The following is a 115,343-nucleotide window of genomic DNA, read 5'->3' as shown; positions in this document are numbered from 1 at the left end:
CCTTCGCTTGCTCGTAGAAATTCAGCTTCAAATTCAGCCGCAAATTCAAAAAGATACGTATTTTTACCACGTAGCACACTAAACAGTGTGTTTTTCAGTTATCTATTAACCAAATAGAACCAACGTTTGAAAACCTTTTACAAATTCATATTATTCCTGTCTTGTGTAGCTTTGATTACTCAAAGTTGTTCTCGTAAAAAAGATAAATTCTTAAATAGAAAATTTCATTCTACAGCCACAAAATACAATGTGCTTTACAATGGTAACATTGCCTTACAACGTGGAATTGATGGTGTAAACAATGAATTTACGGAGAATTTTTGGAAACTTTTACCAATTGAAAGAATGGCTGTTTCAGAAGATATTTTTCTTCCTGGTCAATCTAAAAACGCAGATTTTGAACGCGCTGAAGAAAAAGCCATTAAAGCTATCCAAGTGCACGGAATGAATATTGGTGGTAAGGAAAAAAATCCACAAATAGATGAAGCATACTTACTTTTAGGTCAAGCACGTTATTACGATCAGCGTTTTGTACCAGCAATGGCAGCTTTTAATAATATTCTAAATAAATATCCTACAAGCGATAAAATAAATCAGGTTAAAATTTGGCGCGAAAAAACAAGTATGCGTTTAGATAATGATGCTGGTGCTATAGAAAAGTTAAAGCGATTATTAGAAGAAGAAAAAGGCGCTATTGAAGGCCAAGATTTAGCAGATGCTTCAGCAGCATTAGCTCAGGCTTATCTTAACACAAATTCTAAAGATAGCGCTATTGCTCAGTTAACAGTTGCGGCAGAGAACACAAAAATTAAAAGAGAGAAAGCGCGTTACCATTTTATAAAAGGGCAGCTTTATAATGAATTTGGAAAAAAAGATAGTGCAAACTTAGAGTTCGATGCCATAATAGATATGCATCGCCAAGTACCAAGGTCTTTTTATATTAATGCTCATCTAGAAAAATCCTATAATGCAGATGTTTCAAATGTAGATGATGTAGAGTTTCAAGAATATCTTACAGATTTAGAGGAAAATAGAGAAAATAGACCCTTTTTAGATAAAATATATTATCGTATTGCAGAATACCATCGCAATAAAATGTCTGATAGTATTGCTGAGGTTTATTATAATAAATCACTCAGAAAAACAACTTCTGATCAATACTTAAAGTCACTTAGTTATGAAACATTAGGTAACATGTATTTTGATAAAAATGTTTATAAAACGGCAGGCGCATATTATGATTCTACGATGACAGTAATGACTGTAAATACAAAACCTTATAGAGTTATTAAAAAGAAACGCGAAAATCTTGATGACGTAATCTATTATGAAGGAATTGCACAAACTAACGATAGTATTTTAAGAATGGTTAGCTTACCTAAAGCAGAGCAGTTAGCTATTTACACAAAGTTTGCAGAAGACCAAAAATTAAAAGAGATAGAAGCTAGAAAACAGAAAGAAGAAGCTTTAAAAAAGGAAAGTTTGCAGTCCGTTCCTAATCCTGCAAATAATAATCCTAGAAATTCTATAGGTTTTGGAAATCCACCAGGTGTTTCTACAGATATTTTAAACACAGGTTCTAGTAAAGGAAGCAGTAATTTTTATTTCTACAATTCTACAACGGTTGCTTACGGTAAAACGGAGTTTTTAAAAATATGGGGCAACCGTAAACTTCAAGATAATTGGCGACACTCTAGTCAAAGTGCTAATTTAACAACTACTACTGAAGTTGATAGTTTAACAGGTACTACAGAAGAAGATATTAGATTTAATCCTGAAACCTACATAGCGTTATTGCCAACAAAACAATCTGAATTAGATAGTATCGCTAAAGAGCGCAATTTTGCCTATTACCAATTAGGAATTATATATAAGGAAAAGTTTAAAGAATTAGAATTAGCCAAATCAAAACTTGAAAGTCTATTAGATAGCAATCCAGAAGACCGCTTGGTACTTCCTTCAAAATATAACTTATACCGTATTTATGTAGAATTAGGTTTACATATTAAAGCAGATGCCATTAAATCTGCAATTATAAATGAATATCCAGATTCTCGTTATGCTGAAATTCTTTTAAATCCACAATCAGAATTATCTAAAGACGAAAACAGTCCAGAATCTATTTACACTCAGATTTATAATAAGTTTAATGACGAATTATATGCAGAGGTTATAGCAGAGACAGAAGTACAAATTAAGCGATTTGAAGGTGATGATTTTGTGCCTAAGTTTGAAATATTAAAAGCTTCAGCAAAAGGAAGATTATACGGTTTTGAAGCTTATAAAGAAGGTATTAATTATATTGCTTTAACGTATGGTAATACCGAAGAAGGTAAAAAGGCACAAGACTTAATTGATAATGCTTTACCAATATTAGCAAAAAAAGAATTTATTTCTGATAACGATTCTGATAAGTTTAATGTAATTTTTCAATTTGAAAATAATTCTGGTGAGGATATAGATGCTTTTATTAAAATTTTAGATGAAGAGGTCGCTAAAATAGACTATTTTGATCTCACCACTTCAAAAGATGTTTATACAGAAAATACTACCTTTGTAGTAGTACATGGATTAAAAAGTATTGGTGGTGCAAATGGTTTTGCAGAATTGCTTAAATCTGAAGAAAAAGATAAGCGAGGGCGAACAATTAAACCTAAAATTACACGACCATATTTTGCGATTTCATCACCAAATTATGCTATAATTCAAAGACACAAAAATTTAAATGCGTATTTAAAGTTACAGTAATTTAAAACCAAATCAACATGTTTTCTCCAGACAAAAAAAAACAAAAATATTCAATCATGGAAGCAACTACACAACAAAATATCATAGCTCAAGGCACAAAAATAGTAGGTGACATAGCTAGTCAAGGACCATTTAGAATAGACGGAACCGTAGAAGGTAACGTTAAAACTTCTGGTAAAGTTGTTGTAGGTAAATCTGGTTTTATAAAAGGAACATTACAAGGTGAAAATGCTGATTTTGAAGGTAAATTTTCAGGAAAACTTATTTTGTCAGGTACATTGTCTTTAAAATCTACAGCAAATATAGAAGGTGAGGTTCATATTACAAAATTAGCTGTAGAACCAGGAGCTACCTTTAATGCAACTTGTAGTATGAAAGGAAATGTAAAAGCACTATCTAGCGACTCTGGCAAACCGCAACTCTCACAAAGTGCCCAAAGGAAATAAAAAAGGCGTAAGTAAGTTTTTTAGATTTACATCAATTGCATTTCAAATGGGAGGCACTATTTTTCTTGGAAATTATTTAGGAGAATGGTTAGATACTAACTATAACAAAGATTTTTGGAAAAAAACAATTACGCTCTTCGCAGTATTTACTTCTATGTATTTGGTGATTTCTCAGGTTATAAAAGTTTCAAAAGAAGATGATTAAAACGTTAATGATTTATGTAATAGCTTTTGCATTATTGTATTTTGCCATTTCATTTTCTCAAGATTTTATTTATAAATATATAGGTGCTTCAATAAGATTTAATTTTTGGGACACAAATTTATTTTTAGCAATAGTGTCCTTTGTTATCTGTGCCCAAATTCAACTATTTTCTCTATTAGAATCATTAAAAACAAAATTAGGTTTTGTTTATTTACCAACATTTTTTGTTAAAGGAATTTTGTTTTACGTTGCCTTTAAAGACTCTGTTTTTGGTTTAGAAAGTTTAAGTACACCAGAGCGATTTTGTCTAATAATTCCGTTTCTCTTCTTTTTAGTGTTGGAGGTTTATTTTGTTGTAAAAACCATATCTAAGAACATGAGTTAAATAATAAATATAAAAACATATTGTTGTGTTAATAAATTCCGTACTTTTGCACGGAATTTAAAAACGCAGTTTTTTTGATTTTTTTAACAATGAAGGTAGCTAAACAAACTTTTAAATTTTTCATCCTTGTATCATTTCTTTTTGCAAACGCTTTTGCAATGGCTGATAACAGCTCTAAAGACCCTGTTGTTTCTGGCAATAAGGTAGATACAGCAGAAGAGATTAGAGAATATATTTCTCATCACTTAAAGGACTCTCACGATTTTCATTTTTATACACATAATGAATCTGGTACTCATTATAGCTTTCCACTTCCTGTTATTGTTTGGACAAGTAACGGTTTAAAAACATTTATGTCCTCAGCATTTCATCATGATGATGCTGGACAGGTTATAGTTGATAAAGGCGATACTAAGTTAGTAAAAATACACAGTAAGATTTACGAATTAGATCAAGGAGCAACATCAGTAAATTTTGATGCCGAGCATCATGCAACTAATGCACATAAAGTTTTAGATTTTTCTATTACAAAATCTGTATTTGGAATGTTGTTAACCGGTTTATTAATGCTTTTAGGTTTTGGAGCATTAGCTAGAGGATTTAAAAAAGGAAAATCTGTACCTACAGGTTTTTCTAGAGTTCTAGAGCCATTAGTTATTTATGTTAGAGACGAAATAGCAAAACCAAACATTGGAGAGAAAAAGTACCGCAAATTTATGGGCTTTTTATTAACTGTGTTTTTCTTTATCTGGATATTAAATTTATTAGGCTTAACACCATTAGGATTTAATGTAACAGGACAAATTGCTGTAACAGCTTGTTTAGCTATTTTTACAGTAGTAATTTATATGTTTAGTGGTACTAAAGATTTTTGGGCTCATACATTGTGGATGCCAGGTGTTCCTGTCATTTTAAGACCTATATTAGCGGTTATTGAGTTAGTTGGTTTTGTTATCATTAAACCATTTTCATTATTAATACGTTTGTTTGCTAATATTACAGCAGGACACTTTGTGGTAATGAGTTTAATAGCTTTAATGATTACCTTGAAAGCGTCATTTGGACCAGTAGTTTCTACAGGTATGTCTCTTTTGTTATCATTATTTATTATGGTAATAGAACTTTTAGTAGCGTTTTTACAAGCGTTTATTTTTACGATGTTATCATCGTTATTTATTGGTATGGCTGTTGAAGAACACGACGACCATCATTAAAAAGAATTTGTTTAATTAATATTTATAAAAATCAAATTACTATGTACAATTTAATTGGAGCAGGATTAATCGTAATCGGAGGAGGAATCGGATTAGGTCAAATTGGTGGAAAAGCAATGGAAGGTATTGCTCGTCAACCAGAAGCAGCTGGAAAAATTCAAACTGCGATGATCATCATTGGAGCCTTATTAGAAGGTTTAGCATTTGGTGCATTAATCTTAGGGAAATAAGAATTTCCTAAAAACTAAAGGAACAGAATCCTGTAACGGTTGGTTGCAGGACCTGTTTTTAAAATTAAACAAAACAAATAACAACTAATTTACAGTTAAACATGGATCAGTTATTACATGATTTTTCGCCAGGCTTATTTTTTATGCAAGGCATTATTTTATTTATATTAATTGTATTAATGAGAAAATTTGCATGGAAACCAATTCTTGATGGGTTACAATCGAGAGAAGACGGTATTCAAAATGCATTAGATGCTGCCGAAAATGCAAAGTTAGAAATGCAAAATCTACAAGCAGATAACGAAAAATTATTAAAAGAAGCACGCGCAGAACGAGAGTCTATGCTAAAAGAAGCTAGAGATCTAAAAAATAAAATGATTGAAGACGCTAAGACAGAAGCTCAAGAAACGGCAAACAATATGATTGCTCAAGCTCAAGCAGCTATTGAAAGCGAAAAGAAATCAGCAATGGCAGAATTAAAGAACCATGTTTCTGGTTTGTCTATTGAAATTGCAGAAAAAGTAGTGCGTAACGAATTATCTAACAAAGACAAGCAATTAAAATTAATTGAAGATATGTTAGGAGAAGCAACTTTAAATTAAGATAAATGTCAGGATCAAGAGCAGCCATTAGATATGCTAAAGCCGTTTTAAGTATTGCAACAGATCAAAAGTCTGCTGAGATAGTTAATAATGATATGAAGCGTATTGCTAAAACTATTGCAGAAAGTGATGATTTAAATGGGATGATTCAAAGTCCTGTTATTAAATCTTCAGACAAAAAATCAGTATTAACATCTGTATTTAAAGATACCAATATTGCTACTACTAATTTAATAGATACATTAATTGCAAATAAAAGGTTACCATTATTAAATGATGTAGCCATAAGTTTTAGTCAGCTATATGATCAGTTAAGGGACAGCCAAGTGGCAACAGTAACAACAGCAATTGCCTTAACTGACGAATTAAAAAGTAAGGTTTTAGCAAAAGTTAAAGAGCTTACTGGTAAAGAAGCTGAAGTAGAAAATATTATAGATGAAAGCATCTTGGGTGGTTTCATATTAAGAGTTGGAGATATACAGTATAACGCTAGTATTGCTAACAAGCTTAATAAATTAAAAAGAGAATTTACATTAAATTAATAAGGTTTTGGTTAGTACATTCTCAGTGCTAGCAACTAAAAACTAAAGACTAAATAAGATGGCAGAAGTAAAACCAGCTGAGATATCAGCAATCTTAAAACAACAACTTTCAGGTTTTGAAGCAGGTTCTTCATTAGATGAAGTAGGAACAGTATTAACTGTAGGTGATGGTATTGTACGTGCTTACGGATTGGCTAACGCACAATATGGTGAATTAGTGGAATTTGAAGGAGGTGCAGAAGGTATTGTACTTAACCTTGAAGAAGATAATGTTGGTATAGTACTTTTAGGTGTATCAACAGGAGTAAAGGAAGGGTCTACCGTTAAACGTACTGAGCGTATTGCTTCTGTAAAAGTAGGTGAAGGAATTGTTGGACGTGTTGTAGATACTTTAGGAAATCCAATTGATGGTAAAGGACCAATATCAGGTGATACTTACGAGATGCCTTTAGAGCGTAAAGCGCCAGGTGTTATCTATAGAGAACCTGTAACTGAGCCGTTACAAACCGGAATTAAAGCGATTGATGCTATGATTCCTGTAGGTAGAGGTCAACGAGAGTTGGTAATTGGTGACCGTCAAACGGGTAAAACAACAGTTTGTATTGATACCATATTAAATCAAAAAGAATTTTACGATGCAGGTGAACCTGTATATTGTATATATGTAGCAGTAGGGCAAAAGGCATCTACGGTTGCAAACATTGCAAAAACACTAGAAGAAAGAGGTGCTTTAGCGTATACCACTATTGTAGCGGCAAACGCATCAGATCCTGCAGCAATGCAAGTTTATGCACCTATGACAGGAGCCTCTATAGGAGAATATTTTAGAGACACTGGCCGTCCGGCTTTAATTATTTATGATGATTTATCTAAACAAGCTGTAGCTTACCGTGAGGTGTCTTTATTATTACGTCGTCCTCCAGGGCGTGAGGCTTATCCTGGTGATGTTTTCTACTTACACTCTAGATTATTAGAGCGTTCTGCAAAAGTTATCAATGATGATAATATTGCAAAAGAAATGAACGATTTACCAGAGGTTTTAAAACCATTGGTAAAAGGTGGTGGATCTTTAACGGCATTACCAATTATTGAAACACAGGCTGGTGATGTATCGGCTTATATTCCAACCAATGTAATTTCTATTACTGATGGTCAAATTTTCTTAGATGGTGATTTATTTAACTCTGGTGTTCGTCCGGCAATTAACGTAGGTATTTCAGTATCTCGTGTTGGTGGTAATGCTCAGATTAAATCTATGAAAAAAGTATCTGGTACATTAAAATTAGATCAAGCTCAGTTCCGCGAATTAGAAGCATTTGCTAAGTTTGGTTCTGATTTAGATGCTTCAACGTTAAACGTTATTAATAAAGGTAAACGTAATGTTGAGATATTAAAACAAGGTCAAAACGATCCTTTTACTGTAGAAGATCAAATTGCAATTATATATGCTGGTTCTAAGAACTTATTAAAAGATGTTCCTGTAGAAAAGGTAAAAGAATTTGAACGCGATTTTATAGAGTTCTTAAATGCTAAACATAGAGGTGTATTAGATACGTTGAAGTCTGGTAAATTAACAGATGAAGTTACAGATACATTAACTAGTGTAGCTAAAGATTTAACAGGAAAGTTTAAAAACTAAATAAGTACAAAGTAACAAGTGAAATGTGTTTTTATTATTACAAAAAACACATTTCACTAAACACTTAATACTATAACAAATGGCTAATTTAAAAGAAATACGTAATAGAATATCATCGGTATCTTCTACCATGCAGATTACTAGTGCCATGAAAATGGTTTCTGCTGCAAAGTTAAAGAAAGCCCAAGATGCTATTACTGCAATGCGTCCTTACTCAAATAAACTTACCGAATTACTTCAAAGTTTAAGTGCAACTTTAGATGAAGATACAGGTAGTAAATATGCTGTACAAAGAGAAGTTAAAAATGTTCTGATTGTTGCGATAACTTCTAACAGAGGGTTAGCTGGTGCATTTAATTCTAATATCATTAAGGAAGTCAATAGACTGACTAATGAGACGTATGCAAATAAAGATGTTTCTTATATAGCTATAGGTAAAAAAGCAAATGATGCATTTGTAAAAACAAATAAAGTTATTGCTAATAAAAGCGATTTATTTGATAATTTAACATTTGAAAATGTTTCTGAAATAGCAGAAATGTTAATGGAAAAATTTGTTACAGGTGAGTTTGATAAAATTGAAGTGGTGTATAATCATTTTAAAAATGCCGCAACTCAAATTGTTTTAACAGAACAATTTTTACCAATTGTACCTGTTGAAAGTGATGCCAACGTAAATTTAGATTACGTTTTTGAACCATCTAAATTAGAAATAGTTGAAGAATTAATACCTAAATCTTTAAAAACACAATTGTATAAAGGTATAAGGGATTCTTTTGCTTCTGAGCACGGTGCACGTATGACAGCAATGCATAAAGCAACAGATAATGCTACAGAATTAAGAGATCAACTGAAGTTAACCTACAATAAAGCGCGACAAGCTGCTATTACTAATGAAATACTAGAAATTGTAGGTGGAGCAGAAGCTTTAAATAATTAATATTTAATTTAATAATTAGATAGAAACCTAACTATTTTAGTTAGGTTTTTTTATACTCTTAAATTTAGATTGTTTTAAGGAGCATCAATAACAGTTATAAAAATGTATAAGACTATTCTTTCTGTTTTATCTTTTATAACTTAAAGGGTTTTATAGCAATAATATAGTTTATTATAATACATTGGTTTCAGACTTAAAAAGAGTTTAAAATTACATAGTCTTTCATGGCATTAAACGAAGTATTTTTATGCTTCAGATACCATTCGTTTTAATCTTTAGATGTCTTAATTCAAAATTATATAAATGGATGGTTATCGTGTTGTTTTAATTTTAATTTAACATTCAGATTTATAAATATTTAGCAGACTTAGTGTTGTCTAACTCTAAAAATTAATGAAATTTTACCCTAACAACGTCAAATTGCTGTTGAACAATAGGTTAACTTATGTTCTATATAAAAAGTTATATTGTTAAAAATATAATTTTTTTCCTACATTTTACAATTTTTTTTAACATTTTTTACTGTAATACTTACAAATATTTGCTGTTTGTCGTATTTATATGTTTTTAATCAGATTTATTCGTATATTGCCGATCCAAATCTTTAATCTACATAAAAATGAAACATCTAAAGAGGGTATTATTTTCCGTAACAGTATGTATTGTTTTATCATTAAATTTTCAATGTGCAAGTTCTAGTGCAATTTCTAATAAAACAGAAGCCTCAATTCCGTTTAAGGTTAAAACTATAGCGTTTCAAGAATGGAATGCTGGTGAGAACAAAGAAAAAACAGGCATTAATATTTATGTACCTATAACTGAAAAGGAAGATCATATATTAATTGATAGTGTTTATTTTAAAAACTATAAAGGTCAACTTGTTAGAAATTATAGCAGATACACTTCTGTTCTAAGACATAACTCTGTGAATGATACTATTATTGAGCAGCAACAAGAAAAACCAGATTACCCATTTAATTTAGCTGAAAATGAATGCGTGATACGATACGTTGATAATGGTAAAGTGAGATATTCAAAGTTTTCAAATCTTATTCAAAAGGAATCTATTTATTATAAGGATGGTCCACCTTTAGCTTATCAAAGAAGACGAGAAGCTATGATAGTTTCTGGTGAGGAATCTCATGTAGCTTTAAAACCAACCTTTCAACCTTCAACAACATTTAAAGTAAAAACAATTTCTTTTCAAGAGTGGTATGCTGGTATAAAAGTAGGAGGAACAGGTATGAATGTTTTTGTACCTATTGTAAATAAAGATGAACATATAAAAATAGACAGCGTTTATTTTAGAAATCTTAAAGCTAAATTAGTAGAAGATTCTGGCAGATATACAGCTGTTTTAAAAAATAAATCGCCTTATTATACTTTTAAAAAAGCTGAGAAAGATCCAGATTTTCCATTTACGCTAGAGGATAATGAATGTGCCATTAGTTTTGTAGAAAATGGTGAGGTTAAGTATATAAAAATTTCCGACCTCAATGAAAAGAGAGGTGTTTACTATGAAAATGGTCCGCCAAATATTTATGAGAGAGATCCCAATAGAGATAGAATTAGTGCAATTAAAGAATCTATTATTCGTAAGCATTTAAACTTTATGGCGTTAAAAAATAATTATTTGGCAAAACTATGACTTATGTATAAACACCATAAATAAATCTCACAATGGCTATTTTAGTAAAAATATAGTCGTCTTTACTAATATAATAGCGCATTAATATTAATTCTTATAGTTGTTAAGTATACAATGCATTAATTTAATACTTTTGAGTTTTACTGATACTAATACTCTTGAGCGGATTTAAAACACTTTTTAAACAAACTTTTATTTATGGCTTAGCAACTGTTTTGCCAAGAATGTTGAGCTTTATCTTGGTACCTCTGTACACTAATCCACAAGTACTGTCGGTTGAAGAATATGGACGCGTATCATTCATTTTTGCCTATTTTGTACTTTTTAATGTGGTACTAGCCTATGGTATGGAAACTGCATTTTTTAGGTTTTTTAATAAAGAAGAAAATCAAGAAAAAGTAACTAGTACATCTGCAATCTCTTTAGTAATAAGCTCATTTGCGTTATTAGGAATTGCTTTTCTATTCAAAAATCAGATTGCTTCACTGATAAATATAGAACTTAAATACCTCAATTTAGTATTTATAATTTTACTTTTTGATGCCCTAGTTATTATTCCATTTGCATGGTTAAGAGCAACGGCAAGACCAATGAAATACGCGATTATTAAAATTTTGAATGTAGCGGTAAATTTAGGTTTAAACATTTTCTTATTACTGTATTTAAAAGATCTAGCGGAAGGCAATTCATTATTTAATAGTATTTATATTCCCCATTATCAAATCAGTTATATTTTTATTTCTAATCTTGTAGCCAGTGGTGTAACCCTACTTTTATTGTTACCATTTTACTTAAAACTTAATTTTAAATTCGATACAGAATTATGGCAAAAAATGATGCATTACGGGCTACCAGTACTAATTGCAGGTATTGCTTATTCTGTAAATGAAACCTTTGATCGTATTTTATTAGAATATTTGTTGCCAAATGATGTTGCAGATCAACAAATAGGTATGTATTCGGCTTGTTATAAACTCGCTTTATTTATGACCTTGTTTGCAACCGCATTTCGTTTAGGTATAGAACCCTATTTTTTTAGTCATTCTAAAACTAAAAATCCCCAAACTAATTATGCTAAAATATTAGAATACTTTGTTGCATTAGGTTCGGTTATTCTTTTAGTTGTTGTCATATTTGCGGATCTCTTAAAACCTTTCATAATTTTAAGTGAAGCTTATTATGAAGCTATGTGGATCGTACCATTTATTCTATTAGCTAACTTTTGCTTAGGAATTTATCACAACCTATCTGTTTGGTATAAAATAACAGATAGAACTAAGTTTGGTGCTTATATTTCAATTTTTGGAGCATTAATAACATTAGTTTTAAACGTAGTTTTAATTCCGGTAATTGGGTTTAAAGGCTCAGCAATAGCAACGCTTTCTGCGTATTCAGTAATGATGATGTTATCATTTTATTTTGGTAAAAAATATTATCCCATTCCATATAATTTAAGTAAAATTGGTTTGTATTTAGTGGTTTCCATTCTGTTTTCATTTCTGTTTTTTTATAACTATCGAGAGAATTATATGATTGGAAGTGCAATGTTAATTGTATTTTTGGGATTAGTTATAATATTGGAAAAGAACCAACTAAAACAACTCTTAAAAAGAAATTAAACTCTTGTTTAGAGCAAAGCGAATATTCTCAACTCATGAAAATTAAAATAATAAATAAATCAAGTCACGCCTTACCGCACTACGAAACTATAGCTTCAGCTGGTATGGATTTGCGTGCAAACTTGTCAGAATCAAGAATTTTAAAACCTTTAGAACGTACAATTGTAGGCACAGGCTTATTTATTGAATTACCAATAGGCACAGAAGCACAGGTAAGACCAAGGAGTGGTTTGGCTGCGAAAAAAGGAGTTACAGTACTTAATGCACCAGGAACTATAGATGCAGATTATAGAGGTGAAATAGGTGTAATTTTAGTGAATCTTTCTAATGAAGAATTTACTATAAATAATGGCGAAAGAATAGCACAACTAGTTATAGCAAAACACGAACGTGCTGACTGGGAACAAGTCGCAATTTTATCTGATACAGACAGAGGAGAAGGTGGTTTTGGAAGTACAGGAGTTAAATAACCATTTCCTGGTAAGGCAGAAGTCTAAGAATAGAAAAGAAAAAACAAATTGATTAATTTATATAGAAGAACTTATTATATTGAAGAATTTGGATGTATTAGTGAAGTTCTGAGGCATAATAACGAATTCCAATAATAGAAAAGAGATTAGAAATTAAGTGTAACAATAAAAAGACACCTGTTTTCACAGGCATATAATATGAAAATAATAGTACCAATGGCAGGCAGAGGATCCCGCCTTAGACCACATAGTTTAACAGTACCAAAACCATTAATTCCTGTTGCAGGTCAACCAATTGTGCATCGTTTAGTAAAAGATATTGCTAAAGTTTTAAAGCAACCTATAGAAGAAATTGCTTTTGTTTTGGGTGATCCGGCATTCTTTGGAGAAGAGGTTGTAGAAAGTTTAACGGAACTTGCTGAAAGCTTGGGAGCAAAAGCATCTATTTATAGACAAGACCAACCATTAGGAACTGGTCATGCTATTATGAGTGCAAAACCTTCACTTTCTGGTCCTGCAGTAATTGCTTATGCAGATACTTTAATTAGAGCGGAGTTTGATTTAGACCCAACAGCAGATAGCGTTATCTGGACAAAGCGTGTTGCAAACCCAGAGGCTTATGGTGTTGTAAAACTAAACGATGATAAAAATATTGTTGAGTTAGTTGAAAAGCCAGAAAACTTTGTAAGTGATCAAGCTGTAATTGGTATTTATTATTTTAAAGATGTTGCTGTTTTAAAAGAAAAACTACAGGAAATCTTAGATGAAAATATTATGAATGGCGGCGAATACCAAATTAATGACGGTATTAAACGCATGATGGCAGATGGACGCATTTTTAAAACCGGAACCGTTGATGAGTGGATGGATTGTGGAAACAAAAACATTACTTTAGAAACTAATGCAAAAATGTTGGGCTTCTTAAAAGAAGATAGTTTAGAACAACTAATTGATAGTTCTATCGTTTTAGAGAATTCAAAAATAATTGAACCTTGTTTTATTGGTAAAGGCACTATTTTAAAAAATACAACCGTTGGTCCTCATGTTTCAATTGGGAAAGATTGTGTTATTGAAAATTCAACCATAACAAATAGCTTAATTCAAAACAATACAAGTATTATAAATGCAAAGTTAGACGAAGCTATGATTGGAAATCATGTAAAATATAATGGCGAGTTTACTAAAATTAGTATAGGAGATTATTCCGTTATAGAATAAATTGTATTTTTAATAATAAACGGAAGTTTCAGCTATATTAAACTTTTAATTTGCAGTTTTTGGTTGACTTTGGAATAACTTTTGAATAATGAATAACAATTTAAAGTAAGCAGTAAATGTATGTAGTGATATATGCTTTTGAGTTAAAACCTAATCAAGAAACAAAGTTTATTGAAGCTTGGCAAGGCTTAACATCGCTAATTTATAAACACGAAGGAAGTCTAGGGTCTAGATTACATAAAAAGGATGCGTTAAATTACATAGCATATGCACAATGGCCAAATCAAAATGCCTTTGATATTGCAGGAGGCAATTTACCAGAAGAAGCCAATTACTATAGAGACAGTATGAAATCTGCTTGTGTAAAATTTGAAGTATTAGAAAAATTAGAAGTCGTAAAAGACCTATTAAAACAACAGCAAAGTGAATAAGAAATTTATTTGTATAGTGGTATTTTTTTTCGGGATGATATGTGTTCCGCAAAGTGTGTATGCCCAAGTTGATTTTAATAAATTACCAGATGATGATTTAGGAAATTATGAAGACGAATTTCAAGAACATTTTTTTGAAGCTTTAAAACAAAAAGGCATTGAAAATTATGATCGTGCTGTAGATGAACTTCATAAATGTTTAAATCTAAATACTAAACTTCCTATTATTTATTTTGAACTAGGTAAAAACTATAATAAGCTTAAAAACTTTGGTGCAGCAGAAGACCATCTAAAAAAAGCAATAGAAATGCAACCAGATAATGTTTGGTTTTTAGATGAACTTTACGATGTTTATTTTCAGCAAGATGATATTAAAAATGCGTTAAAAACTATAAAGCAATTGGTAAAATATCATCCAGATTATAAAGAAGATTTAGCGGCACTTTATGTTAGAGAAGAAAAGTATAAACAAGCCTTAGATATCTTAGATGAGTTAGATGCAGAATTTGGATTGAGCGAATCTAGAGACGCCATGCGTAATGATATATATAGTATTACTGGTAATGTAGGCGATCGTATAGAAAATTTAGAGCAACGCATTGCTAATAACCCAAGTAATGAAGATAATCATTTAAAACTTATTTATAGATACAGTCAATCTGGTGATCGCAAAAATGCTTATAAAGCCGCAAAGAGTTTATTAAAAGTAAAGCCAGAATCTAAATTTGTGCATTTAGCGTTGTATAAGTTTTATCTTCAAGACGGTAAAGTAGAAGATGCTATTGGTTCTGTAAAAACAGTTTTAACTAGTCCTGAGATTAATGCAGATGCTAAAGCAAAAGTGCTTAAAGATTTTGTGGCATTTGTGGGTAAAAACCCAGAATATGAATCGGATTTAGTAGAAATTACTTCGCTAATTGACCAAAACAAAGACGCACAAACCCATAGCGATTTAGGTCATTATTATTTAAAAGCAGGAGACAAACTAAAAGCGCTTGCTAACTTTAAAGAAGCCTTAAAGCAAAACCCTAACGACTTTAAATTAATAAAAGATGTATTACTGCTTCAAATAGATATTGAAGACTATAAAGCGGTTATAAAAGATGGAGAAAGTGCCTTAGAGTTATATCCTGCACAACCAATATTGTATTTAGCAATAGGAGTTGCTAATAATAAATTAGGGCATTCTAAAACAGCTATAGACTATTTAGAAATGGGCTTAGATTATTTAATAGATAACCCTAGTATGGAAGCTGATTTTTATTCAGAATTAAGTATAGCCTATAAAGCCTTAAATAATATTAGTAAATCTAATGCGTTTGCTAAAAAGGCAAAAGCCCTTAAATTGTAATTATAAATGAAGTTATCTCAAGCCTATAAAAATGTAAAAATGAGTGTTGGCATATTGCTTATTCTTTTTACGTTTAGTTGTAATTCTGCTAAAAATGTTATCGCTTCTGGTGAAGCAAGTGATAAGCTTTCTGCAAAACAAGTAATCAAACAACACGAAAAAAATAGTACAGCGTTTAAAACTCTTAAAGCGAGAGTTAAAATAGACATTACCCAAAACGATAAAACCCAAGGTGCTGGTTTTACACTTCGCATAGAAAAAGATAAAGTAATTTGGCTAAGTGAGTCTGTTTTAGGTATGGCACGTATGATGATTACACCAGATAAAGTAAAGTTTTACAATAAGCTAGATAACGAATATTTTGATGGCGACTACAAACTTTTAAGTGATGTAGCAGGTATAGATTTAGATTTTATGAAAGTGCAAAGCATCCTTTTAGGCGAAGCAATTTATGATCTTAAAGCACAACCTCATCAAGTTGCTTTAAGTGGTAATTCTTATGCTATAAGCCCAAAAGACCAAGCTGCGCTTATGGAATTGTTTTATTTAATAAATCCGTCGCATTTTAAAATGGATAGCTTACAATTACAGCAACAACAAAAAAGACGAATGCTTCAAGTAGATTATGCATCTTATCAGGAAGTAGATAAACAAATCATTCCTAAAAATATTAGAATTATTGCTGTGGACGATAGTGATGAGGTTGCTGTTGCTATGGCGATTAAATCTGTATCTTTGAATGACGAAGTAAGGTTTCCTTTTAAAATTCCTTCAGGTTATAAAGAAATTGTTATAAAATAATTGGTTGTCTTAAAGACACAATGAAGTATGATTCACGAGAAATTTTATATTAAAAATAGCGTAAAAAAACTAACATGTATTTTGTTTCTGTTAGGGTTTTTAATGTCTACTACAGCAGGTTTTGCACAAAGTGATAAGCAAAAAAAATTAGAAGCGCAACGTCAGCAGGTTTTAAAGGAAATGAAGCAAATTAATGCTTTGTTGTTTACTAAAAAGAAAGAGCAAAAATCAGCGATTACTTTAATAGAAGACATAAATTATAAAGTAAGTGTTCGTAAAAATTTAATTAGAATAACTAACGAGCAAGCTAATTTACTGACTAGAGAAATCAATAACAACCAAAACGAAATTGCAAGCCTAAAAACGCAATTAAAAGAGCTTAAAGATGATTATGCTGCTATGGTAGTAAAATCTTATAAAAGTAAATCTGAGCAAAGCAAAGTGATGTTTTTGCTGTCTTCTAGTAATTTTCAACAAGCCTATAAACGATTGCAATACATTAAGCAATATTCTAATTACCAAAAGGAGCAAGGCGAAGCTATAAAAACTAAAACTAAAGAATTAGAACAATTAAATGTTGAATTGTCTAAGCAAAAGGAAGATAAACAGAAGCTAATTGAAGAAAACCGAATTGCCAAACGTCAATTAGAAAACGAATTAAAAGAGCGTGAAACTTTAATGGCTTCTATAAAATCTGAAATGGGAAAGTTTGCCGCTCAGATTAAAAAGAAAAAGCAAGAAGCAGCTCGTTTAGACAAAGAAATTGATCGATTGATTAAAGAGACTATTGCTGCGTCTAATAAGAATTCTGGTAAAACAACAACTAAAGGTAAATTTGTTTTAACGCCAGAAGCAAAAAAATTATCTGCTAATTTTGAATCTAATCGAGGAAAACTTGGTTGGCCTGTTGCTAGAGGTGTCATTAAGGGTAAATTTGGTAAAAGACGTTCTTTAACAGATAATTCTATTACTCAAAACTATAAGAGTATTTATATCGCTACGGATACCAACTCAGAAGTGAAAGCTGTTTTTAATGGTGTTGTAGCTCAAATTCATGTAATGAAACGTGGTAATCCTACTATATTGGTTAGGCACGGTAGTTATTTTAGTGTTTATATGAATCTTTCTGAAGTTAATGTAAAGAAAGGTGATAAAGTTGTCACAGGTCAGGTTATAGGAAAGGTTTTCTCTAATAAATCGTCTGGAGAATCACTACTTGGTTTTAGAATTTATAAAAACGACCAAGTTCTTAATCCAGAGCCTTGGTTAGCTAAATACTAATCAAAAAGTGCTTTCAGTTCTGTAGCGTCAGCAGGTTTCATTTTACCCGCTAATAATAAACTTAATTGTTTACGTCTTAAGGCTGCATCAAAACGTTGCTTTTCTAATTCTGTTTCAGGCACCAATTCTGGCACTTTTACTGGTCTTCCGGTTTCATCAACGGCTACAAAGGTATAGATTGCTTCATTAGCTTTAATGCATTCACCAGACTCTCTGTCTTCTATCCAAACGTCCATATAAACTTCCATAGAAGAAGAGAATGCTCTAGATACTTTAGCTTCTATCATTACCAAACTTCCTAATGGTACTGATCGGTTAAAGGCTACATGATTTACAGAAGCTGTTACAACGATACGTCTAGAGTGTCTTCTGGCAGAGATACTAGCTGCACGATCCATACGAGCTAAAAGTTCACCACCAAATAAATTATTTAAAGGATTGGTTTCGCTAGGTAAAACAAGATCGGTAACTATTGTTTTAGACTGAGAAGCGGTTCTAGATTGCATAAAAATTTAAATTTTGTGCAAATATAGAATGATTTTGCAATGCGCCGTCTAATATTAGAAAAAAGAAAGTTTAGAGAAATAAACAGTTTACTGTAGTTTCTTAATTAACAACCACGCATCAGGATTATGCTCACGACGAATCTTAAAAAGTTCTTCTTGTGCTTCCTCTCTAGAGTTATAGCTTCCGTAAACAACCTCATGCAAACCATAACGATTTACACCAATTGTTCGTGCCTTATAACCTCTATTTTTAAGTTGATTAACTTTTTTATCAGAATTAGCCTCAACTCTAAACGCACCAGCAACAATATGGTAGTTTCCACTTTGTTTCTCTAAGCTCAATGTTGCAGCAGGTAACGGGTTACTAATCACAAAAGTTGCTTCTTGTACTTTAGCATCTAATTGTGCGTTAGCCTTTTCTTGAGCAATTTGATTTTGGTTTTTAATTGTGTTGTTATTGTAATACGTAGCAACACCAAAGCCTCCTATACCTAATACAAATACAGCTGCGGCAGCATATTTAATCCAATTACGGTTAGCTCGTTTTTCTGGAGTCAAAATTATAGGAGCATGCACTTCTATATTTTCAACATTTTTTAAATGAATTTCACGATCAACATCTTTAGATGTAAAATGAGATAACCCAAAAGAATCTGTGAGATAGTTAATATGACGTGATGGATCAAATTCAATTTTTCCATCGGCATTCAATACCAATTCTCCAATATTTTTAAGCTGAATAGTTTCACCGTCAGCTAATAATGTCTTTAGAGATTTTATTTTGTTAGAGAGGTTGTTTAAAGCCGTTGTATATGGCAATTTTTCTACCTCAGCGATATAATTAGCCAACAAACCATCATTTTGTTGTAATTGCTCATTAAAAGACAGTGCTTTTTTGGGCGGATAAAATGTGTTTGTAGTTTCATGTACTTTGGCCGAAACACGTTGTGTTAAAAAAGCTCCAAAACCAGGAACAGTAACACACTCGTATCGGTATAAAAGGTCGCTAATGTAAGTTTCTAACTGCATATTAAGGCAAAGTTAAAAATTTTTATATCTGAAAGACATTAAGTGAGATTTAGTTATTAACATCGAAAAAAAATATTCTCTATATGATTGATTCTGTAAGAATTCCATATAAAATATTTACATAAATTGATATTTTTTTATAGATTATTGCGAGGGTCATAATTGCTATAATCAGGGATTTTTGGCAGTAAACGTTTCAGTTCTGCGCGTCTATATGTAATATTAAAGTCTCTAAAGAAACTTCTTTTTAGGTCTTTGGAAGAAAATACAATAAAGCCATCTCTCATGATTTCAATTTTCGCCATATCAAATTTTAGTCCCACAAGTTGAGTATTCAATTTTTCAGAATAATTAAAAGTGTTTAATCTTGAAGAGTTATCATTTTTGATTAATGAAAATTCATTTAAATCTATTAAAGTTATAGTTGGTTTTAGTGTTACGGAGCCCTCAATATTTTTAAATTTTGAATTCTGCGCTGCAGCGATAAAAGAAAGCATATAAATAAATATAAATATTGAGCGCGTTATCATAGGTTATTTTTTATGTTATAAAAATAAGAAAAACCTTCTTTTATCTTGAGAAGTATTTCGTTAAATTACACGCTAAAGAATTCTAATTAATGACAGACCAGCAACTTATTTACGCTTTAGCATTGCAACACGTTCCAAAAATTGGAGCAACAACGGCTAAAAAGTTAATTAATCACTGTGGTTCTGCAGAAGCAGTTTTAAAAGAAAAGGCTTCTACACTTTTAAAAATAGACGGTATTGGTACTATTACAATACAAGGGCTTTTTGATAAAATACATTTAGAAGAAGCTGAGCACGAATTAAAATTTATTAGAGATAATAATATTATAACACATTATTATACAGAAGATACTTATCCAGAACGTTTAAAGCATTGTATTGATGGACCAATTGTATTATTTCAATCCGGAAACATTAATATAAAACAGCAACGAATAATTAGTATAGTTGGTACTCGGAAAATTACAACGAGTGGAGTTGCTTTTTGCGAAAAACTTGTAGAAACGTTAGCGGAGTTTAATCCTATTATTGTTTCGGGCTTTGCTTACGGAACAGATATTACGGCTCAAAGAGCTGCTGTAAAGCATAATTTACAAACAATAGGTTGTTTAGCGCATGGACTCAATCAAATTTACCCTAAAGTACATAAAAAGTATGTAGCAGAAATAGAAAATCATGGTGGGTTTTATACCGATTTTTGGAGTTCTGATAATTTTGATAGAAATAATTTTTTAAAACGAAACCGAATAATCGCTGGTCTTAGCGAAGCTACTATAGTTATAGAATCTGCAGAAAAAGGTGGGAGTTTGGTAACAGCGGACATCGCTAATTCTTATAACAGAGAGGTGTTTGCAGTGCCAGGAAGAACTACAGATAGCCAAAGTATTGGTTGTAATAATCTAATAAAATTTCAGAAAGCTCATTTATTATCTAATCCTTTAGATGTACCGTATATGCTTAATTGGGAATTAGAGATAGATAAAAAACCAGCAGTACAGCAACAATTATTTGTAGAGCTAGAGCCCGATGAAAAGATTATTTATAATTTTTTAAAGGATAATAACAGAGAAATGTTAGACGTCATTGCTATTAAATGTAAAATGCCAACGTATAAAATTGCTGGCATTTTACTTAATATGGAATTGAAAGGTTTGGTTAGACCTTTACCTGGTAAGTTGTTTGAGGTTATTTAAAATGTATAAAAAAAGATAAACCTAAAGTAGTTTACTAATATTAATACCCAACCTTTTCTCTTACACGTCGTAAAACGGCATCCGCAACTAATTTAGCTTTTTCAGCACCTTTTGCTAACGCGGCATCAACTTCTTCAAGATTATCCATGTAATAAGTATAACGTTCTCTTTGCTTAGAGAAACGCTCTAAAATCAACTCATATAAGGCTTGTTTGGCATGTCCATAACCATAATTTCCACCTTCATAATTAGCTTTCATTTCTGCTATTTGGTTATCAGAAGCTAATAAACTGTAAATAGCAAAACAGTTACAAGTTGCCCAATCTTTAGGCTCTTCAAGAGGCGTACTATCAGTTTCAATAGACATTATTTTTTTGCGTAATTTTTTTTCGGGTAAAAAGATATTGATAAAGTTGTCTCTACTTTTACTCATTTTTTCACCATCTGTGCCAGGAATTAGCATACCATTTTCTTGTATTTTACCTTCTGGTAATACAAAAGCTTCACCCATTTTTGCGTGAAAACGAGAGGCAACATCTCGAGTCATTTCAATATGTTGCAATTGGTCTTTTCCTACCGGAATAATTTCTGCATCATACAGCAAAATATCTGCAGCCATTAACATTGGGTACGTAAACAAACCCGAGTTTACATCTGCTAAGCGATCTGCTTTATCTTTAAAGCCATGTGCTAAGGTTAAACGTTGGTAAGGAAAGAAACAGCTTAAATACCAAGATAATTCTGTTACTTGTGGAATATCGCTTTGTCTATAAAATACAGTTTTCTCTATATCTAAACCACAAGCTAACCAAGTGGCAGCAACTGAGTATGTGTGATTTCTTAATTCTTTAGCATCTTTGATTTGGGTTAACGTATGTAGATTGGCAATAAACAAAAACGAATCGTTTTTGGCATCGTTTGCCATTTCTATTGCTGGTAAAATTGCACCTAATATATTTCCTAAATGCGGAGTTCCTGTACTTTGTACGCCTGTTAATATTCTTGCCATGCTTACTTCCCACAAAAGTGGGAATCTTTTTTATAAATTAAACAAAGCACAAAGGTAAATTTTTTAGGTCAACTTTAAGAGGTGATTTAATTTAAATAGTTAGTTTTGGTACCATGGCAATTTTTAAATATCCATTTTGGGTTATATATCGTATTTGGTTCTACATTTTAGTAGCTTTACCGATTATTATAATGTTTCCTATTCTTATAATTTCCATTTCAAGAGAGCAATGGTATCCGCTCTTTTTTAAATTGGCTCGTATTTGGTCTAAGTTTATTTTAATAGGCATGGGTTTTGGTTATAAAATAAAAAGAGAAGAAATTCCAGATCCTAATAAAAGCTATATGTTTGTTGCTAACCATACGTCTATGGCAGATATTATGTTAATGTTAGTTGCCGTGAAAAATCCATTTGTATTTGTGGGAAAGCAAGAATTAGCTAAAATTCCGTTGTTTGGATTCTTCTATAAACGCACTTGTATTTTGGTAGATAGAAGTAGTGCTAAAAGTAGACAGGCTGTTTTTTTAAGAGCACAAAGACGTTTAAAACAAGGGGTTAGTATTTGTATATTTCCAGAAGGCGGTGTCCCAGAAGAGCATATCTTATTAGATAGCTTTAAAGATGGTGCATTTCGTTTAGCTATTAACCATCAAATACCTGTTGTACCTCTAACTTTTTATGATAATAAAAAGCGTTTTTCTTATACGTTTTTTAGCGGAAGTCCAGGAAAAATGCGTGCTAAGATTCATAAATTTATTTCTACAGAAGGTTTAACTATACAAGATACTAAATCTTTAAATGAGCAAACTAGATCTTTAATCTTTAAAGAGTTGAATTCTACAGTTAAGGCATAAAAAAAGCTACCCTAACCAAGAGTAGCTTTTATAAGTATTGCATTTGCATTCATCAAAGCTTTTTTGTTGCAATAACCTAACCTAAAACTTATAACTTAAGCCTGTATATACACCAATAAAGAAAGGTTTAAAATCTCCCGTAGTATTATTAAATGTATTAATCTGATATTTAAATGTCGGTTCTAAATTTATATTCCATTGTTTAGATAAACTATAATCCATGCCTAAACCAAAATTGGCACTAAAACTAGTATCATTAATATTATTAGCTTCACCTATTAAAGTGCTAGATCCATTAACATCTGCATAAATTTCATTATTACTTAAAAAGAAAGTGCTAAATCCTCCAATAACGTTTATTCCAAATTTTTTATCTAACACACGATATTCCAATTCTAACGGAATTTCAATAAAACTAAATTTTTGATCAATTATTCCTGCAGATTTAGTGTTGAATAATTCTGGAGTAGAAGATCTGTTCAGCATAGTAGTACTCATTAGTGATACATGCTGCTCATTACCATTAAATGTAATGTTTCTAAACTCAGCATCTACACCTCTTGCAGCGGTTTCTGCTCCTGTAAATGCATACACGTCTGAAGTGGCTTGGTTTAAGCTTAAACTATTAATACCAGCTCTAATTTTTAATTTTTTAGAAATATTATAACTACCAGCAATTCCATAACTCATATTAACATCACTGCTTTTTTCGTTGTCGTTAAATTGTTTGTCTAAAGAAGACCCTTTACCTAAAGAATTAAAATAAACAGGCGCAACATTGGGTGCAATGCTCCACCTGCTTTGGTTATCCTCTTCTTCTTCAATAATAGTTTCAGTATTTTCTGCTATAGCTTTTTCTATCGATTCTTTTGTTGAATCTTCAATTAATTCATTTACTGTTTTTACAGAATCTTCAGGTTTGGTTTCATTAATTGAATCTGAATGTTCTTTTGAGCTCTTAGACGTATTGTTTTCTACAACTGCCGTTTCATTTCTATTAATTGCATTTTTAATTGCAGATTTTCTTTCGGCATCAGATTTTAGCTGAGTTTTATTTTCTGTTTCTAAGCTTGAATTTTTATTAGATTCTTTTAAAATCTCATTCTCTGCAACAACTGTTTCATTATTATTTATTGCGTTTTTAATAGCAGATTTTCTTTTAACTTCAGATTTAAGTTGTGCTTTATTTTCTGATTTTAAAGTTGAATTTGATGTCTTTTCATTGGCTACTTTACTATTCTTTTCTTTGTTTGTAATTGTAGAAAATTGATTTTGCTTTTGAACTGTATTAACAGACGCTTTATTTTTGTCTGAATCAGCTACAACTGAATTAAACCTATTATTTGAATATTGATTTGATGGTAATGGGTTAGAACCAGCTTTTTTATAAGGTTCTTTATTTGTAAAATCATTTACATTTAATTCATTTTCTGTTTCATTGTTTGTGTCAGCAACCGAAGTGTTAAACTTTTTACTGCTATTTAATTCCTTTTGTTTTAATGTTGAAGAATCACTAGCATTGTTAGGTTTTGAGTTAGTCTTTGTGTTATCTGTATCTACTATTGGTAAATTTTCAGAATCAATACCTTTATTATTAAACACAGAAACACCAACAGTTAGCATAATAGCAATAGCAGCAGCAACACCACCTAGTTGCCACCAAAGTGCAATTACTCTACGCTTTTTCTTTTTCTTTGGTAGATTTTCGCTTATGCGCTCCCAAACAGCATCATTTGGTACTGCTTCAAAATCTTTAAACTTTTCTTGAAAAAGTCTATCTATATTCTTCTTCTCTTTCATTATATAGTCTGCGAATTTAAATTCGCGTTATATTCTTTAATTTTGTCTCTTAAAATTAACCTCGCTCTTGCTAAGTTAGATTTAGATGTTCCGGTTGAAATATTAATTAATTCACTAATTTCAACATGAGAATAACCATCTAATACATACAAATTAAATATTAATCTATACCTATCTGGTAACTCTTGTATAATTTGCAGTAAGTACTCTATACTTACATCATCTTCATTTATATCTACTGATACGTCTTCTATATTACCCTCATTAATAATATCATAAACGCCAACATTTTCTCTGTAACGTTGTAATGATGTATTAATTGCAATGCGCTTTAACCAGCCTTCAAAAGAACCTTTTTTATTGTATTGGTCTATTTTGTTGAAAATAGTTATAAATGCATCGTGCAAATTATCTTCTGCTTCTGCATAATTTTTTGAATACTTAAGACAAAGCGAAAATAATTTACTGGCATACTGCTTGTATAATTGGCTTTGTGCTTTAGCATCACGTTCAATACAATTTTTTATGAGTAGATTTAAACTCACATGATTCTGGGAATTAATTAATAATTAGTCTTTTGCTGGTTGGTCAGAAAATTGTCTTTCATCCATAACAGGTACTTCTACTAAATAATATTGGTCTTCTCCATAATTATCTTCTCCTTGATAAAATTTAAATAGGTATGTTTCTGTACCAGATACTGTAAAGTCAAAATTTACAGAGACTTGTTCTGGATCACCTTCACAATTTAAAGTGTTAGTTTCATAAACAGTATTTACTACAGCAATGGTCCTTTCGTGGCCGTCAATTTCGTAAATGAAGTCATTGAAATAATAACAAGAGTTAGGTTTGGTATATGTTACAAATATTTCATAGGTTTCTCCATGTACAAAATATTCTGGCATCTCAACGCTCTCTATAGGTAATACTTCTAATATAAAGCTGTCATTTACAGTGTCATCTAAGCTACAAGAGGTAAAGGTTAAAATGAATATAACTGCTAATAGGGCAAATTTTTTCATAATTAATTATAATCAATTTCAATATATAGATGCAAAAAGTGTAAAAGGGTTGCGTCTAAAAACTAAAAAAATCCTGAATTTCAGGATTTTTTTAATTTGTACTATTCAGACTCGTTAATCAGTGTCCTTACTTTTTCCTCTAATTCATCCATTAAATCAGGATTATCTTGTATTAAAAGTTTAACAGCATCTCTTCCTTGCCCAAGTTTTGTATCGCCATAACTAAACCAAGAACCGCTTTTTTTAACAATATCATGTTCTACTGCTAAATCTAGTATTTCACCAACTTTAGAAACACCTGCACCATACATAATATCAAATTCTGCAAGTCTAAAAGGTGGTGCCACTTTGTTTTTAACAACTTTAACTCGGGTTTTGTTACCCATAACATCACCATTGCTATCTTTTATTTGAGTAGATCGTCTTATATCTAAACGGACCGAAGCATAGAATTTTAAGGCATTACCACCAGTTGTTGTTTCTGGGTTACCAAACATTACACCAATTTTTTCACGTAATTGGTTAATAAATATAACAGTACAATTAGTTTTGCTAATAGAAGATGTTAATTTTCTAAGGGCTTGAGACATTAAACGCGCATGTAAACCCATTTTGGAATCTCCCATTTCACCTTCAATTTCACTTTTAGGTGTTAAGGCAGCAACAGAATCCACCACTACAATGTCAATAGCTCCAGATCTAATTAAATTATCTGCAATCTCTAAAGCCTGCTCACCATTGTCTGGCTGTGAAATAATTAAATTATCTATATCAACGTTTAGTTTTTCGGCATAAAAACGGTCAAAAGCATGCTCTGCATCAATAAAAGCAGCAATTCCACCTGCTTTTTGTGCTTCTGCAATAGCATGTAATGTTAGAGTTGTTTTACCAGATGATTCTGGTCCATATATTTCAATGACACGTCCTCTAGGGTAACCACCAACGCCTAATGCAATATCTAAACCTAATGAGCCAGAAGATATAGCTTCTACATCAACTACAGCTTGATCGCTCATTTTCATTACCGTTCCTTTTCCGTAAGCCTTATCTAACTTATCTAAAGTTAATTTTAAAGCTTTTAATTTTGCATCTTTTTCGCTACTCATTTGTTCTTTTTTTTCTGAATTAATCTGACTTCAAAAATACGGCTTATTTTATTTATTTCATTTCTCGTTTTAAAATTACTGTTAAAGAAATTATTTTTTTTCAATTTTTAACGCAACCCTTTTGCACTTTTTACATCTACTAAATGAAAAAGGAAAAAATTGCTATGAATACTATTAAAAAGAGGTGGCAAGTTAAACGAACTTAAGCACTCCTTTTAAACGTATTACAAAAACATTAGGTGTTTCAGTTATTGTGAATTCCTCAATAATTGTAAAGCCGATGTAGATTAATATTTTAGTTTTAAGTTAGTAGTTAATCTAAAAAGCACTTTGAATATCTCAAAGTGCTTTTTTTTGTACATAGTTGTTCACTTTTGAGTAAAAACAATACCTTTGCCCTTAATATACATAAGATTATATAGCGAAGAGTTACATTTTTTAATGTGATATAAAAATAAGAATTATTGTAATTAAGTCTTGTTTCTTCGTTCTTAAAGCGAAGCAGTCTTGTGTCTTTTATAAAAATATTCTTTAACCTTAAAATTAGTATAGCATGCAACTGTACAATAATTTAAGTGCTAAAGAAAGAGCAGAACTTATTGAACAAGCAGGTAAAGAACGCTTAACAATCTCTTTCTACAAGTACGCCAAAATTAACAATACCGAAATTTTTAGAAACCACCTATTTTTAGCTTGGGATGCGTTAGATGTCTTAGGCAGAATCTATGTAGCTACCGAAGGTATTAACGCGCAACTCTCTGTGCCAGCCGAAAATTTTGAACCTTTTAAAAATCATTTAGATACTATTTCGTTTTTAGAAAATGTAAGATTAAATATTGCTGTTGAGCATGATAATTTTTCTTTTTTAAAGCTGAAAGTAAAAGTGCGTAACAAAATAGTCGCAGATGGATTAAACGATGCGTCTTTTGATGTAACAAATAAAGGCGTACATGTTAATGCCGAAAAATTTAACGAACTCATTGAAGACCCAGACACGGTTTTAGTAGATATGAGAAATCATTACGAAAGCGAAATAGGGCATTTTAAAAATGCTATTACTCCAGATGTTGATACTTTTAGAGAATCTTTAGATTTAATTGAAGAAGATTTAAGAGAACACAAAGAAGACAAGAAATTGGTAATGTATTGTACAGGTGGAATTCGTTGCGAAAAAGCAAGTGCATATTACAAACACAAGGGCTTCAAAAATGTATTTCAGCTAGAAGGTGGTATTATTAATTATGTACGTCAAATTGAAGCTGAAGGTTTAGAAAACAAATTTTTAGGTAAGAATTTTGTTTTTGACCAACGTCGTTCTGAACGAATTTCAGATGATGTTATTGCCAATTGCCATCAATGTGGTGAGCCAGCAGATTTGCATACCAATTGCGCCAATGAAGCCTGTCATTTATTATTTATACAATGCGACTCGTGTAAAGAAAAAATGGAAAATTGCTGTTCAACCAACTGTATGGAAATTAATAGATTACCATACGAAGAACAAAAAGCCTTAAGAAAAGGACAGGGTAATAGTAATGATATATTCAAAAAAGGACGCGCAGATCATTTACCTTATAAAAAGGACTTGCGTAATATTTTTGAAACCATGAAGACTAACACTATCTAATTAGTTATGCAAAAGATAGAGTTAATGGCACCTGCAGGTAATTTTGAATCCTTACAGGCAGCCTTAGATAATGGTGCAGATTCAATTTACTTTGGCGTAGAGCAACTCAATATGAGAGCCAGAGCTACAATTAACTTCACTTTAGAAGATTTACCAGAAATAGTTAAACGATGCGAAGCTAAAAAGGTAAGAACCTACCTTACCTTAAATACCATAATTTACGATCACGATTTATCAGTTGTAAAAACATTGATAAAGCAAGCAAAAGAGTCTAATGTTACTGCTGTAATAGCAATGGATCAAGCGGTAATTGCTGTAGCGAGAGAACACAATATGGAAGTGCATATCTCTACGCAAATAAATATTACCAATATTGAAACCGTAAAATTTTATGCGCTATTTGCTGATACTATGGTATTAAGTAGAGAATTAAGTTTACGTCAAGTAAAACATATTACAGAGCAAATTGAAAAGGAACAAATAAAAGGGCCATCTGGAAGATTAGTTGAAATTGAAATATTTGGTCATGGAGCACTTTGTATGGCGGTTTCTGGTAAATGTTATATGAGTTTACACGCGCATAATTCATCTGCAAATAGAGGCGCTTGTAAACAAAACTGCAGAAAAAAATACACCGTTATTGATCAAGAAACTGGTGTAGAAATGGAATTAGACAATGAGTACATTATGTCGCCAAAAGATTTATGTACTATAGATTTTTTAGACCAAGTTGCAGACGCTGGCATAAAAGTTTTAAAAATTGAAGGTAGAGGTCGTGCACCAGAATATGTTGCCAAGGTTATAAAATGTTATAGAGAAGCTATTGATAGTATCGCTAACGATACTTATTCTAAAGAGCAAGTGATTACTTGGATGCAAGAATTAGAAAAGGTCTATAATCGTGGTTTTTGGAGCGGTTATTATTTAGGTCAGAAGTTAGGAGAATGGAGTAAAGGTTCTGGTAGCCATGCTACGCAGAAAAAAGTGTATATCGGTAAAGGCGTTCACTTTTATCCAAAAGCAAAAATTGGCGAGTTTAAAATAGAAGCCTATGATATTTCAATAGATGATACAATCTTAATAACAGGTCCAACAACAGGAGCAAAAGAATTTCAACTCAAGGAAATGTTGGTTAATGATGAAAAATTATTAAAAGGCACTAAGGGAGATTCAATTACAATTCCATTAGATTTTAGAATTAGGCCATCAGATAAGTTGTATAAAATTGTTGAAAATAAAGTTGAAGCCTAATGGTTGTAATTACGCTTCAACGAAACAAGTGTATTGGTTGTAATTACTGTGTAGAATTAGCGCCAAATCAGTTTCAAATGTCAAAAAAAGACGGAAAATCTGTTTTGCTTCATTCCGAAGAAAAAAAAGGGTTTTTCACCTTAAAATCTAAAGATTATGAAATTTTAGAGCCTTGCGAAAATGCATCTAAAGCTTGTCCGGTAAAAATTATTTCTGTAAAAAACATTTAGTAAAAGAAGCATAAATTAAAAGCGTTTTCTGATTCATATTAAAAACAATAAAAATTGAGTTTTAGTAAGCTAAAGAAATAATCTTATCTTTACTCATTAATTATTTACGAATCCTATATCTAGTTTTTTAAAGACTCTAGATTTAATATATAAAATTTTTATGGCTTGTAACAGTTGCGCAACTGGAGAAGATGGCCAACCAAAAGGATGCAAAAACAATGGGACTTGCGGCACAGACAGCTGTAATAAACTCACGGTTTTTGATTGGTTAGCAAACATGTCACTTCCAAACGGACAAAAACCGTTTATAGGTGTAGAAGTACGTTTTAAAAACGGTAGAAAACACTATTATAAAAACACTGAAAATCTTACATTAAGTATAGGAGATATTGTGGCAACACAGGCAAAATCTGGTCACGATATTGGTATGGTTACACTTACTGGTGAGTTAGTACGTGTGCAAATGAAGCGAAAAAAAGTAAAACTAGACGACGCTGAAAATGTTTTAAAAATATACCGAAAAGCATCACAAAAAGATATTGATATTTGGTCTGCTGCCAGAGATAAGGAGGAGCCAATGAAGGTAAAAGCACGTCAGTTTGCTATAGATTTAAACCTGAAAATGAAAATTTCAGATATTGAATTTCAAGGAGATGGCAGTAAAGCTACTTTTTATTACACAGCAGAAGAACGTGTAGATTTTAGAGAATTAATTAAGGTCTTTGCGCGCGAGTTTAGAACGCGAATTGAGATGAAACAAGTTGGCTTTAGACAAGAAGCGGCTAGACTTGGTGGTATTGGTTCTTGTGGTAGAGAATTGTGTTGTTCTACATGGTTAACCGACTTTAGATCCGTGAGTACCTCTGCAGCGCGTTACCAACAATTATCTCTAAATCCATTAAAGCTTGCGGGTCAATGTGGTAAACTAAAATGCTGTCTTAATTATGAGCTAGATGCGTATTTAGACGCCTTAAAAGCGTTTCCAAAATCTGATGTTAAATTATATACAGCAAAAGGAACTGCGGTATGCCAAAAGACCGATATTTTTAAAGGTCTAATGTGGTATGCTTATGAAGGTGAATGGATGAATTGGCATATTATTACTACAGAGCAAGCCAATGAGATTATAGAAAAAAACAAGAAAAGAGAAAAAGTTGCCAGTTTAGAAGAATATTCTGTAGAGCATATACAAGATACTAAAAATGAATTTGAAAACGTTGTTGGTCAAGATAGTTTAACGCGCTTTGATAGTCCAAAACCTAAAAAGAAACGTAAAAACAATAGGAATAATAGAAATAACAAAAACCGAAACCACAACAATAAGAATAATAACAAGAGTAGTAATAATAACAATTCTAAAAATAAATCTCACAATCGAAACCGTAATCAAAAGCAAAAAGCCAAAACAAATGCTAAAACTAATGCTAAAAAAGACTAACACTTTTGTTAAAGCTTTAATCTGTTGTGTTTTTATAACAAGTTGTGACTCTAAAGCTGTTTTTGACGAGTATAAATCTCTACCAAATCAATGGAATAAAGACTCAATAGCTAGCTTTAAATTTAAAGCTCCAGACACCATTAGCACATATAATCTGTATGTTAATTTAAGAAATACAGACGCTTATAAGTTTAGCAATTTATTTCTATTGGTAGAGTTAAATTATCCTAATGGTAAGGCTGTAAAAGACACTTTAGAATATAAAATGGCAGCACCAAATGGAGAACTTTTAGGAACAGGTTTTTCAGATGTAAAAGAAAATAAATTGTGGTATAGAGGTTATAAAGAGCCATTTAAATTTACAGAAGAAGGCGATTATACCGTGAATATTCAACATGCCATGAGAAATAACGGCGAAGTTAATGGTGTGAAGAATTTAAAGGGAATTACAGATATAGGATTTAGAGTAGAACAGGCTCAAAATTAATAAATATGGCAAAAAAGAAAATAACTCAGTCTAAAAAAGAGACTTTAGATTTCACAAAATACATACGTTGGTTTTGGATTCTTTTTTTATGTGGAATTATAGCTAACGTTTTACTTTTTCTATTTGCGTCTTGGGGATTTTTAGGTGAAATGCCAGACCACACTAAATTAGAGAACCCTGAAACGAATTTGGCTACAGAAATTATTTCTTCGGATAATCAAACCTTAGGTAAGTTTTATTTTAATGATAATAGAACACCTGTAGATTATGATGAATTACCTCAAAATATAATAGATGCATTAATAGCTACTGAAGATGTTCGTTTTTATGAACATTCAGGTATTGATGGAAGAGGGACTTTAAGGGCTATTTCTAAATTAGGAAGTGGAGGGGGAGCAAGTACAATAACTCAACAATTGGCCAAAAATTTATTTACAAAAAAAGTTTCTAAAAATATAATAGAACGTCTTTCGCAAAAAGTAAGAGAATGGATTATAGCGATTCGATTAGAGCGTCAATACACAAAAGAAGAAATTATAGCACAGTACTTAAATATTGTAGATTTCAATAATAATGCTGATGGAATAAGAAGTGCGGCAAGAATTTACTTTGGTAAAGAACCTATGGAATTAGATATAAAGGAGTCAGCAATGATTGTTGGTATGTTAAAAAATCCGTCCTTATATAATCCAAGAGCACATAAAAACCCTGTTGGAACGAAGAATCGGAGAAATGTCGTTTTAGCGCAAATGTCGAAATATGATAAACTATCCGAATCAATTAAGGATTCATTACAAAATACAGAGCTAGATTTAAATTATTCACCAGAATCTCATCGTGAAGGTATTGCAACTTATTTTAGAGAATACCTTAGAAGTTTCATGAAGGAATGGACAAACAAAGAAGAGAATAAAAAGCCAGATGGTAGTAAATACGACATTTATAGTGATGGATTAAAAGTGTATACAACTATAGATTCTCGTATGCAGCAATACGCAGAAGATGCTATTGCTCAGCACATGCCCAGATTGCAAGCAGAGTTTGATAACCAAAACACACCAGATAGAAATAAAACAGCACCATTTTTAGATTTAACTAAAGCTGAAGAAACTAAGTTAATGAATGACGGAATGAAGCGTGGTGAACGTTGGAGAATTCTTAAAAATCAAGGCAAATCGGATAAAGAAATTAGAGCGTCATTTCAAAAACCTACGGCAATGAAGGTGTTTAAATGGATTAATGGCAAACCTGGTGAGGTAGATACCATTATGAAGCCTATAGATTCCATGCGTTATTATAAATCCTTTCTACGACCAGGAATGATGTCTATGGATCCACTTACAGGGCATGTAAAAGCTTGGGTTGGAGGCATGAATTACAAGCATTTTCAGTACGATATGGTGAAACAAGGAAAACGTCAAGTGGGATCTACCTTTAAGCCTTTTGTTTATGCTACAGCTATAGATCAATTACAATTTTCGCCTTGCGACTCTTTTCCTAGAACACAAATCACAATAGAGGCTAATAAATTTGGTAACCCAGAACCTTGGACTGTTAAAAATTCTGATGGTAAATATTCTGGTAAGCAAACCCTTAAAGATGCATTAGCGAGTTCAACTAACACGGTTACAGCAAGGCTAATGAATGAAATTGGCCCACAACCTGTAGTAGAAATGGCAAAAAAATTAGGAATTACCTCCGAGATTTTACCTGTTCCTGCAATTGCCTTGGGTACACCAGATATTAGTATTTACGAAATGGTTGCGGCTTATTCAACCTTTGCTAATAAAGGCGTTTACAATAAACCCGTTATGGTAACACGTATTGAGGATAAAAATGGTACTGTGTTGTATCAATTTAAACCAGAAAGTAAAGATGTTTTAAGTGAAGAGGTCGCTTATGTTACGGTTAACCTAATGGAAGGTGTAACACAAGCAGGTTCTGGTAAACGCCTTAGACACAATTCAGATTGGTTAGCAAAATCATCGGTTTATAAAGAAGTTATGACAGGTTATCCATACGAATTAAAAAACCCTATTGCTGGTAAAACAGGAACTACCCAAAACCAAAGTGATGGTTGGTTTATGGGAATGGTACCTAATTTAGTTACAGGTGTTTGGGTAGGTGCAGAAGATAGAGCTGCTCACTTTAAATCAATTCATTATGGACAAGGAGCATCAATGGCACTACCAATTTGGGGATTATACATGAAAGCTTGTTACGCAGATAAAACTTTAGATGTTTCAGATGGTAAATTTGAAAAACCATCAGAATTAAATATAGATATCGATTGCGAAGCCAGAGATGAAGGTGATATAGGTGGAACGTTGGGTGCAGAAGATGAGATAGAAGTAGATTTCTAATAGCCTTATAATAGTCAAACCATTTTTAATTCTATTAAATTATAAAGTAACTACTTAGTTTCGTATTTTTAAAAAGCTAAATTTTTAAACAATATGATTAACAAAAAAGTAGAGAATGTTGCTGATGCACTTAAAGGTGTTTCTGATAACATGACCTTTATGTTTGGTGGTTTTGGTCTATCTGGTATTCCAGAAAACGCGATAGCCCAACTCGTAAAACTTAATCTAAAAGGATTAACCTGTATCTCTAATAATGCAGGTGTAGATGACTTTGGTCTAGGTTTGTTATTACAACAAAAGCAAATAAAAAAAATGGTGTCTTCTTACGTTGGCGAAAACGATGAGTTTGAGCGTCAAATGCTGTCTGGAGAATTAGATGTAGAATTAATACCCCAAGGTACATTAGCAGAACGTTGTAGAGCAGCACAAGCTGGTTTTCCTGCATTCTACACACCTGCTGGCTACGGAACAGAAGTTGCAGAAGGAAAAGAGGTTAGAGAATTTGATGGAAAAATGCATGTCTTAGAGTATGCATTTAAAGCAGACTTTGCATTTATTAAAGCATGGAAAGGTGATGCTGCCGGTAATTTAATTTTTAAAGGCACAGCAAGAAATTTTAATCCTAATATGTGTGGTGCTGCAAAAATTACTGTTGTTGAGGTTGAAGAATTACTACCTGTAGGAACATTAGATCCTAATGAAATACATATTCCAGGCATATTTGTACAACGTATTTTTAAAGGTGCACATTTTGAAAAACGAATAGAACAACGAACTGTAAGACAAAAAGCCTAGATATGTTAGATAAAAACGGAATAGCGAAACGTATCGCACAAGAAGTAAAAGACGGTTACTATGTTAATTTAGGAATAGGAATTCCAACTTTAGTTGCCAATTTTGTAAGAGATGATATTGAAGTTGAATTTCAAAGTGAAAATGGCGTTTTAGGTATGGGACCATTTCCTTTTGAAGGCGAAGAAGATGCTGATATTATTAATGCAGGAAAACAAACCATTACAACATTGCCAGGCGCATCATTTTTTGATTCGGCTATGAGTTTTTCTATGATAAGAGGACAACACGTAGATTTAACCATATTAGGTGCAATGGAAGTTTCTGAAAATGGAGATATTGCTAACTGGAAAATTCCTGGTAAAATGGTAAAAGGCATGGGAGGCGCTATGGATTTAGTGGCAAGTGCAGAGAATATCATTGTAGCCATGATGCATACTAACAGAGCAGGTGCGTCCAAATTATTAAAAAAGTGTTCTTTACCGTTAACCGGTGTTGGTTGTGTAAAGAAAATTGTGACTAATATGGCTGTTTTAGAAGTAACACCAAAAGGTTTTGAACTTTTAGAGCGTGCTCCAGGTGTTTCTGTAGATGATATTATAAAAGCTACTGAAGGTGATTTAATAATTAAAGCCGAAGTACCAGAAATGAGTATCTAATTTCACTTATCATAAAAATGAGAGTCGCTAAATTTAGCGACTTTTTTGTGCGTAATTTCTTGAGCGAAGTGTTAAAATGTTAAAAATATATGTATTTCATCGATTAATAGTGTATTTAACCCGATTAATTGAAAATAATTTCCATATTGCAGTCCCAAACAAAACGAATAAATTAACCCAAATTAATTTACCTTTTTGTCCCAAATCTACCAAGAATTATGAAAATGAATTCAAATCCACAAGAACCTACTTTTGATGAAGTTGAAGAATTTTCAATTTTAGAAAACACTTTTGAATTAGTCTCAAATGTTTTAAAATTAGCCAAAAAAGTATTCATGCTATAATCCTTTCGGGATGGCATGAATAAGCTTTTTTGTGTAATCTTTTTTAGGTGATGCATAGATATGGTCGGCATCTCCAATTTCTTCAATTTTTCCTTTATTCATTACTAATAATTGGTCTGCCATATATTTTACAACGGCTAAATCGTGAGAAATAAATATATAGGTAAATCCAAATTTTGTTTTTAAATCATTTAATAAATTTAAAACCTGTGCTTGTACAGAGATGTCTAAAGCAGAAACAGATTCATCACAAACAATAAGCTGAGGTTCTAAAGCAATAGTTCTTGCAATACCAATACGTTGTCGTTGTCCACCAGAAAACTCATGCGGATAACGGTTAAATGCAGAAGCGTCTAAACCTACTTTTTCTAAAATATCAATTACTTTTTCTTTTCTTAAGTTGTTCGAAGTCCCAATATTATGGACTTTCATAGGTTCTAGTATAGCATTTCCTACGGTTAATCTTGGATTTAAGGAGGCAAAAGGGTCTTGAAAAATTATTTGAATCTCTTTCCTTAGCAATCGTATTTGTGACCTAGTTAAATGGGTAATATTATTTCCTTTGTATAAAATTTGTCCAGAAGTGGCCTTGTCTAATTGTAAAATGGCATTGCCTAAGGTAGATTTTCCACAGCCAGACTCACCGACTAAACCTAAGGTTTCACCAGGATAAACTTTAAAACTTACACCATCAACAGCATTAAATTTTAAATCTTCAGAAAACCAACCTGTTTTTGAGAGATAGGTTTTTTCTACATCAATAAGCTCTAATAAAGGGGTTTGGTTGTAGAGGTTTTTATGATTTGCTTCTCGTTCTGTATCAGAAATAATTGTAGCGCTAACACTATTATTCATAAAGTCAGAAATGGTTGGTAATTGTTTCAATCGATAATCAGTAGAAGGTCTTGCTCCAATTAAAGCTTTGGTGTAATTATGTTTTGGTCTGTTGAATATTTCTTCTGTTGTGCCTTGTTCTACAATTTTACCTTTATACATTACCAAAACTCTGTTGGCTAATTCTGAAACTAAAGACAAATCATGCGAAATAAACAGCACACTCATTTTAGTTTCTGTTTGTATGGTCTTTAACAACTCTAAAATTTCTTTTTGTACGGTTACATCTAAAGCCGTTGTTGGCTCATCTGCAATGAGTAATTTTGGTTTACAGGCAATAGCCATAGCAATCATTACGCGTTGTTTTTGTCCACCAGATATTTCATGCGGATAGACTTTATAAATTCGTTCTGGATTTGGCAATTTTACTTTGTCGAAGAGACTTAAAACCTCAGATTTAATTTCTGAAGCCGATAATTTAAAATGTTGTTTTAAAATTTCTTCAACTTGTTTACCACATGTCATTGAAGGATTTAAAGAACTCATTGGTTCTTGAAAAATCATAGCAATATCTTTTCCTCTTAAGTTTTGAAATTCTTTTTCGGAATACTTAACTAAGTCTTTGCCTTCAAATAAAATAGATCCAGAAGTAATTTTAGAAATCTGCTTAGGTAATAAACCCATTAATGCAAGTGAAGAAATAGATTTGCCAGAACCAGATTCACCTACAACTGCTACAATTTCATTGGGTTGAATTTTAAATGAAATATTCTTAATGATTTCCTTTTCAATTTTATCCTTAAAAAATGAAATATTTAATGCGTCTACAGAGAGTAAATTTTTAATTGCCATAGGTAAATGTAGTCAATTTCTTCAATAGTGTTGTGGTAAAACCGTAACTCTAAAAACTTTGCTGTATTTCATCGAAAACGTTTTTAGTTTTTAACAAAATTTTAATAATTTCAGTAAACAATCAATAAATATTAACTTAATTAATCAATAATTTTTATGGTAAAAAACTATTTTAATGGTATTTGTTTAATGTTGTTTATGTGGAGTATTCTTCCAATGTATTCGCAAACAGATATTCAAAAAGAACAAATTATAAGTCGTTATGATTTAGAAGTAATTCAAGATTTAAGTCATAAATTTAATGAACAGGCTAAAGCTGAAAAAGCAGAAGCCACCCAAATGGCATTATTAAATGGATGGCCATTAATTATTAGGAATGAAAATTCATATTTAGAACTACAAAAAATATCTTCTGAAGGAAAACCAATTTATTATACGACGTTTAATGTTGATGCAGCAGAATCTACAAGGACTAATCATTTAAATTCAGGAGGGTCATTAGGATTGAATTTAGATGGGCAAAATATGATAGCTCATGTTTGGGATGGTGGTTTAGCTCGCGCGTCTCACCAAGAGTACGATGGCGCAGGAGGTAATAATAGATTCTCTATTGGTGATGGTACCACAACATTAAATTATCATTCAGCACACGTTACAGGTACAATTATTGCTTCTGGTGTTGTTGCTAATGCTAAGGGTATGGCTCCTCAGGCAAGTGCTGTTGGGTACGAATGGAATAATGATATCTCTGAAGCAACTACTGCCGCAGGAAATGGAATGTTAATTTCTAATCACTCTTATGGTTATGCAGCGAGAAATTCATTTGGTCAGCCACAATTACCAGACTATTATTTTGGGGGTTATATTACAGATTCTAGAGATTGGGATGAAATTATGTTTAATGCACCATACTATTTAATGGTAGTGGCTGCTGGTAATGATGGATCTGATAATTCTGCAAATGGTGCTCCTTTAGACGGAAATGCTTCTTATGATAAACTTTCGGGCCATGCTACGGCAAAAAATAATATGGTTGTCGCTAATGCAAATGATGCCAATATCGATGCTAACGGTAACTTAGTTAGCGTTACTATTAATAGCAGTAGTAGTGAGGGACCAACAGATGATTATAGAATAAAGCCAGATATAACTGGTAACGGAACAGGAGTATATTCTACATATGAGTCTAGTGACACGGCATACAATAGTATTACAGGAACATCAATGGCATCGCCTAATGTAGCTGGTTCTTTATTGTTATTACAACAACATGCTAATAATGTTAATGGTAGTTATTTAAGAGCATCTACCTTAAAAGGTTTAGCACTTCACACAGCTGATGATGTTGGATCTACTGGACCAGATGCTATCTATGGTTGGGGATTAATGAATGCAAAAAGTGCAGCCGAAGCGATTACCAATAATGGAAACGAATCTAAAATAGAAGAATTAACATTAAGTAATGGACAAACATACCAAATTACAGTAGATTCTGATGGAGTTAATGATTTATATGCATCAATTTCTTGGACAGATCGTGCAGGTACTGCTACTACAACAGCTAATTCTAACTCAGCTGTTTTAGTTAATGATTTAGATATAAGAGTAACTCAAGGAGGAACAACTTATAGTCCATGGCGTTTAACAGGAGTTTCAACTAATGGACAAGGTGATAACATAAAGGATCCTTATGAAAGAGTAGACGTTGCTAATGCTTCCGGAACATACACTATTACCATTACTCATAAAGGGTCGTTAACGGGCGGAAGCCAAAATTATTCATTAATTGTAACTGGTTTATCTAGTACACCAATAGTTTGTAATGCAAGCACACCAACAGGTTTATCTATTGATGGTTATGGTTCTTCTACTGCAACAGTTTCTTGGAATGCTGTGCCAGGAGCGTCATATGATTTTAGATATCGCGAAACAGGAACGTCGACATGGACAACATCTTCGGTTTCTGGAACTTCAACTTCGATATCTGGTTTAACGCCTGAAACATCTTACGATGTACAAGTGAGAAGTGTCTGTGCCGATAATTCAACGTCGTCTTACACGAGTTCTGCAAGTTTTACTACTACCGAAGTACAACTAAATTATTGTGCATCTGCAAGTAGTAATGTTAACGATGAATATATTAGTCGTGTACAATTAGGCGCAATAGATAATACATCTGGTGCTCAGTTTTATTCAGATTTTACCAATTTATCTACGGTTTTAAGCCAAGGTCAGAGTTATTCTATTACAATAACGCCTACTTGGACAGGTACGGTATATGCAGAAGGTTATTCTGTTTGGATAGATTATAATCACGATGGCGATTTTTCAGACTCGGGAGAACAAGTTTGGTCGCAAGCAGCAACGCAAACTACACCGGTAAGTGGTAGTTTTGTAATTCCGTCGGGAACTTATATAGGAAATACAAGAATGCGAGTTTCAATGAGTTATAATGCTGTACCAACGGAATGTCAATCGTTTACTTATGGCGAAGTTGAAGATTATACGGTAAATCTTGCAACAGGTACACCAGATACAACTGCACCAGTTATTACATTAACAGGAGCTTCTACAATTAACTTAGAAGTTGGAGATAATTATACTGAATTAGGTGCAACGGCAACAGATAATATAGATGGCAACTTAACGTCTAGCATTGTAATAACAGGAACGGTAAATACAAATTCTGCTGGAACTTACACCAAGTTTTACAATGTAAGTGATGCTGCAGGAAATGCAGCTGCGCAAGTAACAAGAACCATCATTGTAACTCAGCCAGCAGACACAACCGCTCCAGTTATTACATTAACAGGAGCTTCTACAATTAATTTAGAAGTTGGAGATGTTTATACTGAATTAGGCGCAACTGCAACGGATAATGTAGATGGCAACCTAACATCTAGTATTGTAATTACAGGAACGGTAAATACAAATTTAGAAGGAACATATACAAAGTATTATAACGTTAGTGATGCAGCAGGAAATGCAGCAACACAAAGAACAAGATCTATTATAGTTACAGAACCTTCTACAGGAAATGGTTGTACAAGTGGTATTTCTTCATTCCCTTATTCTGAAAGTTTTGAAAATACTTTTGGGGCATGGACACAAGCAACAGGTGATGATTTTAATTGGGCAACGAGAAGCGGAACAACACCATCTAGCAATACTGGTCCTTCTAGTGCAGATTCAGGTTCTTATTATATTTATATGGAATCTTCTTCACCTAATTATTCTACAAAAAGGGCCATTTTAAATTCGCCTTGTTTTGATTTAGCAACTGTGACTCAAGCTTCATTTGGATTTAAATACCATATGTATGGATCTTCTTCAATGGGAAGTTTAGCTTTAGAATTGAGTGATGATGATGGTGCGTCTTGGACAAGTATTTGGAGTGCATCTGGAAATCAAGGGAATTCTTGGCTAACAGCTAGTGTTAACTTAGCAGCTTACGTTGGCAATTCAGTACAATTGAGATTTAATGGTGTAACTGGTACAACTTGGCAAGGTGATATGGCTGTAGATGCTGTAAGTTTATCTACAGGTGGTGGATCTGGCACAACATGTTCTGATGTTTCATTATCCATAACTTTAGATAATTACCCAGAAGAAACAGCTTGGAGTTTAGTTAATGCTTCTGGTAGTACAATAGCTTCTGGAGGAACATATGGTTCTCAGGCAGATGGTTCTACATTAACTATTGATGTTGGTTGTTTAGATGATGGATGCTACGATTTTGTGATTACAGACACTTATGGTGATGGCATTTGCTGTTCTTACGGAAATGGGTCATATACCTTAACAAATTCTGATACAGGCGCTGTATTAGCGTCAGGTGGTTCGTTTACAAGTTCTGAGACTACCAATTTCTGTTTAGGAAGTTCTAGTTCAAACTTTGGTTTAAATGCAAGCGTAATCGAAGAAAATCCTAGTCAATATTTTAACGTATATCCAAACCCTGTTAAAGAAACACTTATGGTTGATTTAGTTGGATACGAAGCACAAACGTATGAAATATTAAATATGTTAGGACAAATTGTAGTAAAAGGGCGTTACAGCTCTACAATTGATGTATCAAGATTTGAAAATGGTGTTTATATCTTACAATTGAATATTGGAGAAAAGAAACAATTAAAACGTTTTATTAAGGAATAAATATGCAGTTAGTAATGAAAAAGTCCTGATATACTAATCAGGACTTTTTTTATATATGTTTTATTTCGTTCTCATGTAATAATTCATCGCCTCGTAATCTTAAGAATATTTGTGCCACAGCAATTGTGTCTTTTTCGCAATACACAATAATGCGATCAATTTCTTTCTCTTTATAATAAACACGGTAAACTTCGCTACCATCTATATCATCTTTTGGAGACGGAATCCCTAATACATTAGTTAATAATTTTAAAGAGGTATACGTTTTGTAATCCCCAAATTTCCACAATTCTAAAGTATCAAGATGAGGTACTTCCCATGGTTTTTTGCCGAATAGATTTAGTTTGTATGGTAATTCTATATTATGTATAATCATTCTTCTGGCTATGTACGGAAAATCAAATTCTTTACCATTATGAGCACAAAGCAAATGTTTATTAGAACTGAAATGCGAAATCAATAGGTTTTTAAAATCTTTTAATATTTTAATTTCATCGCCATAAAAAGACGTGACTCTAAAATGTCGAGATTCCCCTTCCATTTTAAAATACCCAACAGAAATACAAATTATTTTTCCGAATTCTGCCCATATACCAGCTCTATCATAAAATTCTTCAGCCGTAAACTCTTCTTTTCTTTGGTAACGCGATTTTGCATCCCAGAGGTCTTGTTTGGTTTTATCTAAATCAGAGAAATTTTCCGTTTCCGGAACTGTTTCTATATCTAAGAATAAAATGTTTTCTAGGTTGAGTTTACTTATCATTTTTAATTTTATGGTTTAGAATTATAACAACAAAAAATATTAGTTGAAGATAATATACAAATGATGAAACATTTAAGACTAAATAATTTTCTTTGATATATTCTGAATGAATTTTTGCGCAAGCATTATAGTTTTTTATACTAGATATTCCGTTAATACCATATAAAACTCTAGAAATTTGAATGATTATATAAATTACAATTAACCTTATAATTATCTTTCTAAATTGTATTGGTTGATCTTTTTTTGAGCTAGAAACAAGTTTTAAAATGAATAAAATACTCAGTACGAATACAGAAAATTGAACAATATCCTTTACTATAATAGTAAGTAAGGGCTTCTGGTATGTAATAATTAAGAGTTGTTGCGTAATTGTACCAATAAAATGTGAAAATTCACTTGCTACAAGGAGGCTAAACGCTCCAATTATTAAAAATAATAAATGTTGTTTTGTTAATGAATTTTTCAAAATTTTATTTATTCATCATTTCATAGGCTTCTTCAATATATAAGCTGATATCACTTGTAAAAACACCAACACCTGCGTCTGGAGATTTTTGGTGTCCTAGTCTTACAATTATTACATTATCTTCTGGTTGTACTATAACGTATTGACCAAGGTGACCTCGCATCATAAAAAAGTCTTTACCAAACTGGGTTTTTAACCACCAGCCATAACCGTATTCTGGACTCTCAGAAAATCTTGGTGTTATAGATTTAGCTACAAAAGTTGAATCTAGTATTTGTTTGCCATTCCATTTACCATAGTCTTTAAATAACTTTCCATATCTGGCAAAATCTTTAGCATTGCTAGCAATACAGCAGTAAGCTTTAACTAAATCATGGTCTTCGCTATCTACTTGCCAAAGGGTTTCGTTTTCAGAACCTAACGGTTTCCAAAAGCTCTCTTCTAAATATTTGTACAACTTTTTACCAGTTGCTTTTTCTACAACCATAGCTAGCATTTGTGTGTCACCACTAGCATATTTAAAGGTTTGTCCCGGTTCTTTTTCCATTTTAAGACCATTCATTACTTTAGCCAAGTCATCATCAAAATAAGCACGTGTTGTTATAGATAATGGCGAATAATAAGCTTCATCCCAATTGGTTCCAGAAGCCATACTAGATAAATCGCCAACGGTCATTTTTACGGCATTGTCATCACAAAAAGCCGGTAGAAAATCACAGACAGGTTGGTCTAAACTTTTTATATAGCCTTCTTGTATGGCTTTAAACATTAAACCAGACACATAGCTCTTTGCCATAGAAAAAGAGTTGGTTTTAGAATCTTCGTTAAAACCATCGTAGTATTGTTCAAACCAAATGCTATCATTTTTTATAATAACATAAGCAATAGATTTCCAGTCTTTATGGGCTTGTTTTAAATCTTTTGTAGCTTCTACTGAATTATAGTTTTTATGCTTAGGCCATGGTAAAGGATTACTACTTGCGGCTACAGTTTGGTTGTCAAATTCTTTATAATCTTCTAAATAGGCTGTTGAGTGCCCTTTCATGTATATAGTTCTTACCGCTTTTATGAGGTAATCTGTATCTGTAATGTATAAGGCAGCTATTATTAGCGCTAATAAAACTACAATGAATTTTAGGGTGTTTTTTAAGAATTTCATTTAGAGCGTGTGTTTATTTATTAGTTTTTCTTTTGGCTAGTTTTTCTTTATAAAACTGTTTATTAGCTATATAAAGTGTTTTATTAAAAGTAGCAATAATATTTTGTTCTGCATCTACAAGATACATTGTTTTAGTGATGTCAGTTTCGTTTTGTAATGCCACAGACTCTTTTATAGTCTCTATTTCTTTTGTGTTAAATACAAATTCACCATAGATTGTTGTTTTACCAGGCTTTTTATAGCGTGCTTCTACGGCTTTATCCCAAACCACATAGTCGTCTCCAAGTAACTGAATTAATTGTATCATATAAATAGGGTCTGTTGCAGACAGCATACTTCCACCAAAAATAGATCCTGCGTAATTGCGGTTTTTCCAATTGGGTTTTATTCTAATTTTTACGTAGAGCAAATCGTCACTGACCTCTATAAGTTTTGCTGTGGTGCGTCTGTACATTGGTGACCAATTAAAACCATATTTATAAATAGTTGAGGTTTTAAAAAAGCGTTTTAAGATTTCTGTACCTTTTTTGTACATTAAAATAAAGATTGTTGTTTGTATTTACTTTCATGGTTAAGTAACCATTGTTTTCTGTATAATCCGCTTGAATAACCAGTTAAACTTCCATCGCTACCAATTACTCTATGACAAGGCACAATAATCCAAAGTGGATTTTTACCGTTAGCACTTGCAGCAGCTCTGATGGCTTTTACGTCGCCTAATTGTTTAGATAATTGCCAATAGGAAATGGTTTTGCCAAAAGGAATCGTTTTCAATTGTTGCCATACTTTTTTTTGAAAAGAGGTACCTTCAGGATTAAGCTTAAGGTCAAAATGTTTACGCGCTTCGTTAAAGTATTCTTTAAGCTGAACAACACAATCTAAAAGTTCTTCTGGAATGGTATCCGAAATTTCTTCTTTTGTATCTAATACTGAAACTGAAGCAATGCCATTGTTGTCGCCTACAATTTTGGCATGGCCTAAGGGTGTTTCAATATAGCAGGTTTGCATTATGTTTATTATTCTGGCTTGTCGTTGTCTATAATACCTAGGCGTTTTGCTCTTGTTTCCCAGCTTCGTCTGGCTAATTGTTGTAGATCTGAAACATTATCGCTTTCGTCCATAATTTCAAGACCTAATAGCGTTTCAATGACATCTTCCATAGTTACCAAACCACTAACAGAACCATATTCATCTACAACGAGTGCCATGTGGTTTCTAGACTCTACCAGTTCTTCAAATAATGTCGGAATCGGTAAACTTCTATTTACAATAATTATATTTCTTTTTATTTCTGAAATTGGTTTTGTGCCATTTCCAAGTGCCATTTCTCTAAAGACTTCAGCTTTTAAAACTAAACCAGTAATATTATCAGAGTCTTCCGTATAAACAGGAATACGAGAAAAACGAATATTAGAATTTTCTTTAAAAAATTCTTCAACAGTCATTCGTTCATTTTCAGTTTTTACTACAGTTCTAGGCGTCATTACATCTTTAGCTTGCACTTCTTTAAAGGTAAGAAGGTTTTTAATTACTTTGCTTTCATTTTCTTCAAATACACCTTCTTCGTGTGCAATTTCTGTCATTGCAACAAATCCTTCTCTGCTTAACACACTGCCATGACCTTTTCCTCCTATTAATTTAGTTGTTAGTTGAAGAATCCATAAAATTCCTGTCCATTTTAAAGGAAAAATTAAAACATTGAGAGCCTTAGAGGTAAAATTAGCCAGTTGTTTCCAAAAGGTTGCGCCAATGGTTTTTGGGATAATTTCTGACGCTACTAATATAAGAATGGTCATTATAGTTGATACTACACCAACCATTAACTCTTCAGTAAATTCTATACCTAGAATAGAGCGTTTTGTTGAGCCATATAATTCTGAATAAGCAACTTTAGCTTGTACACCTACCAATATGGCACCAACAGTATGTGCAATGGTATTAAGTGTTAATATAGCTATTAAGGGGCGATCTACGTCTTTTTTTAATTCTTCTAATTCTGTTGCGTAAGCTTTGCCTTCTTTCTTTTTAATGTTTATAAATGTAGGTGTTATACTAAGCAGTACTGCTTCTAAAATAGAACATAAAAAAGAAAAGAAAATAGATATGACAGCGTAAAATATAAGTAAGGCCATTAATATGTTGAAGTTTTATATGTACAAAGTTACAAAATGAATACTAATATAAAACTAGCTAAATTTATGGTGGTTACCAAGTTATATTTTTATGATCTTGATAGAGATTAATTTATTTTGTAAATTGAAACATGAAAAACTTTGGTTTAATAATCTACTTCATAGGAATTTGTACTTTATCTGCTCAAAATAAAGGAAAAATTACCTACCGAATTGAAGCCATTAAAGATAGCATTGAACAGCCTTTTGAAAATTTAGAAAATTCAGATGCTAAAAATAAGGCGTTACAAATGTTTAAAGATTCTAAGCCTGTAGAAGGTTATTTGGTCTTTAATGATAGTATTTCTATTTATAATGTAGAGCCAAAAATTGATATTCCTGGATGGAATAATGGGAGTGACGGTCTTATAATAACAAGAAGTAAATTGAATATTTCTTGGTCATTGGCAGGTGGAAATTCTACTTATTTTAATGACCTGAGTCGTGATTTTACTATTTCTCAAAATGAAATAATGGGTCCAACGGTAAGAGTGATTCAAAAACCTAAAGAGTGGACACTTACCGAAAAAACTAAAGTTATTGATGGTTACACTTGTTATTTAGCCACAATTGATAAGCTTAATAATAAAAAGTTAAAAGCGTGGTACACGCCAGCTATACCAGTAAAACATGGACCAAAAGGATTTAATGGGTTACCAGGTTTAATTTTAGAAATAGAAGATGTTATTTACTTATGGAAAGCCATTAAAATAGATTTTGAAAGTCCAGAAGCTGATGATATTATAGAACCAGTTGATGGTGATTTAATGACAAAAGAAGAATTTGCAGAATTCTGTGGTAATCCTTTTGCCAAAGATTAATTTTAACTTTCTAGAATTATTCTGGTATTTGGAACACCATATTGAGAAATACGCTCTAACAATTTCACTAAGTCTTTGTTGCTTTTAAAATATGCAAGAATGCATAAACTATCTTCACCAGAAATACGATCGCAACGTTGTACTTCGTCAAAACCTCTAATCTGATTATATGCAGTTCTTAACGTACTCGATTGATGAATTTTTAGATTGATATAAGCTCTTGTGTTATAGCCTAATTTCTCATAATTAAGTTGAAGCGAATACCCCTTAATATAACCTTTATCTTCTAACTGTTTTACGCGTTTACCAACAGCAGGAGCAGATAAATCTACAGATTTTCCGATGTTAGCAAATGACTCTCTAGCGTTTGCAGAAAGCATTTTTATTATTTTTTTGTCAATAGCGTCCATATTTTGATTCGAATTTAATTTGTTATGTATTCAACAGATTCGAAACCAAATATATAAAATTACTAATGATTATAAATTGTAATTTATTGATTATTAAGTAGCTTCACCACATCCTTAGCAAAATAACTTGTAATAATATCGGCACCAGCACGCTTAAATGCCATTGTGGTTTCTAGCATTACTTGGTCATGGTTTAGCCACCCTTTTTCGGCAGCAGCTTTAATCATAGCATATTCACCAGATACTTGATATACGGCTACAGGAACCTCTACTTCGTTCTTAATATCTCTTAAAATATCAAGATACGAAAGGCCTGGTTTTACCATTACAATATCGGCACCTTCTTCAATATCTATCAAGGTTTCTTTAATTGCTTCTATTCGGTTACCAAAATCCATTTGATAGGTTTTTTTGTCTTTTGGGACATCAACTAAATCCACAGGTGCAGAATCCAAAGCATCGCGAAAAGGGCCATAAAACGAAGACGCATATTTTGCGGTGTACGCCATAATACCAGTGTTGTTAAAACCTTCTTGTTCTAGTAATTGACGAATTTGTAAAGTTCTACCATCATTCATATCACTAGGTGCTACAAAATCAGAACCTGCTTGGGCGTGAGTTAAGGCCATTTTTGCTAAAACTTCGGCAGATTCGTCATTAATTATCATACCGTTTTGTACAATACCATCGTGGCCAACGGAAGAGTATGGGTCTAGTGCAACATCTGTCATTACCAGCATATCCGGACAAGCATTTTTTACCGTTTTAATAGCGCGCTGCATTAATCCGTCTGGATTTAAAGCCTCTGTGCCTTTGTTGTCTTTTAAATTATCCGGAACTTTTACAAAAAGTAACACGGCTTTTAAACCTAAATTCCATAATTCTTTCACTTCCTTTTCAAGCAAATCTAAACTGTACCTAAAATAGTTGGGCATAGACGCAATTTCGTCTTTTACACCTTTGCCTTCTACCACAAAAAGCGGCACTAAAAAGTCGTTTGGTGTAATGTACGTTTCTCTTACCAAACTTCTAATAGCTTCATTGGTTCTTAGTCTTCGGTGTCTTTTAATTGGGAACATATTCTATGCTTTTTAGACCAACTAGGTGTTGTGCTGAATTTATTTCAGTATCTAAAACCAGCTAGGTCATTAAGGTCTTTATGATTACTTTTATCAAATACAAAGTTAACGATTTAAACCCATTTTAGAGTGCTCAAGTCCTTAGATGATTTAGAATTTATTTTTCCATGGCGAAGCTACCAAGCCGAACTTTTAAAGCACTTTAATAGTCATATTGCAGACAATCATTTTCACGTAATTGCACCGCCTGGTTCCGGAAAAACCATTCTGGGATTAGAAATTGTTAGAAAATTAGGGAAGAAAACGTTGGTTTTAGCACCAACGCTGACCATTAGAAACCAATGGGAAGATCGATTACAAAACTTTTTTACTAAGAATTGTGATTTTGAAGCCTTTTCATTCGATATTAAATCGCCAAGTGAAATCACGTTTTCTACTTATCAATCTCTTCATGCTTTATATAAAACGTTTGAAGATAAAAACGACTATTACCGATTCTTCAAAACCCATAATATTGAAACTTTAGTTTTAGACGAAGCACATCATTTAAAAAACGCATGGTGGAATTGCTTAATGGATTTAAAACGTAATTCTGAATTTTACATTGTTGCACTCACAGCAACACCACCATACGATAGCAGTAGAGCTGAGGTGTCTAAATATTTTACGCTTTGTGGCGAAGTTGATGATGAAATCGCAGTGCCAGATTTAGTGCGCGAAGGCGATTTGAGTCCACATCAAGATTTTGTCTACTTCTCAAAACCCGAAGATTTAGAGATTAATTTTATTGTTGATTACAGACGGAATATTTCAGATTTTAAAGACGAATTGTTAGAGGACGAAACTTTCATTAACTTTTTAATTGAGCATCGTTTTTATAAAAACCCGAATTGGCACCTAGATGAACTTTATGCCAATACTGAATATTTTTCGGCTATTCTCATCTTTTTGTATGCCTGTGGCATTGAAATTAAGCATCAAAAATTAGAAGTTTTAGGGTTTGATGAAAAAGAAATGATTCAGTTTCCTAAACTCGATTATCAATGGTTAGCTATTCTATTTCAGAATATCTTAGTTACCGATAGAGAACAATTAATTGAAGAAGAAAAATACATTTCTACTTTAGAAAAACGACTTAGACGACTTCACGTTTTTGAGCGGAATGCAGTTGATTTTATTGGTGAACAACTGCTTTATAAATCTCTTTCTAATAGTCCGAGTAAGCTAAAAAGTATCGTTAGTATTATCAATGCCGAACGGAAAACTCTAAAACGCGATTTAAGATGTGTAATTCTCACCGATTATATCCGAAAGGAATTTATAAATATTAAAACTGAAGAAATAGAAGGCATAGACAAAATTGGTGTGCTTCCTATTTTTCAATATGTACGTCATTATTGCGATAAGCCTGAAGAATTAGCTGTGCTTTCGGGTAGTATTGTTATCATTCATCAATCTATCTTAAGACATTTTGAGGCGATTGAATCTTTAGATTATTTTTCATTGTCGCCATTACAAATAGACGAATCATTCTTACTAGTAGCTTCAAAAGGAAAACCCAAAAATTCTATTGTAAGCATTATTACACAACTTTTTGAAACAGGTTATATTAGAGTTTTAATTGGTACAAAATCCTTATTAGGCGAAGGTTGGGATGCGCCATCTATAAATAGTTTAATTCTGGCTTCTTTTATTGGTTCGTTTGTGTCATCTAATCAAATGCGAGGACGAGCGATTAGAAAAGATGCCGATTCGCCTAACAAAACCGGAAACATTTGGCATTTGGCCTGTGTGGACCCAACCGATTTAGATGGTGGAAGAGAATTAGACACTTTAAAACGACGGTTTGAAGCTTTTGTAGGTGTTACAAACAGTACCATTCCTTTTATTTCTAATGGTTTTGAACGTTTAAATATTCCTGATGAGATTCCAGTTGAATTCATTGATGCCTTAAATGAATCGACCTTAAAGGTTGCAACCAAACGAATATTAACCACGGAAAAATGGAATAATGCCATTGGAAAAGGCACCAAACTAACCAAAGAAGTAAAGGTTTTACATCAAGGCAAACGCCCTTATAAACGTCAAAAACAAATCTATTATTTTGATGTACTTCGGTTTTTTGTGGTAGAATTGTTAATTACGATTACGCTTTTTTATGTAGAATTTATAGCAGGCAGTTTCAACCTTATTTTACAAAGAGGTGTGCTTTATTTTGTGTATGCCTTTATTGCAGCATTTGTCGCCATGTTTGGGTATAAACTTTGGAAAGCTGTAAAACTCTACATTCGTTATGGATATCTCTATAAGAAAATCGGGAAAATGGGATTAGCCATTTTAGATACTTTAGATGAATTGGGTTATATCACTTCTGGTAGAGCTAACATTAACGTGAATTCTTATGTAATAGGAAAAGGCGATGTGGTTTGTAATTTGGTTGGTGCCAATGCGCTTGAAAATTCATTATTTGCCAAAGCATTGACAGAGCTTTTAGAACCAATTGAATCGCCAAGATATTTAATTGTAAAGACCAATTTTTTTAGAAAACGGTTAAATGTTGAAAATTTCTATCCTGTTCCGGAATTGTTTGGCGATAAAAAAGAAAATGCTTTAGTGTTTCAAAAACATTGGACGAAGAATTTAGGAAGAAATAAATTATTCTTTACGCGCAGCGTTGAGGGAAGAAAACTGTTGTTAAAAGCACGCTTGTTTCATGTTTATAATGCCTTTAAAGAAGTAACTAAAGAGGTTATAGTTTGGAAGTGATATTATAATTATCATGCAGACCTGCTGGGTTTTTAAAAACTGCAAGGTCAGGTCTTAGTTTTAATGTCTATTCACTCAATCCTAAATAAAACCAACGATTATCTTCTTTTACAAAGGCCGATTTTTCATGGATAGCATCTACTTTTCCGTTTTCAAAAAAATAGGCGTTAAAAGTCACGGTACCTTCAGTATCATTCTCAGAGCCTTTAGTTGTTTCTAAAACTTCTAGTTTAATCCATTTTACAGATTTTGCCCATTTCACAATCGCTTTTTTCTCTTTTATTGGTCGTGTCGATTGATGATGTGTTGCCATAAGATAATCGCCATTGGCAAGGACAAAAGCGGAATATCTAGAACGCATTAGTTGTTCAGCTGTGTCTGTTTTTCCGCTGTTAAGATGGAAAACTTCGCAGCAGTCTTGGTAAGTTTTATTGGTTCCGCAGTAGCAATTCATGGTTGAATTTAAGATATTTCTCTGATTGATACCTACAAGGTTTTGGAAACCGTGCAGGATTAATGATAGTCATGGAATGATATATGTCTCAGGCCAGTAGACCTGCTAGGTTTTTAAAACCTGCTAGGTCTTAGTTAGGCTAATTATTTGGTGTAACAGTTTCCCCTTTGGGGATTAAGGGGCTTCTTACACCCAATCCACAGGATTTTGCAATACCTTAATCAATTTCTCTTCTTCGCTTCCGACCTCCGGATGATGGTCGTAAACCCATTGCACATGTGGTGGTAAACTCATAAGGATACTTTCAATTCGACCATTAGTTTTTAACCCAAATAAGGTGCCTTTATCATGTACTAAATTGAATTCTACATAACGTCCTCTTCTAATTTCTTGCCAGTCGCGTTGCGCTATGGTAAATTCTAAAGTTTTTCGTTTTTCAACAATTGGGACGTATGCTTCTAAGAAACTGTCCCCAACTTCAGTGACAAAATCGTACCAGTTTTGCATGTTCATCTCGTCAGTTGCTTTACAGTAATCAAAGAATAAACCACCTAAACCACGACCTTCATTTCGGTGTGCGTTGTAAAAATATTCATCGCATCGTGCTTTATATTTTGGGTAAAATTCTGGGTTATGTTTATCGCAAGCGGTTTTGCAAATTTGGTGGAAGTGTTTGGCGTCTTCTTCAAATAGGTAGTAAGGCGTTAAATCTTGTCCGCCACCAAACCATTGGTCTACAATGTTACCGTCTTTATCATACATTTCAAAATAGCGCCAATTCGCGTGAACAGTCGGAACCATCGGATTTGTAGGATGTAATACTAAACTTAATCCACAAGCAAAAAAATCGGCATCTTCTACACCAAAGTATTTTTGCATTGAGTCCGGCAATTTACCATGAACACCAGAAATATTAACACCACCTTTTTCAAAAACATTGCCATTTTCTATAACACGTGTTCGTCCGCCACCACCTTCTGGTCGGTCCCAAAGGTCTTCTTGAAATTTGGCTTTTCCATCAACTTCTTCAAGCTTTGAAGTGATGGTGTCTTGTAATTGGTTGATGTAGTTGAAGAATTTATCTTTTATAATTGTATTTGGTTTAAAACCTTCAGGCTCTTTGGTTTCCTGACCTGCGAGGTTTTCGAAACCTTGTAGGTCTTCATCCTTAAATTGATTATGCATATATTTTAGATTATTTATATCATCAAATAACTTTAAACTGTAAGTTTTATCTAATGAAAAATAGTTAGGTGTATTTTCATTCATATAATAATGGAATGAAGAAAACGTATAATGTTCCCAATCTTTAATTGGATTATGATGAATGTAACAAAAAACGGTTTTGAAATATGCCTCTGTATCTATTTTTTTTCGTTTGAAATGTTTTTCAAAAAGGCTTCCTGTTCTATTGTTTTGCTTGTTGAATGCTTTCGAATAGGAATTAAAAAGATTTGAAAAAGCTTGGGTTATCTCTTCGGTTTTGCAATTTACCTGAATTAAAAAATGAAAATGATTATCTAGAAGGGCATAAGCAGAAATATTGGCTTTTTCATTTAGATACTTTCCTGTTAATTGAAGAAAATAACGTTTGTTCTCATCTGAATTGTATATGTTACAACCATTGATTCCTCGATTGTAGATATGATAATAATGGTCTTTTTCTAAACTCTCTAATTTCATTTTCAGTTCTAAAGTTTTTGTTTCCTTATCCTGCAAGGTTTCTAAAACCTTGCAGGTGTTTATATTGGTTATACTAGTTACTATTAATTGGATTCATTGGTTGGTAAATAACAAGTGTATAATAATATCTTATGATTTATATGTTTAATTTAGTTTTTATACCTACAAGGTTTTAGAAACCTTGCAGGATTGTAATGTTTGTTAGCTGGTTTTTAAAACCTGCTAGGTCTTAGAAACTAATTCATACAACTCCATATCCAAAGGTTGCTCTCCAATTGGTGTAAACTCATTAATTAATGTCTTAATCCATTTAAAATTATTTTTCAACGCTACCTTTACACTACCTAAATTGTCTTTATGTGCTATAATTTGAAGTGTTTCTAATCCTAAATCTTCAAATGCATGTGTTGATAATAATTGAACAGCTTTAGAAGTTAAGCCTTGTCCTTCAAATGTATAACCAATACAATAAGCAAATTCGCCTTGTTTGATTTCCCAATTGATTTCTTTGAGATAAATTAATCCGGCAAGTGCTCTGGTTTCAGAATGTTTTAATGTGAATAGAAATTCCTCTTTGTTTTCAAAAGCTTTCACTTTAGATTCAACAAAGTAATTAGATAATGTTGGGTTGAGATTTTGCTCTAAAGTTTTAGGAAAATAACGTTTTAATCGGTCTTCATTGGCAACACAGAAATTACATACTTTCCAAGTGTCTCCGCCATGGATTGGGCCAATCTCAAAACCGTTAAACGCTGCAACCATTATACGACTACTGTATTTTGATTTAGTGTTTTCTCTTGTTCAATTAATTTTACAGTATTAAGTGAAGAGGCTGTTACACTCATTGGTAATACTAAAATAACGCCAACTACAGGAATCAATAGAAACAACATAAACACAATACCGTTACCTATAGCAATACCTTTATGTCTACCAACAAAATTGATACTTTCTCTGTATTTATAATGACGCTCTAACGTGTAATCCATATTACCAAAACCTGCGTAATAGGCTTGTAAGAGGAATAGCATAATGGTTGAAAAAATATTTACAATAGGAAAGAATTTTAACAGCAATAATGGAATGGTAAACAGTAGTTCTTTGCCTAAGTTTCTGATGTTTATTCTAATACCTCGCCATAGTTGTTCTTGAAACGTGGTGTTTCTGTGATTGTGCGGTTTTATTCCTGTTAAATGATGTTCAATTTTTTCTGAAACCGGACTCATAAATGGTGCAGAAAATGCCATGATGATGTGTTTGTAAAGGATTAAACCTATAGCAATAACCACAATGCCACCAATAAAGGTTGAGATGGATGTGAACGTTTCCTTTCCCCAATCCCAAAACCAAATTTTTGCAATAAAACGACCAATATTATCTGATAATCCGTAAGCGGAAAGTCCGATAATAAATGCCGTTACAACGCTAATGATTATAGGAATAGCGAAGTATTTCCAAAGTTTTAATTTTGAAATTAATGCCAAAGTTCCGGTATAGGCTTGGATGCCTTTTAATATGTTCCTTATCATATTATTGTTTTTGATGATGACTACTTAAAAGACGCAAAAACAGGCTTTAAGTTACAATAATTGATGTCTAAACTTACTATGCTTTAAAAGTTCATTTCAAAATTAAGAATATTTAAACACTTTTTTAAAATGACTAAGCCAACTGAGTTCGCGTTCCTTCCCAATTAGCAAGGCTAGGATGGGCTTTTATATTCCTTTACAGCATCAATAAATGCCTTAGCATTTTCTAAAGGAATATTTGGTAAAATACCATGACCTAAATTAACAATATACTTATCTTTTCCGAAATCGTTAATCATTTGAGTGACCATTTTCTTGATTTCAGCAGGTGGCGAAAATAAACGTGTTGGGTCAAAATTACCTTGTAACGTAATATTTCCTCCTGTTAGGTATCGTGCATTTTTTGCAGAGCACGTCCAATCTACACCTAAAGCAGATGCTCCAGATTTTGCCATAGTATCTAGTGCAAACCAACAACCTTTTCCGAAAGCGATAACTGGTGCATCATCTTTTAAAGCATCAATGATTTGTTGAATATATTGCCAAGAAAATTCTTGATAATCTACAGGCGATAACATGCCTCCCCAAGAATCGAATACTTGTACAGCATTACAACCTGCTTTTACTTTTTCTTTTAAATATGCAATGGTAGTATCTGTAATCTTTTGCAATAAACCATGCGCAGCAATAGGGTTTGTAAAACAAAATTCTTTGGCTTTATCAAAGTTTTTAGAGCCTTGCCCTTGCACACAATAACATAAAATGGTCCAAGGCGAACCAGCAAAACCAATCAACGGAATTTCGTCATTCAGTTTTTCTTTAGTCGCTTTAATGGCTTCGTAAACGTAGTTTAAAGCGTCTTTAACATCAGGAACAATAACATTATCCACATCCTTTTGAGAACGAATAGGATTTGGTAAGTAAGGCCCAAAGTTTGGTTTCATTTGTACCTCAATATTCATGGCTTGTGGAATTACCAAAATATCAGAAAACAAAATAGCAGCATCCATACCATAACGACGGATAGGTTGTACTGTAATTTCACTTGCTAATTCTGGGGTTTGGCAGCGTGTAAAGAAATCGTATTTCGCTTTGATTTCCATGAATTCTGGTAAGTATCTACCGGCTTGACGCATCATCCACACTGGTGGACGTTCTACTGTTTCGCCTTTTAATGCTCTAAGGAATAAATCGTTTTTTATCATGTTAGCCTTTGGCTTTTGGCTATTAGCTTTTGGCTTTTGGCCAGTTGCTATTAGCTGTTTTTAATCTTGCTTATTAAACTATTTATCATTCTTGCCTCTTTATGAATAAGTTCAAAAATGACTTTTAAATTTTCTTCAGGAATAAACTTAAGTTCCTTAGAAATAATTAATTGTGTTTCAACTTCAAAAAGTGAACCCATCGCTATTTCAAGGAAGCGTTTAAATTCTATATCACTATTTCTACTGCAACCTTCCGCAATATTGGATGGAATTGAAACGGCTGCTCTTGTAACTTGACTTCTTAATCCAAATTTTTCTTCTGATGGTAATTGCTGAGAAAGGACATAAACTTGTTTGACAATTGTAATTCCATTTTTCCAAATTTCAAGTGTCCTAAAATTTCTCATGTTTCAGCTTTTAGTTGTTTGCCGTTAGCTTTTAGCGTAACAGTGATGCTAAAAGCTAATGGCTAAGAGCCAACAGCTCTATTCATAAAACGCATTTACCAACTCCACAACACTATCAACCAAAGGCACTTTAGCAACCCTAACATCTTCAAAATACTTTCTAGCTTCCGTAGCTGTCGTTTCACCTATACAAAAGGCAATACCTTTAGCTTTATTCTGCTTTAAGAAACTTTGTACGGTAGAAGGACTGTAAAACATCACACCATCTAAATCGCCTTCTACTTTTTCGGCATCAAACTTTGTTTCGTAGGCTTCAACTTCGTTGACTTTTATGTTGTTTTCTTCTAAAATGTCTGGAATAGTATCTAATCTTAAATTACTACAGAAATAGGTAGCTTCCGTTCCATCCATATATTCAACCATATGTTCGGCTAGAGCTTTTGCATTTTGTTCGTAATGCTTCACTTTTCCTATGCGTTTTTCAACTATACGTTTGGTTTTACGACCTACACAATAAATATTTTTGAATTGTAATTCTACTGCAGAAAAGTTAGTTAATAAGGCTTCAACCGCATTCTGACTCGTTATAATCACGTTTTCAATTTCGTTACGAATAATGCTTTTATTTAATCGATTGGGATTAATTTTGATAGCATCGTTGCTTTGTGCGACCACATCATCATGAAACTTAGCAACTTGGTCGTTAGTTAGTTTTTTGGTAGAATATATATTAGTAATCTTATCGCCTTGGGTTAACTCGTCAATTAGAACTTTTCCGCCTTTTCCTATGATATATTCGGCACAAAATTTAGCGACGTCGTCATGTTTACCTAAAGGCACCACTTTAGTCACTTCAATTTTTTTACTGCCGTCTTTACTTAAAAGAATCCCTTTAAAATTAACTTCTTCTGCCTTATTGACGTAGCAAATGGCTCCAATTGGTGCGGTACATCCACCTTCTAAACGGTTTAAGAATTCGCGTTCAATAGAGGTGCAAATTTGAGTGGTTTGGTCATTAATTTCAGAAAGTATAGCTCTAGTTTCTTCATCGGCTTCTAGGGCAGCAATCATTACAGCACCTTGTGCTGGCGCAGGAATCATCCAACCTAAATTAATTGAGTTTTCTGGGGTAATACCTAAACGCCCTAAACCTGCAGCTGCGAAAATAGCGCCATTCCAATCTTCGTTTTCTTCAAGTTTTTCTAGTCGTCTATTAACATTTCCTCGCAAACCAACAACGGTATGTGTTGGGTAGCGGTTAAGCCATTGTGCACGTCGTCTTAAACTTCCGGTGGCGATAACGGCATCTCTAGCCGATAAAAACTCTTCGTTATTTTTAAACACCAAAGTGTCGTTAATGTTTCCTCGTTTTAAAACAGCAGCTTGTACAATACCTTTTGGTAAAATGGTTGGCACATCTTTTAAGGAATGCACTGCAATATCAATGCTGCCATTAAGCATGGCGATATCTAGGGTTTTAGTAAATACGCCTGTAATTCCCATTTCGTATAAGGGCTTGTCTAGTACTAAATCTCCTGTTGATTTTACAGGAACTAAAACGGTTTTATGACCTAAATGTTCAAGTTGAGATTGAACAGTTTTTGCTTGCCACATAGCGAGCTGGCTGTCGCGTGTGCCAATGCGAATAATTTTAGACATTATCGGTAGTTTCTAACTGAAATATTTTTTTGATAAGCTCTATGCTTTCATCTGAAGACGTGCTGTCTTCTCTTAAGTGGTGTGCAAACTGATTGGTGATTTTCTGAATGAGATTATTAGTAATCAATTCTGCTTGGTCTTCATTGAAGTTAGCTAATTTTTTACGTTGGGTATTGAATTCAGAATTTTTGAAATCTGTCAATTTATGTTTTATTGCCTGAATGGTTGGTACAAATTTAAGTGTGTCTAGCCATGCATTAAATTCGGCTGTAATATCTTCAATTATAGCTTCTGCTGCAGGAATAAAAGCTTTGCGTTTTTCTAAAGTATCGTCAGTAATTTTAGCCAAATCATCTAAATGTACCAAAGTGATGTTCGGAAGGTCTTTAATATCTTCGTTTACATTTTTAGGAATTGATAAATCTAAAATCAATAATGGCTTTTGAGTTGTTATTAAAGATTTATAAACTGTTGGGTGTTGTGCACCTGTGGCCACAATAACGATATCTGAAGCGTTGAGTTCTTCGGTTAAATTCTCATAATCTTTTACAATTAGATTGAATTTTCCAGCGACTTCTTCTGCTTTAGTTTTGGTTCTGTTGATTAAAGTGATGTGCGAATTTTTAGTGTGTTTTACTAAATTTTCACAGGTGTTTCTTCCTATTTTTCCGGTGCCAAAGAGTAGAATGTTCTTTTCAGATATAGATTCTACATTATTCATTATATATTGTACAGAGGCAAAAGAGACAGACGTTGCTCCAGAAGAAAGTTCGGTTTCGTTTTTAATGCGCTTGCTTGCCTGAATTACGGAATTCACTAAACGCTCCGTAAACGAATTTAATAAACCGACTTTACGAGACGCTTTTGCACTAAATTTAAGCTGACTAATAATTTCAAAATCGCCAAGAATTTGACTATCTAAACCAGAACCAACACGAAACATGTGGTTAATAGCGTCTTTATTTTTATGAACGTAGGCAACCTCTCTAAATTCTTCAACCGTTCCTTTTGTATTGTCACACAATAATTGAATGAGTTGAAAAGGGTGTTCTGCAAAACCATAAAGTTCTGTTCTGTTACATGTAGAAATAACCAAAAGGCTATCTACACCATTTTGTTTGGCTTGAGACAAAACGTTTTGTTTTGCGTTATCACTTAAACTAAAATGGCCACGTACGCGCGCATCAGCTTTTTTATAGCTGAGACCTATAGCGTAAAAATGTTTGCTTCTGTTTGGCATGTGTTGCTTTACTCGTTTACCTGACTTATGAAAGTAACAGCGCAAATGTAATTTTGATATTTATAAAAAAACAACGCTAGAAGAACTTTTAGTATCGATTGTGGTTTTTTAACATGCATTTTAACTTAAAGATGATAAATATCATACTTTTGTAGTAAAATTAGGGTTTAAGACTCTATTTGTTTAGAACGAATCTAAATAACTTTGAAATGAATTTAAAAAAAACGGCTATTAAAAGTATCGCTAAAGGTGCTTTTGACGAAGTTAAATTAGAAGAAGGATTTTTTGTTTTAACGAGCAAAAATGATGGAGACAACACTAAAGTTCTTGAGCGCGAGATTGATAGCAGTTACATACAATTTCATTTTTGTAATAAGGGTTCAGCAGCTTTTATGTTTAATCAAGGGAATTACTCGTTAAATATAGATGAAGAAACTTCATTGTTACTTTACAATCCGCAACGCGATTTACCGATTCATTTAGAATTGCGACCCCATTCTTGGTTGGTGTCTTTGGTAATTTCTATTAAAAAATTTCATGGCTTATTTTCTGAAGATGCCAATTACGTTACCTTTTTAACTGATGATAATAAGGATAAAAAATATTACAAGGATGGCAAAATTTCACCCTCTATGGCTGTGGTATTAAACCAGTTAATTAGCTTTAATCTTAACAATTCTATTAAGTCTTTATATTTTAAAGGTAAAGCCTATGAGTTATTAAGCTTGTTTTTTAACCGAAGCGAAGATGCTGATATTGAGCAATGTCCTTATTTAGTAGATGAGGTTAATGTAGCGAAATTGAAAAAAGCAAAAGACATCATCATTGCCAATATGGCTGAGCCACCAACCTTACAAGAATTGGCAGATGACATAGATTTGAGTCTTAAAAAATTAAAAGAAGGTTTTAAACAGATATATGGCGATTCGGTGTTTAGCTTTTTGTTTGATTATAAAATGGAAGTGGCTCGTAAGCTTTTAGAATCTGGTGATTATAACGTTAACGAAGTTGGTTTAAAAGTAGGTTACAGCACAGGTAGCCACTTTATTGCGGCTTTTAAGAAGAAATTTGGGACAACGCCTAAGAAGTATATAACGGCTTCTAGTTGAAGTTAAATATATTTTTAATAACTCGTTAAAAATAGGTTTTCTAAATCCTCAATATTACTTTCTTACTAAAGGCTATTATTTCTTTTAAAACAATAGCTTTTAATTTTTTGCTTGATTAATAATCATAATAATTACCATTACCACTTGGTGTTACACGTTCGCGGTCTTTGTAGATAGCCAAATTTATAATTTCTGTGTATTGCTCTTCTAACTCTTTTGTTTTATCAACGATAGTACCATAACTTTCAGATTTAGAATAATAGTCTACCACCAATTCTGTTGGGTCTTTTGGTTTAATAAATGAGATGTAATGTAAGGCCTCAACTTTACCAGAATAATCGTCGTCTTTATCTATTTTAAAGAAATACATTACAGCGTCTTTGTGCCCTTTATCTGTTTTAAATTCGCGTTTAAAAAGAAATTGAACAGAGTCGGTTTCTTTTTCAAAATTAGCATCAGATAATAGTTTAGATTTTGCAAATTGTTGCTGATTAATTTTAAATGATTTTAATTTCTTTAAAAGTTTAGCGTCATTTAATTCTTCTATGACCAAGTATAGGTTTTCTTCATCATCTATAAGCTTTTGAGTTAATTTAGCAGGAATAGCTTCTTTTGCTTTAGTTAATAAAACATAGTATTTAACAAGTGCATTGGTGTCATCTACATTAAGTAGTTTTTCAAAGAAATCTTGAGCTGATCGTTCTTTTCTGTATGGGAAAATAAGTCTTACAAAAGTGGCCAAACTATAGGAGTAAGAGTTATAACCGTAACTGTTGTTTCCTAAGCTACGTTTTACTTCAATTTTACCATCGTTAATTAATTGATTCTTATATTTTTTATAAGATTTTGTTTTTATATAGCCACTATCTTTTACTCTAGCCAACAGATTGTATAAGGGTTGTTTATACTCTGAAATGGTTGAATATTCTAATATTTTTGGAAAAAGCGTTGCTTTTAATTGTAAAGAATCTTTTCTGTAATAGTTATAAAACATACTACTAACACTTCCTAATGGCAAGTCGCGTTCCATTAATTCTAAAGCTAAATTATAGTTCTCTTTATTATTAGACTCAAACAAACCATCTAAAATTGCTGTTTGTGTTTGTGTATCTGAATAACTGTCTAGATACAATTGCTTAATAAAGGGAAGATTGTTTTTTAAATCTATTTCAATTAGTTGCCCTACTAAATAAGATTTTATGTCTAAGCGTTCTTTATCAAATTCAAAATCTTTTAAAACAGATACAATTTCTTTACTGTTATGTTTCTTAAATTTAATTAAGCCATAAGATTCTAAAATAATACTATCTTTTGCTCTTAAGGCTTCAAAAAATTGCCCGGTTTTATCTTTAAGGACGCTTTTCCCCATAAGTGTATCAATAGGTGTAAAAGAGTCGTAAAATTCGGTTACAAATTTTGAAGGACCACTTATAGAATCTACCAAGGTCTTTAATTCAAAAAGTACACCTTTCTTTAAAATATTTTTTACCAAAACTTGTTTGGCACTTGAAGAATCAGTGTAGCTAAAACGATGGGTATATATAGAATCTTTATTAGTAGAGTTTCGATTAGAGATTTTAAAACCTTTTTTAGCATCAAAATAATAGCCACCATAATTAACTTGTTTTTCTAGATTAGCCCATACACTATCTATGTTATGAAACATTTGGAGGTCGTGATATTTAGTTCTAGTAATATAAATTTGCTCGTTTGCCTGTGTAGAATATGTTGTTTCGTTTACTTTTTTCTCGTAGGCTTTATCCTTTTTCCCAGTATTGTAACCATAACCGTATCCATAAGGGTTTGGAGCTGGTGCTTTTGAGTTGGTATGTACAGAAAAATGCAAGGATGTATCTATAACTTTGTTAAAACCAGAGTAGTCAGTTTTGTTAAATTTAAAGGATTTAAAAAAAGCATTTTTATCATCTTCTTTAGTGCCAACATAACCTAGTAAATAATAACTACCATCCTTTACAATGGTTTTTAAATGCAAATGTTTTTGAGAAGTAGCATCTAATAACGCTTTAGACTCATAGGTTTTGTAATCTCCAGCTTTAAAACCACCTTCTTTTTCTTCTAATTTGTAATTTTTGTACAAAGCATGATGGAAATATTTAGCTTCAAAACTATCTTCTTCAATATAAGATATGTCGTTTAAAACGGCTTCTTCAACAAAGTAATAAGCATCATTTTTATAACCTTCTATTAGTTTTTTTCCGAAATTATTCATGTTACTTGAAACATAATACTCAGGGAAATCAACTTGAAATTTTTTGTGAGGTGAGACAAATAGTTTTGTCTTGCTAGTTGGTGTTTTTAAGGTAATAGAATCGAATATTTTGTTTTGATGTTTAAGCACAAAATCACTTCTACCAGCAAATTTTATAATAATAATTTCTAATGGTGTTTGATAAATATGATATTTCTGAAATTCACCTTTTTTGGTTTTGTTTACAATACTGATTCCAGGATAAGGTGCGGTTAATTCTTCCTTTTTAATAATATCACCCGGAATATCTTCGTATAATAAATGGTCTATATCCTGAAGAGTGATATTTTCCTTTTCGTTTGGTAAATACAAAAAACGACTAATTCTATTCATGGTTAAATATGCACCATTAGTCATGTCTGGATCTAGATAATATTTTTGTCCGCCATAAGAGAATTCACGTAATTCATCGTAAGTATTTATGCTAATAAAATTGTCTGGTGTACTATGCCTTTTGAGTACAGGAGGAATAAATAAACTATCTAATTTAGTTTTTTCGGTTTTACTGTAATCTGTTTGCTCAGAGGTTAAGGATTTTACGGTGTAGCCTCTTTTGCGTAGCATATTAATCATGCCTTGCTCACCTGGTAAATGTGCTGCGCCTACACCGGCAAAAACAGATTTGGTTGGCATTAATTCTATTAATGCAACTACCATATTCTTATTACGAATATAAAGCATGTTCTCTCTATAGAATTCAGTATTTACACCAGCACCAATAGAATCTAATAAATCTAAGTTTCTATCGCGATATAAGTTTTCTTGTATTAAATAGGGATTTTCCTTGGCGTATAGTTTCTGTACCCAAGGGTCTAATTCCTTTTTGTTAGCGTTATAAGCAGCTTTAGTTGTTAAATAACGAGACTCTGCTAAATCTTCTAAAGCGTATATATCTTTATTATTTTTCTTACCGGCCTGAAAAATAAACATATCTAAATAGGTTTCTTCTTCAAAATTATCTGAGCCATAATTTTTTCTATATAAATACGCATTAACAGCATTATTATCCATTCTTACCGAGCCTCTAATTGCCATTTCTTCTGGATGCATTAGCTTAAACAAATTGGTGTAAAATTCATTGTTATTGTTTGTGTATGCAGTCATTTGGTCTAACATCATTTCATAATTAAAACCAGGCCATGTAGTTGGGTCAGATTCTAAAGCAATACAATCACTATCTTCTAATGCTTTGTAAAATACATCATCTAAACGGAAAGCCACTTTTTTGCTAACGTGCATGGTACCATAAAGGTAAGATGGTTTTTCTAGTCCGTTTCCGGAAATTTCCCAGAGTAAGCTCTGATATTTTTGTTGAGAGAAAGCGATTATTGTAAAAAAAGTAAGAAATAGCGATAGGGTTTTTTTCATAATATGTAGTTGTCAAGTCTTGTAAAGATATCTAAATCCTTTAAATAGCCATATATAATTAGTAAAACTCGTTAAAAAGTTAAATTTATAGTAGTTTATTATTAATAGAATAACTTTAAATTTTATAAAATATTTGATGATATCACTATAAATAAAACCTATGCTGTTCTTCTTACAGTATTGTAAATAGTGTTGTATTTTTGTATTAGAAAAGAAAAAGCATGTCAAAAGGAATTTTATTAGTCAATTTGGGCTCTCCAGATAGTCCAAATCCAAAGGATGTAAAGAAATACTTGGGAGAATTTTTAATGGATGAGCGTGTTATAGATTTACCATTATTAGCACGTACATTATTAGTAAAAGGTATTATTTTAAATACTAGACCCAAAGCATCTGCCGCTGCATACAAGAAAATTTGGTGGGAGGAAGGTTCGCCTTTAATTGTTTTGTCAGAACGACTTCAAGAAAAGCTTCAAAACAAAGTAGATTATCCTGTGGCACTAGCCATGCGTTATGGAAGCATGACTATTAAAAAAGGATTACAAGAGTTAGTAGATAAAGGCTGTACTGAAATAAAAACTGTACCATTGTATCCTCAATTTGCTATGGCAACTACGGAAACTATTGATGTAAAAATAGATGAGTTGGTTGCTGAATTTTTTCCTGAGGTAAAAATTACAAGAACGCCTGCATTTTATCATCGCCAAGATTACATAGATGTACTTTCTAAAAGTATTGGAGAAGTTTTAAACGATTTAGATTACGAGCATATTCTTTTTAGTTACCATGGTGTGCCAGAACGACACATAAGAAAAAGTGATATTACCAATGGCAATTGTAAAATGAACGGAAAATGTTGCTTTAAAAAAGGGAGTAAGCAGCATGAGTTCTGTTACCGTCATCAATGCGAAATTACAACGGTAAATGTCGCTAAAAAACTAGGGTTAAAAAACGGAACGTATTCTACAACATTTCAATCTAGGCTTGGTTTTGACCCATGGTTAAAGCCATATACAGATCGTACTATTGAGAGAATGGGAAAGGAGGGTGTTAAAAAAATGGCGATTGTAACACCTGCTTTTGTAAGTGATTGTTTAGAAACTTTAGAAGAAATTGCCATGGAAGGTAAGGAGATTTTTCACGAAATGGGAGGAGAAGAATTCACTGTTATTCCGTGCCTTAATGAGCGCGATGATTTTGCGCAAGTACTTGCAAATATTACAGACGAGTGGGTAAATGCTGAAACTATGGCCAAATAATGGCAAAAGTGTCTTCACAAGATTTAGGAACAGAACCTATAGGTAAATTACTAATAAAGCAAGCCGTGCCTGCGGCTATTGGTATACTGGTAATGTCACTTAATATTTTAGTAGATACTATTTTTGTTGGTAATTGGATTGGCTCTACAGCCATTGCGGCTATAAATGTTGTGCTACCAGTTTCTTTCTTTATAGCGGCATTGGGTATGGCTATTGGTGTTGGAGGTTCTTCAATAATTTCTCGAGCCTTAGGCGCAGATAATAAACTAAAAGCCCTAAAGACCTTTGGTAATCAGTTGTCTCTTACATTTTTGTTTACAATTACATTTGCTGTTTTTGGCGTGTATTTTGTTGATACATTAATACCAGCTTTTGGAGGTAAAGGAAACATTTTTGAACCAGCAAAAATCTATTACGAAATTATACTTTACGGTGTTCCTGTTTTGGGATTTGTAATGTTGGGTAATAATGTAATAAGAGCAGAAGGTAAACCAAAATTTGCCATGTATGCTATGTTAATTCCATCTGTTGGAAACCTAGTTTTAGATTATGTTTTTATTAATGTTTTAGATTACGGAATGGCTGGAGCAGCTTGGGCAACAACTGGATCATACATTGTTGCATTCTTATTTATATTCTGGTATTTTTTATCTGTAAATTCTGAGTTAAAAATTAATCTTTCGCATTTTGGTTTTAATAAAGCTATAGTTTCAGAAATTGGGTCTTTGGGTTTTGTAACCTTAGCCAGACAAGCCGTTGTAAGTGTAACGTTTTTATTAGTTAATAATGCACTTTACGATTTTGGAGGCGAAACGTCTGTTACAACCTACGCCATTATAGGAAGATTAAGCATGTTTGCCTTATTTCCTGTTTTTGGTATTACCCAAGGTTTTATACCTATTGCAGGTTTTAATTTTGGTGCAAAAAAATACAATAGAGTTAAAGAAGTAATATACACAGCTATTAAGTATGCGACTATATTAGGAACGCTTGTTTTTATTGGTCTTATGTTTTTTCCTGAAGTTATAACTAAATGGTTTACAACAGATGTCCATGTTATTAGAGAAACACCAAGTAATATGAGATGGACGTTTGCAGCTGTACCAATTTTAGCACTTCAGCTTATTGGAGCAGCATATTTTCAGGCTGTAGGTAAAGCTTTACCAGCGTTGTTATTAACATTAACCAGGCAAGCTATTTTCTTTATTCCGTTAATGTATATTTTGCCATTATATTTAGGAGAATTTGGCATTTGGTTATCATTTCCTATTGCAGATTTACTTTCTACACTTGTAACAGCTTATTTTTTGTATCGTGAAGTTAATTTAAATCTTAACTCTAAAACAACAGTGTAAGCTTTTAATCTGTAATTTTACATTATTGTATAAATTTCAATTTATTGTTTAATCTCATGGAATATTACAACTACATAAAATCCTTACATCTCATATTTGTAATTACATGGTTTGCGGGTTTATTTTACATTCCTAGATTATTTGTATATCAGATAGAAGCGTTTCATAAACCATCACCAGAAAAGGAAATTTTAGGCAAGCAATTAAAATTAATGTCTAAACGTTTGTGGTATATTATTACTTGGCCTTCTGCAATATTAGCAACTTTATTTGCGGTTTGGTTAATGATATTAATGCCGAGTTGGTTTCAGCAAGGATGGATGAATGTAAAACTACTATTTGTCTTATTACTTTTTATTTATCATTATAAAACACACATTTATTATAAACAACTTCAAAATGATGAGGTAAAAATAACCTCTAGTTTTATGAGAATTTGGAATGAAGGCGCAACCTTTATTTTATTTGCCGTTGTTTTTTTAGTGATTCTTAAAAATTCTATTAATTGGATTTTTGGAATTGTTGGTTTAGTTGTTTTGGGTGTTTTAATTATGTTGGGCTTTAAGCTTTATAAAAATATTCGTTCTAAAAATCCGGAAGCATAGTTTTATTAAGGTGCTTAATTTTTCCTAAATATTAGGGTTTTTCATTTTTAGAATTTACAACTACCGTCTTTGGATTGATTATTGCTATATTTAAGTTTATATTTTTAAAATTAAAACCGCTTTATCATAAGTTAATTTAAATGAATAAAAAACGTCTTTCTTTAAGAGCCAGAATCATTTTAAACATGGTTCTTTTGGTATTGGTAGCTTCGGTATTAATAGCGGCTGTTACTATATACCAATATAGGGAAGAAGCAAAAGATTATCATAGAGAGCGTTTAGAGCGCAAAGAAAAAGCTATAAAGCAAAGCATAAATTTTGTTATAAGAGAAACTACCTATCCTGTTACAACTGAAAATATTCCATTAATTTTTAAAGAGGAAATATTTGATATTGATGCTATTCATAATCTTCAGATTAATTTATATGATTTAGATGGTCAGTTGCTAAAAAGTTCAAAAAGAACCATTCAAAGAGATACCACAGACCTCTGCTTGGATCCTGAAATTTTAAACACATTATCTAATACTTTAGAGCATCGTTATGTAGTGAAAAATGTTGAAGCCGGACAGACATTTCAATCGTCCTACACCTATATAACCGATGAGAAATTTAAGAATTTAGCTATTTTAAACTTACCATATTTAGAAAATGATGATTTTTTAAACAAAGAACTTAAAGAGTTTTTAATTCGTTTATCATTGGCATACGTTGTTCTAATTTTGGTAGCCATAATTTTCGCTTATTTTATATCAAAATTTATCACCAAATCACTAAGAACCATTAGTGATAAAATGAATGAAACTCGTTTAGAAAAAAGAAATAAGAAAATACAAATAAAATCTACCAGTGCAGAAATTGAAACTTTAGTCAATTCATATAATAGTATGATTGATGAGTTAGAAGCTAGTGCTGTGGTCTTGGCAACTAATGAGCGTGAACAGGCTTGGAGAGAAATGGCAAAGCAAGTAGCACACGAGATTAAAAACCCGTTAACACCCATGCGGTTAACAGTGCAAAGTTTTCAGCGTAAGTTTAATCCTAAAGATGAGAACATACATCAAAAAGTTAATGAATATAGTAATACGCTAATTCAGCAAATTGATATTATGAGTTCTATTGCTTCTGCTTTTTCTAATTTTGCTAAAATGCCCGCTCAAAAAAGTGAAGATTTAAACGTGGTGCATATTGTAAAATTAGCTCTCGATATTTTTAATGAGAGTTATATAGAATTTCATTCTGAAGATGATGAAATTATGGCTAAGTTCGATAGAACACAACTTATTAGAGTGGTAACTAACCTAGTTAAAAATGGTATTCAGGCGATTTCTAATGAGCATCAAAATCCTAAAATTTTAGTACGTGTATTTAGTGATGAGTATAATGTTAATATTACTGTAGAAGATAATGGTGATGGTATAGAAGAAGAAACCAAGTCTAAAATATTTGAACCTAAATTTACAACAAAGTCTAGTGGTATGGGATTAGGTTTAGCCATGGTTAAAAACATTGTAGAAACTTACAAAGGAAGTATTATCTTTACATCAGAGTTAGGTAAAGGCACTATTTTCACTGTTAGTTTTCCTAAAAACCAATAGACACAGTTAATTAATAAGTGTTTTAGCAACTCTTCAATTACGCTAAGTGTTTTAAAAAAAAATGTAAAGCACAGATTATTAAACAACAAGACTACTTTTTTTGTAAAAAATCTTTTAGAATGAACTACGATAATATTTTAACAACTGTCTCTAATGGCATAACTACAATTACAATTAATAGGCCTAAAAAGTTAAATGCTTTAAATAGAGATACTATTAAAGAACTGCACTATGGATTTGATGCAGCTGATAAGGATAGAAATACTAAAGTAATTATTATTACAGGTAGTGGCGAAAAAGCTTTTGTTGCAGGAGCTGATATTAGTGAGTTTGCAGATTTTGATGTAAAAGCTGGAGATAAATTAGCCGCAAAGGGTCATGAATTATTATTTGATTTTGTTGAAAATCTAAAAACGCCTGTAATTGCAGCAGTTAATGGTTTTGCACTTGGTGGAGGTTTAGAACTGGCAATGGCAAGCCACTTTAGAATTGCTAGTACTAATGCAAAAATGGGATTACCAGAAACCTCACTTGGTCTTATTCCTGGTTATGGAGGCACACAACGTTTGCCGCAATTAGTTGGTAAAGGTAGAGCCATGGAAATGATTATGACAGCTACTATGATTGATGCTAACCAAGCCCTTAATTATGGATTAATAAACCATGTTGTAGCACAAGATGAGTTGTTGCCATTTGCAGAGAAGTTAGCTGGTAAAATTATGCGAAACTCTTCTGTTGCTATAGGTAAAGCTATTAAGGCTATTAATGCCAATTACAAAGATGGTAAAGATGGTTATAAAGTAGAAATTACGCAATTTGGAAAATGCTTTGGTACTGAGGATTTTGTGGAAGGAACTACGGCTTTCTTAGAAAAACGTAAAGCTGATTTTCCTGGTAAATAGAATGTTACCTTTGATCCGTTTTCTTAGAGGTTAATTTATTAATAAAATAAAGTGGTGCTAGTAAAATAAAGCTAGCGATAACCAGTGGGCTCATTATTAGCAATTGTATTTTGTAAAGCTGATACATAATTATAGATGTTAATTTTGGGCGAATGTAAAACCTGTTTAAACAGCAGAAAACAATACTTTTACCTAATAACTGTACAGAATTAACCTAACATTTTAAGACATAATTTACAAGTCAAGAAAGTTTTAAATCAAGGAAATTATAGATTGCAATATAAAAGTAGATTTACTTTAGTAGAAAGGATAGTATTTTCACTTACAGAATATTATTAATAAATAAACTAAAGAGTTTTAAACAAAAAAAAGTGGGTTCTCTACTACCCACTTTTTTAACTAAATAAATAAACTAATAATATATAAACAACAATTTATATTCTAACTAATAGATGAAACTTTGTTTTCATCTTTTTTGCACTATAATCAAACCTTCATTTTATCTCTTCCTTAATAACTAAGTGCTTATACAAATTTAAATAACATTAAGTATGTAGAAAACATCAATTTTGGCTAAAATGTATGCTAAATTAACCAATAGATAATTAGCTCTAATTCCAATAGGTAATTTTGTATATATTAGAGTTAATTTGCTACACATTTAACATATTGTTATTAGTTATAAAATGTGAATACAAAAAAAAGTGGACGTTATAAACATCCACTTTTTATTTAAAATTTAAATCTTAATGTATCACTAGAGGTTAAAATTGGTAATAAATATTCTATCGTTAGATTTAATAATTGTTGAATAGCTTCCTTTTTGGCTTTCATCTAGTTTATAAACTCTACTTAAAACAGTGTCTCCTGCTAATGATTCTGTATGAATTAATTCACCTTCAAAATATAGTTCTATTTCCATTGTTTCACCTTCTAACGCTAATTTTGTTATTAGAATAGAAGCGTTTTCTTGTCTTACAACAGGTTTGTGTATTGTTTTTTTGTTAGTTTCTAATATTGATACAATACTATCATTTACCTCAATAGTGCTTACTTCAATTTTATAGCCACTAGTAACTTCTACATCATATTTACCATTTTTTAATTGGCTAAAGTCGTATAATGAGATTAAATTTCCACTATTATTAATTTCTCCACTGTAAATGACTTCTCCAAAAGCATCAGATACAGAAATGTGATTTCCTTTGTTAACGTATTTAAAAGCTGATTCAACTTTTAAAACTTCGTTTGCGTAGCTAGTAGATGAGCCTAACACTACCGCTAATACTAAAATAATTTTAAATACTTTTTTCATAATAATATGGTATTAAGTGATTACTGATACAAATATATAATGCATTTAAAGTACTGAAAACATGCATTTTAACGAATAACTATTCTAAATTAACTTAAGAATTTGACTATTGTGTGGTAACGGATAATATAGATGTTTTTAATGTTAATTTTCTATAGAAATGATATTTTGATACAATTTGCAGACTGGAACTAATTAAATTTTTTTGACAACTATAACTGAATAAAAATTTAGCTTCCTAATTGACTTACTCTTTAAGATTTGATGAAATAGTAAATTGATGATGGTATAGAAGATTAATATCTTAAAGGTTATGTAGAAATAAATAAATGCGACGTGCAGAATAATTTCTTAAAAGAATATTACAAACTGTTGAAAACAAAAAAAGTAGGCTAATTAAGCCTACTTTTTTATTAAAGTTAATGTCTAAATTTATTTAGATTCTAAAAGTTTCAACAAATACTCGGTCATTAGATTTAATTACAGCAGTGTATTCTCCTCTTTGAGTGTTATCTAATTGGTAAATTCTATTTAAAATATCTTCACCTGTAACAGTTTCTGTATGGATTAGGTTGTTTTCATAGTACAACTCTACTTCCATTTCATTTGTATCAATTGCTATTTTAGAAATAATAATTTTAGAATCTTTTGTTCTAAATACAGGTTTAAAGATTTTTTCGCTTTTTGCTTCTATAAAAGTTACAATATTGTTTTTTACTTTAACCGAATTAACAACAATTTCATAATCTTTATTAACTTCTACTTTATAGGTTCCGTCGTTTAATTGAGAGAAATCATAAAGATGTTGTAAGTTTCCGTTGTAGTTAATACGTCCGTTATAAATAACTGCTCCAGACTCATCTTTTACAGAAATTAGGTCTCCTTCGTTTACATTATTAAAAGTAGGTGAAACTTCTAATGCAGCATTTGCGTAGCTTGTGCATGTTCCTAACATCACTGCTAATACTAAAATGTTTTTAAATAATGTTTTCATAATGTTTCATTTTTATTATAAACTGAATTTTAAATTTTTAAAATCAGTTCATTTAATTCAACACTACAAAGTTATAGTGGTAATGACGTTTAGAAAACAACAGATTTGGCTACTTTATATACAAAATTAACCTAATGATTGTTAATAAAACTGTAAATTGTTAATTTAGTGTATGTTTTTGGTAATTTTACATAGTTTGTCATTAGAAATAGAAATTAACTTTGTAATTAATTGTTTAAGAAAATGAAAGCAAGAAAACCTACTTTAGAAAAAATTAGTCCAGAATTTGGAAGTTCTTTACTGGTAAAGAAACACATGATGGACGTCTACAAAGGTGAAACCAAACCATTTTGGCATTTTCACCCAGAAATTGAATTGGTGTATGTCAATAAAGGACAAGGAAAACGACATATAGGAAATCACCTGTCTTATTTTAATAATAGCCAATTGTTACTAATTGGTCCTAATTTACCACATTATGGCTTTACCGATAGGTTAACAATTAATGGGTCTGAGACTTTAGTACAGTTTAAACCAGAATTTTTGGGTGATCATTTTTTTAATATTCCTGAGATGGGCAAAATTAATACCTTATTTGAGCGCTCTAAAAAAGGAATTCTTTTTGGTATAAAAACAAAACAAAAGCTTGGCGCTAAAATTGAAAAGTTAAATGAAAAAGAAGGCTTTAAAAAAATATTAATCCTTTTAGAAGTTCTACATGGTTTAGCAAAGGCAGATGACTACACCTTATTAAATGTTGATGGCTTTGCTTTTGAAACTGAACCACAAGATAGTGCTAAGATAGATATTATATTTAAGCATATCAATGAGAATTTTAAAGGCCATATTAGCTTAGATGAAATATCAGAAAAGGTGAGTATGACGGTTCCTGCCTTTTGTCGTTACTTTAAAAAAGTAACAGGTAAAACGTTTACAAAATTGGTAAACGAATATAGAGTGGTGCACGCTACTAAGTTATTGTCTGAAAGCCAAATGAGTATTGCAGATGTAAGTTTTGAGTGTGGGTTTAATAATTTTTCGCATTTTAATAAGCTGTTTAAAGAATTTACTGGTAAAAGCGCTTCTAAATATAGAAGTGAATTAAAACTAATGGTACAATAACAGCAACGTATTGTATATGGAAGATAAAATAGATATTACCATAGCCTATTATACTAAAAAAGGGCAAGATATTTTAGATGCAGTGAACTCTAATGACAATCTTACTGCAGACCAAATTATTCATTATGGCGAAGAAATGGCTGCTATTGAGTATAAGTTAACAGCTTTAGAAGTTGCTAAAGAGAATTAACACGTTTATTTTTTGCCTTCCCATTCTGCATAAAATTGTTTTAAAAAGCCTTTCATATAATTGTGTCTTTCTAAAGCAATACGTTTACCAGTTTTAGTATTCATTTGGTCTTTTAAGAGTAACAATTTTTCATAAAAATGATTAATTGTAGGCGCATTAGAGTTTTTATACTCTGCCTTTGTCATGTTAAGATTAGGCTTAATTTCTGGATTATATAATGCTCTGTTTTTAAAACCTCCATAGTTAAAACAACGTGCAATACCAATAGCTCCAATGGCATCTAAACGATCAGCATCTTGTACAACTTCCATTTCTAAAGAATTAAAAGCTGTGTTTAAATCAAAAGAGTTTTTAAAAGACATGTTATCTATGATTTGCGCAACATGTTCTATAATTTCACTATCCACATTTTTGCTTAGTAGAAAAGCGCTAGCTTTTTTAGAGCCTATAGTTTCGTCACCATTATGAAATTTAGAATCTGCAATATCATGAAGTAAAGCTGCTAAAGAAACCACGGTAATATTTACATTTTCGTGCTTAGCAATTAATAATGTGTTTTTATAAACACGTTCAACATGAAACCAATCGTGTCCGCCTTCTGCATTTTTAAGTTCAGTTTTAACAAAGTCTATTGTAGAAGCTATGAGTTGTTTTTCAGAAACTGTCATTCTTAACATTTATGCAGGATCAACCCATTTAAATTGAAATGAATTTTCTGGTATTTTCATACGTTCAGATAAGCGATACATTCTAGGAGGTAATTTCATTAAATAATCTCTAGCTCTTTCAGCTTCATCTGTAAGATTTGTGATTTTGTCAATCTCCCAACGTTTAATTAATTTTTGTAAAATATCTACATAATCAGTAGAAGTGTAAACGCCAATACGTTGTGCTGTATTAGAAAATTCTTCAAAAGCAGCACCAATACTTTCACCAGATTCTCTTAAAAAGTGTGCTGGCATGGCAATTTTTCGCTTCATCATATCGTAAAAAGCCATCATCATTTGGCTTGGATCTACGGCAAAAATACGTTCTACAAATTCTGAATAAGCATGGTGGTGACGCATCTCATCGCCAGAAATAATTTTACACATTTTAGCCAATTGCTTATTACCTTTTTGTTTGGCAATTTTAGCCACTCGGTTGTGAGAAATATAAGTTGCTAATTCTTGAAAACTGGTATAAACAAAGTTTTTGTAAGGGTCTCTTCCTGTACCTATATCAAAACCATCATTAATTAAATATTGTGTAGTTTTTTCAACTTCGCGCATGTTTACACGTCCAGATAGGTATAAATATTTATTTAAAACGTCTCCATGTCTGTTTTCTTCACCTGTCCAATGTCTTACCCAAGTAGACCATCCGTTATGCTCCGTTTGATTAACACCCTCTACGTCCATAAGCCAAGACTCGTAGGTTGGTAAAGCTTCTTCTGTTATCATATCACCTACTAAAACTACCCAAAAATCATAAGGTAATTCTTTAGAGAGTTCTCTAATTTCTCGTACGTCCTCAAAAAATGTATCCTTTTTAGAATCTGGTAAAAAATCAGTTGGTTGCCAAATTTTTTCAACAGGAATTAAATATTTTTCTATAAGTGATTGTACATCTTTTTCAAGATGTTGCATCACTTCTAAACGTACATTTTTCAAAGACATATGTAGAGTTTTTTTCTTGTTTAGCGCTCAATGGCATCAACTATTGTTTTTTCAATTTGTTGAATTAATTCAGTCTTATCCGTAAAGTTAGTAATTTCTAGAGGCTTATGCACTTTAAATTTAATATGATTTCCTATTCCCATAGGGAAATTACCATACCTTAACATCTTCCAAGAATTATTAACAGTTATAGGTATTATTAATGCCGAAGGTATTTTTTTTATTAAAAGTTCTAATCCTTTTGTTTTAAACGGTTTTGGTACACCATTTTTACTACGTGTACCTTCCGGAAAAATAACGGCTGCTCTATTGGTACTTTCTATATATTCAGCAAATTTCATCATTGCTGGTAATGCTTGTCTTGGATTTTTTCTGTCTATTAATACAGAGCCACCATGGCGCAAATTGTAAGAGATACTTGGTATACCTTTACCAAGTTCTTTTTTTGAAACAAATTTTACATGGTGTTTGCGCATGTACCATAGAATAGGTGAAATATCAAACATACTTTGGTGGTTGGCAACAATAATTAAAGGTTGGTCAGTATTTAAAGTATAGGGATTGTTAAAAGAAATTCTTGTGCCTAAAATATTAAGACATCTTATAATGGCCAATTGCAAAAAATCTACAACAACTTTTAATCCTTTATAGCCAAATATATTATAAGAAAACCATTGTATAGCCTGAAATATGACTAGAGTTATACCAAAACATAAATAAAAAATAACCGAAAGCGGATAGGAAATAATTTTTTGCACAATAAAAGGTTTATTAATACAAAAATAAGTAAATAACTAAGTTTTTAAAGTTTAAAAAAATAGGAATACATTGGTTATCCTCGCAAGTGAAGCCAATTGGTTGAGATGGAATAGAACAGTCTGATGCTCCTCCACATAATTCATTGTAATTGTTTTCTAATTCATTGTAGTCATTGACCATAATAATTAATTGCTCAGTATCTATAGATGTTGTATAAATAAGGTACTCCCATGGACCACCACATGGTTTAGAACCAAAGCCAATAAATTGACATTCATAATCTTCACCACAGATTGATGTGGCTGCATAGTCTTCTATTGCTATCTTTTGTTGTTGTAGTTCTTCAAATATTTCTTCGCAAGTCACAGGGTCATCATCAGGAAGTGTACAGGAAATAAAAAAGAGACTTAATACAACTAAAAATGTGATATTATATGTGATTCTTTTCAAGATAATTTTTAAAAATTGCTTTTGAGATTTGAAACAAAAAAGGGTTTAAAACTCATTATAGCGTTGAAGCGCTTTGTACCATAGTTTTAAATTGATTTTTAAAATTATGCTCATCATTTAAATTAATATCATTTAACCAAGTTGTAATATTAGAAAAACTACTAGAGCCTTTAAATTCTGAATCTGTAAGTAACATTGAAAAAGAAGCCACGCTCGCAGTAAATTTCATAAAATCTGAAGATTGATTAAAGGTAACTTCTTGGTCATTAATGTCTAAATCCATTTCTATACTTGTGTCTGCATCAGGTAACTTATATCTTACAGCAATTGTAAAGGCTTTTTCGTTAAGCAAGTTAGATGCTACAGTTGGTACAATCTCGTAGATTGCTGTTATGTTTTGGTTGGCTCCAATCTCACCAGCATCTTCTGTGTCATCTTCAAAATCTTCTGTATCTAAAGCTCTGTTTTCGTATCCAATTAGACGGTAAGACTCAACAATTTCAGGATTAAATTCTACTTGTACTTTAACATCTTTTGCTACGGTAAAAAACTTACTATAATCATATATAAATACTTTATGTAATTGTTCTATAGTATCTATATACTCATAAGTTCCATTGCCTTTATTTGCAATTTGTTCTAAGGTTCCATCATTTAAGTTTCCTCTTCCTACACCTAAAACCGTTAAAAAAATGCCTAAATCTCGCTTTTCTTCAATTAAACTAATTAATTCATCTTGGTTACTTATACCAACATTAAAATCGCCATCTGTACCAATTATAATTCTGTTATTTCCGTTTGTAATAAAATTTTCTAAAGCAATATCATAAGCTGTTATTATACCTTCTGCTCCTGCTGTACTGCCTCCAGAACCTAAGGTTTCAATAGCATCTTTAATCGTCTGTTTATTAGAACAAGATGTAGATGGCAAAACCAGACCTGCAGAACCAGCATAAGTAACAATTGCAATTTTATCTTCGTTAGATGTTTGATCTACAAAATCCTTAAATCCACTCTTTAAAAGTTCTAACTTATCTTCACTTCCCATAGATCCAGAAACATCTATTAGTAATACAAAATTTGAAGCTTGAGTATCTATTGGGTTTAATGGTTTTGCTTTCATACCAATTCTAACCAATTTATTCTCAGTTTGCCAAGGACAAGAGCTTATTTCTCCATTTAAATTAATTGGATGCGTAGCATCGGTATAGCCATAATCTAAATTGAAATAATTAATAAGTTCTTCTGTTCTTACGGCTGCAGTAGGAGGAAGTGATTGGTCTTGTTCAATAAATCGTCTTACATTAGCATAAGAAGCACCATCCGCATCTATTGAAAATGTTGAGATAGGAGCTGTTTCTGTATAAATAAATTGGTTTTCGCCTAATTCGTTGTATTGATCACCAGCAAATTCAACACTAGACAAATCTATATATCCGCTAGAATTTGCTTCGTCATAGTCGCAAGAGAATAGAATTAAAATAAAACTTAGAAGAAAAAAATTGATTGATTTCATTGATGTGTTTTTTTAATAGATGCAAAAAACACGAATTGGTTGCGTTTAAAATCAAAAAAACCACGAATTATTTCGTGGTTTTTTATCTATAATATAGATTTTATAATTTTTTAGCAATACTCGTTATAGGCATCTTTAAGGTTTTCTGCTATTAGCTCAGCAGGTCTTCCTTCAATATGGTGACGCTCTAACATATGCACCAATTCTCCATTTTTAAATAAAGCCATACTTGGCGAGCTTGGAGGAAAAGGTATCATATGTGCTCTTGCAGCATTAACAGCCTCTTTGTCAACACCTGCAAAAACGGTAACAATATGATCTGGACGTTTATCATTTTTAATACTGCTAATTGCACCTGGTCTTGCATTTGCTGCAGCACAACCACAAACAGAGTTTACAACAACTAAGGTTGTTCCTTCCTTTGCTAATGCAGCTTCTACTGCCTCTGATGTATGTAATTCTTCAAAACCAACATTGGTTAAATCCTCACGCATTGGTTTTACTAATTCTGCTGGATACATATTTCTATATTTTTATTATTCTTAATTTAAAGTGCAAAGATAATGAAAAATAGTAGGCAGTACATAGTCTATGGTTAGCAGTTTATATGGAACCATTTATGTTTTGAATAGTAACAAAAACTATTAAAGATAGACTAACAAAATAGTATATTTGAATTTTATAAAATAAATAGAATATGAGTTTTGCAAAATGGGTTGGTGGTGCTTTAGGTTGGTCTTTTGGTGGACCAATAGGTGCTATTATAGGATTAGCTATAGGTAGTTTTGTTGATAATTTAGCTGATAATGGAACACCTTTGCTTGGTGATCGTCAAACCGGAAATAAAAGAGATACATATAGAACAAAACCAAATTACGGAAAGCGTACATCTTCGCGCCCACAAACTAAATCTGGAGATTTTGAAGTGAGCTTACTAATTTTAGCTTCTATAGTTATAAAAGCAGATGGCAAACAGGATCAACGCGAATTAGATTTTGTGCGCCAGCAATTCACCAATATGTATGGCAAAGACAGAGCAAATAAGGCTTTTGAGCTGTTTAAACGTATAAGTAAGCAGAATATTTCTACGCGCCAGGTTTGTACACAGATTAGACAAATGATGGACCATGCATCACGTCTACAGTTGCTTCATTTTTTATTCGGAATTGCTAAAGCAGATGGTGTTGTAACAGAAGATGAGTTAAGGCAGATTTATACTATTACTGGTTATTTGGGAATTAGCAGTAAAGATTACGAAAGTATTAAAGCAATGTTTTACAACAGTAGTGATAATGCGTATAAAATTCTTGAAATTGATAAGTCAGTGTCAGATGACGCAGTTAAAAAAGCCTATAGAGCTATGGCTAAAAAATACCATCCAGATAGAGTTGGCCACTTAGGAAAAGAGCATCAAGAAGGTGCAGAGGCCAAGTTCAGACAGGTACAAGAAGCTTATGAGCATATTCAGAAAGAGCGTGGGTTTAAGTAACTAGCCTCTAAACAAAAAGAAATCATCTTTCATGTCTTCTATTTGTGTGTCTTCGTTGGTCATAATGTAATTGATGGCTTTAGAGGTAAATTCATTACCTTTTTTGGTAAGAGACACAATGTTTTTTTCAATAGTAATCATATTGTTTTTCTGTGCAAGATCTAAAACTGTTTTAGCGCGCACTTTTTGCCAATTAATATGTTCGTTGAGGTGATTAACATGTCGTTCTTCCAGCTCGTCATGGTTTTTTAAATGTAGTAAAAAGGTGAGGAGTGAGACTTCTGTTTGTTGTTGTCGTTCTCTATACATAACTGCAATTATTCCTTTAGAAGGTGCAAATAAATACACTAATAAAAACACCAATCCTAAAACCGTTGTAATTGAGCCAGCTATTGAAGCATCTAACCAGTGTGCAACCCAATAGCCGAAAACAGCACTAAAAATCCCGAAAATTATAGCCAAAGCTAACATTTTCTTTAAATCGGTTGTTAGCAAATAGGCAGCAGCAGCAGGAGCAATCATTAATGCAACGACTAAAATAGCTCCTACAGCATCAAAAGCACCAACTGTTGTTACAGAGGAAATAGACATTAAACCATAATGTATTATAGCAGGTGAAAATCCTAGTGAGGCCGCTAAACCTTTATCAAAGGTGCTCACTTTTAATTCTTTAAAAAATAAAATTAAAAGTGTAACGGTTACAATTAATATGCTACCCACAACCCAAAGTGATTTTGGACCAACATCTGTGCCTCCAGTAAGTAATCTATCAAATGGAGCAAAAGCTAATTCACCTAACAAAACAGCATCAACATCTAAGTGAACATCATTAGCGTTTTTTGCAATGAGAATTACACCAATACTAAACAACGCAGGAAATACTAAACCAATAGCTGTATCTTCTTTTACCAAGCCCGTTTTTTGAATATACTCAACCAATACCACAGTTATAATGCCGGTTAAAGCAGCAAGCAGAATTAATAATGGTGAGTTTAAATCTTGTGTAATAAAAAAACCAACAACAATACCTGGTAAAATAGAATGACTAATGGCATCGCTAATCATTGCCATTTTTCTTAGTACTAAAAATGTACCAGGAATAGCACATGCAACTGCAACTATGCTGGCTATGAGTTGTATTTCTATTTGTGCGCTACTCATCTTCTGTAGTTTGTTTAGTATACAAATTCTCAGCAGTTTCAAAACCTGTCTTAGTTAAACTCCACATGTTTCCATTTAATTTAACATAATCTTTTTCTACTAATTTTTGAAGTGTGCTTTTTGTGTAGCCCTGAAAATTATTAAGTAATTTAATGGTGTGTGGATGTGAAATGTCTTCGTGAGTTTCTGCAATATGATGCATAAACGCAAGTGTTTTATGTAATTCTAAATCGCGTCTATTTTTAATAAATCTAATTTGCTTAAATAATAATCCACGACTTGGTGAAAATATAAATGAGAATGCTACAAATACAGCAGCGACTAATACAATAACGGGTCCTGTTGATAGGTTATTTTGACTCGCACTAATTGCAGTACCGAAAACTCCAGAAAAAGCTCCAAAGATGGCAGCTAAAAACACCATTATAGATAAGCTATTTGTCCATTGTCTTGCAGCAGCAGCAGGTGCTAATAGCATAGCACTCATTAAAACAACGCCAACGGTTTGTAAGCCTAATACAATAGCCAAAACAATAAATGAGGTAATAAGTATGTCTATAAATTTTGTATTAAAACCAAGAGTTTTAGTATAATCAGCATCAAATAATAGTATTTTGAATTCTTTCCAGAAAGTAAGCATTACAATTAAACAAATCCCTGTAACTATTGCCATAAGCCAAACATCACTTTCTACTAATGTTGCGGCTTGCCCAAAAAGATACTTGTCTAAACCTGCTTGGTTAGCATTAGGTTGTTTTTGTATAAATGTGAGTAATAACATACCGAAGCCAAAAAATAGGGATAAAATTAGTCCTAAAGCAGTGTCAGATTTTAAATGGGTTTTTGTAACTATACCTCTAATCCAAAATGTACCAATTAAACCACTTATTAATGCGCCAATAAGTAACGTATTAGTGTCTTTTGCGCCTGTAATTAAAAAGGCAATGGCTATACCAGGCAAAGCGGCATGAGAAATAGCATCACCTAATAAACTTTGTTTTCTAAGTACAGCAAAACTACCTAACATTCCCGTTACAGCACCTAAAATTGCCGTACCTAGTGTTATGGTTCTTAGTGTGTAATCTGTGAAGACTAATTTTATGTATTCCGTTATATCCATAATTTCTGCGAAAGCAGTAATCTCCCGTTTAGAATTGTTTATTTTAATATTGAGACTTTATTAAGTTGTGTCAATTTGTTGTTCAAATATGTCAAAATTTGGGACTCAAATTTTTATTTTTTATTGAAGTCCTTTTTTATCCGTATACGTGAGTACCACCAACTATTTACTGAAAACTGCTAACTATTTTTCACTCTTGAATACTCACTTTATAATTAATGCCGTAAGTCTTCGTTAAGTTATCATCATTAAAAATGTCTTTTACTGGTCCTGTGGCAATTTTTTTTACGTTTAAAAAGGTGACCCAATCAAAATATTCTGGTACAGTTTGAAGATCGTGATGAACTACAATAACTGTTTTGCCTGCTTTTCTTAATTCTTTTAAAATATTGATAATCGCTATTTCTGTTGTTGCATCAACGCCTTGAAAAGGTTCGTCCATAAAATATATTGAAGCATTTTGAACCAATGCTCTAGCCAAAAAAATTCGTTGTTGTTGACCGCCAGAAAGCTGACTTATTTGTCGTCCTTTAAAAGCTAGCATACCTACTTTTTCTAAAGCTTCAAGTGCGGCTTTTTTTTCTTTTTGTCCAGGACGTTTAATCCAGCCTAAACTTCCATAAGTTCCCATCAATACAACATCTAATGCTGTAGTTGGAAAATCCCAATCTACACTTCCTTTTTGAGGAACGTATGCAACAAGTTGTCTCTGTTTGGTATAGGGTTTTCCGTATATTGATACACTGCCAGCAATAGGTTTTAAAATCCCTAATATAGATTTTATTAACGTTGATTTTCCGGCACCATTTGGTCCAACAATAGCCATTAGAACACCTTCGGGAATTTCTAAATCAATATCCCAGAGTACTGGTTTGTAGTTGTAAGCTACCGTTAAATCATCAACCTTTACAGCTATTTTGCTCATTTATTTGTTGTTGGAAACCTGTTAAAGATAGTGGTTAAAATTACTGTAATGCACTTACTATTGTTTTAATATTGTAACGATACATGCCTACGTAAGTGCCTTCATTAGAACCTTCACTACCAAGAGCATCTGAGTATAAGGTACCACCAATTTCAACTTTATGCCCTTTAGAGTTTACAGCTTTTTGCAAAGCTTCAATAGTACGTTTTGGTACAGAACTTTCAATAAATATCGCTTTTATATTTTTTTCAATGATAAATGCGGCTAATTTTTGTACGTCTTTTACACCAGCTTCTGTGGCTGTAGATAAACCTTGTAGACCAACAACTTCAAAGCCATAGGATTTTCCAAAGTAATTAAATGCGTCGTGTGCGGTAACTAATATTCGTTTTTCGGGCTCTAAGGCTTCAATAGCACTTTCTACATCTTCTCTTAATTTTTCTAATTCTGTTAAGTAACGTTTTTCATTAGTTCTATATGTTTCTGCATTTGTTGGGTCTTTTTCAGATAAAACAAGTGTTACTTTTTCTGCAAATTTTTCAAAGAAATCTATATTAAACCAAACATGTGGATCATAGTTTGACGCAAAGTATTCTGAACCAATTAAATGTCTTTTATTAATCTCTTTGGCTAAAGCGATAGGTGTTTTGTTAGATGCTTCCATTTTTTCAAATACTTCTACAAGTTTACCTTCTAAATGTAAACCGTTATAAAAGATAACATCTGCATTTACTAGTTTAGTGACATCGCCTTCACTTGCTTTATATAAATGTGGATCTACACCAGCGCCCATTAAACCTTTTACATTTATTAAATTGCCACCAATGTTTTTAACTAAATCTGTAATCATTGTAGTTGTAGTAACTACATTGAGCTTTTTGTTGATGTTTTCTTCGTTTTTAACATCATTCTTACAGCTTGTAATAACTAGTGTTATTATAAAGAGTAATATAACTTTTTTCATGTCTCTAAATATTTATTACGAAAGTACTAAAAATGAGTGATTATTTTAACTTATATCGTACGCCAAAAAATAATCGAATACCTTGATTTGGACCATAAACATAAGATGGATCAAAGGTTAAGGCGTATGGATTGTTTGCTGTAGCAATAACATCTCCATTTGTATCAAACTGAACATTTTCATCAAACGGATCATCTGATCGTGCTATTATAAATGGATTTCCTTTATTGGGTGTCCAGTTTAAAAGGTTTTTTACACCTCCATAAAATTCAAAATTATCTAAACCGTCGTGTGTTAGCTGTATGTTTTGAAGACTCCATGTTGGTGAATATTCTTGTCTTGGGTCTAATTCACCTAGAAGCGGTAATCGCATTGGGCCATAAATATTTCCTGTATAATCTAGAGTAAGATTTGTTGGATAGTTTTTGTAACTAAAAGACCATACGCCAGAGAATTTTTCAGTTAAAATTTGTTCTACACGTTGATTGTCTTCTGTTTGCGAAACATCTTGGTATGTGGCACCAATTGATGCTTTTATTCCACTATCAAATACGGCATCTACGTTAAAACTAAGTCCTTTTGATGTTGAGTAGCCATCTAAATTGTCATAAATAATCTGGTTTGGGTTTGTGTCATAATCTGGAATAATTGCATTTGTAAAATGCGTGTACCAAGCCGATGTTTCTAAGGTGAAATACATGCCATTTTTTAAGTATAGTTTTTTTAAATAATTAAGAGTAATGTTATAGGATTCTTCTGGTTTTAAAGTTTCTTCTATAATGACATCTCTTGCGCCTGTGAGTGCGGCATGGTCTTCTGTAAATAGGTTTACAACTCTAAATCCGGTACCAGCATTTATTCTTATAATATCAGTGTTTGTTGGTTTGTATTTATAGGCAATTCTCGGTGTAAAAATATTACCATGTCTGTTGTCATAATCGTATCGTATACCTAGTAAAAGGCTTTGTTTTTTGTTAAATTTAATTTCATCTTGAACAAATAAAGAAGGCATTGTAACTTCATCTGCAGTAACAGTTGCCGTGGTATTATCATTATAATAGTTATATCTAATGGCTGATCCAAATAGTACATCGTGTTTATTGATTTTTTTGTCCCAAATAAGCTGTCCAAAACCAATTCGTTGTTGTGCTAGGTATGGTGTGTTTCCATAGACTGAGTTTTGATCGTGATCAGAATATGAGAATTGAAAGTTTACGTTCTCTTTAATTGGTAGCTCGTAGTTTCCTAAAATTTCAAAACGAGAGGTGTAAATACTTTCACCATAAACTTCATTTCCGCCTCTATTAGCTTTAGTCCATTGTAATTCTCCGCCCCAACGATCTTCGTAAAAATACCGACCAGCTACGGATAATTTTTTATTGCTAGCTCTTTTAAAATCCCATTTTTGAAATACAGATATACGATCTTGTAAAGTTAAATCCGTAAAGTTGTCATTGTTATTATCAATAACATTGTCGTATTTAAAATAGTTGGTGCCAAACAAAACGTTTGCTTTTTTACCTACGTTTGCTTTAAAACCGACATCTAAATTTACTTCGCCCCAGCCTGTAATAAAACCATCTGCAAAAAAGCGAGGTGCATTTTCTGGCAGTTTTGTAATAACGTTTATTAATCCTCCAACCGCTTCACTGCCGTATAGGGAAGATGCAGGACCTTTTACAACTTCAATTTGTTCAATAAGAGAATTCGGTATTCCAGATAAGCCATAGACAGTAGATAATCCACTGACAATTGGCATACCATCAATTAAAACTAGAGTATAAGGACCTTCTAGCCCGTTAATATGAATATCTCCAGTATTACAGACATTACAGTTAAGCTGAGGACGAACACCATTTACGTTTTGTAGTGCTTCAAAAATGTTAGGCGTTGGGTTTTTCTTTAAAAATGTTGTAGAATAAACTTCTACAGGCACTGGACTTTCTAATCTAGATACCGCTTTTAAGGTACCAGTAATTATAACTTCGTCTAAATCTTCACTTTCGTTTAAATTAAACGTTATTTTAATGTTTTTGTCTTTAATTGTTACGCGTTTCTTTTGAATTTTATAACCCGTAAAAGAAGCTGCAATACTATAGTTTCCAGGTTTTAAATTCTCTAAAATAAAAATACCGTTTGTGTCTGAAGTTGTTCCTTTTGTTGTGTTTTCAATATAAATATTAGTATAAGGTAAAGGCTGTCCATTTGTTAAGACTTTTCCTTCTATAGAAAAAGTAGATTGGGCAAAAGAAGAGGCACAGAGAAATAGTAGTAATCCTTTAATTAGATTCATCTTGAATTAATTTTAAACAAAATTAAAATAAAATTTAGATTTGTCTAAAAATATTTTAAGAAATATATCTTTTTTATATTTGTGCTAGACAATTATACTATGATAACACTAACGGAAGAAAATTATATAAAAGCTATTTATCATCTTGGTAACAATGGAGCAAATACCGTAAATACAAATGCTATTGCTGAAGCAATGGAGACCAAAGCATCTTCCGTTACTGATATGATTAAAAAGTTATCTGATAAAAATTACGCAGATTATAAAAAGTATCAAGGTGTTACATTAACCGAAGAAGGAAAGTTTGTTGCCATAAATATTATTAGAAAACATAGACTTTGGGAAGTATTTTTAGTTGAGAAGTTAAATTTTTCTTGGGATGAAGTACATGAGGTAGCAGAGCATTTAGAGCATATAAAATCTGAAAAATTGATTAATCAATTGGATGCTTTTTTAGAATTCCCTAAGCACGATCCTCATGGAGATCCCATACCAGACAAAGAAGGAAATTTTCAGTATATTGATAAGATAATATTAGCAAAATCAGAATTAGGTGCTGTCTATAAATGTGTTGGTGTAGATGATAGTTCTTCTAGTTTTTTAAAGTATTTGGATAGTAATAAAATTGCTTTGGGTTCTGTGATTACAATAAAACATAAGGAACCTTATGATAATTCTATAAAAATAGAGTTAGAAGATCGAGAAATTGTGGTTTCGCAAAACGTAGCCAAAAATCTTTATGTAAAGAAAGTGTAATCTTTAAACCGAACATTTGTTGCTTTAAAAGCTAAAATTATCCTAAAATAGAGAATAGAGTGCCTTATTAAATAAATTACGCTCTAGTTTTGATGAAAACCAACTTTTAATTAAATTGTATTTATGTCACCTATCTATAAACCCACTTTTATTTGTTTACTGTTTTTAGTGCTAACCACAAGTTGTAAAAATGAAAATAAAGTAACAGCAGAAACACCAAAACCTGTTGTTGAGGTTAAAGAGGAAAAAGAACTATCACCAATTGAGCGTATTGAAAAGGCTTATAATAAAGACGAATTTTTATCTCGTAAGGCAATTGAAGTAGATATGGTAATTAAATTTGGAGGTAAAGAACGTTTAGATGCTAAAATGACATACCTTACTAATTCTACATAAGGAAGGATTGAATTAAAGGATGGCTCTTCTATCTATTATGATGGGTCAAAAGTATATCATTCAACAGATCTAAAAAATGATAAAGCAGCGCGTTTTGATGCTTACACTTGGATGTACTTTTTATTGTTTTCTAACAAATTAAATGATCCTGGCACTATTTGGTCTAATGTTGAATCTGTACAACTTAACGATAAAACTTACAATTCTCAACGTTTAACATTTGAAGCCAATACAGGTGATGCTCCAGACGATTGGTATATTGTTTACAGTGATCCACATACTCATTTAATTGATTACGTAGCCTATATTGTTACCGTTAATAAATCTACAGAAGCAGCAGAAGCTGATCCGCATGCTATTGGTTATTCTAATTACAAAATGATTGATGGAATACCAGTTGCTCATAATTGGGAATTTTATGAGTGGTCTAGTACAAATGGTTTAGGTAAAGTTATTGGAGATGCAACTATTAGGAGCGCAAAGTTTGTAAAGACATCACCTAATACGTTTGATGTTCCTGACGGTTTTATAGAAAAATAAGATAAATTTCACGAAAAGCTTAGTTATCTATCTTTGATTGTTAATTAATGCTTTTATTACAAAAATAATAATAAGTTCTATGCCTAAATAGAAGATGCCATGTATAATTGTAAGATTAAATAGACTTACAAATGCAAGTGCTGAAATACCAAGTAAAATGCATACAATTATGCCGCTTGATAGGTCTTTTAAAAATGTATGTTGGTTAGATTTGAAATCGAAATAATAAGCGATAAGCAAGAGTATTATTAACAAAATTCAAGTAATAGACTTTTTTTATTTGAATAATTTTAATGGCAACCACAGCCATCCTCTCCACCACAAGATTTAGATGGTTTAGCTTTTGGTGTCCAAAAAAACTTGCGTATTAAAAAGAATAAAGCCATTGCTAATGCTGTAAATACTAATATGTTTTGAATTATTGTATTCATATCTATTTTAATACTTGAAAAGCAATCAATGCTGCAATATAAGCAAAACCACTCATGATTACTAACTGGTAAATCGGCCATTTCCAAGAATTAGTCTCTCGTTTTACAATAGCTAATGTACTCATACATTGCATAGCAAATGCATAAAATAAAAGTAAAGAAATACCAGAGGCAAAATTAAATAAAGGTCCTCCTAAAATAGGGTTTATTTCTCCTGCCATTCTATTTTTAATAGTTTCCTCTTCATCACTACCAACACTATAAATGGTTGCTAATGTCCCTACAAACACTTCACGTGCAGCAAAAGAACTTACAATGGCAATGCCTATCTTCCAATCATAACCTAAAGGTCTAATAACAGGTTCTAAAGCGTGGCCTGCTATACCAATAAATGAATGTTCTAGTTTATGTGAGGCTATTTTTTGTTCTAACTCTTCTTCGTTTAAATTCTTTGAAGCGTATTGTTTAGTGACGATTGTTTCTGCATTGTTAAAATTGTCTCCAGGTCCATAAGATGCTAAAAACCATAAAACAATAGAGAGGGCCAGTATAATTTTACCTGCACCAAAGACAAAAGCTTTTGTTTTTTCTAATACCGTTAGAGCAACATTTTTTAATAAGGGTAGCTTATAATTAGGCATTTCTACAACGAAAAATGTCTTACTCTTCATTTTTAATACTTTATTTAATATCCAAGCAGAGCCAACAGCCGTACCAAAACCTAGGAGGTATAATAACATTAAAGTTAATGCTTGGTAGCTTATAACACCTAAAAAGCGACCTTCAGGAATAATTAATGCAATAATTATTAAATATACAGGTAACCTTGCAGCACAAGTAGTGAATGGCGTTACTAAAATGGTGATTAAGCGTTCTTTCCAGCTTTCAATATTACGGGTTGCCATAATTGCTGGTATTGCACATGCTGTGCCAGAAATTAAGGGCACTACACTTTTGCCACTCAGTCCAAAACGACGCATTATTCTATCCATTAAGAATACCACACGGCTCATATAACCACTTTCTTCTAGTATAGATATAAATAGAAATAAGAAGGCAATCTGTGGAATGAAAATAACTACACCACCAAGTCCAGAAATAATACCTTCTGCCAATAAATTAGTAAATGCACCTTCTGGTAATGTGTTTTTTGTCCATTCACTTAATGAAGCAAATGCACCATCTATGAAATCCATTGGAATACTAGACCAGTCGTATATTGCTTGAAAAATAAGTAAAAGAATGGCTGCAAAAATTACATATCCCCAAACTTTATGCGTTAAGATGCGATCTAATTTTATGCGTAAATCTTTGGCAGATTTAAGGTCAATAGTTTGACCTTTCTTTAAGGTTTCGTTAATAAATTGATAACGCTTTATGGTCTCTTTTTGCTGAAGTCGTTTTAAATCTGCTTTAGATTTAGTTTTAAAATCTTCAACTTTATCATAAGTAGCCCTATCTGTTTTTCCAAAGTTTACATCTTGAGTAATTACCAACCATAATTTGTATAATAATTGGTTAGGAAATACTTTTCTCAAGTTGTTAAAGTACGTTTCATCTATAACAGAAGCATCTAAACAAGGTTCAGCAGGTAGTTCTTTATATTTAGTTATAAGTTCTTTTAAATCATTAATTCCCTTATTTTTTCTTGTACTTATAAGAGCAATTTTCGTTTTTAATTGTGCTTCTAAATATGGAATATCTATAGAAATACCTTTGTATTCCATCCTATCAGACATGTTAATGACTAAAATTGTAGGAATTTCTAAATCTTTTATCTGCGTAAATAAAAGTAAGTTTCGTTTTAAGTTTTCTACATCACTTACTACTACAGCAACATCTGGATAATCCTTATCATTTTTATTAAGAAGCAGTTCTATTACCACATTTTCATCAAGAGAAGATGCGTTAAGACTGTATGTTCCTGGTAAATCTATAATATGAGCTTTTAAGCCTCTTGGTAATTTACAGATACCTTCTTTTTTTTCAACTGTTATTCCAGGATAGTTTCCAACCTTTTGGTTTAACCCAGTTAAGGCATTAAAAACAGAGGTTTTTCCGGTGTTTGGATTTCCTATTAATGCAACGTTTATCTGCTTACTCATCTATAGTTTCAATTGTAATATGATTAGCAGTTTCTTTTCTAATCGCTAAATGAGTGCCATTGATGTTAAGATACATTGGGTCTGCAAATGGCGCAACCTGAACTAGTTTTACGGAATTACCAGGTAAGCAACCCATTTCGAGAAGTTTTAAAGGAATATGAATTGAAGACACATCTGTAATGATGCCTTGTTGTCCTCGTTTTAATTCGGCTAATGTCAATTGCTGCTTATTTAGAATAGTTTTAAAGAAGCAAAAATAAGCGAAAAATATTAGTGTTTAAAGCTAGATTACGAATATTTAACAGCATTATAGGTTTTTAACGGCCATCAAAATACTTCAAAGTTTCAATATCTTCTAAAATACGTTCAATGTCTTCTGGTTTTGTGCCATCGTAAAAACCTCTAATTTGACGCTTTTTATCTATTAACATAAAATTTTCGGTATGTATCATATCGTATTCATCACCATTCCCTTCCGTTTTTACAGCGAGATAACTTTTTCTTGCCAACTGGTAGATTTGTTTTTTGTCGCCAGTAACTAAATTCCATTTTCGGTCAATAACTCCTTTTTCTAGAGCGTATTTTTTCAGTTGGGCAACACTATCAATTTTAGGTGTAACCGAATGTGATAGTAGCATAACATCATCATCATTAAGAATCTCTTTTTGTATTTGCTCCATGTTTTTAGTCATTATAGGGCAAATTGTTTGGCAGGTAGTAAAGAAAAAATCCGCTACATAAATTTTATCTTTATAATCTTCTTGCGTTATAGTTTTTCCATTCTGATTTATTAAACTAAAGTCTGCAATTTTATGATATTTTAATTGATGCTGTATAGTGCTATCTACCAATTCTTCTGCAACCATTGCAGGTTGATATATAGGTAGTGGTTGCTTTACATTTAAAACATTGTATATAATAGCAATGATTATAATGCATAATATAGAAAAGAAAATTCCGAAGTTTTTATAGCCCTTAAAAAAAGATAGAAACGACATTATAATTGATTTATAGAAAGTTGAGGTACAAAAATACGACCCATTGTTAATAATTGTTTTATTTTTAACAATAAAATGACTGCTATGAAACAACTTTTAGGCTGCTTATTCTTTTTATTAGGATTGCAAATAAATGCGCAAGATTATCATGAAAATTTAAAAGCTATTCGGTCGGCTGAAGCCAATAGAGCTTTGCGAAAAATGGCAAATACAGTAAATAACAATACGGGAAATTACGATGTTAAATATCATCGTTTAGAATTAAATGTTGATCCTGCTATATCACAAATTTCTGGAGCAATTACCACTTACTTTGAGGCTAACGAAGCAATGACCGATATTACGTTTGATTTGGCAGATAACATGACGGTTACACAAGTAATGCAACGTAATAATAGCTTAAGCTTTGTACAAAATTCAGATGATGAATTAGTGATTACATTACCAATTACACAAGCTCAAGGTGTTTTAGATTCTTTAACGGTAACTTATAATGGAAATCCTATTAGTTCTGGTTTTGGATCGTTTGAACAAAGCACACATAATGGAGCTCCAGTAATGTGGACATTATCTGAACCTTATGGCGCAAAAGGTTGGTGGCCTTGTAAACAAGATTTAATAGATAAAATAGATTCTATTGATGTTTTTGTTACAACCCCAGAGTTTAATGATAGCAATGAGAGTTATGTTGTAGCTTCTAATGGTGTAGAAGTAAGTGCGCTTGTAAGTAACTCCAGTAAAACAACTCACTTTAAGCATCGTCATTTAATACCTGCTTATTTAGTAGCTTTTGCAGTTACAAATTATCAGGTATATTCACATACAGTACCTAATAACGGAAACCCTTTTGATATTGTGAATTACGTTTATCCAGAGAGTTTGGTAACAGCGCAAGCAAGTACTCAAATTACAGTAGATATTATGGATATTTTTACCAATCTTTTTGAAGAATATCCCTTTGCAGATGAAAAATATGGCCATGCCCAATTTGGTTGGGGAGGAGGTATGGAGCATACCACAATTTCATTTATGGGCGGATTTAGTAGAGGTCTTATTGCCCACGAATTAGCGCACCAATGGTTTGGTAATAAAGTAACTTGTGGAAGTTGGAAGGACATTTGGCTAAACGAAGGTTTTGCTACTTACTTAGCGGCTTTAGTTATTGAAGATTTAGATGGTGAAGACAGTTTTACAAATTGGAGACAGCAATCGGTAACTTTTATTACCTCTCAAACTGATGGTGCCGTTTATCTTACGGATCAAGATACTACCTCTGTAAACCGAATATTTAATAGTCGTCTCAGTTATAATAAAGGTGCTATGGTTTTACATATGCTAAGACGTAAATTAGGTGACACAGATTTTTACCTTGGCTTGCAAACTTATTTAAACACGCCAGGTTTAGCATTTGATTATGCCAAAACTGAAGATTTTATTGCTGTTATGGAATCAATTACAGGAGAAAATTTAGCAGAATTTTTTAACGATTGGTTATATAACCAAGGTTATCCTAGTTATACTTTAAATTGGGAACAAAATGGAAATCAATTAAACATACTTTTGTCTCAAAGCCAAAGTCATTCGTCTGTATCATTTTTTGAAGCAGGAGTACCTATAAGAATTGTTGGCACCTTAGGAGAAAGTTTAGATGTTGTTTTAGATAATACCGTAAATAATCAGCAATTTTTAGAGACCATAAATTTTACAATACAAGACGTGTATTTAGACCCAGATTACCATTTAATATCAAAAAATAATACTGTATCGTTAAGTAATTTAGAATTGGAGATTAATTCAGAAATTACCATTTATCCAAATCCAACGGCATCTACTATTTATATTTTAAAACCACAGCACGTAGATGTAGATCGTATAAAAATATACAATAGTTTAGGGCAATTATTAATGCAAACCCAGTGGACAACAGAAATTAACTTAAATAGTTTAGGCTCAGGATTATTGTTTGTTCAATTTGAAACAGAGAATAAAATTATTAATAAGAGAATTATAAAAAATTAGAACTAAGTATCATAAAACGAGATCATTTATTTTAATATAATTTTTTGATTTAAATAACTTACTTTTGCAAATCGAATTTTGAAATGACAACATGGAATTTATTATAAAGATATCTCAATTTTTACTCAGTTTATCCTTGCTTATTGTGTTGCATGAACTTGGGCATTTTATACCAGCAAAACTATTTAAAACTAAAGTTGAAAAATTTTACCTCTTTTTTGATGTTAAATTTTCATTGTTTAAGAAGAAAATAGGAGAAACCGTTTATGGGATTGGTTGGTTACCTTTAGGTGGTTACGTGAAAATAGCAGGTATGATTGATGAAAGCATGGATAAAGAAGCCATGGCTAAACCACCACAGCCTTGGGAATTTCGATCTAAACCAGCTTGGCAACGTTTAATTATAATGTTAGGAGGTGTAACGGTAAACTTTATTTTAGCTTATTTTATCTATGTAGCATTATCTTTTACTTACGGAGATACTGATGTTACTACAGATAGCATGAAAGATGGTTATTGGATAGAAAACCAATTATTGTTAGATGTAGGCTTTAAAACAGGCGATAAAATAGTTGCTATAAACGGAGAAAAAGTTAGTACATATTCTGAAGTACGAAAAAATATAGTCAACGGAGAAAACTATTCTATAATAAGAGATGGTGAACAAAAAGAAATTGTACTACCTGAAGATTTCTTGGGTCAATTATCATCTGCAGAACGCGAAAATGGAACTTTTAGATTAAGAATTCCGTTTATGGTTGGTACAGTGCCAGATACGTCTATTAATAAAGGTGTAGACATTAAAACTGGTGATATATTACTATCTGTAAATGATGAGAAGATTAAATATTTTGATCAAGTAGCTGCTAATATAGAAAAATATAAAAATGAATCTGTAAAGGTTACATTTCTAAGAGAAGACAAAAAAATAGAAAGAACTTTAAAGGTTAGTGAAAAAGGGAAATTTGAAGTAGGTCTTGCTACACACAACTCTAGATTTGCAGATTTAGGTTATTTTGATATTATTCATAAAGACTATACCTTTTTAGAAAGTTTTGGTGGAGGCGTAGATAAGTTTAAAGAACAAGTTTCTGATTACTTTGGTCAATTAGGAAAGATATTTACTCCAAGCACAGGTGCTTATAAAGGCGTTGGTGGTTTTAAAGCTATTTTTGATGTATTCCCTGATCAATGGATTTGGCAAGATTTCTGGAGTTTAACAGCATTTTTATCCATTATGTTAGGTATACTTAATTTACTTCCAATACCAGCTTTAGATGGAGGGCATGTAATGTTTTTACTCTATGAAATGATTTCTGGACGTAAGCCAAGTGAGAAATTTTTAGAGCGTGCACAAATGGTTGGATTTTTTATTTTAATTGCATTAGTTCTATTTGCAAATGGTAATGATATTTTTAAGGCCATTTCAAATTAAAATTTTAATAAAATGAAAAAAAATATAATTTCATTTTGTGTAAATAAAAAAAATGATTTAAATTTGCGCTCGCTAACGCGAAAAATAACCTTCCTCTTTAGCTCAGTTGGTTAGAGCATCTGACTGTTAATCAGAGGGTCCTTGGTTCGAGCCCAAGAAGAGGAGCAAACAAAACCGATACGAAAGTGTCGGTTTTTTTGTTTATATATCTAAAAAGTTTAAAGCAAAAGAATAAAAAAATCCTACCAAATAAATGATAGGATTTTTAAAAGGTTTTAAGAATCTGATAATGTTACGCCTTATACTTCTTCTTTAATTGTATTAGCATCTCTTGAGTCATCTTTTTTAAGTCAAAATCGTGAGACCAGTTCCAGTCTTTTCGTGCAGCAGTATCATCTATTGATGAAGGCCAGCTGTCTGCAATCGCCTGTCTAAAATCTGGTTTATAACTTATTTTAAATTCTGGCATTTCTTCTTTTATACTATTTGCAATGTCATTAGGTGTAAAGCTTATTGCAGATAGGTTGTAAGACGATCTTATTTTTATTTGATCTTTAGATGCTGCCATGATGGTTGTAGTAGCTTTAATAGCATCGTCCATAAACATCATTGGTAATTTTGTGTTTTCAGATAAAAAACTCTCGTATTTGCCTTCTTTAATAGCTTGGTGATATATTTCTACAGCATAATCCGTTGTACCTCCTCCTGGCATAGCTTTGTGGCTAATAATACCAGGATAACGTATGCTTCTTACATCTACGCCATATATGTCGTGGTAATATTCACACCAACGCTCACCAACCTGTTTTGTGATTCCATAAACCGTTGTAGGTTCGCAAACAGTGTGCTGTGGCGTATTTTCTCTTGGTGTTGTAGGTCCAAAAACAGCGATACTACTTGGCCAAAATATTTTTTTAATTTGTCTGTCTTTAGCTAAGTTAAGGACATGAAAAAGAGAATTCATGTTTAAATCCCATGCTTCCATTGGGTATTTTTCTCCCGTAGCACTTAACAATGCAGCCATTAGATAAACGGTGTCTATATTGTGGTTAATACAGCAATCTTTAATAGCATTAAAATTTTTAGCATCTAAAATTACAAAAGGACCAGCGTTTACTAAGTCTAAATTCCTGGTATTTATGTCGCTAGCAATAACGTTATTTACTCCGTGAATTTCTCTTAATTTAGTGGTTAATTCTGTACCGATTTGCCCACAGGCACCAATAATTAATATTTTTGAAGACATTTAGTTTGGTTGTTTTATTCGCAAAAATAGGGAGAATATATAGTACATAGTATTAAAAAAATTAGAAAAAAGCCTATTCTGTTGTCAATTATTCAATCTTTAACTAGAATTGATAGATACTAAATTTTAAAATATATAGTTTAAGTATCTTTACCATTTAAATAGAATTCTATTATGAAGTTTATAGCTATCCTTTTGTTATTATCTAGTGTTTTAATTATAAGTTGTAATGATGATAAAACAACAATTTCTGAAATTGAAGTTTCTGAAAAAACTAATGAGGATAAAAAAATAACGGCATCAACAATTGAAGGTATTGCTTATAAGGATTATGCATTGAGTCCTGAGGCACACCAAGAGATAATTCCGTGGACGCAATACCACGAATTATCAACACAAATTGACTTTTTAAAAAAGGGTGATTTTTCATTTTTTAACGAAGAAAATGCTGATTTATTAAAATTTATAAAAGATTTCAAATCAAATTTACCTGAGACATTAAAAACAAACCCAATTATATCGCGTAACGCTATTATTGAAACTTCGTTATTAAAATTGAATGAATATTTAACTTTAGATAATATTGATAGGAAAGATAAATTATTAGGAATTAAAGAAGTGTTTGTTGCTTTTTCTAATCTTAATTATCAGATTAATAAAAAATTAGAGCGCGATATGTATAACGATATTCAGCCAGAATAGCATAAAAAAAGCAGCTCACCGAGCTGCTTTTTTTATTTAAATTATAATGGTATTAATTTTTTGCTGCGGCTTTTTGTGCTTTTTGAGCCTCTAATGCTTCTCTGCTTATTTTTGCCATGTTAAAATTAGGGTCAATGGCTAAAGCTTCGTTAAATAACTGAATTGCAGGGTCAATATTTGTGCTTTTGTTCTCATTAAATTTTAGTAAGCCTTTCATAAAAATTAAAGCCGCTTTCATAGATGTTTCGTAAGGTTGTTGTGTTTCGTAAAACGCACGTTTCATATCGTCTGTTACGTTAGCTAAACCATAATCTATATTTAGTTTTGCACCAACCAAATCGTTGATTTGAATTTTCATATCAGCCATTTCGTAAGCTAAATAAACATTAGGGTTTCTAATAAATAGAATTTCAAAATGCTCTAAAGCCATTTTTGGTTGATTAAGATTTTTTAAAGCTAATGCTTTTACTTCAACATTAATATCTGAGTCAGAATCAGATTTCTCAACGCCTATGGTGTTTAAAGCTTGCATATATTGTCCTTCAGAAAGGTAGATATAAGCTAAGGTATCTCTACGTGCAACGGAAGGTTCTAAAACCTCAAGATGTGTCATTGCATTAATTATGCCTTGTACATCACCTTGCTTTTTCATTTGTTTATAGTACGCTTCGTAGTGCTTTTTTAATTCAGTATTTGTTTGTGCAACCATACTTACTGAGAATAGCATAAGCAATGCAATAGTAATCGTCTTCATTTGTTTTGAAATTAGTTTAATATTATCGGCTAAAACTATAAAAATTAATAATAAAATATCCTATAAATATGATAATTTCTACGGTTCTACTGCAAAGTGATAGTTCAATAGTTGTACCAAAGTGGTTACTTCTATAATTTTACCTTTACTTTTTATGGAATAATCATACTGTGGAATCGGTAAATTTTTACGTTTACAATCTTCAGTGTAGTAAATTGCTTTATCTATATGTTTAGGATAGGCAGCATTTAAAATGATGTTCCAGTGGTTATTTTCTATTATATTTTGAATAATGCCAATGCAATCTTTTTTATGAATTAAGTTGATAGGAGCCTTTGGGTTTGTTACATTTTTTTTGCCAGATAACATGCTAGATGGGTGGCGTGTTTCATCTACCAAACCACCAAATCTTAAAATAGTAGTATTAAATTTAGTATTGTTTTTTAATAATTCTTCTATTGCTATAAGCTGCTTTGCGCTATTAGAGGTGCTATTTGGCCTGGTTTTACTTGTTATTGTTGGGAAGTCTTCTTTGTTTTCAAATACAGAAGTTGAGCTTATATAAAGTACATTTTTTATAGCATGAGATTCAATAGCTTCTATAAGGTGTTTTATTTCTAGTACATGATTCTTGCTTGGGTTTCTTCTTAAGCCAGGCGGAATATTGATAATTACCGTATCGCTTCCTGTTAAAAATTGAGAATAATCACCAGAAATTCCAGATTCTTGCAATTTTACTATAAAAGGTTGAATAGCATGTGCTTTTAAAATGTCTATTTTATGTTTTGAAGTGGTAGAACCTTTAATTTTAAAGTTTGCTTTAGCTAAAGTTTTACCTAAATCTAAGCCTAACCAGCCGCAGCCAATAATACTAATTTTTGATTTCAAAATTGTGAGTTAAAATTAATTTCAAAAATACAACTTATATGTTGGTCTAGATTATAATTTGGTTAACCAATTAATTTTCAGTAACTTTAAGATTCACACTAAATAATAGAGCTATGCCAATAAAAAGTTTTCAAGGTGCTCGCAAGCAACAAAGTGTTGCTGGAGTTACTGCCCTTAAAGTTAGAGATTATATGACTACCAATCTTATAACGTTTAGACCCGATCAATCTGTACAAGAAGTAGTAGAAGCTTTAATTAAGAACAAAATTTCTGGTGGGCCAGTTGTAAATGCTAACCGTGAATTAGTGGGAATTATTTCTGAAGGCGATTGCCTAAAGCAGTTAAGTGAAAGTAGATATTATAATATGCCATTAGAACATGATAATGTTGAGAAGCGTATGGTAAGAAATGTAGAAACTATTGATGCTAATTTAGATGTCTTTGATGCTGCAAAAAAGTTTCTTCAGTCAAAGATAAGACGTTTTCCTATAGTAGAAAATGGAAAATTGATAGGCCAAATTAGCCAAAAAGATATTCTTAAAGCTGCCTTATCTCTTAAAGGTGAAAACTGGAATAGTACAACGAAAGGCTAATCTTTTAAAATTAATCATCTCTTTTTACAAGGGCATAATATTCCCCTTCTAAGGGTAAATAGCCTTGATCATAAACAAAATAGTAAGTTGTGCCTGCTTTTGTGGTATATATACTTGTAAAATAATTAAAATCGAAGCCTTTTTCAATAAGTTTTGCCCTAGAGCATTTCATTTTTTTATTAGGATTTAACGCTTCTAGAATACGGTAGTTTTTGCGTAAACGATTATTAGTGTTTCTTACAAGATTTTTAGAATCTTTATTAAGTCTATTATTTTGTGCGTTTCTGCAACCGTCACTACAATATTTTTTGTCTATTCTACCAATAATGACATCCCCACATTCTGGACATTTTTTACGCATATTTTATTTTTTTGTAATTACAATATACTAATTATAATTTTTATAATCTATTGGTTAGTAGTGGGTAATCTCTAAAAAATAAACATGTATTAAGTTAATTATCTATATAGGTGAGATTTTTTTATCTCATATTTTAGAACAAGTTTATAGTTATTATAATAATAATTTGTATTCTAACTATTAATTAATATTAGGTTCGGTGATAACGTCATAGTTTCTATTAAAATTATCTAACATTAGTTGATGAAAATGTAATGATGGAAATAGCGATTGTTCTTTATTATTAAAGCCTAAATAAAATTCGGTGGTTAAAGTATAAGTATCATTATTTTGAATTCCTTTTATTGTAGGCTCAAAAGCTTCTGTTTGTGCCAACCTGGCAAGACCACTCTCTTTTAAACAATTTAATACCGTTTTTTCTAATACGTTGTTTTTGCATTTAATTTGCCAGATGTTTGCTTTAGAATATAATAATCTTGAAAAATGACTTCTAGTGGTTAATGTAAAATTATTTATAGCGTTTACTGTTTTTATACTAGATTTTATTTTGGCTAAATTATGATTACCAAATTCATATCTTATGGTAATACCACTTTCTTGGTGCGGTATAGTAATTGTGTAGTAGCTTATTTCTATACCAAAGCCACTTTCTACATCAACTCTATACGTTTCATTTTGCCATTTACAGTTGTAAGTTTCTGCAAGATTTTGAAACTGTTGCTCTATCATTTGTTACAGATACAAAACTTAAATTTTTACAGTTTCTAATTGATTTTTATAATTGTTTATTCTCGCATGCGCTGTACCATCAATGAGTAGAATAACAATTAACATAGCAATTGTAGTAATAAGGCTTGCGCGCCATTTAGGATTATCTAAAAAAATAATGCCAATAGCACATGTTGCTATAATTATAGGTATGGCTTTAAAAACTATAGTTTGATATTCTTTTAACGTACTATCTGCACGTTCTATTTCAGATTTAACAAAAGCTGTTTTATCTGCATGGTAAGCTTTTTCAAACGCTTTTACTCTAGATTTATTTGTAAAAAATAAACCAAGACCTATTGTAACCAGTAAAGCGCCAGCTATTAATGTGGGTATAATGTAAGCTCTCGCTATATCTGTTTTACCTAATTGCCAAAAGGCAAAACTTGCTACCATAAATCCTAACCCAAAGAGCGCAAAAAATGGTGTTGAAAATAGTTCATCTTTCGCCCAATCTGTTGCTGCTTTTAAAATATCCATAGTTTAATTTATTTTATATAATTCTCTATATTCTGAAGGGCTAATTCCTTCTTTCTTTTTAAACAATCTCGAAAAATATTGAGGGTACTCAAACCCTAATTCATACGCTACTTCAGCTATACTAATATTTGGTTTTAATAAAATATTTTTAGCCTCATTAATTAAAAATAACTGTAAGTGCTCTGTTGTGGTTTTACCGGTTTCACTTTTTAATGTATCACTAAGATAACGTTTAGAAACCGAAAGCTTATTTGCAATATCTTCTATACTAGGAATACCGATTTCGTGCAATTGTCCTGATTCAAAATACAAAGATAATTGGGTGTTGAAAATCGATAATAGGTCATTAGAAAGTTCTTTTCGGTTTATAAACTGTCTTTCGTAAAAGCGATTAGCGTATTTTAAAAGTGTACTTAATTGTGAAATGATAATCTCTTTACTAAACTCATCTTGGTTATTGTGATATTCAATTTCAATATTTTGAACAATAGATTCTATTATTTTTTCTTCTCTAGGAGAAAGATGTAATGCTTCATTTACTGTGTATGAGAAAAATCCAAATTTTTTAATTTGATGTGCTAATTCTGTTCCTTTAATAAAATCTTCATGAAAATTAATAGAAAAACCCTGCTGCTCAAAACGAATACTACTATCCCATTGTAACACTTGTCTTGGTGCCATAAAAATTAGTGCACCATTGGTAAAATCGTATTTTGTTCTGCCGTAGTTGAGGTTTCCTTCTATTATTTTTTTTAAACTAATAGAATAGCAATCAGTTGTAATAGGTGGCGAACTTTCTTTAGGACAAGGCAGAAACTTGTCTCCTGTTGCAGACAAAACACTTAACATAGGATGTTCTGGTTTAGGCAACTCCATATATTCAAAATAGGCAGATAGTGTTTTGAAATGTTTCATTAAGTTATTTGGTTTACTCTCTAAATGTTTTGAATTTAATTTGTCTTTTAAGTTAAAAATTAATGTTTATATAGCCCAAACAATACCTGTTTCTTTTTCAGAAACTGCCCATAATTTTTCCATAATAGCTTTATCTTTTGCATGTGGTTCTATTTTATGAGCACCTACAGGGCCTGTCCAGTTACTTCTTCCTGTTGGTCCGTAAAATTGGGTTTGGTCTAAATTTGGTTCTGTAGCACACATAAGTTGTGGGTAAGCTCCTTTTTCTGCAGATTGTGTTAATGGTTTCATTAGATAAAAAATAATTTTCATCATTAAACTTCCATTAGAGTTAATGAGGTTGGTCCTTGATGCTCCAGGATGACAAGCGTATGCTTTAACATCTGTTTTGCCTGCTTCTTTTAATTTGTCTTGTAACTCGTACATAGACATAATTTGTGCTAACTTACTTTGGCTGTAAGCATTATTTGGTGTGTAGTCTTTTTCCCAATTTAAGTCATCAAATTTTATGGTTTTAATTCCCATGTTGTATCCCATACTTCCAACAGAAACTATACGTCCTTTAGACTTTTCAATTAACGGAAATAATAAGCCTTGTAGTGTATAATGCCCAAAATAGTTTACACCCATTTGGTTTTCCCAACCATCAATGGTTAGGCCATGTTTTGGTGTTTGTGCAATAGCAGCATTACAAATTAATGCATCAATTTGATTAACGGTTTTAAGAATTTCTTCAGCCGCTTTTTTTACAGAAGCTTGCACAGCTAAGTCCATTTTAATATTTGTAACATCTATATGGTTACCAAGTTCTTCTTTTAAAGTTGCTATAGTATCTGCAGCTTTCTTTGGGTTACGATTAAGCATAACCACTTTTGCGTCTTTAGATAATAGTATTTTTGCAGCTTCAAAACCAGTTCCACTCGTGGTACCTGTTATAACAAATGTTTTGCCTTTAAGCGTTTTGATACGCTCTGGTGTCCATCCTTTTTTGCCAAATTGATTAGTACTCATCTTTAAAATGTTATTTTAGTTAATAAATCTAATACTGCAAAGGTAAGGGCAAATCTGAGGTATAGATTTATACTAAATTTCGAATGTTGTATATTTTTTGGTTTAGTTATAGTGCCGAATTGCGAAGTATTATTAATTCATAATATACATTAACGAAAATATTGAAATGAAAACCCATAACGTTACGGCTAATAAAATAGGTTTTATTCCTGTGGTTTTTAATTCTTTTACAGAGATTGTAGAACCTATAAGAAATAGCGTTATAATTAGTAATCGTTTAGATATTGAAACTATAAAATGTGTAGTTGGTTTTGGTAAAATTTGGTAACTATTAATTACAATGGCAGCGATAAATAAAAGAATGAAGAGTGGAAATTTTATTTTTTGACCTTTGGTTTTAAAGAAAAACATTGAAAAGATTGATAACGGAATTATCCATAATGTTCTAGATAATTTTACGGTTGTTGCTATCTGCAATGCTTCTTCGCCATAACCTAATGCAGCACCAACAACAGAACTGGTATCGTGTATGGCGACTGCACACCACAAGCCAAATTGAGTTTGTGTTAGGTTAAAAAAATGGCCAACCACAGGAAAAACAAACAAGGCTATAGCGTTTAATAAAAATACAATAGCTAAAGCAATACTGATATTTTTGGTGTTGGCTTTAATTATAGGAGAAATTGCTGCTATTGCGCTTCCGCCACATATTGCAGTGCCAGATGTAATGAGATGGCCAACTTTTAAATCTATTTTAAATAGTCTTGTTAGCAGTAAACCGAGTAAAACCGTTAAAATAATTGAATAAATAGTTAGGCTAAAACCAGCTTTACTTGTCTCAATAGTTTGTTTAATAAACATACCAAAACCCAATCCTACCACAGATATTTTAAGCAAGTAATTAATGGCTTTATAACTGTAAGATTGAAAAGCGTTTTTGAAAATTAGAGTATAAGCAAAACCAAGTAGTAATGCTACAGGACTGTTTATGTAGCCTAAAAAAGCTAAGGTAATTATTAAGACGTATATTAGTTTTGATAAAACCACTCTTATATCACTATTGAGATTGGATACAAAAGTAGACTTTACATATAACTTTTAAGTAAGCTGAATAGTTATAAGGTATAACTAAAAGTTATAGTTTTGACGTATAAATGTTTTGAAGTATTCAAAAGTACGAGACAAGTAACCTGTACGGTTTACAAAATAGAACCATCTATCTATAGTAAAATCTTTAATGTCTATTATTTTTAGTTTATTGGTTATTAAATCATCAGAGATAGAATGGATGGAAAGAAAGGCGTAATGGTCAGAATTGTATAAATAATTTTTAATAGCTTCAGTACTATTAAAAAATACAACAGCGTTTAACTTTTTAATTTGATGATTTAATAAATAAGAATCAATAATAACTTTAGTACCAGAGCCTTTTTCTCGTTCAACTATCGGAATTTTTTTAAGTGTTTCTACATCAATAATTCCCTTAGAATAGCTGTTGTTATTTACATTAGTTACTAATACAATTTCATCTTTTATAAATTTCTCAAACTGAAGTTTTGGATTTGCAGTGCTTCCTTCTGTAATACCAAAATCTATGTCTTCGTTTAAAATAAGGTTTTCTATATTTTCAGAATTATTGCTAATAATATTGAATTTAGTTTGTGGAAATTGAAGCCTAAATTTTGCAATTATTTTGGGAATAATATAATTAGACAATGTAGTACTTACGCCAACATCTATAACCTCTGGAAATTCTTCATTTTTATGAAGAAATTTCTCTTCCATTTCAGCATAGATAGCTAATATTTTATTGGTGTAGATTAAAAATGATTTTCCTTCTGTAGTAAGTTCTATAGAATTTCTTTTTCTAATAAATAAGGTGGTCTTATACTCTTGCTCTAAATTTTTAATAGCTTTAGAAATCGCTGGTTGTGATATAAATAACTGTTCTGCAGCTTTTGTAAAACTTAGATGCTTAGCAACAATTTTAAATATATGTAGCTTGGTTTTCATTAACTTTTAGTGGCAAGTTTGTAGATTTACTTTAATTAGTTTTATGCATTAATTCTATTTGAAATTTTGTGGCTTTAAAAGCCATTTCTAATGCTTTTAGATTTGGTTTAGAAGCATTGTTTATAAAAAGTTGATTAAGATATTCTGTTTGTTGTGAAATATGATTTACTTCTCTTTTAAAAATATAATATTTTAATAGCATTAAATTTGCTGTAATTTTTTCTTCTAAATTTAAATCTGTTTTAGATAGAACTTCATCTATTGTGCTTTTTATTTTGTAATCGTTTTCATATACCTCATCAAAAAGATAGGCGTTTGCCAAGTCTGATTTTGATAGCTTACTATAATCATTTTTATTAGACATGTCTTTTCTATAAGTCATTTTATCCTTATTGAGAAAATACCATCTTGTATAGGAGTCGTTTTCTATTTTTATATTTTTTTCAAATTTTTGTTCTTTACTATTCCAGTTTGTAAAAGCAATTAAAAGTTCTGTACCGTCTTCTTTTTTTAAGATGGCGAACCTAATTAAATAATCCCTTTTGCCAGGTGTATCAATTTCAATATCTAAATTATGTTCTATTGAGACATACTTTTTTAGAGCACTAATTATAGCATAAACATCCTCTGGTGTTGCTTCTGGGAATAGGTTTTCTCTTAGAAATAAGTCTATATACAAATGGTGAGTTAAGTAAAAATCATCCGCTTTTATATAGTTGAACTCGTCTAATTTATCTGATTTAATTTTTATGTTTTCAGATTGTGAAAAGCCAAAATTGGTTATTAAAAAGAGCGTAAAGAAGATAAGTGTTTTTTTTAGCATTTGGGTTGTTTTTAGACTGTAAAATTGTTGTGTAGTTAAACGTCTAAATTAGCAAATAAAAAGGAATAGAATTGTGTTAATTATGTTAAAACGTAAGTCTGTTTCACGCTTTTATTTGAAGTACGTGTTTATAAAATTTGTAATAGCTATTTTATAGATTTTTCCTGCTTTTATGCTTAAATAGAAATGCCCTCCATTTTTAATAGGTAAGAATTTTTTGCTCTTAGATTTTAAGTTTTCAAAGAGAGAATTACCGTATTCAAATTTTATATTTTCAACCTTTTGGCCATGAGCAATTAGAATTGGTTGTTCAATTTGCTTAACCGCGTTAATTGGCGAAACTAAATTAGGATTAAATTCTGTATGTTTACCAGCGTCATTTTAAATGCGGCCAAATGTATTTTTGTGTCTATTAATTATGGAGGTGAAGCATCTAAATTAGAAACATTTATTAGCAAGCTGTAAGAAACCACTAATTATAAAGAGTCTTAGAGATATAAATTTTATTTTTTGAGGTTTACTTCTGTTATAAATATTTTTCAGGTTCAATTTTAGATACCTTTAATTAAACTGAGAATAACGCTAATCCAATTTTCTTAAAATGAGCTTCAATACTTTCTATTGTTTCAGTTTTAATATCAAAATAATAGTGCTCGTATTCATATCTTATGTTTTCTGCACCAAAATTTAAAATCATCTGACGATGTATTTTCTTTAATTTTTTTGATGTTTTAAATTTATATCTTTTCATTCTATTGTTATTTCTTTTTTAAGCGCACTCTCTGGATATTTATGCCAATTTGTTTACGTGGTTTTGGGACTAAGTTAGTAAACATTTACGAACCCGCGAATATTCTGTAAGAATATTCTCCACAAAAAAGAAAACAGCAATTAACTATACGTGGTTTTAGGTGTAGGTTTTTATTTCAATGCGTATTAAATGAGTCCTTGTTGTCTAAATATGACATTAGCAAAGGTGCTTAAAAAGAATGCAATTTTTATTTTTAAGTTCATTATTTTCTTCAGCTCACACACATCTAATTTAGCTATGAGAAGTTATGTGGATTTTTGTAAGAAGGCGAGAACAAGCAATTACTTACAACTATCATTGTGTGCTGCTTTTTTAAAATTCTTCAATAGTCATTTCATTGTTTGCTATACTTGCAACAATGTTTCCTGTCGCAACGGCATATGAAACCGCTCTTAACGGACTTGCATTATCTCCACAAGCAAAAATTCCATCTACAGTTGTTTTTTGAAACATATCTACTTTTAGCAATCCTTGTTCTGTGAGTTCACAACCTAATGTTTGGGGTATTTTACAATGTTGCTCAAATGCTGGACGAGAATAAATTGCTTTGAGGTCAAAAGTTGAATTGTCATTGAAAACGATTTGTTCCACATAACCATTGTCGTGTTTGATTTCAGTAATTTCTTTCTCAATTATTGGAATATTATGGTTACTGATTTTATCTTTTTGTTCTTGTGTCAAGGTTGATTCACCATTTGTGAAAATGGTCAAATCTTTTGTCCAATTTGTAATGAGCTGAGCAAAATGAAAAGCAAAATTTCCATTAGCTAAAATTCCTGTTTTCTCGTTTTTCACTTCATAACCGTGGCAATATGGACAGTGAAGAATTGAAATTCCCCAACTCTCAGAAAAGCCTTTAATTTTCGGCATTATATCTTTCAGCCCTGTGGCAAACACAAGTTTTTTAGTCGTAAATTCTTTATTTGTTTGCGTAACTATTGTAAAACCTTGTTCAGTTTTCTTTCCACTAACTGCAAGTCCATCATAAAACTTTACTGTATTATATTTTAAAACTTGACTTTTTGCCTTTTTCGCTATGGCACTTGGTGTTTCTCCATCTTGTGTAATGAAATTGTGCGAATACGGTGTCTGGTGATTACAAGGTTTGCCACTATCAATAATTAAAACAGCCCTCATAGCTCTTCCTAAAGCCATTGCAGCTGAAAGTCCGGCATAACTACCACCTATTATAATTACGTCATAATGTTTTTTATCGGTCATATTATTGAATTTTGTGATTGCTGTTACAGGAAATGGAATAGCCAAAGTAGTAACAGCTAAACTACTTTGTTTTATCATTTTTCGCCTGTTCATTTTTAGCATATTAAATCAAAGATAATTATCCTTTCTTTTATTGCAACTAAGTTGCAATAATAAATTAGGCAATGTAGTACTCAATACTACCCCAAAAAGTCGGAGGCTACAATCAACTAAAGATGTTAGCGGTAGTATTTTTCAGTTGAATGTTTTCCTGAATTCCATAGGAGACATTTCTGTTTTGTTTTTAAATAATTTATTAAATGAGGTAGGGTATTCAAAACCTAGATTATAGGCTATTTCATTTATGGATAGGGTAGTTGTGGAGAGTTGTTCTTTAGCTTTTTCAATAAGTGCATTATGTATGTGCTGTTGCGTACTCATACCTGTTATAGATTTTAATACACTGCTTAAATAGGTAGGGGAAAGATTTAGCTCTCCAGAAATTTTTTCAACCGTGGGTAAACGTTGTTCTATTAAATCATTTTGATTAAAGTAATTGAGTAGTAATTTTTCTAATTTATCTAAAATATGATGATTAGATTTATTACGAGTAATAAACTGTCTTTCGTAAAATCGTTCCGCGTAGTTTAATAGCAATTCTAATTGAGAAACTATAATTTTTTGACTGAACTTATCAATATTGGACTGATATTCCTTCTCAATATTTTTTAATATAGAAACGATACTGTTTTCTTCTTCTTCTGACAAGAATAAAGATTCATTAATGTTATACCCAAAATAGTCATATTTTTTAATGGATTTGGCAAGTGTAGTATTCCATAAAAAATCAGGATGAATCAAGAGTAACCATCCAGAAGGTTTCAACGCTTTGTCTAAAAAAATATTAGGATTCCTTTCCATACCCATCACTTGATTAGGCGCTAAAAATGTCATTAAACCTTCGTTGAAATCATATTCTTGTTGACCATAGAATAATTTATAAGGCACATTTCGCTTTAAACCAATGGTGTAATATTCTTGAATTAGCTTTAAACCTTTTAAATGTTCAGGAAATTCAACAAGACTAAAATCTATAAGACTTATTAATGGATGTTTTGGAGCAGAAAGGTTTGCAAAACTGTGATAGTCTGAAATTTTTGATATTCGTTTTATGTTCTCCATAGTAGTTGAATTTATTTTTTTACAACTAACCTTGTCATTGTATCATTTAAATAAGCAAATACAAACCCTAAACTAATTGCTATAAATATAATAATCATTGGTTTAATTTCTATTTTAGGATGAACTCCAAAAAATATAATTAAGCCTATAAACCAAGCAGGTATATTTTCTAACCTTTTTATTTTTGACAAATAACTCAAGGATGTAATTAATATAAATACGGCTATTGGAAAACCAAAGTTTCCTAAATAGATACTCAAGCTACTACCAAATAATTTTATGGTAATTCCCATAAGTATTCCACAGGTTAACGGTAGTAAGGTCTGTAATGCTGATTTTACAGATTTCCCAAACAAGTAATAACTTACCCAAGTTAAAAATAGCACCCAACTTGGTAGATGAAATGAAAAAGAAATTAGTGTGGCTAATGCACCAAAGAAGCCCATTAATATAGCTGTTAAAAATTGTTTCATTATAAAATAGTTTAAACGTTATGCCATACCTCCGTTGGCTCCAATATTTTGTCCATTAATCCATTTGGCTTCATCTGTTACCAAAAAGGCAACTATTTTTGCAATATCTGATGGCGTACCTAATCTTTTAAAGGCATTACTGCTGGCTAATTTTGTAATAATTTCTTCCGATTTTCCTTTTAAGAACAAATCAGTAGCTGTAGGACCAGGCAAAACACAGTTTACATTAATACCTCTATGACCTATTTCCTTGGCAAATACGCTACTAAGTTGTTGTACTGCCGATTTTGTTGCAGAATATATACCATAAGTTGGAAAAGCAGTACGTGTTACTGTTGAAGAAATATTGATGATACTCCCATTATCTGCTAATTGCGTAGAAGCTTCTTTTAATGTATTAAAAATACCTTTTAAATTAACATTTATCTGTTTTTCAAAATTTTCAATGGTAGCATCTTTTAGTAGAGAATTAATCATTATTCCAGCATTATTAACTAAAATATCAACTTTACCAAAATGTGATATAGTTTCTTTAAATAATTTTTTTACATCATCCAGATTACTAACATCTGCCTGAATGCATATTGCTTTTGAACCATTTTGAATAATCTCCTTAACAACATTCTCAGCATTCTCTTTATTATTGGCATAGTTTACAACTACGGTTGCTCCATTGTAGGCTAAATACTTAGCTATTTCAGCTCCAATTCCTTTAGAAGCTCCAGTAACAATGGCAACTTTTTCATTCAATACACTCATTTTCTTCGTTTTTAAAATTTATACTACAAAGTTGCGTGATATTAAATTTTAAAACCTTTCCAAATCTGTGTTTTAGCTGTTCGTTATGCTATATTATTGCCAACGGTCTCGGCTAAGATTAGTTGCGTGGTTTAACGCGTAATTTAGCAAATAAAAACGGAATAGAAAATCCGCGAGGATTTTTGTAAGTAGACTAGAACCAGGCAATTAATTTTATACATTGTTGTACAACGTTTTCTATTCATTAATTAAATTTTCGGCTTTTCTGATAATTCCAATATATTTATTCATTTCGTACGAGATGTTTTTTTCTTCAGTTGGCTCTCCCGAAACTTTTAATTCCCTTTGTTTTTTATTCCAATTAGTAATATATGAAACAGCTCTAAAATTTTATTCGATGTCTATGCTGTAACCTTTTATTTTTGCAATAGAGTCAGTAAGATAGTAATTCATGCTTTCAGATTCGATAATTTTAATAGGCTTATTTCCGACTAAATATATTTCCGATTTTATTTCTCCGTAATCGACACTTACTTCTTTAATAATCTTAAATATCTTTTTTTCCTTATGCCAAATTTTTAAGACTGCATATTCAGAATTGGTAGAATCCGATTTATTTGTCAAGTCAAACTCAAGCTCAATTAATTCAGTATTTGAATCAATTAATTTCGTATGATTATCAATTTCAGAATAGTCACTTTCTTGTCCAAAAGTTAGAATTCCAATAAGGGTCAATATGATTGTAAAGGTTTTTTTCAAAATGTTGTACAACGTGTGCGTGTATTAATTAGTTGCGTGGTTTAAGCGACTAAGTTAGCAATGAATTATACAAGTTGTTAGGCACAGTTTTTTTTATTAATTTTTTAAAGTATTCAATAGTTCTTTCCAGTCATATTTTTCTTTATTGGCATTATTCCATTTCTCAACATCTGAAAGCATTAAGTCTATTTTACTTCTGTCAATCCATTTACCATTTACGAATACACCTGAGATTTTTCGTGTATTGTTAATGTCGTCTAAAGGGTTACCTTCTAATAAAATTAAATCTGCAAATTTTCCTGTTTCTATTGTTCCTATTTTATCATCTATTTCAAGCCATTCTGCTCCTAATCTAGTTGCAGAAGACAGTGCTTCTTCATTTGTTAAGCCAGCCTCAACCAATAGCTTCAGTTCATCGTGAAGTGAAAATCCCCAAACAACACCTGATATTCCTGCATCTGTTCCAGAAACCATGGGCACACCTGCTTCTTTAAAAGCTTTTACAATTAGTTTATGAAAATCAGCTTGTTTTTGAAAATAAGGAATAAATTTTTTCCTGCCAAAATATCCGTTCGATGTTATCCATTTATTTTGCATAAGTGGATGTACATATTTAAGGTTTGGTAAATTTTCTACATTTTTTATTGATTTAGCTTGACTGATAATTGCCACCATATTTGTTAAATTGGGAATTAGCCAAGTCCCGTTTTCTTTAGCCAAATGAGCAAATTCTTGTGCTTTTTTATAGCTATAATCGTCTGTTTGTTTCGATAATTCTTCGGCGTGTGCGATTAAACCAAAATGGGGAATAAAAATATCTTTGGCTGGTTTACCTTCGAAAGCGACAGGTATATGCCCTACCACTTTCATATTTTGTTTTTCGGCTTCATCTATAACTGCTTTAAAGGTTTCTTCATTTAGCCAAGTGTACACCTTGATAAATTCATAGCCTTCCTCTTTAGCAAAACGTACGGCATTTCTTCCATCTGATGGTGTCTTAGCTATTGGATTCGATTTTTTTCCTCCAATTACTTTTGCCAATGCCATTCGAGGGCCAATTACATCACCTCTTATAATTTCATTACGTTGTCCAAAATGTTCTGTTCTTGCTGCTAAATCAAAAACAGTTGTAACACCGTTAGCTATGTAAGGTGTCATATTGTACTGCGTATTATAGCTTACTATTGGTCCTTTAGTTGGATAAATTACAAAAGGGCTTCCATCTGCAAGCGTATGCACGTGCATATCAATTAACCCTGGAATTAACCATTTGTTCATTCCGTCAATAATTACAGAATTTTCAGGGATTGATTTATTAATAGAGTGGATTTTGTTTTCTTTTATTACTACTGTTGCATTTTCAATGACTTTATTTTCTTTGGTCATAGGAATTATATTCACATTCTTTATGACATAAGTAACATTATTTTGTCTATTTGATTTTAAAGTTGAATTGTTTTGTGCGTTTAAATTGAAGCTGACAACTGTAAATAGAATTAGAAGTTTTAAGAATTTCATTTTGATTTTTTTGATTGACCATTCTTTATTAAGACATAAAGCTTAATCTTTTGTTACAGTTTGTTTTCAAAATTCTGACTGACGTGGAATTATGTTTTAAAAATCAGTGCTTTATGAATATTCTGGTTTCCCACCTTTTTACAAATCTATAAATTTAGATTTGTTGCGTTAAGTTATTGAATAGAGCCATTTTTTATTCAAATGCTTTACAACGTGTTTGTGTATGGTTAGTTGCGTGGTTTAAGCAACTAACTTAACAAAAATGGAACGAACCAAAGGAAAATCCGCAGGATTTTCCGAGTAGGCTAGAACCAAGCAATTATTTTTACACTTTGTTAGGCAACGTTTATTTTAATTTTTTTATTACCAAGGTAGTTTTCGTTTCTTAATTTCAGTTTGATATAACTTTTCAAGTTCTTCTATAGTCCTACGAGAAATATGAATATCTGTACTTCGAAGATTACTTGTTAGCTGATTGATAGTTACATTACCAGGAATAACGGTGGAAACAGCATCATAAGCCAAACAGAAAGCTATTGCTTTTTGAGCTAGATTTTCTTCTGTTCCAAAAATAGACTTAACTTTATCTACTAGTTTAGCTCTGGTTTCTACATCTTCTTTAGACCATCTACTTCTAATGTCATCAAAATTACTTTCCGCATTATATTTGCCAGTTAACCAACCGGAATCAAGTGGTATTTTTACAATAATACCAACTTCTTCATTTTGTGCTTGTTCAAATCCGCGCAAAGTATCCTGATGTAAGATATTAAAAAATACCTCTATTATTTTTGAGTTTGTCGTATCCATTAACAACTTCATGTCATCATAGGTATCCAAAGAAGCACCATATGCCTTTATTTTCCCTTCTTCAATTAATTTATCAAGTATTTCGTAATGGTCATTTTTATTTCCATCAAAATATTTAGAAGGTGGGTTATGAATAATTAGTGAGTCAACATAGTCTACTTGAAGTCTTTTTAAACTTCCTTCTAAAGATTCCCTTATGTAATTAGCACTGAAGTTTAAAGTACCTGTATGTGTGTGACCAAATTTTGTATTAATTACAATTTTATTTCGGTCAGAAACTTTAAGCGCCTCGCCTAATCTTTCCTCACCAGTTCCATGTCCATAATTTGGGGCAGTATCAAAAAAGTTGATTCCAAAATCTAAGGATTTATGAACAAGTCTAATGGCTTCAGTTTTTGTCATGCTTTTCCAACCAGAGTTTTGTCCTAATTGCCATGCTCCAAGCCCTATTTCAGAAATTTTAATTGAGTCTTTTATATATTTTTTATATTTCATTAAGTAGAAATTTCTTTTTGTTAAATTTTATCAATTTATTATCAATCAATTTTTTTAATGTTGCCTAACGGTATCGGCTATGAGTAGTTGCGTGGGTTAGCACTTAACTTTGCAAGTACACACCAAACTGAAAATCCGCGAGGATTTTCAGAAGTAGGCGAGAACAAGCAATTACTTATAGCCATTGTTAGGCAACGTTTTTTACATATCCATTTCCTCAATTGGAATGCTCGCTTTTGAATTAGAAATCAAAACGGCATAGTCTAAATATTCGGTTGTGGACTTTCCTTTTACTAATTCTCCATTAGATTTTTCATCAGTCATTACAATTTCCATTAAATCGGGTATTCCATCAGAGTAAGGATTGTTTTTCTGATTTAACCGAAATAGTGTCATATCAGATATTTTTGTCTTTTTTAATTTGTCAATTCCAAGAAAATACTCTTTTTCATAGTCGCCTATCCCATAACCGCCTTCTGTATTATAATCTTTATATTTTCCATTATCATCTAAAATTCTACCCCATAGAACTCTACTTTCTGTTAAGTAACCTATAACTGAGATTAATTCCTCTCTTTTTATAATTTTATTTTCAATCAACTGAACAAAGAAAGAGGGGTTTTTACCTTCTCTTTGTTTTTCAAGATGGAAAAATCCAAATCTGGCAAACTGCGGTTTTTCATTGAAAGCATATTGAACACTCAATGCGACATAATTTTCATACATCAGTCTTTCTCTCTTTGTAGCATTATCAAAGTCAACAAAAGTTTCTTTTAAATTTTTGATGATATGATTGAAAGAAAATTTGTCAGTAATGGTTTTTTCAAATTCAGCTTTATTACTATCATAGTCTTTGACAAAATCTTCCAAAACTTTTTTTGAGTATGTGGCAGAATAAGGAAAAAAATTGATGGTGTCATTTTTAATCATTTCAGTTATTTTAATTACTGATTTTCGGTTATACTGTTTCTTGCCTATCAGTTCCAATAGATGTTTAGCAGTATATTTATAACTTACTAAAAGGTCAATACCTAAAACGGTAAGTTTATTTCCCTCGGGTAATTTATCATTTATAGTTTTTAATTCTTTCCACTTTTCGTAAGTTGAAATACTTTTATCCTGTGGAACTCGACTTCCATAATGTTCTACCAGTTGTTTCAGCATTATAGTATCTCCAGATTTAAGATATTTGTTAAAGTAGTATGCAATGCTAAAATCGGTTTCTGGAAGATAATATTTAATATTTCCATTCTTTACCAAAGATTTTATTAAAGCGATTTCTGTTTTTTCTGTTTTTTGGCTACCGTGATAAGCACCAAACCCTATAAGTTGGAATTTTTTTTGTGGAAATTCAAATTTTGAAGAATTTAAGTCAAATCTGTTTTTTCTCAAATACTCAACTTTATTGTTTTGGGCAAAAGTGTTTAGACTTAAAATAACAAGCAGTAAAATAAAATTAGTTTTCATTGAATTGGTTTATTGTTTATAAGAAAGACTAAAACGTTTTTTAGTTGTTGCATTTTTAAGTGAAGTTTTTTTTTTTCAAATGTCTAGTCCTGAAATATGGCTACAGGTTAAAAATGATTTTACGCTGTTAATTTGTATACCATATTTGGAGTTTTATAGTCTAAAGATACGTGTAATCTAATTTGGTTGTATAAATTAATTGCATTTTTTGTAGCTTTTTTAGCGTGTTTTAGGCTATCAAAGGTTTGGTCTAGATAAAATTCGTCTTTTAATATGCCATTTACACGTTCAGCTACAGCATTTTCGTAGCAATGATTTTCTTGTGTCATACTAATTTTGATATTTTTTCTTTTAAGTATTTGCGTGTATTGATTGCTACAATACTGTATACCTCTGTCAGAATGATGTATTAGTCCATTACTGTTTTTAGCTTGATATAAGGCTTTGTTTAAAGCTCTTACACAACCAGATAATTCAAGACTATTACTGATGTCGTACCCCACAATTTTACGAGAATATAAGTCAGTTATAATAGCCAGATAGCAAAA

Annotated in this window: 111 protein-coding genes and 1 tRNA gene; 49 read left to right on the top strand and 63 right to left on the bottom strand. The window is 31.7% G+C overall.

The genetic code is table 11. The features are described 5' to 3' along the window. Positions 1-126: 126 nt before the first annotated feature. From porW to GN138_RS11250, 18 genes are all read left to right on the top strand, one after another. Entirely contained in the window at positions 127-2,748 is a 2,622-nt protein-coding gene (porW, locus tag GN138_RS11335; protein ID WP_157364114.1) for a type IX secretion system periplasmic lipoprotein PorW/SprE, read from the top strand. 17 nt (positions 2,749-2,765) lie between these two features. Next, positions 2,766-3,194: a bactofilin family protein gene (locus tag GN138_RS11330; RefSeq protein WP_157364113.1), complete on the top strand. Its 429-nt coding sequence runs from the start codon at positions 2,766-2,768 to the stop codon at positions 3,192-3,194. After that, on the top strand, positions 3,178-3,399 hold the full coding sequence (locus GN138_RS16255; RefSeq protein ID WP_317162745.1) for an AtpZ/AtpI family protein: 222 nt from the start codon (positions 3,178-3,180) through the stop codon (positions 3,397-3,399). Before GN138_RS11330 ends, GN138_RS16255 begins: the two co-directional genes overlap by 17 nt. After that, positions 3,392-3,784 carry a DUF6168 family protein gene (locus GN138_RS11320; RefSeq protein WP_157364112.1) on the top strand — a complete coding sequence of 131 codons (393 nt, stop codon included), beginning with the start codon at positions 3,392-3,394 and terminating at the stop codon, positions 3,782-3,784. The genes GN138_RS16255 and GN138_RS11320 overlap by 8 nt, the downstream gene beginning before the upstream one ends. An 89-nt stretch (positions 3,785-3,873) precedes the next feature. After that, positions 3,874-4,998 (top strand): F0F1 ATP synthase subunit A, encoded by a 1,125-nt coding sequence (gene atpB, locus GN138_RS11315; RefSeq protein WP_157364111.1) that lies wholly within the window; start codon positions 3,874-3,876, stop codon positions 4,996-4,998. A gap of 41 nt (positions 4,999-5,039) precedes the next feature. Continuing rightward, positions 5,040-5,228 carry an ATP synthase F0 subunit C gene (gene atpE, locus GN138_RS11310; RefSeq protein WP_004569351.1) on the top strand — a complete coding sequence of 63 codons (189 nt, stop codon included), beginning with the start codon at positions 5,040-5,042 and terminating at the stop codon, positions 5,226-5,228. A 101-nt stretch (positions 5,229-5,329) separates the two neighbouring features. After that, a complete protein-coding gene (locus GN138_RS11305; protein WP_157364110.1) occupies positions 5,330-5,830 on the top strand; it encodes a F0F1 ATP synthase subunit B in 501 nt (166 codons plus the stop codon). Positions 5,831-5,835: 5 nt separating this feature from the next. Then, the gene (atpH, locus tag GN138_RS11300) at positions 5,836-6,372 is read left to right on the top strand and encodes an ATP synthase F1 subunit delta (protein ID WP_157364109.1); all 537 of its coding nucleotides are present in this window, start codon (positions 5,836-5,838) and stop codon (positions 6,370-6,372) included. A 58-nt stretch (positions 6,373-6,430) separates the two neighbouring features. Continuing rightward, positions 6,431-8,011, top strand: coding sequence for a F0F1 ATP synthase subunit alpha (gene atpA, locus GN138_RS11295; protein ID WP_157364108.1), 1,581 nt, complete (start codon positions 6,431-6,433; stop codon positions 8,009-8,011). Between the two features lie 79 nt (positions 8,012-8,090). Beyond that, complete coding sequence (gene atpG / locus GN138_RS11290) at positions 8,091-8,951, top strand: ATP synthase F1 subunit gamma (RefSeq protein WP_157364107.1); 861 nt, start codon at positions 8,091-8,093, stop codon at positions 8,949-8,951. 619 nt (positions 8,952-9,570) lie between these two features. After that, positions 9,571-10,599 carry a hypothetical protein gene (locus tag GN138_RS11285; protein ID WP_157364106.1) on the top strand — a complete coding sequence of 343 codons (1,029 nt, stop codon included), beginning with the start codon at positions 9,571-9,573 and terminating at the stop codon, positions 10,597-10,599. A gap of 158 nt (positions 10,600-10,757) precedes the next feature. Then, positions 10,758-12,218: an oligosaccharide flippase family protein gene (locus GN138_RS11280; RefSeq protein ID WP_157364105.1), complete on the top strand. Its 1,461-nt coding sequence runs from the start codon at positions 10,758-10,760 to the stop codon at positions 12,216-12,218. Between the two features lie 35 nt (positions 12,219-12,253). After that, positions 12,254-12,688 (top strand): dUTP diphosphatase, encoded by a 435-nt coding sequence (gene dut / locus GN138_RS11275; protein WP_157364104.1) that lies wholly within the window; start codon positions 12,254-12,256, stop codon positions 12,686-12,688. Between the two features lie 198 nt (positions 12,689-12,886). Next, positions 12,887-13,906, top strand: a complete 1,020-nt coding sequence (locus GN138_RS11270; protein WP_157364103.1) for a sugar phosphate nucleotidyltransferase — start codon at positions 12,887-12,889, stop codon at positions 13,904-13,906. A gap of 116 nt (positions 13,907-14,022) precedes the next feature. Further along, on the top strand, positions 14,023-14,337 hold the full coding sequence (locus tag GN138_RS11265) for an antibiotic biosynthesis monooxygenase family protein (RefSeq protein ID WP_157364102.1): 315 nt from the start codon (positions 14,023-14,025) through the stop codon (positions 14,335-14,337). Continuing rightward, a complete protein-coding gene (locus tag GN138_RS11260) occupies positions 14,330-15,688 on the top strand; it encodes a tetratricopeptide repeat protein (RefSeq protein ID WP_317162744.1) in 1,359 nt (452 codons plus the stop codon). The genes GN138_RS11265 and GN138_RS11260 overlap by 8 nt, the downstream gene beginning before the upstream one ends. A gap of 6 nt (positions 15,689-15,694) precedes the next feature. Continuing rightward, on the top strand, positions 15,695-16,489 hold the full coding sequence (locus GN138_RS11255; protein WP_157364101.1) for a DUF4292 domain-containing protein: 795 nt from the start codon (positions 15,695-15,697) through the stop codon (positions 16,487-16,489). A 27-nt stretch (positions 16,490-16,516) separates the two neighbouring features. Beyond that, positions 16,517-17,770 carry a murein hydrolase activator EnvC family protein gene (locus GN138_RS11250; protein ID WP_157364100.1) on the top strand — a complete coding sequence of 418 codons (1,254 nt, stop codon included), beginning with the start codon at positions 16,517-16,519 and terminating at the stop codon, positions 17,768-17,770. On the opposite strand, the gene GN138_RS11245 is transcribed toward GN138_RS11250, so the two are convergent. The 3 genes from GN138_RS11245 to GN138_RS11235 form a co-directional block, all read right to left on the bottom strand. Next, positions 17,767-18,276 (bottom strand): acyl-CoA thioesterase, encoded by a 510-nt coding sequence (locus tag GN138_RS11245; protein ID WP_157364099.1) that lies wholly within the window; start codon positions 18,274-18,276, stop codon positions 17,767-17,769. The two genes, GN138_RS11250 and GN138_RS11245, sit on opposite strands and share 4 nt — an antisense overlap. Before the next feature lie 87 nt (positions 18,277-18,363). Further along, positions 18,364-19,305, bottom strand: coding sequence for an HU domain-containing protein (locus tag GN138_RS11240; RefSeq protein ID WP_157364098.1), 942 nt, complete (start codon positions 19,303-19,305; stop codon positions 18,364-18,366). A gap of 137 nt (positions 19,306-19,442) precedes the next feature. Next, the gene (locus GN138_RS11235) at positions 19,443-19,802 is read right to left on the bottom strand and encodes a hypothetical protein (protein ID WP_157364097.1); all 360 of its coding nucleotides are present in this window, start codon (positions 19,800-19,802) and stop codon (positions 19,443-19,445) included. Positions 19,803-19,924: 122 nt separating this feature from the next. Here GN138_RS11235 and dprA point away from each other — a divergent pair, with 122 nt between their 5' ends. Next, on the top strand, positions 19,925-21,028 hold the full coding sequence (gene dprA, locus GN138_RS11230; protein WP_157364096.1) for a DNA-processing protein DprA: 1,104 nt from the start codon (positions 19,925-19,927) through the stop codon (positions 21,026-21,028). Between the two features lie 40 nt (positions 21,029-21,068). Here dprA and trpS read toward each other — a convergent pair whose 3' ends face one another. Next, positions 21,069-22,037 carry a tryptophan--tRNA ligase gene (gene trpS / locus GN138_RS11225; protein ID WP_157364095.1) on the bottom strand — a complete coding sequence of 323 codons (969 nt, stop codon included), beginning with the start codon at positions 22,035-22,037 and terminating at the stop codon, positions 21,069-21,071. Positions 22,038-22,150: 113 nt separating this feature from the next. Between trpS and GN138_RS11220 the strand changes: the two genes are divergently transcribed. Further along, positions 22,151-22,891 (top strand): lysophospholipid acyltransferase family protein, encoded by a 741-nt coding sequence (locus tag GN138_RS11220; protein ID WP_157364094.1) that lies wholly within the window; start codon positions 22,151-22,153, stop codon positions 22,889-22,891. Between the two features lie 81 nt (positions 22,892-22,972). Here the strand turns inward: GN138_RS11220 and GN138_RS11215 are convergent, their stop codons facing one another. The 4 genes from GN138_RS11215 to recA form a co-directional block, all read right to left on the bottom strand. Next, positions 22,973-24,691, bottom strand: a complete 1,719-nt coding sequence (locus GN138_RS11215; RefSeq protein ID WP_157364093.1) for a hypothetical protein — start codon at positions 24,689-24,691, stop codon at positions 22,973-22,975. After that, on the bottom strand, positions 24,691-25,236 hold the full coding sequence (locus GN138_RS11210) for an RNA polymerase sigma factor (protein ID WP_317162743.1): 546 nt from the start codon (positions 25,234-25,236) through the stop codon (positions 24,691-24,693). The genes GN138_RS11215 and GN138_RS11210 overlap by 1 nt, the downstream gene beginning before the upstream one ends. Before the next feature lie 24 nt (positions 25,237-25,260). Then, positions 25,261-25,713, bottom strand: a complete 453-nt coding sequence (locus tag GN138_RS11205; protein ID WP_157364092.1) for a hypothetical protein — start codon at positions 25,711-25,713, stop codon at positions 25,261-25,263. Between the two features lie 101 nt (positions 25,714-25,814). Further along, positions 25,815-26,819 carry a recombinase RecA gene (gene recA, locus GN138_RS11200; protein ID WP_157364091.1) on the bottom strand — a complete coding sequence of 335 codons (1,005 nt, stop codon included), beginning with the start codon at positions 26,817-26,819 and terminating at the stop codon, positions 25,815-25,817. A 553-nt stretch (positions 26,820-27,372) separates the two neighbouring features. On the opposite strand from recA, the gene trhO reads away from it, so the two are divergent. The 9 genes from trhO to GN138_RS16250 all read left to right on the top strand — a co-directional run bounded on the left by trhO (position 27,373) and on the right by GN138_RS16250 (position 36,010). Further along, on the top strand, positions 27,373-28,446 hold the full coding sequence (trhO, locus tag GN138_RS11195) for an oxygen-dependent tRNA uridine(34) hydroxylase TrhO (RefSeq protein ID WP_157364090.1): 1,074 nt from the start codon (positions 27,373-27,375) through the stop codon (positions 28,444-28,446). Between the two features lie 6 nt (positions 28,447-28,452). After that, positions 28,453-29,697 (top strand): peptidase U32 family protein, encoded by a 1,245-nt coding sequence (locus GN138_RS11190; protein ID WP_157364089.1) that lies wholly within the window; start codon positions 28,453-28,455, stop codon positions 29,695-29,697. Then, positions 29,697-29,927: a ferredoxin gene (locus tag GN138_RS11185; protein WP_157364088.1), complete on the top strand. Its 231-nt coding sequence runs from the start codon at positions 29,697-29,699 to the stop codon at positions 29,925-29,927. The genes GN138_RS11190 and GN138_RS11185 overlap by 1 nt, the downstream gene beginning before the upstream one ends. Positions 29,928-30,087: 160 nt before the next feature. Beyond that, on the top strand, positions 30,088-31,365 hold the full coding sequence (locus tag GN138_RS11180; RefSeq protein ID WP_157364087.1) for a PSP1 domain-containing protein: 1,278 nt from the start codon (positions 30,088-30,090) through the stop codon (positions 31,363-31,365). Continuing rightward, positions 31,349-31,852, top strand: coding sequence for a gliding motility lipoprotein GldH (locus GN138_RS11175; RefSeq protein ID WP_157364086.1), 504 nt, complete (start codon positions 31,349-31,351; stop codon positions 31,850-31,852). Before GN138_RS11180 ends, GN138_RS11175 begins: the two co-directional genes overlap by 17 nt. A gap of 5 nt (positions 31,853-31,857) precedes the next feature. Then, positions 31,858-34,215: a penicillin-binding protein 1A gene (locus GN138_RS11170; RefSeq protein WP_157364085.1), complete on the top strand. Its 2,358-nt coding sequence runs from the start codon at positions 31,858-31,860 to the stop codon at positions 34,213-34,215. A gap of 93 nt (positions 34,216-34,308) precedes the next feature. Beyond that, on the top strand, positions 34,309-35,010 hold the full coding sequence (locus tag GN138_RS11165) for a CoA transferase subunit A (protein WP_157364084.1): 702 nt from the start codon (positions 34,309-34,311) through the stop codon (positions 35,008-35,010). A 2-nt stretch (positions 35,011-35,012) separates the two neighbouring features. Next, the gene (locus GN138_RS11160; RefSeq protein WP_157364083.1) at positions 35,013-35,666 is read left to right on the top strand and encodes a CoA transferase subunit B; all 654 of its coding nucleotides are present in this window, start codon (positions 35,013-35,015) and stop codon (positions 35,664-35,666) included. Between the two features lie 218 nt (positions 35,667-35,884). After that, positions 35,885-36,010 carry a hypothetical protein gene (locus GN138_RS16250; protein ID WP_262884649.1) on the top strand — a complete coding sequence of 42 codons (126 nt, stop codon included), beginning with the start codon at positions 35,885-35,887 and terminating at the stop codon, positions 36,008-36,010. Here GN138_RS16250 and GN138_RS11155 read toward each other — a convergent pair. Continuing rightward, the gene (locus tag GN138_RS11155) at positions 36,005-37,696 is read right to left on the bottom strand and encodes an ABC transporter ATP-binding protein (RefSeq protein ID WP_157364082.1); all 1,692 of its coding nucleotides are present in this window, start codon (positions 37,694-37,696) and stop codon (positions 36,005-36,007) included. The genes GN138_RS16250 and GN138_RS11155 overlap by 6 nt on opposite strands. 156 nt (positions 37,697-37,852) lie before the next feature. Between GN138_RS11155 and GN138_RS11150 the strand changes: the two genes are divergently transcribed. Next, positions 37,853-41,851, top strand: a complete 3,999-nt coding sequence (locus tag GN138_RS11150) for an immunoglobulin-like domain-containing protein (RefSeq protein WP_157364081.1) — start codon at positions 37,853-37,855, stop codon at positions 41,849-41,851. Positions 41,852-41,900: 49 nt separating this feature from the next. Here the strand turns inward: GN138_RS11150 and GN138_RS11145 are convergent, their stop codons facing one another. From GN138_RS11145 to GN138_RS11125, 5 genes are all read right to left on the bottom strand, one after another. Then, positions 41,901-42,614, bottom strand: coding sequence for a 3'-5' exonuclease (locus tag GN138_RS11145; protein WP_157364080.1), 714 nt, complete (start codon positions 42,612-42,614; stop codon positions 41,901-41,903). Positions 42,615-43,087: 473 nt separating this feature from the next. Beyond that, the gene (locus GN138_RS11140; protein WP_157364079.1) at positions 43,088-44,242 is read right to left on the bottom strand and encodes a serine hydrolase domain-containing protein; all 1,155 of its coding nucleotides are present in this window, start codon (positions 44,240-44,242) and stop codon (positions 43,088-43,090) included. Positions 44,243-44,255: 13 nt separating this feature from the next. Then, positions 44,256-44,777 carry a PaaI family thioesterase gene (locus tag GN138_RS11135; RefSeq protein WP_157364078.1) on the bottom strand — a complete coding sequence of 174 codons (522 nt, stop codon included), beginning with the start codon at positions 44,775-44,777 and terminating at the stop codon, positions 44,256-44,258. Next, positions 44,777-45,250 carry a methylated-DNA--[protein]-cysteine S-methyltransferase gene (locus GN138_RS11130; protein WP_157364077.1) on the bottom strand — a complete coding sequence of 158 codons (474 nt, stop codon included), beginning with the start codon at positions 45,248-45,250 and terminating at the stop codon, positions 44,777-44,779. The genes GN138_RS11135 and GN138_RS11130 overlap by 1 nt, the downstream gene beginning before the upstream one ends. Before the next feature lie 8 nt (positions 45,251-45,258). Then, positions 45,259-46,374, bottom strand: coding sequence for a CNNM domain-containing protein (locus tag GN138_RS11125; protein ID WP_157364076.1), 1,116 nt, complete (start codon positions 46,372-46,374; stop codon positions 45,259-45,261). A 131-nt stretch (positions 46,375-46,505) separates the two neighbouring features. On the opposite strand from GN138_RS11125, the gene GN138_RS11120 reads away from it, so the two are divergent. After that, a complete protein-coding gene (locus GN138_RS11120; protein WP_157364075.1) occupies positions 46,506-47,234 on the top strand; it encodes a GLPGLI family protein in 729 nt (242 codons plus the stop codon). A 2-nt stretch (positions 47,235-47,236) separates the two neighbouring features. Here GN138_RS11120 and GN138_RS11115 read toward each other — a convergent pair whose 3' ends face one another. Both GN138_RS11115 and hemB read right to left on the bottom strand, forming a co-directional pair. After that, complete coding sequence (locus tag GN138_RS11115; RefSeq protein WP_157364074.1) at positions 47,237-47,644, bottom strand: Lrp/AsnC family transcriptional regulator; 408 nt, start codon at positions 47,642-47,644, stop codon at positions 47,237-47,239. A gap of 83 nt (positions 47,645-47,727) precedes the next feature. Continuing rightward, entirely contained in the window at positions 47,728-48,723 is a 996-nt protein-coding gene (gene hemB, locus GN138_RS11110) for a porphobilinogen synthase (RefSeq protein ID WP_157364073.1), read from the bottom strand. Between the two features lie 129 nt (positions 48,724-48,852). On the opposite strand from hemB, the gene GN138_RS11105 reads away from it, so the two are divergent. Beyond that, positions 48,853-51,489 carry a DEAD/DEAH box helicase family protein gene (locus GN138_RS11105; protein WP_317162742.1) on the top strand — a complete coding sequence of 879 codons (2,637 nt, stop codon included), beginning with the start codon at positions 48,853-48,855 and terminating at the stop codon, positions 51,487-51,489. 67 nt (positions 51,490-51,556) lie between these two features. On the opposite strand, the gene GN138_RS11100 is transcribed toward GN138_RS11105, so the two are convergent. From GN138_RS11100 to hemA, 8 genes are all read right to left on the bottom strand, one after another. Further along, entirely contained in the window at positions 51,557-51,943 is a 387-nt protein-coding gene (locus GN138_RS11100) for a YchJ family protein (protein ID WP_157364072.1), read from the bottom strand. A gap of 186 nt (positions 51,944-52,129) precedes the next feature. Further along, positions 52,130-53,032 (bottom strand): oxygen-dependent coproporphyrinogen oxidase, encoded by a 903-nt coding sequence (gene hemF, locus GN138_RS16195; RefSeq protein ID WP_317162752.1) that lies wholly within the window; start codon positions 53,030-53,032, stop codon positions 52,130-52,132. An 816-nt stretch (positions 53,033-53,848) separates the two neighbouring features. Further along, the gene (locus GN138_RS11090) at positions 53,849-54,388 is read right to left on the bottom strand and encodes a GNAT family N-acetyltransferase (RefSeq protein WP_157364070.1); all 540 of its coding nucleotides are present in this window, start codon (positions 54,386-54,388) and stop codon (positions 53,849-53,851) included. Next, on the bottom strand, positions 54,388-55,155 hold the full coding sequence (locus GN138_RS11085) for an EI24 domain-containing protein (protein ID WP_157364069.1): 768 nt from the start codon (positions 55,153-55,155) through the stop codon (positions 54,388-54,390). Before GN138_RS11085 ends, GN138_RS11090 begins: the two co-directional genes overlap by 1 nt. Positions 55,156-55,328: 173 nt before the next feature. After that, positions 55,329-56,360 (bottom strand): uroporphyrinogen decarboxylase, encoded by a 1,032-nt coding sequence (hemE, locus tag GN138_RS11080; protein ID WP_157364068.1) that lies wholly within the window; start codon positions 56,358-56,360, stop codon positions 55,329-55,331. Between the two features lie 50 nt (positions 56,361-56,410). Beyond that, positions 56,411-56,767: a four helix bundle protein gene (locus GN138_RS11075; RefSeq protein WP_157364067.1), complete on the bottom strand. Its 357-nt coding sequence runs from the start codon at positions 56,765-56,767 to the stop codon at positions 56,411-56,413. A 78-nt stretch (positions 56,768-56,845) separates the two neighbouring features. Further along, positions 56,846-58,426, bottom strand: a complete 1,581-nt coding sequence (gene hemC / locus GN138_RS11070; protein WP_157364066.1) for a hydroxymethylbilane synthase — start codon at positions 58,424-58,426, stop codon at positions 56,846-56,848. Beyond that, positions 58,419-59,666 carry a glutamyl-tRNA reductase gene (gene hemA / locus GN138_RS11065; protein ID WP_157364065.1) on the bottom strand — a complete coding sequence of 416 codons (1,248 nt, stop codon included), beginning with the start codon at positions 59,664-59,666 and terminating at the stop codon, positions 58,419-58,421. The genes hemC and hemA overlap by 8 nt, the downstream gene beginning before the upstream one ends. A gap of 209 nt (positions 59,667-59,875) precedes the next feature. Between hemA and GN138_RS11060 the strand changes: the two genes are divergently transcribed. After that, positions 59,876-60,775, top strand: a complete 900-nt coding sequence (locus GN138_RS11060) for a helix-turn-helix transcriptional regulator (RefSeq protein ID WP_157364064.1) — start codon at positions 59,876-59,878, stop codon at positions 60,773-60,775. 115 nt (positions 60,776-60,890) lie between these two features. Here GN138_RS11060 and GN138_RS11055 read toward each other — a convergent pair whose 3' ends face one another. Beyond that, entirely contained in the window at positions 60,891-64,412 is a 3,522-nt protein-coding gene (locus GN138_RS11055) for a TraB/GumN family protein (protein WP_157364063.1), read from the bottom strand. Between the two features lie 221 nt (positions 64,413-64,633). Here GN138_RS11055 and hemH point away from each other — a divergent pair, with 221 nt between their 5' ends. From hemH to GN138_RS11030, 5 genes are all read left to right on the top strand, one after another. Continuing rightward, positions 64,634-65,671 (top strand): ferrochelatase, encoded by a 1,038-nt coding sequence (gene hemH, locus GN138_RS11050; RefSeq protein WP_157364062.1) that lies wholly within the window; start codon positions 64,634-64,636, stop codon positions 65,669-65,671. Further along, a complete protein-coding gene (locus GN138_RS11045; RefSeq protein ID WP_157364061.1) occupies positions 65,671-67,026 on the top strand; it encodes an MATE family efflux transporter in 1,356 nt (451 codons plus the stop codon). Before hemH ends, GN138_RS11045 begins: the two co-directional genes overlap by 1 nt. Before the next feature lie 56 nt (positions 67,027-67,082). After that, positions 67,083-67,631, top strand: coding sequence for a CopD family protein (locus GN138_RS11040; RefSeq protein ID WP_157364060.1), 549 nt, complete (start codon positions 67,083-67,085; stop codon positions 67,629-67,631). A gap of 140 nt (positions 67,632-67,771) precedes the next feature. After that, positions 67,772-69,229, top strand: a complete 1,458-nt coding sequence (locus tag GN138_RS11035; protein WP_231743072.1) for a sensor histidine kinase — start codon at positions 67,772-67,774, stop codon at positions 69,227-69,229. Between the two features lie 119 nt (positions 69,230-69,348). Next, complete coding sequence (locus GN138_RS11030) at positions 69,349-70,131, top strand: enoyl-CoA hydratase/isomerase family protein (RefSeq protein WP_157364059.1); 783 nt, start codon at positions 69,349-69,351, stop codon at positions 70,129-70,131. A 757-nt stretch (positions 70,132-70,888) separates the two neighbouring features. On the opposite strand, the gene GN138_RS11025 is transcribed toward GN138_RS11030, so the two are convergent. Then, positions 70,889-71,446, bottom strand: coding sequence for a hypothetical protein (locus GN138_RS11025; protein WP_157364058.1), 558 nt, complete (start codon positions 71,444-71,446; stop codon positions 70,889-70,891). Positions 71,447-71,882: 436 nt separating this feature from the next. Continuing rightward, positions 71,883-72,440, bottom strand: a complete 558-nt coding sequence (locus GN138_RS11020; RefSeq protein WP_157364057.1) for a hypothetical protein — start codon at positions 72,438-72,440, stop codon at positions 71,883-71,885. Between the two features lie 243 nt (positions 72,441-72,683). Here GN138_RS11020 and GN138_RS11015 point away from each other — a divergent pair, with 243 nt between their 5' ends. Further along, complete coding sequence (locus GN138_RS11015) at positions 72,684-73,562, top strand: AraC family transcriptional regulator (protein WP_157364056.1); 879 nt, start codon at positions 72,684-72,686, stop codon at positions 73,560-73,562. A gap of 16 nt (positions 73,563-73,578) precedes the next feature. Continuing rightward, a complete protein-coding gene (locus GN138_RS16045; RefSeq protein WP_197429344.1) occupies positions 73,579-73,752 on the top strand; it encodes a hypothetical protein in 174 nt (57 codons plus the stop codon). Positions 73,753-73,757: 5 nt separating this feature from the next. Here GN138_RS16045 and GN138_RS11010 read toward each other — a convergent pair whose 3' ends face one another. The 6 genes from GN138_RS11010 to GN138_RS10985 all read right to left on the bottom strand — a co-directional run bounded on the left by GN138_RS11010 (position 73,758) and on the right by GN138_RS10985 (position 78,656). Then, positions 73,758-74,420, bottom strand: coding sequence for an HD domain-containing protein (locus GN138_RS11010; RefSeq protein ID WP_157364055.1), 663 nt, complete (start codon positions 74,418-74,420; stop codon positions 73,758-73,760). Between the two features lie 9 nt (positions 74,421-74,429). Then, the gene (locus GN138_RS11005) at positions 74,430-75,410 is read right to left on the bottom strand and encodes an acyl-ACP desaturase (protein WP_157364054.1); all 981 of its coding nucleotides are present in this window, start codon (positions 75,408-75,410) and stop codon (positions 74,430-74,432) included. A 20-nt stretch (positions 75,411-75,430) separates the two neighbouring features. Next, positions 75,431-76,168 carry a lysophospholipid acyltransferase family protein gene (locus tag GN138_RS11000; RefSeq protein WP_317162741.1) on the bottom strand — a complete coding sequence of 246 codons (738 nt, stop codon included), beginning with the start codon at positions 76,166-76,168 and terminating at the stop codon, positions 75,431-75,433. A gap of 13 nt (positions 76,169-76,181) precedes the next feature. Then, positions 76,182-76,619, bottom strand: coding sequence for a hypothetical protein (locus GN138_RS10995; protein WP_157364053.1), 438 nt, complete (start codon positions 76,617-76,619; stop codon positions 76,182-76,184). A 55-nt stretch (positions 76,620-76,674) separates the two neighbouring features. Further along, positions 76,675-78,135, bottom strand: coding sequence for a vWA domain-containing protein (locus GN138_RS10990; protein ID WP_157364052.1), 1,461 nt, complete (start codon positions 78,133-78,135; stop codon positions 76,675-76,677). A gap of 110 nt (positions 78,136-78,245) precedes the next feature. Continuing rightward, a complete protein-coding gene (locus GN138_RS10985; RefSeq protein ID WP_157364051.1) occupies positions 78,246-78,656 on the bottom strand; it encodes a BrxA/BrxB family bacilliredoxin in 411 nt (136 codons plus the stop codon). 176 nt (positions 78,657-78,832) lie between these two features. On the opposite strand from GN138_RS10985, the gene GN138_RS10980 reads away from it, so the two are divergent. Further along, positions 78,833-79,624: a TerB family tellurite resistance protein gene (locus GN138_RS10980; protein ID WP_157364050.1), complete on the top strand. Its 792-nt coding sequence runs from the start codon at positions 78,833-78,835 to the stop codon at positions 79,622-79,624. Here the strand turns inward: GN138_RS10980 and GN138_RS10975 are convergent, their stop codons facing one another. The 5 genes from GN138_RS10975 to GN138_RS10955 all read right to left on the bottom strand — a co-directional run bounded on the left by GN138_RS10975 (position 79,625) and on the right by GN138_RS10955 (position 86,087). Continuing rightward, positions 79,625-80,785 (bottom strand): metal ABC transporter permease, encoded by a 1,161-nt coding sequence (locus GN138_RS10975; RefSeq protein WP_157364049.1) that lies wholly within the window; start codon positions 80,783-80,785, stop codon positions 79,625-79,627. It lies immediately after the preceding gene. Continuing rightward, positions 80,778-81,905 (bottom strand): metal ABC transporter permease, encoded by a 1,128-nt coding sequence (locus GN138_RS10970; protein WP_157364048.1) that lies wholly within the window; start codon positions 81,903-81,905, stop codon positions 80,778-80,780. The genes GN138_RS10975 and GN138_RS10970 overlap by 8 nt, the downstream gene beginning before the upstream one ends. Before the next feature lie 190 nt (positions 81,906-82,095). Then, the gene (locus GN138_RS10965) at positions 82,096-82,830 is read right to left on the bottom strand and encodes a metal ABC transporter ATP-binding protein (RefSeq protein ID WP_157364047.1); all 735 of its coding nucleotides are present in this window, start codon (positions 82,828-82,830) and stop codon (positions 82,096-82,098) included. A 40-nt stretch (positions 82,831-82,870) separates the two neighbouring features. Continuing rightward, the gene (locus GN138_RS10960) at positions 82,871-83,794 is read right to left on the bottom strand and encodes a metal ABC transporter solute-binding protein, Zn/Mn family (RefSeq protein ID WP_157364046.1); all 924 of its coding nucleotides are present in this window, start codon (positions 83,792-83,794) and stop codon (positions 82,871-82,873) included. Between the two features lie 40 nt (positions 83,795-83,834). Continuing rightward, positions 83,835-86,087, bottom strand: a complete 2,253-nt coding sequence (locus GN138_RS10955; RefSeq protein ID WP_157364045.1) for a TonB-dependent receptor — start codon at positions 86,085-86,087, stop codon at positions 83,835-83,837. A gap of 99 nt (positions 86,088-86,186) precedes the next feature. Here GN138_RS10955 and GN138_RS10950 point away from each other — a divergent pair, with 99 nt between their 5' ends. The 3 genes from GN138_RS10950 to GN138_RS10940 all read left to right on the top strand — a co-directional run bounded on the left by GN138_RS10950 (position 86,187) and on the right by GN138_RS10940 (position 87,779). After that, a complete protein-coding gene (locus GN138_RS10950) occupies positions 86,187-86,843 on the top strand; it encodes a metal-dependent transcriptional regulator (RefSeq protein ID WP_157364044.1) in 657 nt (218 codons plus the stop codon). A 123-nt stretch (positions 86,844-86,966) separates the two neighbouring features. Beyond that, positions 86,967-87,239 carry a hypothetical protein gene (locus GN138_RS10945; RefSeq protein WP_157364043.1) on the top strand — a complete coding sequence of 91 codons (273 nt, stop codon included), beginning with the start codon at positions 86,967-86,969 and terminating at the stop codon, positions 87,237-87,239. A gap of 111 nt (positions 87,240-87,350) precedes the next feature. Then, positions 87,351-87,779: a DUF6503 family protein gene (locus GN138_RS10940; RefSeq protein ID WP_157364042.1), complete on the top strand. Its 429-nt coding sequence runs from the start codon at positions 87,351-87,353 to the stop codon at positions 87,777-87,779. A gap of 290 nt (positions 87,780-88,069) precedes the next feature. Here GN138_RS10940 and GN138_RS10935 read toward each other — a convergent pair whose 3' ends face one another. The 4 genes from GN138_RS10935 to GN138_RS10920 form a co-directional block, all read right to left on the bottom strand. Then, positions 88,070-88,210 carry a FeoB-associated Cys-rich membrane protein gene (locus GN138_RS10935; RefSeq protein ID WP_157364041.1) on the bottom strand — a complete coding sequence of 47 codons (141 nt, stop codon included), beginning with the start codon at positions 88,208-88,210 and terminating at the stop codon, positions 88,070-88,072. Positions 88,211-88,212: 2 nt separating this feature from the next. Further along, positions 88,213-90,315 (bottom strand): ferrous iron transport protein B, encoded by a 2,103-nt coding sequence (gene feoB / locus GN138_RS10930; protein ID WP_157364040.1) that lies wholly within the window; start codon positions 90,313-90,315, stop codon positions 88,213-88,215. Continuing rightward, positions 90,308-90,535 (bottom strand): FeoA family protein, encoded by a 228-nt coding sequence (locus tag GN138_RS10925; RefSeq protein WP_157364039.1) that lies wholly within the window; start codon positions 90,533-90,535, stop codon positions 90,308-90,310. Before GN138_RS10925 ends, feoB begins: the two co-directional genes overlap by 8 nt. Positions 90,536-90,632: 97 nt before the next feature. Then, positions 90,633-91,313, bottom strand: a complete 681-nt coding sequence (locus GN138_RS10920) for an SCO family protein (protein ID WP_157364038.1) — start codon at positions 91,311-91,313, stop codon at positions 90,633-90,635. 84 nt (positions 91,314-91,397) lie between these two features. Here GN138_RS10920 and GN138_RS10915 point away from each other — a divergent pair, with 84 nt between their 5' ends. The 3 genes from GN138_RS10915 (at position 91,398) to GN138_RS10905 (ending at position 94,932) form a co-directional block, all read left to right on the top strand. Continuing rightward, positions 91,398-93,332 (top strand): M1 family aminopeptidase, encoded by a 1,935-nt coding sequence (locus GN138_RS10915; RefSeq protein WP_157364037.1) that lies wholly within the window; start codon positions 91,398-91,400, stop codon positions 93,330-93,332. A gap of 91 nt (positions 93,333-93,423) precedes the next feature. Next, a complete protein-coding gene (rseP, locus tag GN138_RS10910) occupies positions 93,424-94,767 on the top strand; it encodes an RIP metalloprotease RseP (RefSeq protein ID WP_157364036.1) in 1,344 nt (447 codons plus the stop codon). A 91-nt stretch (positions 94,768-94,858) separates the two neighbouring features. After that, positions 94,859-94,932 (top strand) — tRNA-Asn (locus tag GN138_RS10905). A gap of 127 nt (positions 94,933-95,059) precedes the next feature. Here GN138_RS10905 and GN138_RS10900 read toward each other — a convergent pair. Beyond that, positions 95,060-96,013, bottom strand: a complete 954-nt coding sequence (locus GN138_RS10900) for an NAD-dependent epimerase/dehydratase family protein (protein WP_157364035.1) — start codon at positions 96,011-96,013, stop codon at positions 95,060-95,062. A 174-nt stretch (positions 96,014-96,187) separates the two neighbouring features. Between GN138_RS10900 and GN138_RS10895 the strand changes: the two genes are divergently transcribed. Then, positions 96,188-96,715, top strand: coding sequence for a hypothetical protein (locus GN138_RS10895; RefSeq protein WP_157364034.1), 528 nt, complete (start codon positions 96,188-96,190; stop codon positions 96,713-96,715). A gap of 52 nt (positions 96,716-96,767) precedes the next feature. Here GN138_RS10895 and GN138_RS10890 read toward each other — a convergent pair whose 3' ends face one another. Beyond that, entirely contained in the window at positions 96,768-97,469 is a 702-nt protein-coding gene (locus GN138_RS10890; RefSeq protein ID WP_157364033.1) for a hypothetical protein, read from the bottom strand. Between the two features lie 78 nt (positions 97,470-97,547). Beyond that, a complete protein-coding gene (locus GN138_RS10885; protein ID WP_157364032.1) occupies positions 97,548-98,357 on the bottom strand; it encodes an NAD(P)H-binding protein in 810 nt (269 codons plus the stop codon). A 113-nt stretch (positions 98,358-98,470) separates the two neighbouring features. Here GN138_RS10885 and GN138_RS10880 point away from each other — a divergent pair, with 113 nt between their 5' ends. Next, complete coding sequence (locus GN138_RS10880; RefSeq protein ID WP_157364031.1) at positions 98,471-98,950, top strand: CBS domain-containing protein; 480 nt, start codon at positions 98,471-98,473, stop codon at positions 98,948-98,950. Positions 98,951-98,960: 10 nt separating this feature from the next. Here GN138_RS10880 and GN138_RS10875 read toward each other — a convergent pair whose 3' ends face one another. The 18 genes from GN138_RS10875 to GN138_RS10790 all read right to left on the bottom strand — a co-directional run. Beyond that, positions 98,961-99,311 carry a hypothetical protein gene (locus GN138_RS10875; protein ID WP_157364029.1) on the bottom strand — a complete coding sequence of 117 codons (351 nt, stop codon included), beginning with the start codon at positions 99,309-99,311 and terminating at the stop codon, positions 98,961-98,963. Between the two features lie 180 nt (positions 99,312-99,491). Then, positions 99,492-100,040: a hypothetical protein gene (locus tag GN138_RS10870; protein ID WP_157364027.1), complete on the bottom strand. Its 549-nt coding sequence runs from the start codon at positions 100,038-100,040 to the stop codon at positions 99,492-99,494. Positions 100,041-100,058: 18 nt separating this feature from the next. Then, positions 100,059-100,559 (bottom strand): hypothetical protein, encoded by a 501-nt coding sequence (locus tag GN138_RS10865; protein WP_157364025.1) that lies wholly within the window; start codon positions 100,557-100,559, stop codon positions 100,059-100,061. 3 nt (positions 100,560-100,562) lie between these two features. Continuing rightward, the gene (locus GN138_RS10860) at positions 100,563-101,474 is read right to left on the bottom strand and encodes a helix-turn-helix domain-containing protein (protein WP_157364023.1); all 912 of its coding nucleotides are present in this window, start codon (positions 101,472-101,474) and stop codon (positions 100,563-100,565) included. Between the two features lie 66 nt (positions 101,475-101,540). Further along, entirely contained in the window at positions 101,541-102,485 is a 945-nt protein-coding gene (locus GN138_RS10855) for an SDR family oxidoreductase (protein ID WP_157364021.1), read from the bottom strand. A 132-nt stretch (positions 102,486-102,617) separates the two neighbouring features. Beyond that, positions 102,618-103,538, bottom strand: coding sequence for a YeiH family protein (locus GN138_RS10850; RefSeq protein WP_317162751.1), 921 nt, complete (start codon positions 103,536-103,538; stop codon positions 102,618-102,620). 75 nt (positions 103,539-103,613) lie between these two features. Then, positions 103,614-104,498: a LysR substrate-binding domain-containing protein gene (locus GN138_RS10845; protein WP_157364019.1), complete on the bottom strand. Its 885-nt coding sequence runs from the start codon at positions 104,496-104,498 to the stop codon at positions 103,614-103,616. 31 nt (positions 104,499-104,529) lie between these two features. Continuing rightward, a complete protein-coding gene (locus GN138_RS10840; RefSeq protein ID WP_157364017.1) occupies positions 104,530-105,321 on the bottom strand; it encodes a hypothetical protein in 792 nt (263 codons plus the stop codon). A 565-nt stretch (positions 105,322-105,886) separates the two neighbouring features. Beyond that, positions 105,887-106,072, bottom strand: coding sequence for a hypothetical protein (locus GN138_RS10835; protein ID WP_157364015.1), 186 nt, complete (start codon positions 106,070-106,072; stop codon positions 105,887-105,889). Positions 106,073-106,444: 372 nt separating this feature from the next. Continuing rightward, a complete protein-coding gene (locus GN138_RS10830) occupies positions 106,445-107,353 on the bottom strand; it encodes an NAD(P)/FAD-dependent oxidoreductase (protein WP_394366134.1) in 909 nt (302 codons plus the stop codon). Between the two features lie 234 nt (positions 107,354-107,587). Next, on the bottom strand, positions 107,588-108,514 hold the full coding sequence (locus GN138_RS10825) for a helix-turn-helix domain-containing protein (protein WP_157364010.1): 927 nt from the start codon (positions 108,512-108,514) through the stop codon (positions 107,588-107,590). Positions 108,515-108,525: 11 nt separating this feature from the next. Then, positions 108,526-108,987 (bottom strand): DUF1097 domain-containing protein, encoded by a 462-nt coding sequence (locus GN138_RS10820; RefSeq protein ID WP_157364008.1) that lies wholly within the window; start codon positions 108,985-108,987, stop codon positions 108,526-108,528. Positions 108,988-109,005: 18 nt separating this feature from the next. Next, the gene (locus tag GN138_RS10815; protein ID WP_157364006.1) at positions 109,006-109,746 is read right to left on the bottom strand and encodes an SDR family oxidoreductase; all 741 of its coding nucleotides are present in this window, start codon (positions 109,744-109,746) and stop codon (positions 109,006-109,008) included. Between the two features lie 390 nt (positions 109,747-110,136). Next, on the bottom strand, positions 110,137-110,505 hold the full coding sequence (locus GN138_RS10810) for a hypothetical protein (protein WP_157364004.1): 369 nt from the start codon (positions 110,503-110,505) through the stop codon (positions 110,137-110,139). Positions 110,506-110,601: 96 nt separating this feature from the next. Further along, a complete protein-coding gene (locus tag GN138_RS10805) occupies positions 110,602-112,023 on the bottom strand; it encodes an amidohydrolase family protein (RefSeq protein ID WP_157364002.1) in 1,422 nt (473 codons plus the stop codon). 363 nt (positions 112,024-112,386) lie between these two features. After that, positions 112,387-113,328, bottom strand: a complete 942-nt coding sequence (locus tag GN138_RS10800) for an aldo/keto reductase (protein WP_157364000.1) — start codon at positions 113,326-113,328, stop codon at positions 112,387-112,389. Between the two features lie 201 nt (positions 113,329-113,529). Then, positions 113,530-114,795 carry a TraB/GumN family protein gene (locus GN138_RS10795; protein WP_157363997.1) on the bottom strand — a complete coding sequence of 422 codons (1,266 nt, stop codon included), beginning with the start codon at positions 114,793-114,795 and terminating at the stop codon, positions 113,530-113,532. Between the two features lie 119 nt (positions 114,796-114,914). Beyond that, positions 114,915-115,343: IS3 family transposase (locus GN138_RS10790; protein ID WP_157363996.1), on the bottom strand; the 429-nt coding region annotated here is incomplete at its 5' end.

Source organism: Winogradskyella endarachnes (assembly GCF_009741275.1).
GTDB lineage: Bacteria > Bacteroidota > Bacteroidia > Flavobacteriales > Flavobacteriaceae > Winogradskyella > Winogradskyella endarachnes.
The sequence above is the reverse complement of the archived record's forward strand: the minus strand, read 5'-3'. Positions and strand labels throughout refer to the sequence as shown.

Coding starts and splice junctions, on each gene's coding strand:
- GN138_RS11330 (WP_157364113.1), top strand. CDS start 2,766: ATGTTTTCTCCAGACAAAAAAAAACAAAAATATTCAATCATGGAAGCA.
- GN138_RS11320 (WP_157364112.1), top strand. CDS start 3,392: ATGATTAAAACGTTAATGATTTATGTAATAGCTTTTGCATTATTGTAT.
- atpB (WP_157364111.1), top strand. CDS start 3,874: ATGAAGGTAGCTAAACAAACTTTTAAATTTTTCATCCTTGTATCATTT.
- atpE (WP_004569351.1), top strand. CDS start 5,040: ATGTACAATTTAATTGGAGCAGGATTAATCGTAATCGGAGGAGGAATC.
- GN138_RS11305 (WP_157364110.1), top strand. CDS start 5,330: ATGGATCAGTTATTACATGATTTTTCGCCAGGCTTATTTTTTATGCAA.
- atpH (WP_157364109.1), top strand. CDS start 5,836: ATGTCAGGATCAAGAGCAGCCATTAGATATGCTAAAGCCGTTTTAAGT.
- atpA (WP_157364108.1), top strand. CDS start 6,431: ATGGCAGAAGTAAAACCAGCTGAGATATCAGCAATCTTAAAACAACAA.
- atpG (WP_157364107.1), top strand. CDS start 8,091: ATGGCTAATTTAAAAGAAATACGTAATAGAATATCATCGGTATCTTCT.
- GN138_RS11285 (WP_157364106.1), top strand. CDS start 9,571: ATGAAACATCTAAAGAGGGTATTATTTTCCGTAACAGTATGTATTGTT.
- dut (WP_157364104.1), top strand. CDS start 12,254: ATGAAAATTAAAATAATAAATAAATCAAGTCACGCCTTACCGCACTAC.
- GN138_RS11270 (WP_157364103.1), top strand. CDS start 12,887: ATGAAAATAATAGTACCAATGGCAGGCAGAGGATCCCGCCTTAGACCA.
- GN138_RS11265 (WP_157364102.1), top strand. CDS start 14,023: ATGTATGTAGTGATATATGCTTTTGAGTTAAAACCTAATCAAGAAACA.
- GN138_RS11255 (WP_157364101.1), top strand. CDS start 15,695: ATGAAGTTATCTCAAGCCTATAAAAATGTAAAAATGAGTGTTGGCATA.
- GN138_RS11250 (WP_157364100.1), top strand. CDS start 16,517: ATGATTCACGAGAAATTTTATATTAAAAATAGCGTAAAAAAACTAACA.
- GN138_RS11245 (WP_157364099.1), bottom strand. CDS start 18,276: ATGCAATCTAGAACCGCTTCTCAGTCTAAAACAATAGTTACCGATCTT.
- GN138_RS11240 (WP_157364098.1), bottom strand. CDS start 19,305: ATGCAGTTAGAAACTTACATTAGCGACCTTTTATACCGATACGAGTGT.
- GN138_RS11235 (WP_157364097.1), bottom strand. CDS start 19,802: ATGCTTTCTTTTATCGCTGCAGCGCAGAATTCAAAATTTAAAAATATT.
- dprA (WP_157364096.1), top strand. CDS start 19,925: ATGACAGACCAGCAACTTATTTACGCTTTAGCATTGCAACACGTTCCA.
- trpS (WP_157364095.1), bottom strand. CDS start 22,037: ATGGCAAGAATATTAACAGGCGTACAAAGTACAGGAACTCCGCATTTA.
- GN138_RS11220 (WP_157364094.1), top strand. CDS start 22,151: ATGGCAATTTTTAAATATCCATTTTGGGTTATATATCGTATTTGGTTC.
- GN138_RS11215 (WP_157364093.1), bottom strand. CDS start 24,691: ATGAAAGAGAAGAAGAATATAGATAGACTTTTTCAAGAAAAGTTTAAA.
- GN138_RS11205 (WP_157364092.1), bottom strand. CDS start 25,713: ATGAAAAAATTTGCCCTATTAGCAGTTATATTCATTTTAACCTTTACC.
- recA (WP_157364091.1), bottom strand. CDS start 26,819: ATGAGTAGCGAAAAAGATGCAAAATTAAAAGCTTTAAAATTAACTTTA.
- trhO (WP_157364090.1), top strand. CDS start 27,373: ATGCAACTGTACAATAATTTAAGTGCTAAAGAAAGAGCAGAACTTATT.
- GN138_RS11190 (WP_157364089.1), top strand. CDS start 28,453: ATGCAAAAGATAGAGTTAATGGCACCTGCAGGTAATTTTGAATCCTTA.
- GN138_RS11185 (WP_157364088.1), top strand. CDS start 29,697: ATGGTTGTAATTACGCTTCAACGAAACAAGTGTATTGGTTGTAATTAC.
- GN138_RS11180 (WP_157364087.1), top strand. CDS start 30,088: ATGGCTTGTAACAGTTGCGCAACTGGAGAAGATGGCCAACCAAAAGGA.
- GN138_RS11175 (WP_157364086.1), top strand. CDS start 31,349: ATGCTAAAAAAGACTAACACTTTTGTTAAAGCTTTAATCTGTTGTGTT.
- GN138_RS11170 (WP_157364085.1), top strand. CDS start 31,858: ATGGCAAAAAAGAAAATAACTCAGTCTAAAAAAGAGACTTTAGATTTC.
- GN138_RS11165 (WP_157364084.1), top strand. CDS start 34,309: ATGATTAACAAAAAAGTAGAGAATGTTGCTGATGCACTTAAAGGTGTT.
- GN138_RS11160 (WP_157364083.1), top strand. CDS start 35,013: ATGTTAGATAAAAACGGAATAGCGAAACGTATCGCACAAGAAGTAAAA.
- GN138_RS16250 (WP_262884649.1), top strand. CDS start 35,885: ATGAAAATGAATTCAAATCCACAAGAACCTACTTTTGATGAAGTTGAA.
- GN138_RS11155 (WP_157364082.1), bottom strand. CDS start 37,696: ATGGCAATTAAAAATTTACTCTCTGTAGACGCATTAAATATTTCATTT.
- GN138_RS11150 (WP_157364081.1), top strand. CDS start 37,853: ATGGTAAAAAACTATTTTAATGGTATTTGTTTAATGTTGTTTATGTGG.
- GN138_RS11145 (WP_157364080.1), bottom strand. CDS start 42,614: ATGATAAGTAAACTCAACCTAGAAAACATTTTATTCTTAGATATAGAA.
- GN138_RS11140 (WP_157364079.1), bottom strand. CDS start 44,242: ATGAAATTCTTAAAAAACACCCTAAAATTCATTGTAGTTTTATTAGCG.
- GN138_RS11135 (WP_157364078.1), bottom strand. CDS start 44,777: ATGTACAAAAAAGGTACAGAAATCTTAAAACGCTTTTTTAAAACCTCA.
- GN138_RS11130 (WP_157364077.1), bottom strand. CDS start 45,250: ATGCAAACCTGCTATATTGAAACACCCTTAGGCCATGCCAAAATTGTA.
- GN138_RS11125 (WP_157364076.1), bottom strand. CDS start 46,374: ATGGCCTTACTTATATTTTACGCTGTCATATCTATTTTCTTTTCTTTT.
- GN138_RS11120 (WP_157364075.1), top strand. CDS start 46,506: ATGAAAAACTTTGGTTTAATAATCTACTTCATAGGAATTTGTACTTTA.
- GN138_RS11115 (WP_157364074.1), bottom strand. CDS start 47,644: ATGGACGCTATTGACAAAAAAATAATAAAAATGCTTTCTGCAAACGCT.
- hemB (WP_157364073.1), bottom strand. CDS start 48,723: ATGTTCCCAATTAAAAGACACCGAAGACTAAGAACCAATGAAGCTATT.
- GN138_RS11100 (WP_157364072.1), bottom strand. CDS start 51,943: ATGAATTGCTACTGCGGAACCAATAAAACTTACCAAGACTGCTGCGAA.
- GN138_RS11090 (WP_157364070.1), bottom strand. CDS start 54,388: ATGGTTGCAGCGTTTAACGGTTTTGAGATTGGCCCAATCCATGGCGGA.
- GN138_RS11085 (WP_157364069.1), bottom strand. CDS start 55,155: ATGATAAGGAACATATTAAAAGGCATCCAAGCCTATACCGGAACTTTG.
- hemE (WP_157364068.1), bottom strand. CDS start 56,360: ATGATAAAAAACGATTTATTCCTTAGAGCATTAAAAGGCGAAACAGTA.
- GN138_RS11075 (WP_157364067.1), bottom strand. CDS start 56,767: ATGAGAAATTTTAGGACACTTGAAATTTGGAAAAATGGAATTACAATT.
- hemC (WP_157364066.1), bottom strand. CDS start 58,426: ATGTCTAAAATTATTCGCATTGGCACACGCGACAGCCAGCTCGCTATG.
- hemA (WP_157364065.1), bottom strand. CDS start 59,666: ATGCCAAACAGAAGCAAACATTTTTACGCTATAGGTCTCAGCTATAAA.
- GN138_RS11060 (WP_157364064.1), top strand. CDS start 59,876: ATGAATTTAAAAAAAACGGCTATTAAAAGTATCGCTAAAGGTGCTTTT.
- GN138_RS11055 (WP_157364063.1), bottom strand. CDS start 64,412: ATGAAAAAAACCCTATCGCTATTTCTTACTTTTTTTACAATAATCGCT.
- hemH (WP_157364062.1), top strand. CDS start 64,634: ATGTCAAAAGGAATTTTATTAGTCAATTTGGGCTCTCCAGATAGTCCA.
- GN138_RS11045 (WP_157364061.1), top strand. CDS start 65,671: ATGGCAAAAGTGTCTTCACAAGATTTAGGAACAGAACCTATAGGTAAA.
- GN138_RS11040 (WP_157364060.1), top strand. CDS start 67,083: ATGGAATATTACAACTACATAAAATCCTTACATCTCATATTTGTAATT.
- GN138_RS11035 (WP_231743072.1), top strand. CDS start 67,772: ATGAATAAAAAACGTCTTTCTTTAAGAGCCAGAATCATTTTAAACATG.
- GN138_RS11030 (WP_157364059.1), top strand. CDS start 69,349: ATGAACTACGATAATATTTTAACAACTGTCTCTAATGGCATAACTACA.
- GN138_RS11025 (WP_157364058.1), bottom strand. CDS start 71,446: ATGAAAAAAGTATTTAAAATTATTTTAGTATTAGCGGTAGTGTTAGGC.
- GN138_RS11020 (WP_157364057.1), bottom strand. CDS start 72,440: ATGAAAACATTATTTAAAAACATTTTAGTATTAGCAGTGATGTTAGGA.
- GN138_RS11015 (WP_157364056.1), top strand. CDS start 72,684: ATGAAAGCAAGAAAACCTACTTTAGAAAAAATTAGTCCAGAATTTGGA.
- GN138_RS16045 (WP_197429344.1), top strand. CDS start 73,579: ATGGAAGATAAAATAGATATTACCATAGCCTATTATACTAAAAAAGGG.
- GN138_RS11010 (WP_157364055.1), bottom strand. CDS start 74,420: ATGACAGTTTCTGAAAAACAACTCATAGCTTCTACAATAGACTTTGTT.
- GN138_RS11005 (WP_157364054.1), bottom strand. CDS start 75,410: ATGTCTTTGAAAAATGTACGTTTAGAAGTGATGCAACATCTTGAAAAA.
- GN138_RS10990 (WP_157364052.1), bottom strand. CDS start 78,135: ATGAAATCAATCAATTTTTTTCTTCTAAGTTTTATTTTAATTCTATTC.
- GN138_RS10985 (WP_157364051.1), bottom strand. CDS start 78,656: ATGTATCCAGCAGAATTAGTAAAACCAATGCGTGAGGATTTAACCAAT.
- GN138_RS10980 (WP_157364050.1), top strand. CDS start 78,833: ATGAGTTTTGCAAAATGGGTTGGTGGTGCTTTAGGTTGGTCTTTTGGT.
- GN138_RS10975 (WP_157364049.1), bottom strand. CDS start 80,785: ATGAGTAGCGCACAAATAGAAATACAACTCATAGCCAGCATAGTTGCA.
- GN138_RS10970 (WP_157364048.1), bottom strand. CDS start 81,905: ATGGATATAACGGAATACATAAAATTAGTCTTCACAGATTACACACTA.
- GN138_RS10965 (WP_157364047.1), bottom strand. CDS start 82,830: ATGAGCAAAATAGCTGTAAAGGTTGATGATTTAACGGTAGCTTACAAC.
- GN138_RS10960 (WP_157364046.1), bottom strand. CDS start 83,794: ATGAAAAAAGTTATATTACTCTTTATAATAACACTAGTTATTACAAGC.
- GN138_RS10955 (WP_157364045.1), bottom strand. CDS start 86,087: ATGAATCTAATTAAAGGATTACTACTATTTCTCTGTGCCTCTTCTTTT.
- GN138_RS10950 (WP_157364044.1), top strand. CDS start 86,187: ATGATAACACTAACGGAAGAAAATTATATAAAAGCTATTTATCATCTT.
- GN138_RS10945 (WP_157364043.1), top strand. CDS start 86,967: ATGTCACCTATCTATAAACCCACTTTTATTTGTTTACTGTTTTTAGTG.
- GN138_RS10940 (WP_157364042.1), top strand. CDS start 87,351: ATGTACTTTTTATTGTTTTCTAACAAATTAAATGATCCTGGCACTATT.
- GN138_RS10935 (WP_157364041.1), bottom strand. CDS start 88,210: ATGAATACAATAATTCAAAACATATTAGTATTTACAGCATTAGCAATG.
- feoB (WP_157364040.1), bottom strand. CDS start 90,315: ATGAGTAAGCAGATAAACGTTGCATTAATAGGAAATCCAAACACCGGA.
- GN138_RS10920 (WP_157364038.1), bottom strand. CDS start 91,313: ATGTCGTTTCTATCTTTTTTTAAGGGCTATAAAAACTTCGGAATTTTC.
- GN138_RS10915 (WP_157364037.1), top strand. CDS start 91,398: ATGAAACAACTTTTAGGCTGCTTATTCTTTTTATTAGGATTGCAAATA.
- rseP (WP_157364036.1), top strand. CDS start 93,424: ATGGAATTTATTATAAAGATATCTCAATTTTTACTCAGTTTATCCTTG.
- GN138_RS10900 (WP_157364035.1), bottom strand. CDS start 96,013: ATGTCTTCAAAAATATTAATTATTGGTGCCTGTGGGCAAATCGGTACA.
- GN138_RS10895 (WP_157364034.1), top strand. CDS start 96,188: ATGAAGTTTATAGCTATCCTTTTGTTATTATCTAGTGTTTTAATTATA.
- GN138_RS10890 (WP_157364033.1), bottom strand. CDS start 97,469: ATGAAGACGATTACTATTGCATTGCTTATGCTATTCTCAGTAAGTATG.
- GN138_RS10880 (WP_157364031.1), top strand. CDS start 98,471: ATGCCAATAAAAAGTTTTCAAGGTGCTCGCAAGCAACAAAGTGTTGCT.
- GN138_RS10875 (WP_157364029.1), bottom strand. CDS start 99,311: ATGCGTAAAAAATGTCCAGAATGTGGGGATGTCATTATTGGTAGAATA.
- GN138_RS10870 (WP_157364027.1), bottom strand. CDS start 100,040: ATGATAGAGCAACAGTTTCAAAATCTTGCAGAAACTTACAACTGTAAA.
- GN138_RS10865 (WP_157364025.1), bottom strand. CDS start 100,559: ATGGATATTTTAAAAGCAGCAACAGATTGGGCGAAAGATGAACTATTT.
- GN138_RS10860 (WP_157364023.1), bottom strand. CDS start 101,474: ATGAAACATTTCAAAACACTATCTGCCTATTTTGAATATATGGAGTTG.
- GN138_RS10855 (WP_157364021.1), bottom strand. CDS start 102,485: ATGAGTACTAATCAATTTGGCAAAAAAGGATGGACACCAGAGCGTATC.
- GN138_RS10845 (WP_157364019.1), bottom strand. CDS start 104,498: ATGAAAACCAAGCTACATATATTTAAAATTGTTGCTAAGCATCTAAGT.
- GN138_RS10840 (WP_157364017.1), bottom strand. CDS start 105,321: ATGCTAAAAAAAACACTTATCTTCTTTACGCTCTTTTTAATAACCAAT.
- GN138_RS10835 (WP_157364015.1), bottom strand. CDS start 106,072: ATGAAAAGATATAAATTTAAAACATCAAAAAAATTAAAGAAAATACAT.
- GN138_RS10830 (WP_394366134.1), bottom strand. CDS start 107,353: ATGACCGATAAAAAACATTATGACGTAATTATAATAGGTGGTAGTTAT.
- GN138_RS10825 (WP_157364010.1), bottom strand. CDS start 108,514: ATGGAGAACATAAAACGAATATCAAAAATTTCAGACTATCACAGTTTT.
- GN138_RS10820 (WP_157364008.1), bottom strand. CDS start 108,987: ATGAAACAATTTTTAACAGCTATATTAATGGGCTTCTTTGGTGCATTA.
- GN138_RS10815 (WP_157364006.1), bottom strand. CDS start 109,746: ATGAGTGTATTGAATGAAAAAGTTGCCATTGTTACTGGAGCTTCTAAA.
- GN138_RS10805 (WP_157364002.1), bottom strand. CDS start 112,023: ATGAAATTCTTAAAACTTCTAATTCTATTTACAGTTGTCAGCTTCAAT.
- GN138_RS10800 (WP_157364000.1), bottom strand. CDS start 113,328: ATGAAATATAAAAAATATATAAAAGACTCAATTAAAATTTCTGAAATA.
- GN138_RS10795 (WP_157363997.1), bottom strand. CDS start 114,795: ATGAAAACTAATTTTATTTTACTGCTTGTTATTTTAAGTCTAAACACT.